The 115,343-nt window shown below is 41.3% G+C and carries 81 protein-coding genes (2 of these 81 running past the window's edge); 52 read left to right on the top strand and 29 right to left on the bottom strand.

Translation table 11 applies throughout. The annotated features are described in order from the left end of the window. Positions 1-1,418, top strand: partial view of a right-handed parallel beta-helix repeat-containing protein gene (locus tag AC59JO_RS08665; protein ID WP_497304728.1) — the 3' portion only. 379 nt of this gene lie to the left of the window's left edge; only the last 1,418 of its 1,797 coding nucleotides appear in the window; its start codon lies off the left edge, out of view; the stop codon is at positions 1,416-1,418. A gap of 34 nt (positions 1,419-1,452) precedes the next feature. On the opposite strand, the gene AC59JO_RS08660 is transcribed toward AC59JO_RS08665, so the two are convergent. Together AC59JO_RS08660 and AC59JO_RS08655 are read right to left on the bottom strand one after the other, a co-directional pair. Further along, complete coding sequence (locus AC59JO_RS08660) at positions 1,453-1,962, bottom strand: methyltransferase domain-containing protein (RefSeq protein ID WP_413667864.1); 510 nt, start codon at positions 1,960-1,962, stop codon at positions 1,453-1,455. Between the two features lie 15 nt (positions 1,963-1,977). Then, positions 1,978-2,373: a hypothetical protein gene (locus tag AC59JO_RS08655; protein ID WP_413667865.1), complete on the bottom strand. Its 396-nt coding sequence runs from the start codon at positions 2,371-2,373 to the stop codon at positions 1,978-1,980. 662 nt (positions 2,374-3,035) lie between these two features. On the opposite strand from AC59JO_RS08655, the gene AC59JO_RS08650 reads away from it, so the two are divergent. The 6 genes from AC59JO_RS08650 to AC59JO_RS08625 all read left to right on the top strand — a co-directional run bounded on the left by AC59JO_RS08650 (position 3,036) and on the right by AC59JO_RS08625 (position 13,003). Next, on the top strand, positions 3,036-3,569 hold the full coding sequence (locus AC59JO_RS08650; RefSeq protein WP_497304725.1) for a sigma-70 family RNA polymerase sigma factor: 534 nt from the start codon (positions 3,036-3,038) through the stop codon (positions 3,567-3,569). A gap of 36 nt (positions 3,570-3,605) precedes the next feature. Beyond that, positions 3,606-4,751 carry a FecR family protein gene (locus AC59JO_RS08645; RefSeq protein ID WP_497304723.1) on the top strand — a complete coding sequence of 382 codons (1,146 nt, stop codon included), beginning with the start codon at positions 3,606-3,608 and terminating at the stop codon, positions 4,749-4,751. Positions 4,752-4,988: 237 nt separating this feature from the next. Then, complete coding sequence (locus AC59JO_RS08640) at positions 4,989-8,477, top strand: TonB-dependent receptor (protein ID WP_497304721.1); 3,489 nt, start codon at positions 4,989-4,991, stop codon at positions 8,475-8,477. 20 nt (positions 8,478-8,497) lie between these two features. Beyond that, on the top strand, positions 8,498-10,474 hold the full coding sequence (locus tag AC59JO_RS08635) for a RagB/SusD family nutrient uptake outer membrane protein (RefSeq protein WP_497304719.1): 1,977 nt from the start codon (positions 8,498-8,500) through the stop codon (positions 10,472-10,474). 39 nt (positions 10,475-10,513) lie between these two features. Beyond that, positions 10,514-11,719 (top strand): DUF5000 domain-containing lipoprotein, encoded by a 1,206-nt coding sequence (locus tag AC59JO_RS08630; protein ID WP_413667870.1) that lies wholly within the window; start codon positions 10,514-10,516, stop codon positions 11,717-11,719. Positions 11,720-11,758: 39 nt separating this feature from the next. After that, entirely contained in the window at positions 11,759-13,003 is a 1,245-nt protein-coding gene (locus AC59JO_RS08625) for a DUF4998 domain-containing protein (protein WP_413667871.1), read from the top strand. Between the two features lie 81 nt (positions 13,004-13,084). Here AC59JO_RS08625 and AC59JO_RS08620 read toward each other — a convergent pair whose 3' ends face one another. After that, a complete protein-coding gene (locus tag AC59JO_RS08620) occupies positions 13,085-14,293 on the bottom strand; it encodes an MFS transporter (RefSeq protein WP_413667872.1) in 1,209 nt (402 codons plus the stop codon). Positions 14,294-14,370: 77 nt separating this feature from the next. Next, entirely contained in the window at positions 14,371-14,646 is a 276-nt protein-coding gene (locus tag AC59JO_RS08615; RefSeq protein WP_413667873.1) for an ArsR/SmtB family transcription factor, read from the bottom strand. 233 nt (positions 14,647-14,879) lie between these two features. Between AC59JO_RS08615 and AC59JO_RS08610 the strand changes: the two genes are divergently transcribed. Continuing rightward, positions 14,880-15,188, top strand: coding sequence for a hypothetical protein (locus AC59JO_RS08610; RefSeq protein ID WP_413667874.1), 309 nt, complete (start codon positions 14,880-14,882; stop codon positions 15,186-15,188). Positions 15,189-15,197: 9 nt separating this feature from the next. Here the strand turns inward: AC59JO_RS08610 and AC59JO_RS08605 are convergent, their stop codons facing one another. After that, positions 15,198-15,671 carry an Lrp/AsnC family transcriptional regulator gene (locus AC59JO_RS08605; RefSeq protein ID WP_090525447.1) on the bottom strand — a complete coding sequence of 158 codons (474 nt, stop codon included), beginning with the start codon at positions 15,669-15,671 and terminating at the stop codon, positions 15,198-15,200. A gap of 148 nt (positions 15,672-15,819) precedes the next feature. On the opposite strand from AC59JO_RS08605, the gene AC59JO_RS08600 reads away from it, so the two are divergent. The 8 genes from AC59JO_RS08600 (at position 15,820) to AC59JO_RS08565 (ending at position 26,509) form a co-directional block, all read left to right on the top strand. Then, positions 15,820-16,815, top strand: coding sequence for an NAD-dependent epimerase/dehydratase family protein (locus AC59JO_RS08600; protein WP_497304715.1), 996 nt, complete (start codon positions 15,820-15,822; stop codon positions 16,813-16,815). An 11-nt stretch (positions 16,816-16,826) separates the two neighbouring features. Beyond that, positions 16,827-17,684, top strand: a complete 858-nt coding sequence (locus tag AC59JO_RS08595) for a sigma-70 family RNA polymerase sigma factor (protein ID WP_413667876.1) — start codon at positions 16,827-16,829, stop codon at positions 17,682-17,684. A 233-nt stretch (positions 17,685-17,917) separates the two neighbouring features. Then, complete coding sequence (locus tag AC59JO_RS08590) at positions 17,918-19,774, top strand: beta-galactosidase (RefSeq protein WP_497304713.1); 1,857 nt, start codon at positions 17,918-17,920, stop codon at positions 19,772-19,774. A gap of 303 nt (positions 19,775-20,077) precedes the next feature. After that, positions 20,078-22,447 carry a response regulator gene (locus AC59JO_RS08585; protein ID WP_497304711.1) on the top strand — a complete coding sequence of 790 codons (2,370 nt, stop codon included), beginning with the start codon at positions 20,078-20,080 and terminating at the stop codon, positions 22,445-22,447. A gap of 242 nt (positions 22,448-22,689) precedes the next feature. Next, complete coding sequence (locus tag AC59JO_RS08580) at positions 22,690-23,295, top strand: RNA polymerase sigma-70 factor (protein ID WP_497304709.1); 606 nt, start codon at positions 22,690-22,692, stop codon at positions 23,293-23,295. A gap of 4 nt (positions 23,296-23,299) precedes the next feature. Continuing rightward, a complete protein-coding gene (locus AC59JO_RS08575; protein ID WP_497304707.1) occupies positions 23,300-24,259 on the top strand; it encodes a FecR family protein in 960 nt (319 codons plus the stop codon). Then, on the top strand, positions 24,259-25,995 hold the full coding sequence (locus AC59JO_RS08570) for a carboxypeptidase-like regulatory domain-containing protein (RefSeq protein ID WP_497304705.1): 1,737 nt from the start codon (positions 24,259-24,261) through the stop codon (positions 25,993-25,995). The genes AC59JO_RS08575 and AC59JO_RS08570 overlap by 1 nt, the downstream gene beginning before the upstream one ends. A 43-nt stretch (positions 25,996-26,038) precedes the next feature. Next, positions 26,039-26,509, top strand: a complete 471-nt coding sequence (locus tag AC59JO_RS08565) for a RidA family protein (RefSeq protein ID WP_413667880.1) — start codon at positions 26,039-26,041, stop codon at positions 26,507-26,509. A gap of 53 nt (positions 26,510-26,562) precedes the next feature. On the opposite strand, the gene AC59JO_RS08560 is transcribed toward AC59JO_RS08565, so the two are convergent. Both AC59JO_RS08560 and AC59JO_RS08555 read right to left on the bottom strand, forming a co-directional pair. After that, entirely contained in the window at positions 26,563-27,015 is a 453-nt protein-coding gene (locus AC59JO_RS08560; protein ID WP_497304702.1) for a c-type cytochrome, read from the bottom strand. A gap of 2 nt (positions 27,016-27,017) precedes the next feature. Continuing rightward, complete coding sequence (locus AC59JO_RS08555) at positions 27,018-28,325, bottom strand: PQQ-dependent sugar dehydrogenase (protein WP_413667882.1); 1,308 nt, start codon at positions 28,323-28,325, stop codon at positions 27,018-27,020. Positions 28,326-28,600: 275 nt separating this feature from the next. Here AC59JO_RS08555 and AC59JO_RS08550 point away from each other — a divergent pair, with 275 nt between their 5' ends. The 6 genes from AC59JO_RS08550 to AC59JO_RS08525 all read left to right on the top strand — a co-directional run bounded on the left by AC59JO_RS08550 (position 28,601) and on the right by AC59JO_RS08525 (position 36,722). Beyond that, positions 28,601-29,392 (top strand): hypothetical protein, encoded by a 792-nt coding sequence (locus AC59JO_RS08550; protein WP_497304700.1) that lies wholly within the window; start codon positions 28,601-28,603, stop codon positions 29,390-29,392. Between the two features lie 193 nt (positions 29,393-29,585). Continuing rightward, positions 29,586-30,599, top strand: a complete 1,014-nt coding sequence (locus AC59JO_RS08545) for a LacI family DNA-binding transcriptional regulator (protein WP_497304698.1) — start codon at positions 29,586-29,588, stop codon at positions 30,597-30,599. A gap of 33 nt (positions 30,600-30,632) precedes the next feature. Next, entirely contained in the window at positions 30,633-31,913 is a 1,281-nt protein-coding gene (locus AC59JO_RS08540) for a serine hydrolase domain-containing protein (protein ID WP_497304696.1), read from the top strand. Positions 31,914-32,230: 317 nt separating this feature from the next. Continuing rightward, complete coding sequence (locus tag AC59JO_RS08535; RefSeq protein ID WP_497304694.1) at positions 32,231-33,625, top strand: hypothetical protein; 1,395 nt, start codon at positions 32,231-32,233, stop codon at positions 33,623-33,625. Next, complete coding sequence (locus AC59JO_RS08530) at positions 33,625-34,836, top strand: chymotrypsin family serine protease (RefSeq protein WP_413667887.1); 1,212 nt, start codon at positions 33,625-33,627, stop codon at positions 34,834-34,836. Before AC59JO_RS08535 ends, AC59JO_RS08530 begins: the two co-directional genes overlap by 1 nt. After that, on the top strand, positions 34,833-36,722 hold the full coding sequence (locus AC59JO_RS08525; RefSeq protein WP_497304692.1) for a hypothetical protein: 1,890 nt from the start codon (positions 34,833-34,835) through the stop codon (positions 36,720-36,722). Before AC59JO_RS08530 ends, AC59JO_RS08525 begins: the two co-directional genes overlap by 4 nt. A 16-nt stretch (positions 36,723-36,738) precedes the next feature. On the opposite strand, the gene AC59JO_RS08520 is transcribed toward AC59JO_RS08525, so the two are convergent. The 4 genes from AC59JO_RS08520 to AC59JO_RS08505 form a co-directional block, all read right to left on the bottom strand. Next, positions 36,739-37,428, bottom strand: coding sequence for an arylesterase (locus AC59JO_RS08520; RefSeq protein WP_497304690.1), 690 nt, complete (start codon positions 37,426-37,428; stop codon positions 36,739-36,741). 20 nt (positions 37,429-37,448) lie between these two features. Further along, positions 37,449-40,007 carry an ABC transporter permease gene (locus AC59JO_RS08515; protein ID WP_497304688.1) on the bottom strand — a complete coding sequence of 853 codons (2,559 nt, stop codon included), beginning with the start codon at positions 40,005-40,007 and terminating at the stop codon, positions 37,449-37,451. Positions 40,008-40,011: 4 nt separating this feature from the next. After that, the gene (locus tag AC59JO_RS08510) at positions 40,012-40,701 is read right to left on the bottom strand and encodes an ABC transporter ATP-binding protein (RefSeq protein ID WP_413667891.1); all 690 of its coding nucleotides are present in this window, start codon (positions 40,699-40,701) and stop codon (positions 40,012-40,014) included. A gap of 143 nt (positions 40,702-40,844) precedes the next feature. Continuing rightward, the gene (locus tag AC59JO_RS08505; RefSeq protein ID WP_497304685.1) at positions 40,845-41,477 is read right to left on the bottom strand and encodes a MarR family winged helix-turn-helix transcriptional regulator; all 633 of its coding nucleotides are present in this window, start codon (positions 41,475-41,477) and stop codon (positions 40,845-40,847) included. A 246-nt stretch (positions 41,478-41,723) separates the two neighbouring features. Here AC59JO_RS08505 and AC59JO_RS08500 point away from each other — a divergent pair, with 246 nt between their 5' ends. The 7 genes from AC59JO_RS08500 to AC59JO_RS08470 all read left to right on the top strand — a co-directional run bounded on the left by AC59JO_RS08500 (position 41,724) and on the right by AC59JO_RS08470 (position 51,777). Beyond that, positions 41,724-43,478, top strand: coding sequence for an ABC transporter ATP-binding protein (locus tag AC59JO_RS08500; RefSeq protein ID WP_497304683.1), 1,755 nt, complete (start codon positions 41,724-41,726; stop codon positions 43,476-43,478). Positions 43,479-43,512: 34 nt separating this feature from the next. Continuing rightward, complete coding sequence (locus AC59JO_RS08495; RefSeq protein ID WP_497304681.1) at positions 43,513-45,273, top strand: ABC transporter ATP-binding protein; 1,761 nt, start codon at positions 43,513-43,515, stop codon at positions 45,271-45,273. Positions 45,274-45,422: 149 nt separating this feature from the next. Continuing rightward, entirely contained in the window at positions 45,423-46,127 is a 705-nt protein-coding gene (locus tag AC59JO_RS08490) for an NUDIX hydrolase (protein WP_413667895.1), read from the top strand. 163 nt (positions 46,128-46,290) lie between these two features. Further along, positions 46,291-49,827, top strand: coding sequence for a PKD domain-containing protein (locus AC59JO_RS08485; protein WP_497304678.1), 3,537 nt, complete (start codon positions 46,291-46,293; stop codon positions 49,825-49,827). 2 nt (positions 49,828-49,829) lie between these two features. Beyond that, entirely contained in the window at positions 49,830-50,846 is a 1,017-nt protein-coding gene (locus AC59JO_RS08480) for a PorP/SprF family type IX secretion system membrane protein (RefSeq protein WP_413667897.1), read from the top strand. A 277-nt stretch (positions 50,847-51,123) separates the two neighbouring features. Beyond that, complete coding sequence (locus tag AC59JO_RS08475; RefSeq protein WP_497304676.1) at positions 51,124-51,525, top strand: hypothetical protein; 402 nt, start codon at positions 51,124-51,126, stop codon at positions 51,523-51,525. 18 nt (positions 51,526-51,543) lie between these two features. Next, a complete protein-coding gene (locus AC59JO_RS08470) occupies positions 51,544-51,777 on the top strand; it encodes a hypothetical protein (protein ID WP_413667899.1) in 234 nt (77 codons plus the stop codon). Positions 51,778-51,836: 59 nt separating this feature from the next. On the opposite strand, the gene AC59JO_RS08465 is transcribed toward AC59JO_RS08470, so the two are convergent. Both AC59JO_RS08465 and AC59JO_RS08460 read right to left on the bottom strand, forming a co-directional pair. Further along, the gene (locus AC59JO_RS08465) at positions 51,837-53,231 is read right to left on the bottom strand and encodes an arginine decarboxylase (protein ID WP_091206294.1); all 1,395 of its coding nucleotides are present in this window, start codon (positions 53,229-53,231) and stop codon (positions 51,837-51,839) included. A 233-nt stretch (positions 53,232-53,464) separates the two neighbouring features. Continuing rightward, positions 53,465-54,445, bottom strand: coding sequence for a GlxA family transcriptional regulator (locus AC59JO_RS08460; RefSeq protein ID WP_413667900.1), 981 nt, complete (start codon positions 54,443-54,445; stop codon positions 53,465-53,467). A gap of 157 nt (positions 54,446-54,602) precedes the next feature. Here AC59JO_RS08460 and AC59JO_RS08455 point away from each other — a divergent pair, with 157 nt between their 5' ends. From AC59JO_RS08455 to AC59JO_RS08445, 3 genes are all read left to right on the top strand, one after another. After that, positions 54,603-55,025 (top strand): DoxX family protein, encoded by a 423-nt coding sequence (locus tag AC59JO_RS08455; protein WP_413667901.1) that lies wholly within the window; start codon positions 54,603-54,605, stop codon positions 55,023-55,025. Positions 55,026-55,087: 62 nt separating this feature from the next. Beyond that, the gene (locus tag AC59JO_RS08450; RefSeq protein WP_497304672.1) at positions 55,088-55,663 is read left to right on the top strand and encodes a dihydrofolate reductase family protein; all 576 of its coding nucleotides are present in this window, start codon (positions 55,088-55,090) and stop codon (positions 55,661-55,663) included. Positions 55,664-55,769: 106 nt separating this feature from the next. After that, complete coding sequence (locus AC59JO_RS08445; protein WP_497304670.1) at positions 55,770-56,093, top strand: hypothetical protein; 324 nt, start codon at positions 55,770-55,772, stop codon at positions 56,091-56,093. Here AC59JO_RS08445 and AC59JO_RS08440 read toward each other — a convergent pair. Further along, positions 56,075-57,349 (bottom strand): hypothetical protein, encoded by a 1,275-nt coding sequence (locus AC59JO_RS08440; RefSeq protein ID WP_497304668.1) that lies wholly within the window; start codon positions 57,347-57,349, stop codon positions 56,075-56,077. The two genes, AC59JO_RS08445 and AC59JO_RS08440, sit on opposite strands and share 19 nt — an antisense overlap. 155 nt (positions 57,350-57,504) lie before the next feature. On the opposite strand from AC59JO_RS08440, the gene AC59JO_RS08435 reads away from it, so the two are divergent. From AC59JO_RS08435 to AC59JO_RS08425, 3 genes are all read left to right on the top strand, one after another. Continuing rightward, complete coding sequence (locus AC59JO_RS08435; protein WP_413667905.1) at positions 57,505-57,876, top strand: DoxX-related protein; 372 nt, start codon at positions 57,505-57,507, stop codon at positions 57,874-57,876. Between the two features lie 67 nt (positions 57,877-57,943). After that, positions 57,944-59,332: a serine hydrolase gene (locus tag AC59JO_RS08430; protein ID WP_497304666.1), complete on the top strand. Its 1,389-nt coding sequence runs from the start codon at positions 57,944-57,946 to the stop codon at positions 59,330-59,332. Positions 59,333-59,748: 416 nt separating this feature from the next. Continuing rightward, positions 59,749-61,485 (top strand): phospho-sugar mutase, encoded by a 1,737-nt coding sequence (locus AC59JO_RS08425; RefSeq protein ID WP_413667907.1) that lies wholly within the window; start codon positions 59,749-59,751, stop codon positions 61,483-61,485. A gap of 79 nt (positions 61,486-61,564) precedes the next feature. Here the strand turns inward: AC59JO_RS08425 and AC59JO_RS08420 are convergent, their stop codons facing one another. Both AC59JO_RS08420 and AC59JO_RS08415 read right to left on the bottom strand, forming a co-directional pair. After that, the gene (locus tag AC59JO_RS08420; RefSeq protein ID WP_413667908.1) at positions 61,565-61,993 is read right to left on the bottom strand and encodes an RNA recognition motif domain-containing protein; all 429 of its coding nucleotides are present in this window, start codon (positions 61,991-61,993) and stop codon (positions 61,565-61,567) included. A gap of 171 nt (positions 61,994-62,164) precedes the next feature. Then, positions 62,165-62,761: a hypothetical protein gene (locus AC59JO_RS08415; protein ID WP_413667909.1), complete on the bottom strand. Its 597-nt coding sequence runs from the start codon at positions 62,759-62,761 to the stop codon at positions 62,165-62,167. Positions 62,762-63,240: 479 nt separating this feature from the next. Between AC59JO_RS08415 and susR the strand changes: the two genes are divergently transcribed. The 5 genes from susR (at position 63,241) to AC59JO_RS08390 (ending at position 76,661) form a co-directional block, all read left to right on the top strand. After that, complete coding sequence (gene susR / locus AC59JO_RS08410) at positions 63,241-64,851, top strand: SusR family glycan utilization regulator (RefSeq protein ID WP_413667910.1); 1,611 nt, start codon at positions 63,241-63,243, stop codon at positions 64,849-64,851. 512 nt (positions 64,852-65,363) lie between these two features. Beyond that, on the top strand, positions 65,364-68,405 hold the full coding sequence (locus AC59JO_RS08405; protein WP_497304662.1) for a SusC/RagA family TonB-linked outer membrane protein: 3,042 nt from the start codon (positions 65,364-65,366) through the stop codon (positions 68,403-68,405). A 10-nt stretch (positions 68,406-68,415) separates the two neighbouring features. Continuing rightward, on the top strand, positions 68,416-69,954 hold the full coding sequence (locus AC59JO_RS08400; protein ID WP_497304660.1) for a RagB/SusD family nutrient uptake outer membrane protein: 1,539 nt from the start codon (positions 68,416-68,418) through the stop codon (positions 69,952-69,954). Positions 69,955-70,024: 70 nt separating this feature from the next. Beyond that, positions 70,025-73,327, top strand: coding sequence for a VCBS repeat-containing protein (locus AC59JO_RS08395; RefSeq protein ID WP_497304658.1), 3,303 nt, complete (start codon positions 70,025-70,027; stop codon positions 73,325-73,327). Next, positions 73,257-76,661 (top strand): FG-GAP repeat domain-containing protein, encoded by a 3,405-nt coding sequence (locus AC59JO_RS08390; protein ID WP_497304656.1) that lies wholly within the window; start codon positions 73,257-73,259, stop codon positions 76,659-76,661. The genes AC59JO_RS08395 and AC59JO_RS08390 overlap by 71 nt, the downstream gene beginning before the upstream one ends. A 7-nt stretch (positions 76,662-76,668) precedes the next feature. Here the strand turns inward: AC59JO_RS08390 and AC59JO_RS08385 are convergent, their stop codons facing one another. Next, complete coding sequence (locus tag AC59JO_RS08385) at positions 76,669-77,601, bottom strand: GyrI-like domain-containing protein (RefSeq protein ID WP_497304654.1); 933 nt, start codon at positions 77,599-77,601, stop codon at positions 76,669-76,671. Between the two features lie 246 nt (positions 77,602-77,847). Here AC59JO_RS08385 and AC59JO_RS08380 point away from each other — a divergent pair, with 246 nt between their 5' ends. Both AC59JO_RS08380 and AC59JO_RS08375 read left to right on the top strand, forming a co-directional pair. Continuing rightward, positions 77,848-79,176 carry a vanadium-dependent haloperoxidase gene (locus AC59JO_RS08380; protein WP_497304652.1) on the top strand — a complete coding sequence of 443 codons (1,329 nt, stop codon included), beginning with the start codon at positions 77,848-77,850 and terminating at the stop codon, positions 79,174-79,176. Positions 79,177-79,207: 31 nt separating this feature from the next. Then, positions 79,208-81,247, top strand: coding sequence for a kojibiose hydrolase (locus tag AC59JO_RS08375; RefSeq protein WP_497304650.1), 2,040 nt, complete (start codon positions 79,208-79,210; stop codon positions 81,245-81,247). A gap of 162 nt (positions 81,248-81,409) precedes the next feature. On the opposite strand, the gene treA is transcribed toward AC59JO_RS08375, so the two are convergent. Beyond that, positions 81,410-83,056, bottom strand: a complete 1,647-nt coding sequence (treA, locus tag AC59JO_RS08370; RefSeq protein ID WP_497305041.1) for an alpha,alpha-trehalase TreA — start codon at positions 83,054-83,056, stop codon at positions 81,410-81,412. Positions 83,057-83,181: 125 nt separating this feature from the next. On the opposite strand from treA, the gene AC59JO_RS08365 reads away from it, so the two are divergent. Together AC59JO_RS08365 and AC59JO_RS08360 are read left to right on the top strand one after the other, a co-directional pair. Then, positions 83,182-84,333 (top strand): beta-1,2-mannosidase, encoded by a 1,152-nt coding sequence (locus tag AC59JO_RS08365; RefSeq protein ID WP_497304648.1) that lies wholly within the window; start codon positions 83,182-83,184, stop codon positions 84,331-84,333. Positions 84,334-84,429: 96 nt separating this feature from the next. Continuing rightward, positions 84,430-84,744 (top strand): hypothetical protein, encoded by a 315-nt coding sequence (locus tag AC59JO_RS08360; protein WP_497304646.1) that lies wholly within the window; start codon positions 84,430-84,432, stop codon positions 84,742-84,744. A 38-nt stretch (positions 84,745-84,782) separates the two neighbouring features. On the opposite strand, the gene AC59JO_RS08355 is transcribed toward AC59JO_RS08360, so the two are convergent. Continuing rightward, positions 84,783-88,172 carry a DEAD/DEAH box helicase gene (locus AC59JO_RS08355; RefSeq protein ID WP_497304644.1) on the bottom strand — a complete coding sequence of 1,130 codons (3,390 nt, stop codon included), beginning with the start codon at positions 88,170-88,172 and terminating at the stop codon, positions 84,783-84,785. 612 nt (positions 88,173-88,784) lie between these two features. Between AC59JO_RS08355 and AC59JO_RS08350 the strand changes: the two genes are divergently transcribed. Together AC59JO_RS08350 and AC59JO_RS08345 are read left to right on the top strand one after the other, a co-directional pair. Beyond that, entirely contained in the window at positions 88,785-91,412 is a 2,628-nt protein-coding gene (locus AC59JO_RS08350) for a bifunctional YncE family protein/alkaline phosphatase family protein (RefSeq protein WP_497304642.1), read from the top strand. 283 nt (positions 91,413-91,695) lie between these two features. Continuing rightward, positions 91,696-92,814, top strand: a complete 1,119-nt coding sequence (locus AC59JO_RS08345) for a deoxyribonuclease II family protein (protein ID WP_497304640.1) — start codon at positions 91,696-91,698, stop codon at positions 92,812-92,814. A 78-nt stretch (positions 92,815-92,892) separates the two neighbouring features. Here AC59JO_RS08345 and AC59JO_RS08340 read toward each other — a convergent pair whose 3' ends face one another. The 6 genes from AC59JO_RS08340 to AC59JO_RS08315 all read right to left on the bottom strand — a co-directional run bounded on the left by AC59JO_RS08340 (position 92,893) and on the right by AC59JO_RS08315 (position 103,187). Beyond that, a complete protein-coding gene (locus AC59JO_RS08340) occupies positions 92,893-93,327 on the bottom strand; it encodes a MarR family winged helix-turn-helix transcriptional regulator (RefSeq protein ID WP_497304638.1) in 435 nt (144 codons plus the stop codon). Positions 93,328-93,355: 28 nt separating this feature from the next. After that, on the bottom strand, positions 93,356-96,625 hold the full coding sequence (locus tag AC59JO_RS08335) for an efflux RND transporter permease subunit (RefSeq protein ID WP_497304636.1): 3,270 nt from the start codon (positions 96,623-96,625) through the stop codon (positions 93,356-93,358). Between the two features lie 2 nt (positions 96,626-96,627). Next, positions 96,628-99,882, bottom strand: coding sequence for an efflux RND transporter permease subunit (locus tag AC59JO_RS08330; RefSeq protein ID WP_497304634.1), 3,255 nt, complete (start codon positions 99,880-99,882; stop codon positions 96,628-96,630). 30 nt (positions 99,883-99,912) lie between these two features. After that, entirely contained in the window at positions 99,913-101,097 is a 1,185-nt protein-coding gene (locus AC59JO_RS08325; RefSeq protein WP_497304632.1) for an efflux RND transporter periplasmic adaptor subunit, read from the bottom strand. A 21-nt stretch (positions 101,098-101,118) separates the two neighbouring features. Then, on the bottom strand, positions 101,119-102,504 hold the full coding sequence (locus tag AC59JO_RS08320) for a TolC family protein (protein ID WP_413667927.1): 1,386 nt from the start codon (positions 102,502-102,504) through the stop codon (positions 101,119-101,121). Between the two features lie 296 nt (positions 102,505-102,800). Then, positions 102,801-103,187 carry a hypothetical protein gene (locus AC59JO_RS08315; RefSeq protein ID WP_413667928.1) on the bottom strand — a complete coding sequence of 129 codons (387 nt, stop codon included), beginning with the start codon at positions 103,185-103,187 and terminating at the stop codon, positions 102,801-102,803. 645 nt (positions 103,188-103,832) lie between these two features. Between AC59JO_RS08315 and AC59JO_RS08310 the strand changes: the two genes are divergently transcribed. Further along, entirely contained in the window at positions 103,833-105,482 is a 1,650-nt protein-coding gene (locus tag AC59JO_RS08310) for an RICIN domain-containing protein (protein WP_497304629.1), read from the top strand. Positions 105,483-105,565: 83 nt separating this feature from the next. Here the strand turns inward: AC59JO_RS08310 and AC59JO_RS08305 are convergent, their stop codons facing one another. From AC59JO_RS08305 to AC59JO_RS08295, 3 genes are read right to left on the bottom strand one after another with little or no spacing between them, the layout of a single operon-like run. Then, positions 105,566-107,719 carry a xanthine dehydrogenase family protein molybdopterin-binding subunit gene (locus AC59JO_RS08305; protein ID WP_413667930.1) on the bottom strand — a complete coding sequence of 718 codons (2,154 nt, stop codon included), beginning with the start codon at positions 107,717-107,719 and terminating at the stop codon, positions 105,566-105,568. A 27-nt stretch (positions 107,720-107,746) separates the two neighbouring features. After that, positions 107,747-108,355 (bottom strand): c-type cytochrome, encoded by a 609-nt coding sequence (locus AC59JO_RS08300; protein ID WP_413667931.1) that lies wholly within the window; start codon positions 108,353-108,355, stop codon positions 107,747-107,749. Further along, positions 108,352-108,822, bottom strand: coding sequence for a (2Fe-2S)-binding protein (locus AC59JO_RS08295; RefSeq protein ID WP_413667932.1), 471 nt, complete (start codon positions 108,820-108,822; stop codon positions 108,352-108,354). The genes AC59JO_RS08300 and AC59JO_RS08295 overlap by 4 nt, the downstream gene beginning before the upstream one ends. A gap of 70 nt (positions 108,823-108,892) precedes the next feature. Here AC59JO_RS08295 and AC59JO_RS08290 point away from each other — a divergent pair, with 70 nt between their 5' ends. The 5 genes from AC59JO_RS08290 to AC59JO_RS08270 all read left to right on the top strand — a co-directional run bounded on the left by AC59JO_RS08290 (position 108,893) and on the right by AC59JO_RS08270 (position 115,001). Then, a complete protein-coding gene (locus tag AC59JO_RS08290) occupies positions 108,893-109,255 on the top strand; it encodes a VIT1/CCC1 transporter family protein (RefSeq protein ID WP_413667933.1) in 363 nt (120 codons plus the stop codon). 217 nt (positions 109,256-109,472) lie between these two features. After that, entirely contained in the window at positions 109,473-110,231 is a 759-nt protein-coding gene (locus AC59JO_RS08285; protein WP_413667934.1) for a hypothetical protein, read from the top strand. A gap of 747 nt (positions 110,232-110,978) precedes the next feature. After that, complete coding sequence (locus AC59JO_RS08280; protein ID WP_413667935.1) at positions 110,979-112,391, top strand: L,D-transpeptidase scaffold domain-containing protein; 1,413 nt, start codon at positions 110,979-110,981, stop codon at positions 112,389-112,391. A 114-nt stretch (positions 112,392-112,505) separates the two neighbouring features. Then, positions 112,506-113,810 carry an NRAMP family divalent metal transporter gene (locus tag AC59JO_RS08275; protein ID WP_497304626.1) on the top strand — a complete coding sequence of 435 codons (1,305 nt, stop codon included), beginning with the start codon at positions 112,506-112,508 and terminating at the stop codon, positions 113,808-113,810. Positions 113,811-113,948: 138 nt separating this feature from the next. Continuing rightward, a complete protein-coding gene (locus tag AC59JO_RS08270) occupies positions 113,949-115,001 on the top strand; it encodes a response regulator (RefSeq protein ID WP_413667937.1) in 1,053 nt (350 codons plus the stop codon). Between the two features lie 62 nt (positions 115,002-115,063). Here the strand turns inward: AC59JO_RS08270 and AC59JO_RS08265 are convergent, their stop codons facing one another. After that, on the bottom strand, positions 115,064-115,343 hold the 3' portion of the coding sequence (locus tag AC59JO_RS08265) for a response regulator transcription factor (RefSeq protein ID WP_497304624.1). The gene runs 95 nt beyond the window's last position; the window shows 280 of its 375 coding nt (coding positions 96-375); the start codon falls outside the window, past its right edge; it ends in the stop codon at positions 115,064-115,066.

The raw sequence follows: 115,343 nt of genomic DNA, 5'->3' as shown, positions 1-115,343 counted from the left end.
TTGATAGCAGCAAATTCGTGGATATTGATGGTGCTGGTGCAACGGTAAACCTTCGCGGAAAAATGATTGAAACGTATATTAATAACAGCCATCATATTAAATTGAACGGTTTGAGTTTTGATTACCACCGACTAACGGTTTCTGAATTTAGCGTGGTAACAACAACGTCAAAATATGCCGATGTTACGGTTAATGCCGAATACAAGTTCGCCATTAACGACAGCACACTAACATGGCTGGGGGAAGGCTGGAGTTACCAGCCCGGATCATATTGGCAGGTGTATGATCACGTCACTAACGAATTATCGAGAATAGATATTCCGCAGGAAGGGCTTCGCTATGAAGCTACAGGAGAGCATAACCTGAGAATATTTTTCAAAAACAATCCGGGCTTTAAAAAAGGCTTAACCTATCAAAATCGTGATGTTACCCGTGATTGCGCCGGTTTTTTCATACAAAAAAGCAGTAATATCAATTTAAACCACATTCGCATTTATTTTATGCACGGCATGGGCGTAGTAAGCCAGTTTAGCAATGACCTGAGTTTTAATCATGTTGTGGTAAAGGCGAAAGATGGTCGTACCTGTGCTGCATGGGCAGACATCCTTCATTTTTCGGGTTGTAGTGGTAAAATTGAAATAGCCAGTTCATACCTGTCCGGGGCAAATGACGACGCAATTAATGTGCATGGCACTTTTCTGAAAATAACAGAAAAGCTTTCGGCAACTCAGTTTAAAGTGAGGTTCATGCATGACCAAACTTACGGATTTGATGCTTTCTCGGTAGATGACAGTATCGGGCTTGTTCATCCGGCGAGTTTGCTTACTTATCAAAATAACAAGGTGTCGAAAGTTGAGAGACTGAATAACAGGGAATTTTTGCTGGATTTTAGCAAACCGATGCCTGATGATATGCAAACAGGAGATGTAGTGGAGAACATCACCGCTACGCCGCAGGTATGGATCCATCACAATACTATTGAAAAGATCCCGACAAGGGGCATCCTGGTTACTACTCCCAGGAAAGTAATAATCGAGAACAATATAATTAACCGAACCCACAACAGCGCAATTATGATCAATGATGATGCATCGAGCTGGTATGAGTCGGGTGCAGTAAAAGATGTTACTATTAAAAACAATACCTTTTATGAATGCGGAGGGCCGGTTATAGCCTTGTCGCCAGAAAATAAGATAAAATCAGCAGCTCCGGTTCATTCCGGGATTAAAGTAATTGATAATAAGATCATATTGAAGGACATCCGGTTTTTTGACGCTTCAAGTACATTCGGAATTAAAGTTACGGGGAATGAGATAACAACACCCCGCAGTATTAAAAATATTGATCAATTGATAAGTTTAAAAGACTGCCAGGATACCAGGGTTTATAACAATCAGCTAATAAAGCAAAAAGAGTAATAGGGCGGTGGATATATGTTAACAGAATGGTAGTTTATTTAAGAGCGAGCGCCGAGTAGATTATTCCTCCAAACCTTGATGGCGCTTGCGCCAATTTAACGGTTTTATAACCTAAGCGGGTAAACTCAATATCTAACTTTTGAAATGATATAGGGTAGGGAACCCATGGATTAGCTTTGGTGGTATCATATTCTACAATTAGAAATTTAGGATTGCTTTTAAACCTCTTCTCCAACTGTTTTATCAAATTTGATTTATCAGCTACAAAATGCAATGAGTTTGCCATAAGCAATCCATTCAGCGAATTTAGGCCAATTGGTTCATTTACAAAATCAACTTTTCTAAAATCTATTTTGACGTTATCGCTAAAAGCAGGAAAATGTTGTTGCGTTTTGTCGATAGCTGTAATATTACTTTCCGGAGGCAGCAGGCTTGCAAGGGCAAACGTAAATGTGCCGTTTCCGCAACCCAGATCTGCCCAGTGTTGCGGGTGTTCATTTGTTATTCCTTTTTCTATCAGCGCTATAGCTTCGGATTGTTGCATGCCTTAAATGAAGCGCTAAAACTCGTCGGCCGTGCTACGGCTATCAATAAATGGCGAACTATAAAAACTTATAATTAAGAGGTCGTAATCAACAAGGAAGGTCCATTCTGAAGTTTGATCCTTTTTGTAAGTGACAACATCTTCGCAACCAAACGAGTAGTTAACGTCAAGCACTATACGGAAGCTTCCCTGACCTTTGTTCGGATCAAATTTGATCCTGTCGAAATTTAAACGGATTACCTCCGGCGAACCTTCCGGCCTGAATTCGCGCTCAAGCGCATGTTTAAGCTCTTCGTAGTTCACCGAAAGAGGCTCAAACATAACATTCATAAACCTTAACAAGCTTGCAGGTTCATTCTTTAGCTCATCAAGCTGCTCTTTGTTAAGTTTAATTTGTAAGCTGTTCATCATCAATACAAATTTAAAAACAAAAGCTGGATTAAATCAAAATTGAGACATTAACCCAGGCAAGCGCATCCGAATAGGGTTAACACTTTTTTAAAGTATTGAATTTGAATTATTTATAATCAGTTTATTGTGTTTTTTAGGGGTTGCACCAAACTGATATTTTTAAGCAATTAGGCATGTCCAAATGTCCGTGCCTGTATTTGCAAAGCATCCGCTGAGAAATCTGGGCTATTTAACTGCCATCGATGTATAAAACAAGTATCATTTGATACTAATAGCTCTCCGACACCTCATCCTTATTTCATTAGTTGTTTTTATAACAAGCTATCGTCACTAAATATTTGAATGGGAAGGCCCTGGGGTATTAACCTTATTTAATTGTTTTAAGTACATTAATTTAAGTACGAAATCGATTGCGTTGAAATAACCTTTTCAAAACTGATGGCTGTCCTCCCTCAGAATTCTCCATCAGTTTTTTAGCTGTAAATACAGCTTCTTGAAAGTGGAAAGGCTCAGAAATGCCCCTGTTTAGAACTCGTAGTTTTAATGACGATGATTTTTTTAATAAATTTTTAATAATTGTTGTTTTGACAATAAAAGTTTTTACATTTAGCTTTCTTTAGATAGCCCAACCTATTTAATTATAAACCAGTTAATACAACTTCATGGAAATTTTGAACGATGCTCATATTATTGAGCAATTAAGATTAGGGAACAAGGAGGCCTTTGAGGCTGTATTTAAAAAATACTACAAGTTGCTTAATGTATCGGCTTTTTACATTTTACAGGACGAAATGGAAGCCGAAGATACTGTTCAGGGTTTTTTTATTGATCTTTGGGAAAGGCAATTATATACCAATATTAATTCGTCACTAAAGGCTTATTTAACTACGGCGATTCGTAACCGTTGCCTGAAAAAAGTTGAAAGCGAATCACGTGCGCAAAAAAAATTAATTGATTATAAATACACACTTACCGAAATAGAGGAGGAAGAAGAGGTTCCATTGCCCGAAATTTATCCGGAAAAAATACTGGCCGATTTATCGATGCAACGGATGCAGGCTTTTACCCTGGTACATTATGAAAATAAAAAATATAAAGATGCTGCCCTTGAAATGGGCATCAGCATAAATTCATTGAAAACTCATTTAAAACTGGCGGTAAAAACTTTAAAAGCAGGGTTGAAAAGTGCTAAATAAGTTCACCCTTTTATCCTTAATGAGGTCTTATATATAATGACATACAATAAAGCGTATTTTCAGGAACTAATAATTGAGCAAATTGCGGGCGCGATAAGTGAAGAAGACAGCCATTTGCTTAACGAAGCCATACAAAATGATCCCAGGGTTAAACAACTGTGGGATGAAATGCAGCAGACATTAACATCAAATAAAGCCCGGTCGTTTTTTAACAATATTGATGAAAATAAGGCATGGGATAAAATTAAGCCCGAAATAAAACCATTAACACCTGTTAGCTCCCATCGGGTGGAGATAATGAAATGGATGTCTGTGGCGGCTTTATTATGCATTGCCTTTACCGCAGGATATTACTGGCGAAAAATGCCCGTTAATGAAGTTGCTGTGGCTTCAAAGAATATCAAAGCACCGGCCATTGAACTACAAATGGCAAATGGGCAACATATCGATCTGTCCGACACCTCAAAAAGGGTAATCAATATACCCTTTGCGCATTTGAAAAAGGGGGCTAACGGGCTAAGTTACCAGGTAGATAATAACAAGAACGAGGAATGGAGCACGCTCGTTATTCCTTCAAAATTAAATTACAAGATTGTACTTTCCGATGGTACACAGGTTTGGTTGAATTCGGTATCAAGCCTGCGTTTTCCGTTTTCATTTTTAGGTAAAACCAGGGAAGTGTACTTAACAGGTGAGGCATTTTTTAAAGTTGCAAAAAATGCTGCTCATCCCTTCATAGTTCATACCGGCCAAACGGATGTTAAAGTTTTAGGTACAAAATTTAACGTAAATACCTACAAGCCAGATGAAACAGTAACATCTTTGGTTGAAGGTTCGGTATCAACAAGCGGTTTGGATAAGCAAAAAATGCTTTTACAGCCAGGCTACCAGGCGGTTTATACTTCGGGAAGCGGTTTTCGGGCCCAACCATTTGATTCTTCTGTCGAGTTGGCCTGGATGAATGATATTTATTATTTCCACAACACTAAACTACATGACATAAGCGATGTGCTACTGCGCTGGTTTGATGTAAAAGTTGTTTTCGATGATCCTGGTACAGCCGACGAAACATTTAGTGGCGCTATTCAAAAAAACAAGCCGGTTGATGTTTTTATTCAAAATATTAAAGCGTCTGCCGGAGTTACGGCTGTTTTAAAGGAAGGGGTTTTACATATCAGGTAACTTATTCTGTCTCGGATTAAATCATAATTCATTTTAGATTTTTTTAATGCTTGATTTCAAGCGTACGGGAATTTATTGGCGTTGACTAATTGAGCTTTTGATTTTTAATGCTTTGATACACTGTCGATTGTAGTCTTTTGGATTTTGTAATAAAAAAAATACATTTTTTTCTGTTCCCGTTCACCCGTTTCGTCAGGATGCGGTCTTATAGAAAACCAAATCATAAACCCAATAAGTATGGATAGAATTTTATTCAACCGGCGGCTTATACTGCCTTTTATTTTTCTTTTATTGGTAACCCGGTACAGTGCGGTACAGGCACAGGCTACGGGGCCAATAACACTTAAAAAGGCCAATATTAGTTTGGCCGAAGTATTTAAATCGATTAAAAAGCAAACAGGCCTAACTGTTTTTTATAGTAACAATCTTTTAAATGACAAGGAACTTGTTACTGTTGATTTTAAAAACGCAGAGCTGAAAGAAGTTTTCAGTGTTCTTTTAAAGGGAAAAAATCTAAACTACGTATTGCGCGACCAGCTCATTGTTATTGAAAAAAGTGAACCAGCGCCTGTTGCCCCTCCATTAAAAAAAGAGCCTTCGGTGCCTCCCGTACCCAAAAAGGTACAAGGCGTTGTTTCGGATGACAAAGGACTTACGCTACCCGGTGTAAGTGTTAAAGTTAAAGGAACTATGAACGGTACACAATCAGATGTAGACGGAAAGTATACCCTTAATCTAAAAGAGGGCGGAAGTACAATTATTGTTTTTTCATTTGTAGGATCAAAATCGCAGGAGTTTGATCTTGCAAACTATACTCCATCAGCGGGCGGCGTTTATAGAATTAATGTGCAAATGGGGGCTGATAAAAATGCACTTGAAGAAGTAGCCGTAGTTGCTTACGGTACGCAAAAAAAAACAAGTCTTGTTAGCTCTATCACTACTGTAAACCCAAAGCAACTAAAAGGGCCGTCAAGTAACCTTACCACCATGCTTGCAGGTGTTGTGCCCGGCATGATCTCCTATCAAAGAAGCGGTGAACCTGGTGCTGATAACGCCCAGTTCTTTATAAGAGGCGTAGGGACTTTCGGTGCAGGTAAGGTTGACCCATTGATATTAATTGATGGTATTGAATCGAGCACCACCGATCTGGCAAGACTTCAGCCGGACGATATATCAGGCTTTTCGGTATTGAAAGATGCTACAGCTTCATCATTGTATGGTGCGAGGGGTGCAAACGGCGTTATATTGGTAACCACTAAACGTGGCGACGTCGGCGCTGTTAAGTTCAATATCCGGGGTGAAAACTCAACCTCATCTAATATTAAAAACATTGATCTGGCTGATAATATTACGTACATGACACTGGCTAATGAAGCTGTGCTTACCCGTAACCCTCTGGGTATTTTGCCTTACTCGCAAAATAAAATAGATCATACAGCCAAAGGTGATGATCCGCTGCTATATCCTAACAATAATTGGATTAAGCAGTTGATCAAAACCAAAACCAATAATCAAAGGTATAACATGAACGCCAGTGGCGGGTCGGAAAAAGCTAAGTACTATCTGGCCATGACCTACAATATCGACAATGGCAACCTGGCCGAGAACAGCCTTAATAATTTCAGCAATAACATTAAGCTGCAATCATACTCTATTTTATCAAATACCACTTTAAACCTTACTAAAACCACTGAGGCCGTAGTAAGCTTAAAGGGGCAGTTTGATAGTTATCACGGGCCCATTAATGGCGGCGGTTACACTTTTTTAAATGCTTTGTGGAGCAACCCGGTAGCATTTCCGGCTATTTATCCTGGTAATTTGTTACCGTACGCAAGTCACCCGCTTTTTGGTAATGCGCTTATACCCGGCGGCGGCCTGTATATGAATCCGTATGCGCAATCTCTATCAGGCTACCAGACTTCAAATACAAGTACATTGACAGCGCAGTTAAACCTAAATCAAAAACTTGATTTTATTACTCAGGGCTTATCAAGCAGGGTAATGGCGTACACAACCCGTTATTCGTACTTCACAGTTTCACGTCAATACAGCCCTTACTACTACCAATCAAATGTAATTAACGGGCAATTTAATGGTTTAACTTTACTTAATAGCGGAGCACAAGGCAGTGTAGGTGCCATACCAACCGAGTATTTAACTTATAGCCCCGGAGGCAGCATTTCCAACTCAACTACATATATTGAGGCGGCAGTAAATTACAACCGCACATTTGGGCAAAAACATGCTGTTAGCGGTCTGTTAATTGGCACCATGCGTAATTATCTTACCGCTAATGCGCCAACGCTCCAACTATCCTTACCGTCACGAAATCAGGGTGTATCGGGCAGGTTTACTTATGGTTATGATAACCGTTATTTGGTTGAGTTTAACTTTGGCTATAATGGTTCCGAACGTTTTGCAAGCAATCACCGTTTCGGCTTTTTCCCTTCTGTAGGTGCCGGTTGGGTTGTATCGAACGAGAAGTTTTTTGAACCATTGCTGTCAACTATCGATAATCTTAAATTCAGGTTTACCTATGGTTTAGTAGGTAATGACCAAATCGGCTCGAGTAATGACCGTTTCTTCTACCTCTCAGATGTTAACTTAAATAACGGCTCGAACGGTCAGTTCGGTACTAACTACACCTACAGCAGGCCGGGTATAGTAACCAACCGTTATGAAAACCAAAACATAACCTGGGAACAATCAAGGCAAACCAATATAGGCATGGATTTAACGGTGGCTAAAAACTTTACTTTAACTGTAGATGCCTATCAGCAAAAACGCGATAATATCCTGATGGTACGCAGCACCATACCTACCTCGATGGGTTTACAGGCCAATATATCATCAAATGCCGGCAAATCATCCAGCAGAGGTATTGATATAGCCATGGATTATAAAAAGAACTTTAGCAATTCATTTTGGGTTCAATCGCGTGGTACGCTTACTTATTCTAAAAGCAAATTGTTAAAAAATGAAGAGCCGGTTTATGGTAATGACCTTAAATACCTTAGCCGGGTTGGCAACTCATTGAGCCAGATCTACGGCCTTCTTGCCGAGCGGTTATTTATCGATGATAAAGATGTTGCCAACTCGCCGGTTCAAAGCTTTGGCGATTATAAAGCGGGCGATATCAAATACCGTGACATGAATGGCGACGGTAAAATATCCAGTTCGGACGTTGTGCCGATCGGGTATCCGATTGTACCCGAAATTATCTACGGATTTGGCTTTTCTTTCGGTTATAAGAATTTCGATATCAGCGCGTTCTTCCAGGGATCTGCACGCTCGTCTTTTATTATAAACTCGGCGGATATTTCCCCTTTTTACCTCGTTAACGGTTTGCAGCCTAACGGCCTTAATACTGGTAACCAAAGCGGGCTTTTAAGCACGATAGCTAACGACCACTGGTCGGAAGATAATCGTAACCCCTATGCCTTTTGGCCGCGGTTAAGTACCAACATACAAGGTAATAACACCCAAACGTCTACATGGTGGCTGCGCAACGGATCATTTGTGCGCCTTAAATCAGCAGAACTTGGGTACAATTTTACCAAGAACCAGCTTAAGTTTATCCATTTGAGCAGTGCCCGTATTTACCTGAACGGCCTCAACCTGCTAACCTTAAGCAGCTTTAAACTTTGGGACCCGGAAATGGGAACATCAGGCCTGGGCTATCCAATTCAAAAAGTATTTAACGTGGGCCTAAGGGTCGAATTTTAAAAGCTTTCAAATCACTTTATATGAAAAGTAATTTTATACAAAAAATTAAGGATTCAGTATTAAGTCACGCACCTAAAGGGTATATCTCTTTTGTGATGCTGGCCTTAATAATGATTGTTCCGATATCATCCTGCAAAAAGTCATTTCTGGATGTTGTTCCTGATAACGTATCAACAATAGCTAATGCTTTTGTTTCAAAAACAGAGGCAGAAAAATACCTGTTTACCTGCTATTCATACCTGCCTACAGAAACCGACCCTACTTATAACGTTGGTTTAACTGCCGGCGACGAAGTTTGGGTAGAAGACCCTGCAAATCACATACGGTCAACAAACGTTTTGCAGTTACCAAGAGGATTTCAAAACTCATCAGATCCTATTGCCAACTACATGAATGGTACCAGGGATGCTGCTGCAAACTATAAGGCTATTCGCGATTGTAATGTTTTTATTGACAATGTAAGTGATCAAACCAAAGTGCGCGACCTTGATATCGACACACGTGAACGTTGGATTGCCGAAGCCCAGTTTTTAAAAGCTTTTTACCATTTCCAGTTGTTCAGAGCTTATGGCCCGATACCTATCATTGATAAAAACCTGGCTATTGATGCGCCTATTGATGAAATTAGGGTAAAGCGCCGTCCGGTTGATGAAGTGGTGAATTATATCGCCGATCTGTATGATAAGGCAGCTGCAAAATTGCCTTTAACAATCCGTAATGAAGGAAGCGAGCTTGGGCGCGTTACCAAAGCGGCAGCTTTGAGTATGAAGGCAAAATTGCTGGTAACAGCAGCAAGCCCGCTGTTCAATGGCAACCCTGATTATAGCTCATTTAAAAATAAAGATGGCGAGCAGCTTTTTAACCCGGCTTTTAGTGTTGAAAAATGGCAGCGAGCTGCAGATGCCTGCAAAACGGCCATAGATTTCTGCGAATCACAAAATATCAGTTTATACACTTTTCCTGCGCCAACAAATCCGCTTAGCGACACTACCATGACGCAGATGAGTATCAGGAACGCAATGAGCGAAAAATGGAATAATGAATTGATATGGGGGCTAACTGCCAATAACAACATTAATTATAATTCATTTTTCCAGTCGATGTGTGCTGGGCAGTATGATTTTAACAATGCTGATGCTGCGAAATCGGCAAACCGCCCGTTGCTTGGCCCTACCATAAAAATGGCCAAAATGTTTTATACAAAAAATGGTGTGCCAATTAACGAAGATAAAACGCTTGATTTTAGCGACATAGCGCAACTAAAGGTTGGTACACATGCAGATCGGTTTAACATCAAGGAGGGCGAAACCACTGCAAGGCTCAATTTTGACAGGGAGCCTCGTTATTATGCCGATCTGGGATTTGACCGCGGTGTTTGGTATATGGCCAACAGCCCAACCAAAACTGATGAGAATACCTGGTGGCTGAAATCGCGCGGTGCCGAAGTAGGCCAGTCTTCGCCAATACCTATTGCCGGTTTTTATATGAAGAAAGCGCTGAACTGGCACTACGAATGGGCAACTGTTACTTACATCAACTATCCATGGCCCGAAATGCGCCTGTCTGATCTGTATTTACTTTATTCAGAAGCGCTGAACGAAGCACAGGGCCCTGTAGCGGATGTGTACACCTATGTTAATCGTATTAGGGCAAGGGCAGGTTTGCCTACCGTTCAACAATCGTGGTCAAATTACAGTATCAATCCAACTAAATATACTACTAAGGATGGTATGCGCTCAATCATTCAGCGCGAACGTAGCCTTGAACTTTGTTTTGAAGGGCACCGTTTCTGGGATTTGCTGCGCTGGAAAACTGCCGGTGTTGAGCTTAACGGAAACGTAACAGGCTGGTCAATTAGTGAAAACTCGCCCGAATTGTATTATCGCGAACGTACCATTTATTCGAGGCATTTCGTGATCCCGCGTGATTATTTATGGCCGATACAGGAAAGCGACCTGCTGGTTAATCAAAACCTGGTGCAAAACCCTAACTGGTAAATGCATAGCAATAATATGTTTAACACAAAAAGCATTAACATGGAAACAAAGAAACTACAAGCTGTTTGGTGCATATTGCTATCGATGATAGCCATAGCAGGATGCAAGCAGGAATCACTTAATAAACCAACTATAACAAATAATAATGGCCCCGGAGTTGTAAGTAATGTACAGGTGCAAAACCTGAATGGCCAGGCCACTTTAACATATTCGCTGCCGAGCGATAATGATCTTTTTTATGTAAAAGCTGTTTACGAAACCTCGCCGGGCAAAACGCGTGAGGTAATAGCCTCACATTATACCAACAATTTAACTGTTGATGGCTTTGGCGATACGTTAGCGCATGTGGTAAAATTATATGCTGTTAACTCCAGCGAAAAGGCTTCGGCACCGGTTTCGGTTACAGTAAACCCTTTAACCCCGCCTTTTTTACTTGCCTTCCGTTCGCTTAAGGTAACACCAACATTCGGCGGTTTTAATGTAACCTGCGATAACGCAGCTAAAGATAACCTTGCTATTGTGCCCATGGTTGATACTGCCAATAACGGCCAATACGTACAACCAAAGGGCATGGATAACATTTACAGTAACAGTGTTTTGATAAAGGCTGCAGTAAGAGGCCAGCCTGCCATTGAGCGCAAGTACGCATTTTTTGTAAGGGACAGGTTTTTAAATAAATCCGATACTTTATTTTTAAAGTTTACACCGTTTTATGAGGAACAGTTTTCGAAAGCAGATTGGTCTGTTTATGCATTGCCTGGCGATGCTACTAACCTGTATTCATATACCGATGTAACCAAGATTTTTGATGGAAACTTTACCGGTGGCTGGCCAAATTGCCTTTTCACAGTTGAAAGTGCTGGTAGCCCGCAAATGGTTACTATTGATCTTGGCAAGCAGCGGGTATTCAGTCGTTTTATATTGAATCCTTTCATCGAGATCGGTAATGTTTATTATGTAAGGGGTAACCTGCGCGACTTTGAAATATGGGGATCAAACGCGCCAAATGTGAATGGCGCCCTTGATGCCTCATGGACAAAACTGATAACCTGTAATGTGGTAAAACCATCTGGCTCACCATCAGGTACGGAAACTGCTGCCGATTATAATTACGCCCATGACGGATGGGGATTTGATTTCCCGGCCGGGCTAAGCGGTTACAGGTACCTTAGGATCAGGAGCCTGCGCAACTGGACAGGATCGTACTTTATGAGTATCAGCGAGTTTACCTTATTTGGAAAGTAGTAAAATGTGCGGAAGCTTTCTTTCAATTTAATTTCAATTATGAAACCATATAAAATCATATCATACTATCTGTTAATGTTAACGGCTTTCATCATGAGCGCCTGTACTAAAATGGATGATTACAAAAAGAAATATGAGCCCAATGGCCCTATTATATACCCCGGTAAACTTGATTCGGTGCAGGTATTTTCGGGCAGGAACCGTGTTTTGTTGACCGGTTTGTTTACATCAGATCCTAAAATTGTAAAATATAAGGTATACTGGAACAGTAAACAGGACTCGATAGTAACCCCTGTAACCCGTACATCCGGGGTTGACACGGCGAAATTGTTTATACCCAATTTACCAGAAGGTGTCATGACCTTTGAAGTTCGCACTTATGATGGCGAAGGACACGTATCTATTCCGGTTACCCTTGCAGGCAATGTTTATGGCAGTTTATATCAGAGCTCGCTGATTAATCGTGGTATTGCCAAAGCCGAACTTCAAACGGATGGCTCGGCCTTAATTAACTGGGCCGATGTAAACGCCGATGACGGATTGCAGTCGATGGAGATCAAATATACAGACGCTTCTAACAAACAGCATGATACGCTCATTGTTTCATTGCCTTCAGGGTTAAGTACATCACTGCCTAAATTTAAAGCAGGTGGTGTTATCAGTTATCGTACCTCATTTAAACCTAATAAGACAGCTATTGACACCTTCTATACAGATTTCCAGGATCACAGTGTTAAGGCCGATGTAACCAGTATTTACCTCTCAAATACGGGGCCTTTTCAGCGAAATACCTATGATGGTCGCTGGGGAACGCTCGCTGCGCCATGGATAACCAATGCTGCTGCCAAAAATAAAGACGGAGGAACAAACGGTGGTTACAGCTCAGACGGAGGAGGAACCATTAACTGGGAAACATGGAACAATACCCCTGTAGTGGATGGTATAGTTTACCAGGCTACATCTTCAGCGCTGCCAGCCGGCAATTATATAGTTTCATTTGATTCTTACTCAGAAGTACAATCAAATTCATCTGTTTATTGCGTAGCTGCGGCAGGAAATGGTATCCCTGTACTTGCAAACCTTTCTACCGCGTTGGGATCTGTAAATATGTATAACGGCGCAAAAGTAGGTACAACCAGTCCAAATTCGAGAGAAGTAAAAACTTTCACGTTCACACTTACTTCACCACAAGTGGTGTCGATAGGATTTTTGGGCAACCTGGTAGGCAATGGCAATCCGGGCAATTACTTTACGGTATTTAATATCAAATTATTTAAAAATTAAGAATGCTAAAAAGAAAGGCCCTGATACTAATCAAGGCCTTTCTTTTTTTATAATACCTTAGTTCGCTATTGAGCTGATCGATCATTCGCAAACTGCCATTTGTACAGCTTCGGGTTCCGGTATTTCTTCAATGTTTTCCGATGCTGCTTTCTTTGAAATACTTGCTTTAATAAAGCTCATACCAAATGCAAGTAAAAGCAACGGTACCGTCATCCAAATTACTTGTTGAATGCCATAATGGGCAATCACAAAGCCACCGAGTAAAGTGCCCAGCGTAATGCCTGCATTAAAAAAGGAGGGAAGCAGGCTGTTTACAAAGTCGAGCGCAGGCTCCTGAATGCCGTGGGTGAGCTGTATGTTGGCAGCCAAAAATCCCCCGGTGTGTATAAATCCCCAAACCGAGAGAATAATGACCATCGGAATAAAATGTCCGCCAAACTGATAAGCTAATATATGGGTTGCAACCAATGAAAGTAAAAACAGGCGTGTGGTAAGTATTACGTTTTTGCTAAGGGCAATACCCATAAACCAGTTGCCAGCAATACCTGTACCACCAAATACCAGCAGCATAATACTGATCTGCGCCCCACTCATGTGCGATACTTTATCAAGATATTCGGCAAGATATCCGTAGGTGGCAAACATACCCGCCAGTATAATGGTTGAAGCCAGTAATTTAACCCATAAATGTACATTTCGCAGTAATTTTACCTGGCTTTTAGGGCTTGCCAATTCTTCATTAACAGGCATTGACGGTGAGAAAAGCGCCAATGCACCAAAAGCCAGTAAGTTTACAATAGCTGATACAACAAAGGAAGCCCTCCAACTAAAAAGATCGGCCATGTAAGTGGTTAAAGGTACGCCAAGCACTGTTGCTACACTTAACCCCGCCATAACTATAGAAATGGCTTTAGGGGCATCTTTAGGCCCCGCCTGTTTGGCAGCGGCAGTCATAGATACAGCCCAGAATACCGGGTGTAAAAATGCCGGTAATATGCGGGCTATCATCAACACTGTAAAGTTTGGCGCAACTGCCGATAATAAATTAGAAATAACAAATATTCCCAATACCAGGCACATTACAAATTTGCGGTTGAGGCGGGCGGTGAGCATATTAGTAAACGGCCCGGCAAGCGCCACTGTTAATGCAAAGGCGCTAAGCAACCATCCTGCTGTATCAATTGAAATATGAAACTCTTTTACAAGGTCGGGGAGGATGCCTATAACCCCAAACTCGGTAGTGATTATACCGAATGCGCCCAGCGCCATAATGTAGATTGATTTATTCATAAGTAGATGTATTTAAATATTTAAATGTTTCGATGTTTTATGTCCTGAAAATTAAATTTTATCGATAAAAACTAATTTTAACCTTTTAAATCGTTCAACGAAGCAATGTACTCGTCAAGTACTTCCTGATTTAGTACGTATTTGAGGTTCCGGCCTTCCTTTTGCGGTAATAACAAATCGGCATCAACCAATTGTTTAAGGTGATGTGAAACGGAAGGCTGGGTAAGGTCAAGAAGATCGTTCACCTCGGCGCAATACAAACAATCCTTCCTCTTTTTAAACTGTTGTAAAATAGCTATCCGGTTTGTGTCACTCAGCGCCCTGGATATTTTTTCTATTTTTTTATTGTCCATTATCTTTTGCTTCAGATGATATTTAATCAACGTTGGTAACGCAAAGGTAGAATAATATTAATACATAGAAATGTTTCTATGTATTTAAAACACTGTAATGACAATATTAAAGGCAGGTACAGTTGCTAATTGAACGGGAAGATCTGGCAGAGCTTAAAATTTGTCACAAATGCCCCTGTTGCTTGGCGCGTTTGCCTGTTTAATGCAGGCGGTATTTAATGTAGCTTCATGATATGAAAGTAGTAAGAGTACAATATACCACACGCCCCGGGTTTGTGGCAACCAATCAACGCAACATAGCTGCCATTGTTGAAGAGTTGAAAACCTTAAATCATCCCGGCATAAAGTACACCGCGTGGCTATTGCCCGACGGTAAAACATTTATGCATTTCGATCAGTTGGAAAATGAGGAAGCTCACCTGGTGCTACAGGGATTGGCTTCCTTTCATAAATTCGCCACCGAACTTGAAGCCAGCGATTTAGAGGTTGAACCTAAGCTTGAACTGCTTGAGCTGGTTGCCTCAACAGAATCTTATTTTTGACGATTTGAACTACTGCTTCCCGATAGGTAATGCCGTTTCGGTTTTTGCAGCTTTCATTACCAGTTTGGTTTCTACCTTACCAATAGCGACGACCGCGAAAAGTCGGTTCATCAAAAAGTCATAGTATTCTTTGCGGTCTTTTACAGTCACCTTAAGGATAAAGTCAAAATCGCCTGTAAGGTGATAGCATTCTAAAACCTCAGGTAGTTTAATGATTTCGCTTTCAAAGTGGCTTAAGCTGTGCTGGCTATGGTCTTTTAGTTGCACGTGTGTAAAAGTCATGAAATCAAGCTCCAGCTTTTCATGATCAAGCACCGCAACGTATTTTTTAATATAACCGCGTTCCTGCAACGAGCGGATGCGGTTATTGATAGGCGTAGTGGTTTTGTTGAGCTTAAGGCCTATTTCCTGGCCGGTAAGGCGGGCATTTTCCTGCAAAAGCTGAAGTATGCGGATATCAGTTTCGTCGAGTTGGTTGAGCATAGGAGTTATAAAAACTAAAATGGAAGCTTTAAATATTTGTCAAAAGTTTTACAAACTGTTTTTTAATGTAAAAATAGTTTGCAAAACCAAATTTTAAGTACTCTATGGATTATGAGTTTGTGAATATACAATTTTACATCATAATACTATGGAATATCAAAAAAAACAACTATCAGCTGTAATCCTCGTTACCGGCGCCTGCGGGCAGATTGGTACGGAGCTCGTTGCCACTTTAAGAAAGGTTTACGGCCGGAAACAAGTAATTGCTACCGATTTGCATGATGCCACAGCAATATCTGATCAGCAGCGGCCGTATCATCAGTTAAATGTATTGGATAAAGATGACCTCGAAAGCCTGGTTGTTACTTATGGCGTAACTCAAATTTATCATTTGGCGGCTACTTTATCTGCCAAAGGAGAGGAAGCCCCGCTTAAGGCATGGCACCTGAATATGCAAAGCCTGCTTAATATATTGGAGGTAGCTAAAGATCATAAATTAGATAAAGTATTTTGGCCAAGCAGCATTGCTGTATTTGGCCCGTCAACAGCCCGTAAAATAAGTCCGCAGGATGCTTTGCTTGATCCTCAAACAGTTTACGGTATCAGTAAAGAAGCTGGCGAGCAGTGGTGTGCTTATTACAGGGAGCACTACGGATTGGACGTGCGCAGTCTGCGCTATCCAGGGTTAATCAGCTATAGCGCTCCGGCTGGTGGCGGCACTACGGATTATGCTGTGGCCATATTTCACGAAGCTTTACAAAACGGATCTTACGAATGCTATCTGAACCCGGATACTGCATTGCCTATGATGTATATGGATGATGCGGTAAGGGCTACACTCGAGCTGATGAATGCACCCAAGGAAGCCCTCAAAGAGCGCGGCGCTTACAATATAGGTGCATTAAGTTTTACTCCTGCCGAACTTGCAATAGCGTTGAAAAAGCATATCCCCGACTTTACTATCAGCTATAATGCAGATAAGCGCCAGTCCATCGCAAATTCATGGCCGGCCGGCGTTGATGACACTATGGCAAGGCATGATTGGAACTGGCAGCCAGAATACGATTTGGCAGCAATGACTAAAGACATGTTTGATCACCTGGAGCCGGTTTATAAAAACAGCAATGCAGCAACTATGAGTTAAACGAAGGCCTAATGAGAGACCTGAATATTACCCAATCTATCACCGCTCGTGACGCTGCCTCGCTCGAGAAATATTTTAGCGACATTGCCCGTGAGCCAACTATTAATGCGGAGGAGGAAGTTCTGCTGGCTGGGAAGATCCGCCAGGGAGACCTGTCGGCTTTGCATAAGCTGGTAAAGGCCAATCTGCGTTTCGTAGTTTCAGTGGCGAAGAAATATCAACATCAGGGTATGCCCATGGGCGATTTGATAAGCGAAGGTAATTTAGGTTTACTCGAAGCCGCGAAGCGCTTTGATGAAACCCGCGGTTTCAAGTTTATATCGTATGCCGTTTGGTGGATCAGGCAGCGTATTATGGAAGCGCTCCTTGACAAAACGCGGATGATCCGCCTGCCTGCTAACCAGGTGGATATGATAGTACATGTTAACAGGGCGACAGGCGTTTTGGAGCAGCAGCTCGAAAGGCTGCCTGTTCAGGATGAGATAGCTGCATTTCTGGAAACTGCTGAATGGAAAGTAAAGGAGGCTTTGCATGTAGCGCCTTTTACACATTCGTATGATAAGGCCGATACAACGGCCGATGATGGATATGGCCTGCTTGATCGTTTACAGATTGACGAACCCGGAGCCGAAGGTGTTTTAGAAGCATCTCAAATCAAACAACAACTTGATGATTTGCTCAGCAAGCTAAATAGTAACGAACGGTCTGTTATATTTTATCATTATGGGCTGGATGGCTATGGTGAACTTTCGGCGCCCGAAATAGGCAGCCGACTTGGGGTTAGCGCAGAAAGGGTGAGGCAGCTAAGGAACCGCGCCATCACCAAGCTTCAGGAAAACGCCCGGTTCCAAAAGTTTGAAATTCATTAGTATCAAGAACTTTATCATTGCTTTCTTGTTGGCTAAGTTCATCTATTCAATTGGGATTCAAATCCTGGAGTAACGATATTCGATATACCTTTTTTGTTTGGCAAACGTTTGCGTTAAATTAAGATTGCAGGAAATTAGGCATTCCTATTTAAGCTTTATAATTTAGGGGCTCGTAAACATAGCGGTCAGTATACTTATACATGATCTATCATGAGTCAACTCTACAAATGCAAATGAAAAAAGCACTTCTCTCTTTATTATTGTTAATCCTCATTACTTCACAGGCCTTTAGCCAGGCAAAACACACTTTTAAAATTGCCGATGGCAATTTTATTTACGATGGAAAACCAATCCAGATCCACAGTGGCGAAATGCATTTTGCCAGGATCCCAAAGGCTTACTGGAAACAACGCCTGCAGATGCTTCGCGCAATGGGCATGAATGCCGTTGCAACCTATGTTTTCTGGAACCATCATGAGGTTAGTCCGGGCGTTTGGGATTTCAAAACTGATAACCGCGATATCCGTGAGTTTATAAAAACTGCACAGCAGGAAGGTTTGATGGTGATATTAAGACCGGGCCCGTATGCTTGTGCCGAATGGGAATTTGGGGGCTATCCGTGGTGGCTTCAAAATGATAAGCAACTGGTGATCCGCAGCAAAAATGATCGCTTTCTGGATTCATGCAAAACTTATATTAACCAATTGATGGGGCAGGTTAAAGACTTGCAAATAACTCACGGAGGGCCGATAATCATGGTTCAGGCGGAAAATGAATTTGGATCGTACGTAGCACAGCGCAAGGACGTGCCGCTTGCCGATCATAAAATCTATAGCGCGGCTATAAAGGATTTATTGCTAAAAGCAGGCGTTGATGTGCCTCTGTTTACTTCAGACGGCGACTGGCTGTTTCAGGGCGGCGTAATTCAAGGCGCATTGCCAACGGCTAACGGAGAAGGGGACACCAAAAACCTGAAGAAGCTTATTAATCAATATAACGATGGAAAAGGCCCATACATGGTGGCCGAATATTATCCAGGCTGGCTTGACCACTGGGGTGAGAGATTTGAGAAAGTGTCAGAGACCTCGGTAATTAAAGATCTGGAGAAATATCTAAAAGATACCGTATCATTTAATGTCTACATGGCGCATGGCGGTACCAATTTTGGTTTTACCAGTGGTGCCAATTATGATAAAGAGCATCAGATTCAACCGGATATTACCAGCTATGATTATGATGCGCCAATAAGTGAAGCCGGATGGGTAACACCTAAATTTACGGCTATCCGTAACCTGATGAAGAAATATGCAGCTTATTCAATTCCGGAAGTACCTGCACAAATTCCGGTGATTCAGATTCCTGCTATTAAACTTACTAAAACAGCCGATCTGCTGGAATTTGCAAAAAATCAGCAAGCCGTAGAAAGCGATACTCCGCAAACATTTGAAACACTTAACCAGGGGCATGGTTATGTATTATACAGCCGCAAGTTTACGCAACCTATTAATGGTACTTTAAGCCTGGAAGGGTTAAGAGATTATGCAACGATTTATATAAACGGTGAAAGAGTTGGCGAGCTTAACAGGCAAGGCAATAAATTTACATGCCCTATAAATATCCCGTTTAATGCTCGTTTGGATATATTGGTTGAAAATCTTGGCCGCATCAATTACGGTGGCGAAATCATTCACAATCTTAAAGGTATCATCAGCCCGGTAAAAATCGACGATCATGAAATTACCGGTAACTGGCAAATGTATAAGCTCCCGATGGATAAAGTTCCGGCATTTATGGCGGGGACAACCAACACAGCCGGCAGCCCGACACTTTACCAGGGAACATTTGACCTCAACAAACTGGGTGATACCTTCCTGGATATGAAAAACTGGGGTAAGGGTATCGTATTTGTAAACGGGATTAACATTGGCCGCTACTGGAAGATTGGTCCGCAACAAACACTATATGTGCCGGGCTGCTGGCTTAAAAAAGGAGCAAACAGCATTGTTGTACTTGATCAGTTAAATGATACTAAACAGACAGAAATTAGCAGTGTACTAGTGCCAGTATTAGATGGCCCTGTAACCAAATAATATTTATTTAATTAACGCAATCAAAGGCAGCAGGAAAATCATTCTGCTGCTTTTTTGTTATTGCTAATCAATAAGATTTGGGTTTTAACATTAACTATTACTACTTAAATTTGCTCGCAATTTTAACCTATTGTTTATATCAATCGATAAGCAATAATAATAGTTCAAAATATTCGTATGGGTTGTTATATTCACACTTTATTATGAAAATCCCTAAACCGATTATGGAAATTAACCGTATTCCTAATCCAAAACGAAACAAATTTATAGGCTTTTGATTTTCATAATAAAAGCCGTAAATCAATGAGGATCAGCAAAGTTCTACATATTGCGTTTGTTTTATTGATCGGAACCGCTGCAAGGGTATCTGCACAAACTAATTATGTAGCTGCGGTTCACGGTGTATTGGATCTGCGCAGCAAACCTATCAACGATAAAATTGAGCTTACCGGGAATTGGTTGTTTTACTGGAACCAATTGCTAAAGCCCGGCGATACAGATGTTATTAAAGACAGGCTGCTGGTTGAGTTTCCTTTTAAATGGAACGGATATACCTGGAGAGGGAAAAAATTAACGGCATTTGGTTACGGAACTTACAGACTTAAAGTTTTGTTACCTCAAAAGCACGTAGCATTAAAGTTGGCGATGCCCGATGTCTATAGTGCTTACCGGCTTTATATTAACAGCAAATTAGCGTCGTCAAACGGAAGGGTAACCACTTCTGCAAAGGGTTTTGAAGCACATTGGGAGTATCATGCTGTCGACTTGCCTAACAGTGATACCATTAATATCACATTACAAATTTCCAATTTTATACATAGCAAAGGTGGTATCAGTAAACCAATATTCATAGGACCGGCAGATAGAATTGACCTTGCCCGGCACAGGGCAGAAGGTATTGACCTGATGCTTACAGGCTGTTTAATGATGGGAGGGTTATTTTTCCTTGGCTTGTATTTGTTGGGCAGCCGCGATAAAGCTATTTTACTTTTTGCTTTGTTTTCTATAGTTTATAGTTACCGGATCATTGGTACCGATAACTATGTGTTGCATACTTTATTGCCTGATATTAATTGGTACATTACAGCGAGGTTGGAGTATACGAGCTTGTTTTTAGGGATAGGTTTGTTTGGTTTCTACACTTTGTACTTATATCCTGCAGATGTAAACAGCCGGATAGTGAATGTCATTAATGGCATTAGCTTTTCGTTTGCAGTAATGACATTATTTAGTCCTGCTGTAATTTTCACCCAGTTGGTAAATCCCTTTTTGGTGGTGATGCTTTTTTGCCTCGTTTATATTCCTTATGTATACTCAAAAGCATGGCGCAATAACCGGCCGGGGTCTGTTTATGCTTTGATGAGCGCATTTGCTTTAATGTCGGTATTTGGGATATCGCTTTTTCACTACTGGGCGTTAATACCTCCCTTGCAGCTGGTAAGTTTTTTAGGTTATATCGCATTTTTCTTTTTACAGTCGCTTGTTCTGGCGCACAGGGTATCATTTGTGTTAAAAAAGGCTAAAGCTGAGGCCGAACAGGGTTTAAAGGTTAAAAGTGAATTTTTAAGCACGATGAGCCACGAGATCCGGACACCGTTAAATTCGGTAATAGGTATGAGCCATCTGCTGCTGAGGAACGAGCCACGTAAAGATCAGATCGAACATCTCGATGTCATGCTCTTTTCGGCTAATAATCTGTTGGCGATAGTGAACGACGTCCTTGATTACAACAAGATCGAAGCAGGCAAAATTACCTTTGAACACATAGAGATGGATCTGGCTGCAATTGCCCGCAATGTGGTAGGCGGCTTACAAACGGCTGCTCATGATAAGGGGATTACACTGAGGCTTGATTTTGATAAGAAATTGCAGCATAAACTACTTGGCGATCCCACCCGGTTATCGCAGGTAATTAGCAATCTTGTTCATAATGCTATCAAATTTACCCCGAGCGGCGAGGTTGTATTGGGGATGGAAGTGAAAGAACAAACTGACACTGCCGCCACATTAATGTTATTTGTTAAAGATACAGGTATCGGCATCCCCCGCGGTAAACAGAAATTAATATTTGAACGCTTTACCCAGGCCGATTCATCTATATCACGAAGTTTTGGAGGCACAGGTTTAGGTCTTGCTATCAGCAAAAAAATATTGGAACTACAGGATTCGGCTTTACAATTGATTAGTGAGGAAGGAGTGGGCTCGATATTTTACTTTATTCAAACCTTTGAGAAAGCAAGTAGTATATCGGGGGCGGTTGACGTTAACGTTAAACCAGATGCGGCGGATAAGCTTCTCGACGGGATCTCTATTTTACTGGTTGATGATAACCCAATGAACGTGCTGGTTGCGCAAACTTACTTAAAACGCTGGGGCGCCGCTACAGATGTAGCAACCAACGGCCAGGAAGCACTTGACAAGCTGGATACTTCAAAACATCGCCTTGTGTTAATGGATTTACAAATGCCTGTTATGGATGGGTATGAATCCACAAAAAAAATGAGATTGAACGGGGTAAATATTCCCATTATTGCGCTTACAGCCAATCTTCCTAAAGACGTTGAAGACGAGGCTTATAATACAGGTTTTGACGATATTGTGATGAAACCCTTTTTACCTGACGAACTGCATAGCAAGGTGCTCCATTATGTTTTTAAGCAGGAGCATGCCTGAAAATCTTTCCTTAAGTATTCTATTTATTCAGATTTGAATAAAAATTTCATTTGCTCATAGGGGTAAAATAGTCCTGGAGTGTTTCATGGGAAATTTTACTTAAATGAACACATTAGCTTCCTTATTACTTCTTATTACTTTTATTTCCTCTCCGGGTAATCACCGGGCCAGGCGGATAATTGAGGAAAATAAATGGATACACATCCTTACTACCATTAATTACTGCATTGAGATTTAATTGAATGTTAACCCAAACCGATTATATTTTGGATTTAAATAGCGAACAACTGATTCCGCTGCTGCTTTCGGGTGATGAAGCAACCTTTGAAAAGGTTTATAAGCACTTCATCAGGCCGCTGCATGTGTATGCAATCTCCATTTTACGGGATGAGGATACCGCGAAAGGCATGGTACAAAACGTCTTCATGCGACTGTGGGAACGTAAAGATCGGCTGAACTTTTCCGGCTCAATAAAGGCCTACCTGTATGGGGCTGTTTATAACGAATGCCTTAATAACCTCAGGCATCAGAAAGTGAAAATTAATCACCAGCAACATGTTGCATATATGACGAAGGATAAAGTGGACGAAGGCAGAGGTATGGAGCTGCTCGACCTCAAAGAAAAATTACAACAGGCTCTCAACGATTTGCCCGAAAAATGCCGTACGGTGTTTCAGTTAAGCAGGTTTGAGGATTTAAAATACCAGGAAATCGCAGATGAATTGGGTATTTCCATAAAAACAGTAGAAAACCAGATGGGCAAAGCCCTGAAAACGTTAAGGCTCAAGTTAGTTGATTACGTGCCACTATTCATTTGGTTTATTAGCAGGGCTTTTAATATTATTTAAGATGATGGACGAATTATTAACCAAATACATGCTAAATGAAACCACGCCGGTTGAGAATGAAACCATCAACCGCTGGCTTAGCGATAATGACAATAACCGAAAGTATTTTGATCATTTTAAATTGATCTGGGATACCAGCCGCGAACTTAAGATAGAAAGCAAACTTGATCCCGATGCCTCATGGGCCGAGTTTAAGCAGTTGGCTCAAAACAGGAGTGAGGTATCAACCAAAGTAAGGCCTTTAAACACTGCAAACCGCTGGCTTAAAATTGCTGCCATATGGCTGGTGATTTTAGGAAGTGCAGGAATATTATATGCAGTGCTTAAACCCGGTAAGCCAAATATGCTTACGCTGCAAAGCGGCAACATTGTACGCAAGATTACTTTGGCCGATGGCTCGTTGATCACCATGAATAAAAATTCGGTTTTGAATTATCCCGACAAGTTTACCGGCGATACCCGTGAGATTTCATTAAAAGGAGAAGCTTTTTTTGATGTGGCCCATGATAAATCAAAACCATTTATGATCCACGTAAATGATGTGGTTGTAAAGGTGGTTGGCACCTCCTTCAACATTAAAACTACCGGCGCCAACACCGAGGTCATTGTTGAAACCGGCATAGTGCAGGTAATTCAGCAGGAGATTGTAGTGAAGCTAAAACCGAAGGAGAGAGCATCGGTACAGGGAGGTAAAATGCAAAAAGGCAGCAGCCAGGACGAGTTGTATAATTATTACCGTACCCAAAAGTTTGTGGCCAATAAAACGCCGCTATGGCGCCTGGTTGACGTGCTCAATGAAGCCTATCATGCAAATATTGTGATAGATAACAAAAAGCTGGCAAACAGGACTATAACAACCACATTTAAAGCAGATTCATTGGACAATATCCTGAAAACAATTGCAGATACATTTGGCGATGTTAAGGTGATCAGGAAACCACATCTCATCATAATCAAAAACTGATGGAAAAGAAACTAAACATACTATTTTATATAATGCTGGTGTTGGCGGGTTGCCTGCTCATTACCAATGCACTTGCACAAGATAACCTAAACCGGACTGTAACGCTCAATGTTAAACAAAAAAAGATAGCCGAGATTCTTAATATCATCGGCGAAAAGGGAAAGTTTTATTTTTCATACAGTAATGATGTTATTAAAACCGATAGTGTGGTGAGCATGGTAACATCGGGTCAAACTATCAAAAATCTGCTCGATGAGCTGTTTCACGGTAAGGTTGATTATAAAGAATCGCCGGGGTATATTATACTCCGGCCTACACCGTACAGGCTAAGCCTTGTGCCTGATACCATAACCGGTCCGGGTAATGTTTATTACATAAGCGGTTATGTGTACGATGATATAACCGGCAAAAAGCTTTATAATGCGAGCGTGTACGAAAGAAATTCCCTCGAATCGACGCTTACCGATCAGAATGGGCATTTTCAGCTTAAAATAAAGGCCAATGGTATGATTACGCTTAATGTAAGCAAGGAGCTTTATCGTGATACAAGCATCAATCTTTTAAGCAACGTAAACGTATCCATAAAACCGCGCGAGTATTATTATAGCGCAGATGCTGCCAATTCAAAATCAGACAGGAGCTGGCTGGGCAGAATGTTCCTTTCATCAGGCCAAAAAATACAGAACCTTAACCTGGGCGGGTATCTTTCAACAGTGCCGGTACAGGCTTCGCTTGTGCCAAGTTTGGGGAGCCACGGTATCATGAGCGGGCAAATAGTCAACAACTTTTCGTTCAATCTTTTAGGGGGATATAACGGAGGTGTTAACGGCGTTGAGCTTGGCGGGCTGTTTAATATTAACAAGCAGGATGTTAAATATGTCCAGGCTGCGGGGCTCTTCAATGTTGTGGGGGGTAACAGCAAAGGGGTTCAACTGGCCGCTGTAAGTAATAATGATCAAAAAAGTATGACGGGACTTCAGGCCGGAGGTATCTATAATATGGTAAAAGATAGTGTTAAGGGTGTGCAGCTTGCCGGAATCTTTAATCATGTAAATGGCAATACCAGGGGTTTTCAGGCAGCGGGCATTTATAATTATACCAGGAAAAACAGTAAAGGCTTCAGCATTGCCGGGATAGCCAACGTTACAGGCAATGAAGCAAGAGGGATGCAGGTAGCCGGAATTTTCAATAAGGCCAGGGTTATAAAAGGATCATCATTTGCATTAGTAAACATCGCGGATACACTTGATGGTTATGGTATCGGTTTACTGAATATTTCACGAAATGGTTATGCTAAAATTGAGGTGTACAGCAACGAGATCACCACAACAAATATTGCTTTCAAATCGGGCAATGCCAAACTGTATTCTATCGTTTCCGGAGGCGTTAATTTTACCGATAAGCATACATTTTACAGCGCAGGCTGGGGCTTAGGGCATGACTTTATTTTTAACAATAGCTTATTCTTATCTGCAGAAGGCTCAACTCATTTGTTGTTTGCAAAAGGATGGAAAAATCAAAATCAGATAAACCGGGTAAGCGCTTTATTGAACTTCAAAGCCGGTTCAAAAGTTAGCTTTTTTGCAGGCCCATCCTTTAACGTTTACACCAATTATGGCGATCATCCCGGCGATAGCGACATTCAGCAGATCATCAAAAATAAACCAGGTTTGATAGATTGGGGCAACCGTACAAAGGGCTGGATTGGCTGGTCGGCGGGTATAACCATATTGTAAGTTTGCAGCAGGATGCTCAACTTTGTGCGATAAAAATTACCTTATGAAAAAACTCCTGTATCTCATTTTGTTCAGCGCTTCGTCGGCATGTTTTGCCCAGAAAGCAAATAAAGACGTAACTTTTTTAAATCCAGCTACAGTAGGCAAACCGTTTGGCTACTCCCATGCTGTAATTGTTGACTTGGGTAAAAACAACATGGTGATCATGTCGGGCCAGGTTGGTTTGGATAAAGATGGCAAACTTGCCGGGAATGGTGATCTGACAAGCCAAACCGAACAGATCTTTACAAATATCAAAAATATAATTGAAGCTGCCGGCGGTACCATGAATGACCTGGTTGAGCTGAACTATTATTTGATAGATGCTTCCCAGGTTCAGCTGGTTCGCGGTATCAGGGATAAGTTTGTGAACACTAAACAACCACCGGCAAGCACATTGGTACAGGTTAGTAAGCTTTTTAGAGATGATATTTTAATTGAGATAAAAGCTACGGCGATTATCAAAAAGAAGTGAGGCTAATGATGAAAGACTTACGAAGTTTTAAAAACTTCGTAAGTCTGGTTCTGCTATTTTTTATTGGTGGCCCTTGTGGCTTTTACTTGTGCCATAGTAATGGCGCTGGCTTTATTTCCAAAGCTGTTGCGTACAAAGGTCAGTACGTCAGCAATTTCCTGATCTTTCATAAAATCATGCGCAGCCATGGTGTTTGAGTAGGTTTCGCCATTTATTTCTACATCTTCATCAAAACCATTGAGCACTATTTTGATAAGCTTGCTTTTATCGCCCAAAACATAAGTGGTTTTAACTAATGGCGGGTTCATATGCGGTACGCCCAAACCATCTGCCTGGTGGCAGGTCACACAATATTGAGTAAAAAGTGCCTGACCTCTTTTTATGGATGCTTTTAAGCCTGTAGCAGGTTTCCTGCCTGCCGGCTTTTTATGTTTTGTTTGTGCCTGTAAGGCAGCGCCTGTAAATAAGGTTATGAATAATAGCAGAAGGGCTTTCTTAAAGTCCATTGTTATTTTTTATAAGTGATTTTGTAAATGTTTCCAGCCACATCATCGGTAACATAAAGCGAACCATCCGGGCCTTGCGCTAAACCACATGGGCGGTGGGCCGCTGCACCTGAAGCTGTATTAGCAGCAGACCCTGAAAAGCCATCAGCAAAAACTTCCCACTGGCCATCAGGTTTGCCATCTTTAAACGGCTGAAATACTACAAAATAGCCAGCCTGGGGTTCGGGTGCACGGTTCCATGAGCCGTGGAAGGCAATGAACGCACCATTTTTATATTTTGCCGGAAATTGGTCGCCGGTGTAAAATATCAGGCCATTAGGAGCAAGGTGACCTGGATAAGCAGCAACCGGATCAATGGCATCTTTTCCTCCTTCTATTTTGCCATCGCCACCATATTCAGGCATCAGCATTTTTTTATGTTGCTCCTGATCATAATACATATAAGGCCAGCCGGCATTATCACCTTTTTTTAGGGCATACATACACTCTGCCGGTAATATGGCCGATTGTTTAGCGGTAAAATATTGAGGGTAAAATTCATACAGTTGGTCGCGGCCATGCTGCATTACAAAAAGCTGGTTGTTTTGCTGGTTCCAGGTAATGCCTACAACATTACGCAGGCCGGTGGCATAACGCACGCCATCGCCATAGTGCTGGTTCAGCTTATCAGCCTTAAACTGCCATATACCACCTGCCGAATCCAGGATAGGGCAACCTTTTTGACCTGGCGAGCCTTTTTTACGGTCTTCAACCTGGCAGGCGTTTGAGTAAGCACCGATATTAACGTAAAGGTTGCCATCATTATCAAGCGTTATAGCTTTAGCTTCATGCTCATGGCGACTGATAAGTCCTGTAACAATTTTTTCAGGCTTATCAGGATTGATCACTTCACTTTTATCGTTCAGCTTATAGCGAAAAACTTCTTCATCTGACGAAGCATACAGGTATCCGTTTTTGATGGACATACCTGTACCGCTGTAGGCGCCAAAGCTGTTTTTAACGGAAGCTTTACCTCCATCTTCATGCAGCATTAAAATACCCTTATTGTTTTTAACGTTGGTAAGCTTTACATAAATATCGCCTTGCGGGGTGATAGCAATATGGCGGGCACCACCAAGTTTTTCGGCAATAATACTGGCGCTGAAGCCTGCGGGTGTTTTAAGTCCGGCGTTTTCTGTTGTCGAAGCAGGAGCAGAGGTGCTATCGGCGGTTTTCTTTGAATCATTGTTGCTTTTGCAGGCTGTAAAAAACATAAAGCCTCCTATAGCAACCATCGGCAGTATGGAATGTAATAATTTGCGGTTTTTCATGGTAATTGATTAAAGGTTATCAAATTAAGTAAATATACCTATAATCCTAAAATCTGTTTTGTAGTATTCAAGTGACACTTTCATTTTTATTACAACATCCAGGCTAATAAAATTTGGTTACAATAGATTGCTGTAGTTTTTTTTCGGAATAAAGTTTGGTTAAAGCAACTATGAATAAAAGATTGTACTAATTAACTAATGTTTTAACATATAAAGCAATAGCCGGTTAAACCATTGCTGATAGATATCGTCCTAACTATATAAAATTTACAATTATGAAGAAGTTAGTCATATTATCAGCAATAGCAGCCGGAAGCTTATTTATCAGCAAAGCCAACGCTCAGGTATCTATACAATTTGGTATTAATATCCCTGCTCATCGCGTTTATGTACCGGCCCCTCCGCCACCTGTGGTTCAAGAAGAGCCTGTTTACGATGACAACGTAAATGTTAGCGACGACGATGATTATTACTATTTACCGGAAGTTGAAGCTTACTACAATGTAGGCGCAGGATGCTATTATTACAATGACGGTAGCCGTTGGGTAAGCTGTGCTTACCTGCCTGGTGCTTACCGGGATTACAACTGGCGTACAGCTGTACGTTATGAAGTGAGGGCTCCGCGTCCGTTTATGCACCATGATTTTTACAGGCAAAGATGGGGTGGTTATATGGGCGACCGTGGTAATTGGGGCCATCGTTTTGACAGAAGGCCTGCAGATGGCTATACTTATCGCCAGGGCTGGGGTGGCGACCGTGGAAGCTGGGGCAGAAGACCCAATCCATATGATAACCGCGGCAACTGGGATAATGGTAGAGATAATCGTGGCTGGGGTAATGGTCGTGGTAACTGGGGTAATGGAAATGGAAACAGCAACCACGATAACCATGGTGGCTGGGGCAACGGCCAGCAACAAAGTAACGGTAACCACGATAACCATGGCGATCACGACAACCGCGGCAATTGGGGCGGCCGACCATCAAACGATGGCGGACATGACAAGGGAAACGGCGGTGAACGTTTTACCCAAAACAGAGACTTCGGCAGAGGCATGCGCAGATTTTAATATTCTAACTCCCTATATATTAACTGAAAGGGTCGCCTGTTACGGGCGGCCTTTTTTGTTTTGTATGCTATTGTCCTTTTTGGAATTATTGCATGGCAGTTAATTAATAAGCAAAATAAACCATTTATTATCTACTAAACCTGTTTAGCATTACCATTTATATTATATATTTGGTTTTAAATACTAAATATCCTTGAAGAAGAAATTATCTATAGTTGACATTGCCAATAGTCTGAATATATCTAAAACTACTGTGTCTTTTATCCTTAACGGGCGGGCGCAAGAAAAACGAATCAGCGATGAACTGGTAAAACGCGTATTACAATATGTAAAAGAGGTAGGCTACAAACCAAACTCTTTGGCCAAAAGCTTGCGGACCGGTAAATCAAATATCATAGGTTTATTGGTGCAGGATATCTCAAACCACTTTTTTGCAACCATAGCCCGCCGTATTGAGGATTTAGCCTATCAAAGCGGTTACAAGATCATTTACAGTAGCACAGATAATGATACGCAGAAAACCCGGGAACTGATAGCCATGTTTCGCGACAGGCATGTTGATGGTTATATTATCACCCCTCCGGATAACATTGAAGAGGATATCAGCGATTTAATCAAAGATGGCTTTCCTGTTGTGCTTTTTGACCGTTACCTGCCTAAAGTGGCAACTGATTATGTGGTGGTTGACAACCTGTTCAGTACTTTTAACGCTACACAGTACCTCATTGATAAAGGACATAAAAACATCGCCTTTATAACTTACAGCTCTATCCAAACCCAAATGATAGAAAGGCTGGAAGGCTATGAAAAAGCGATGCACCAAAGTAAATTGAAACCTAATATAACCGAAGTTGATTTTCACACCACCGATCAGGCCCTCCTTAAACTAATGAGGGATTTTCTTGAAAACAATAAGGATGTCGACGCTATCCTGTTTGCCAATAATCATTTGGGGAAATGCGGGCTAAAAGCTCTCCGAAAGGCAGGCAAAAAGGTACCCGGAGATATTGCACTGATAGCTTTCGATGATTATGAACTTTTTGAATTGTATACTCCAGCTGTTACCGCCATTGCCCAACCTATTGATGAAATAGCCGATAATGTGATCAAACTGCTGATGGAAAGACTTAACAACACAACTCCTGAAGAAAAAAATCAACATATAACACTGGCTACAGAGTTAATTATCAGGGATTCATCAAACTAAAATAGCTATTTTGCATCACCAATAAACCGCGTGATGAAAAGATGTTTTATTTTTTTGCTACTGTCGGCATTTGCCGTTAATGTATTTGCACAAGGTACCATTTTAAAAACTGCCGACCCGGTATCGGCAAAGTTTTCGCCCGAAAGGCTAAAACGAATAGATGCAATGATTGAGCAGAATATCGACTCGGGATATGTGAAGGGCGCAGTTGGGTTTATAGCCCGCGATGGCAAAATTGTTTATGATAAATCATTTGGCCTGGCAGATGAAGAGCAGAAGCGTTTGATGAGCAACGATGCTATTTTTCGTATTGCTTCGCAAACTAAAGCCATTACCAGTGTGGCAGTGATGATGCTTTTTGAAGAAGGTAAGTTTTTACTTGACGATCCAATCTCCAAATATCTGCCCACATTCGCGCACCCTAAAGTGGTGGATCAGTTTAATGAAAAGGATTCAACGTTCACCACTGTACCTGCAAAACGGGAAATTACTATTCGTGATCTGCTAACCCACACCTCGGGCATTGAATATGCGCAGATCGGTTCGCCCAAAATGAAGGCTATTTATGCTAAGGCAGGGATTCCGGCAGGGTTTGTAGCCGATAAGATACTACTGGCTGATGCTATAAACAAACTTGGCAAACTCCCCTTGCTGCACCAACCTGGCGAACGTTGGACTTACGGAATGAATATCGATGTGTTGGGCTACCTTGTAGAAAAAGTATCCGGCAAAAGTCTTGACCAATTTTTTAAAGAACGGATTTTTACACCGCTGGGCATGAATGATACTTATTTTTACATCCCTGCCGTAAAGCAAAATCGTTTGGTTACAGCCTATACATTTGACCAAAGTGGCCATATCACCAATTGGAGCAAATCTACATTTCCTTCGTTTGATGTGAATTATCCGAAGACTGCCGGTACATACTATGCCGGTGGCGCAGGACTAAGCTCAACTATAAAAGATTATGCCACCTTTTTACAAATGATGCTTAACGGCGGTGTTTATAACGGGCAACGTTTACTGGCTCGTCATACTGTCAACATGATGACCACCAATCAAATTGGCGATCTGTATATTAATGCCGATAAAGATAAATTTGGTTTGGGCTTTGGCCTAACCACGCAAAACAGTTCGGCCAAACTGGGTATTAGCGAGGGTTCCTTTGCCTGGGGCGGTTTTTATGGAACGTTATATTGGGTTGATCCTAAAGAGCATCTTGTTTGCCTGTTGTTTGTACAAAACTGGCCCTTTCCTCATAACCAGATCCAGGATAAATTCAGAGCCATGGTGTACCAGGCCCTGAACGATTAACCCAATACTTCTATAAAAAATCTCAATTCCTGTTAACGTTTCAATAAAATATTATTCGTTATATGGCTGTGGTAACAATAATACAATAGTATACTTTATTGATATATAGGAAATTAATTTCCTTGCAGTTTATTTTTACGTAAAAATACGTGAACACGTTACGTCAAAACTGCAATGAAGTGCAGTGAAAATACTGATGTTTTTTTTATAAAAGAATGCTGTATTATAAGTAATTTCATGATATATTATTTGAGTAATAATCGGTTATCTGTTGTATCTGAACCTATTTTTCAAAAAAATATTTAAGCCTTATCGTTATGTTCAATAGCATAGTATTAGATGTTTTCATCGGATTAATCTTTGTTTATCTTTTGTATAGCTTGCTGGCAACCATTTTACAGGAAATTGTAGCCCGTTGGTTTAATCTCAGAAGCAGGATGTTGCAAATGGCTATCAGGAGAATGCTGGAGGATGATAATAAATATTCGCAATTGTCCTTAATTAATGCAGTTATAGAAATATATTATGGAATAGTACGTTTTTTTTATCCGCATTATAAATCAAAAAGCTATCTCACCAAAGCCTTTTTTAATTATCCAACAATTAAATACCTCGCGCAAAGCAGTTGGCAAAGTAAACCGGCCTATCTGGGTCCGTCAAATTTTTCACAAACATTGATTTACATGCTTCGTGGAGATAATTATGACGGAACGAGCCCGCAAATGAGCTTGATACAGAAATCACTATTTGTTCAAAAAAATATTTTGATAGGCGCTAATACAGCACAAATCGACTCTGAAACACTTGCATTTCTTCAAAAACTCTTCTACGATTCGACTAATGATATCGATAAATTTAAGTCGCTGCTTGAAAAATGGTTTAATGATACAATGGATCGTACTTCCGGCTGGTACAAAAAGCAAACGCGGGTGTTGTTATTTTTAATCGGCTTTATTATGGCTTATAACTTTAATATTGATACAATAGCCATTTACAAGCTTTTAGCTAAAGATAAAACAGCAAGGCAAAACCTGGTAACCCTTGCCGTAAACAACAGGGATAAATACGAAACATTGGTAAAACAGGTTGATGAGAAAGCAAATAAAGACAGTTTAACTGCAGATACCAGCAAAAAAGGTGCGAAAATAATCAGGCATTATATTATAGTTAGTGATTCCGACCTTGTTAAAGCAAGGAAGGCTGTTGATGAAGATATAAGCCAGGCGAACATGATTGCTGCAATTGGAAGACCTGATGAAGATAGCTGTAAAATTTGCGATACCTTGAAGCTAAGACTTGGTAAGATAAAAAACTTACATGATACAAGCAGCCTGAAGTTGCGAAAAGGTTTTGCAACTTCAAATAATAAAAAACCATCCAAAAATGACACCCTTAAGTTAAAAAAGGCGCTTGATTCAATAAAACGGGTTGCCCATAGCGATAGCCTTAAAATCAAACAAAAAATAGATTATTACAACAAAACCTTTACCTGTGCAGGCAATCCTTATCAAAATCCGCAAAATAAGTTTTGGGGGTGGTTAATAACAGCTTTGGCCCTGTCGCTTGGCTCAACATTTTGGTTTGATTTGTTAAACAGGTTTATTCAGTTACGTGGTACAGGGCCAAAGCCACAATCCGACGCAAGTAATAGTACACCAGATCCTTCAGCCGGGGGAGGTCCCGGGCAATCACCAACTAACAGAGTAGGGTAATGAAGCTAACGGTAAGCAAATATTTAAACGCGAGGATAGATAAGCCATCAACCTTTTCTGACTGTATTTTATACCGCGCTCCGGGTTTTGTAATAGATATTGATGATGTTGTTACGGGCACTGAAATTGAAGGAAATGGCGTATGGGTTCATAGTAAAGATGATGGCTACTTTTATTGGAGTGGAGGCTTTGCCGAAAATGATTTTGTGTTTCCCGGAAAGGAGTTTCCCGATTTTAATGATGAAGACAAAATAATCCTTTTAAAATCGGCAAAGAAATATTACTCGACATTATTAAAGGCAAAAGTTACCGGTTTTAAGGGAATAGGAGTAGGCAATAAAAATAATGATCAAACAGCCGGCCTGGCTTTGCTTGTATTTGTAGATGCTAAAGTAGGCGTTGATCAGTTGGATTTTGTTGTGCCGGGCAACCTGGTGTTTAAAGGCATTGCCATGCCTGTTGATGTTATAGCCGTAGGCAACCCTGCAACCGCGGCCCGAATTGAATATAAAAATAATGAAAACTTACGGCTGGATAACGGGAGTAAATTGGGAATGGGAGGGAGTATTTCATACATGGACGATAATGACAATGTGAATGAATACGGATCGCGGACGATAATCGTGATCAATGATCAAAACAAAAAAAACTATCTGATGAGTTGTTTTCATGTATTGCTGCCTGCATTGGTAAAATCGGGCGATGCCATATATTACAATGCTAACGATATAAGATGCCAGGTGCCTTCAAGCAAATTGCAAGCCCGCAATAGTTTCGATGTATTAACTGTTTTTGAAGGATATTACGACGGCGGATATGATTATGCTGTTGCCGAAATAGCTAATATCGGCGGTTGTGTGAATGGTGTTGATCAGGCTAGGTTTGCAGATTATTACAAGATCGATGAAATTGACAGCTTACTAAATAAGCCTGTAAAAATTTACGGTGCTACATCCTATATCCAAAGCGCTACTGTAAATAATCCAAATTGTGATGTTGAGCTTGATTGCAGAGGTATCAGGCGCGAATATGTCGGGCTTATTTCAACCGACAAAGTAACAACTGGTGGCGATTCGGGAGGACCCGTTACTGACAATGCCGGTAAGTTGATAGGTTATGTTGTGGGCGCAACTAACGATAATCAATTTACCTATATTTTACCTGTATACAATTTATTTTCTAACCGCGGATATTCACTATTTAAGTCATGAAAAAACTTTTTACTATTTTATTATTAACAATAACCTTTAATTGCGCTTCTGCGCAATCGAAACCCGATATTGTGTTCAAGTACACAGATTTAAAAGGTACTAAACAAATTATTCTTGATACAAGTAACGTAAAATATTTGATGCGTATAAGTGGCATACCAAATGATAGCGTCGATGCACTTGTGGCCAATTCAACGTTTGAACAGACAAACGGTCCCGTACAGCAATTGGGTGATTATCTGAAAGGCCTATGGGGGCAAAAATATGCAGATAGCATAAAATCAATTAAATCCACATCGAATTTAAATCTCAACCTTGATAGTAAAGTAAATAAAGGAAACCTGACGACAGGAAAAAAAATAACTTTGGTATTCGGGACAGGAAAAAAACCAGCTGATAACTTGGCTCATATTGAATTTTCCAGGGGAGTAGCTGGCAGTAAAGCAACAACTGATACAGGTAAAGTCAAAGCAGAATCAGATAGGAGCAAGGTGTTGGCCGCATTATTACCACTTGATACCGCTTTCATCGGCCCGGCATTTAAATTTATTGACAGAGAAATGTTTGACGGATTAGCCACGTTTGGTTATTCATCTCTAGTGCGCTGCATGAGTGATCAGGATGATAAACGGCTTCCCGGCGAATATATATGGCTGTATGATATGCAGCGCGGTGATTATTATACCTTGAAAAAAATAATTAAAAAATCAACTGATACTTGTAAAATAAACGGTCTTAATTGCGATGGTAAATACGTGGAATATTACAAATGGGTAAAATCAATGTTTTATAGCCCGCCGGTAGGGGCGCAGTTTAAGGTTGAACTCATGAATTATACCAGTAATGATGCGCTTAGCCTGACTCTTGCATACAAGGATAATTTTTTGGAGGATGAAGGCAAATTTTCGACAATGCTTAACAGTGCTGCCAATTTTAAAAAAGATACCTCAAAAGCTGACACTGCAAAAAAAAATGATTCGAAAGTAAACAGTTCAGGCGACGATAAATTGGCGTCGACAACTGCGGTTAATTTAATTGATTGCAAGAACGATTTGTACTACTACACCAAAAACTTTTATTTCAACTCCGCAACCATCGAAAAACACGCACGTAATATCCAGGCTATAAATAAACACATTCATGAGCGCTTCGGGATGTCGATGGCCGAAGTTATCAAGCTCTATAAAAGCGATAAAGATGATAAGTTAACGCTGCTTGTTAAATATATTGAACTGTTGTACAACAAGGTTTATAGCTACAAAACCACATCATTTTTGGCCGAAAAACTTAAAAATCATGATTATCTGACCATGACTTTGAAAGACGCTCAGGGTAATGTGAAAAAAACAGAGGAGATCAGGTTAAGCGGCGGGTTTAAGATTGATTTTAGTTCGGGCGTACTTATCACCGGCCTTAAAAATCAAACATTCGCTTTTATGGATACCACTGTGAAATATCGCCGTAGCACCGACACAACAACATCACTGAAAACACTAAAAGATACAACCGGCCGTATCGCTATCAGACAAAATAATAGTAAGCAAAAAATTGGGTTCGGAGTTCTTATGCACGCATACCCGAGAATAAGCAGCAATTACAATATTGCAGTCACAACAGGCTTATCGGTAAACACGGAAACAGAGCTAAATGTATTGTTAGGTGGCAGTGTATTGCTGGGTTCAACCCGTCGCCTGGTACTTTCAGGTGGTGTGATCTGGGGTAAAACGGATCGCCTGAACAGTACGGTTAAATTAGGGCTTAACCGGTCTGATCCTAACAATATATATTCAGCCCCTAAGTTTTATACCGATAGCACAGTTCCGGTAATTTCGGATTGGGATCACAGCTGGTTCTTTGGTATCACTTACAACTTTACTGCAAGGTAGCTGGCGTTTAGAACTTTTAATTTTTTAATTCATCTTTTAAAACCGCCCAAACATTATTAGCTACAATTTTGGCACCCTGGTCAGTAGGGTGGATGCCATCGCTTTGATTAAGCGATGGCATGCCACCAACGCCCTGCAACAGAAAGGGCACCAGCGCCATATTGTTCTTTTTAGCCAGGTCGGGGAACACGGTTTCAAATTTACCGGTATAATCCGCCCCCATGTTGGGTGGCACCTGCATGCCTAACAAAACAAGTTTAGCATCGGGGTATTTAGCTTTCACTTTATCTACTATGGATTGCAGGTTCTTTGCAGTTTCATTCACAGGGATGCCACGAAGTCCGTCGTTGGCGCCGAGTTCGAGTACAAATACATCTATCTTTTGCTTTAACAGCCAGTTAATGCGCCCGTTACCGCCTGCGGTAGTTTCGCCGCTCAAGCCTGCATTAATTACTTTGTAAGGCAGTTTCAGTGAATCAACCATGTGGCTGATCACTCCTGGAAAGGCATCTGCCGGGTCATCGAGCCCATACCCGGCAGTTAGGCTATCGCCAAAAAATAAAACTATTTTCTTTGATGCCGAGTCGGTTTTTGCCACTTCGGTAGTAGCCTGGGCCTGGTCATTATTTGGTGATTTAGCGCTGTTGCCGCAGCCCACCATTGTAAGGGCACCAAGCATGATACCGCTTAAAGTAACTTTGTTCATATAAAATAAATACAATGCGTTTATGCGTTTGTTCTTAAAATCTCCAGCGGAGGCTTGTTTAGCACTCCACGGCTGTTCAATAAACCGATCACAACGGTTAGCAAGCTGACTGTCAAAAATAATACAAGAGCAGGTAAAACATTAATGCTGTATGGTATTTCGAAACTATATTTTGCAAGGAAATAAGTGCCCGCAAAGGCAATCAGGATGCCGGTTAATGCCGACAAGCTACCTAAAAACCAATATTCCAGCGCCGTTATGGTGAATATCTGCTTACGACTTGCCCCAAGGGTACGCAATAACACGCTTTCCTGGATTCGCTGGTATTTGCTGATGCGCACGGATGCAATGAGTACTACAATACCTGTAATGATGCTGAATGCACTCATAAAACGGATGACATAGCTGATTTTACTCAGTAGCTCATCAACAACACTTAAAATCAAACCCAGATCGATTATAGAAACATTAGGATAGGCCTTCACTACAACCTGCTGAAAAGCTGCCGATACTTTGTTTGAAGGCACGTGCGTCATCAATACATGAAATTGTGGCGCCTCCTCAAGTACTCCCTTAGGGAAAACAACCTGGAAATTGGTTTGCACCTTACCCCAGTTAACTTTGCGGATGCTGGCCACATAGGCAGGCATCTGCACGCCCTGTACATTAAATACTATTTTGTCACCAATTTTAAGGTTGCCTCGTTTGGATAGGTTTTCTTCAACAGATACCGGGATTTCCTTTGAAGGATCGGCCTGGCCAATCCATTTGCCATCCAGCAATTTTTCTGACGAGGTTAACGAATCCCTGAACGTTACCCTGTACTCCCAGGCAAATACGCCATGCTGTATTTTAATAGTAGTGTCTTTTGTAAGATCAGCAGCTGTTTTACCGTTGATCTGTTCAATGCGCATAGTAACGATAGGTACCTGTTGTAATACAGGAAGTCCTTGCTGTTTGGTTAATTGAACAACCCCTTTTTCCTGGCTGCTCTGGATATCAAACAGAATCATGTTTGATTGATTGCCGCTGGTTGAAAGATTAACCTGCTGCACCAATAATGTTTGTACAAAATACAGTGTACAAATAAACATGGTGCTTAAGCCGATTGATACGATAAGGATAATAGTTTGATTATTTGGACGATACAAATTTGCAAATCCCTGTCTCCATAAGTAGCTCCATGAGCCTTTTACTATTGCTTTTGTGATGCGCATTAACAGCCATGCTGTTGCAGTGAGGATCATGAAGGCAATCAGGATTCCTAACGTAAACAGTATACTACCCACCACGCTGTCCAACTGCAAATAAGTAAAAGCTATTACAAATAGCAGTATCAGCAAATACACGAGCCAACGTAAAGGATCACGCCTGTTACCACTTTCATCAAACGAAATACGGAGCGTATTAAGCGGTGAGATATTGCGAACGGAGATTAAAGGCAGCAGCGCAAATAGAATAGAGATAATCACGCCCAGCAAAATGCCCTGGCCAATAGCCATCCATGATATTTGCACCGAAATAGTAAAGGGCAAAAAGTCTCTAAATACAAGGGGTAATAAATGTTGAACAGCCGTACCTAATATGGCCCCGGTAACAGAACCGATAATGCCTATACCCACAATTTGTATCAGGTAGATCAGAAATGCCTCGGATGATTTAACACCCAGGCAACGCATAATGGCTATGGATGCAATTTTTTCTTTTACATAAATATGGATAGCACTGGCTACCCCAACGCAGCCCAATAGCAAGGCAACAAAACCCACCAGTGATAAAAAGCGGCTCAGATCACCAAAGGCGCGCCCTGTATTATCTTTTTTTGTTTCGATGGTTTCAAAGCGCATCCCTGCCTTGTCAAGCATTGGGTCAAGCTTTTTGCCGAGTTTATCTACATTAACCGATGAATTAAACTTATAATAAAAGCTATAATTAACCCGGCTGCCTATTCTAACAAGCCCTGTTTGCTCCAGGTATTGCATTGGGATGTAAACTACCGGGGCAATACCAGCCATTACGCCGCTTTGTCCGGGTGCCTTATTTAGAATGCCGGTTATCTGAAAATTAAGGTTACCTACCTTTACGGAATCGCCCACTTTGGCATCGAACTGCAGCATCAGGGTTTTATCAACCAGCGCCATTCTACCTCTTTTAAAGGTAAGCCCGGCAGCTTCGGGGGTAGTTTCTAATGCGCCATAGTAGGGAAATCCTCCCTGTAATGCTCTGATCTGCACCAGTCGTGTACCTTTGGTACGCGGAAAATAAAGCATAGATGCAAAGCTTCGTTCCTGCGAGCGTTGATCGCCCAGTGAATCGAGCAGGTGCTTTAATTTATCGTCGGCCGGTTTATTGCCGGAAATGGCTAAGTCGGCGCCAATGAGGGTAGCCGCCTGATCGTTCACATCATTTTGTACGTTGTATTTGAATGAATAAATAGCCACCAGTGCAGCAATTCCAAATACGATGGCCGATATAAAAAGGAACAGTCTTGACCTGTTCCGTCTGCTGTCGCGCCAGGCCATGCGGAACAGCCAGGGGATATTTATTTTTCTTTTGAAAGAAATAGCGGTATTATCCATTAGCTTATGCGTTAATGGTTTTTTCGTCGGCAATAAGCTTACCTCCCTTGATCCTGATAATACGCTGGGTTTTAGCTGCCAGTTCAAGATCATGCGTTACCACTACAAGGGTAGTACCCGCTTCCTTATTAAGGTCGAAGATGAGTTTGATCACCTTATCGCTGGTTTCGGCATCGAGGTTCCCCGTAGGCTCATCGGCAAAAAGGATTCGGGGGGCGTTTGAAAAAGCACGCGCCAATGATACACGTTGCTGTTCGCCTCCCGAAAGTTGGAGTGGATAGTGATGACCACGTTCTGACAGGCCCACTTTATCCAAAAGATCCAAAGCCCTCGCCCGGATGTTTTTTTCGCCCCTGAGCTCAAGTGGCACCATCACATTTTCGAGTGCTGTGAGCGTAGGTAATAGCTGGAAATTCTGGAATATGAAACCTACGTGCTGATTGCGCACCTGTGCACGCTGATCTTCGGTAAGTTTATTGAGGGTGATGCCGTTGAGCTCAACAGTACCCGAAGTTGAGCGGTCAAGCCCGGCGCAAAGGCCAAGCAGGGTAGTTTTTCCGCTGCCCGATGGCCCTACTATAGCATTGGTTGAACCTATTGCCACCGAAAAATTTATTTGATCGAGTACAGTAAGCGTGCGACCGGCACTTTGGTATGTTTTACTCAGATCGGAGATATTGAGGATATTGCCCACAGATGTTTTTTATGGTATAGATACAAAAAAGCCGGGGTTGTTACCAGACCCAGCTATTGAATGTTCAAGTATTATGCCATCTTTACTTTTAGCTGACATTGAGTTTAAAGCTGGCTAAAAGGCAATATCATTTAGTTTGAAAGTTAAATTTTATCAGCCATTACCTGTTCATACATCTGGTTAAAAGGTTTGTTTTTTAATTCGATTGCGATGGAGGAGTTTCGCTGTTCGCAATACCTGAGCATTTCATAGCAATCGGTTAAGATCTCATCGTCAATACCTTTAAAGGTCATTTCAACCACTTTACCTGAGATTTTATAGTATTCGTCCAGTGCAGCAAGCCCGTTATGGTTTACTTTGATGAGCTTAGCCCGTTTGTCATCGGGCGAGGTCCGTTCATCTATTTTCTCTTCCCGGATGAGCCGGTTGATGACCTCCATACCGGTAGTTGTTTCGGCAAACATATAATTGATGAGGTCGCTTTTTCGAACTTCGCCAAGGTGCAGTAAGCCGTTTAGGTAATAAAAGCTTTCGGCAGGGGGGATGCCGATATAATTTACTGCCGACCGGAAATAAAGCGAATAGGCACTCAATATTCGGCCGAGGGTTTTAAGCAAGTAAGCGCCATTCATAATGCGCTCACCTTTTTTACCAGGTTGCTTAGGTTTTGGACGTTGCTTTTGCAAATAATATCTGCAAAATGCTTCAACAGTTGGTTGTTCACTTACTTCCTCAAAAGCTGTCCATTCCTCAACTAATTGTACTACTGGCTTCATTTTGTTCCGGTTTGGCTGTAAAAATATAAAATTACTACTAAAATGTTTTAATTATTCCTGATTTGAAATATATTTGTCAAACTATATCGAAATAGAAATATATCTAAAATAAAAACAGCTTGCCGTTTCGTTCTGATTTATTTCGATAATTTTAGATGAAATAAAAATGTTTTCCGTGCTCAATCGTCAAACACAATAAAGACTCGATTGAGATCCACAAAAAAAGAATTATAAATCAAAGATCATATGCAACCTGATCCTTCAAAAAAAACAAACAGTAAGCCACCCGGCGTATTTAGCCTATTGAAACCATATAAAGGCCTTGTCGCGCTGTTACTGCTATTTGCTTTAATGGGAAATGCCATGAACCTTTGGTTGCCAAAGATTATAGCCAATGGTATTGATGCCTACTCCAATCATCATTTTGTGCTAAACGAGGTAATGGCTAACTTCCTGACTGCTACATTGGTGGTGTTTTTTTTCGCTGGTTTACAGGCAATAGTTCAAATTTTTGCGTCCGAAAAAGTAGCGCGCGATCTGCGCCAGCAACTGGCTAATAAGATATCCCGCCAAACCCATGCTTTTATCGAGCAGGCAAATCCATCAAAACTATTAACCAATCTGACTTCAGATATCGATTCAATTAAGTTGTTTGTATCGCAGGCCCTGGTTTCTATCGTATCATCATTGTTTATCATTATTGGGTGCAGTGTTATGCTGCTAACCATTAACTGGAAACTTGCATTGGTGGTGATTACCATTATCCCTATTATAGGTGGTACATTCTTTTATGTATTAAAAAACGTACGGGCCCTGTTTATGAAAAGCCGCGGGGTTATCGATATGCTTAATAAGGTTATTAATGAAAGCATACTTGGCGCGGCGCTTATCAGGGTGATCAATTCACAGCAGTTGGAATATAATAAATTTCTGGCTGCCAATACCGAAGCGAGGGACTATGGCTTGAGGATCCTTGGTTTTTTTGCCGGACTAATTCCCATTGTAACGTTTACGGCTAATATGGCGGCATTTACCATTTTGGTAATGGGTGGACACTTCGTAATCAGCGGTAGTATGAGCCTGGGTAGTTTCGCGGCCTTTAACAGTTACCTGTCGTTACTGATATTCCCGATATTTATTTTGGGTTTTATGAGTAACCTGATTGCTCAGGCTACGGCTTCGTTTACAAGGATCAGCCTGGTTTTGAACGCACCTGATGTTTCCGACGGCGGCCCGCTGAAAGATATCCTGCGAGGTGATGTTGAACTCCGCAATGTAACAGTAACCTACGGGCAAAAATCGGCATTGAAAAACATCTCCTTTAAGGTTAAAGCAGGTTCAAAAATAGCTATTATCGGGCCTACATCTGCCGGTAAAACGCAGTTGTTGTACCTGCTTACAGGTTTGATCAATGCTACTGAAGGTGAAGTGCTGTTTGATGGGAAAGCACTTGCCGAATATGATAGCGAAACCTTTCACAGGCAGGTTGGCTTTGTTTTTCAGGACAGTATCATCTTTAACATGAGCATCCGTGAAAATATCGCATTTAGTGATACCGTTACGGATGAATCGCTTAAAAAAGCAATTGAAACTGCCGAGCTAAGTGTGTTTATAGATAATTTGCCCGATAAGCTGAGCACCATTGTTTCTGAGCGGGGATCAAGCCTTTCGGGTGGGCAAAAGCAGCGTATTATGCTGGCCAGGGCGCTTGCAGTTAATCCAAAAGTATTGCTTCTTGATGATTTTACTGCAAGGGTTGATAATAACACAGAAAGGAAGATCCTTGCTAATATCCAAAAAAATTACCCCGGGTTAACGCTGATCTCGGTAACCCAGAAAATTGCATCTGTTGAACACTATGACCAGATTATATTATTGATGCAGGGCGAAATAGTAGCCAGCGGCGTACATGATGAGCTGATGAAAACCAGCCCGGATTATGTACAGATCTTTAATTCACAGCAAAGCACCAGTAACTACGAACAGAGTGTTAACCACTAAACATTGAGTTCGCAAGTAAAAAATATTCACTACAATGAACTACGATTTAAACTATTTAAGTAAAAATCAGCCAAAGACGTCAACGCTGTCCGGGTTGAAAAAGCTGCTTCAGCTTATTGCCCATGAAAAGCGTACGCTCATCATTGCTTTTTTTGCCATTCTTGTTAACTCAACCCTCAACCTGCTCGGGCCACTTATTATTGGTCGTACCATTGATAAATACGTGCAGCACAAGGATTTTAACGGGGTTTTACATAACGCGGCAATTTTGTTTTGCATGTACCTGGTAGCGCTATTTACCAGCTATAAGCAAACCACGCTAATGGGCGGGGTAGGGCAAAGGATGTTGTTTACCTTGCGCAACTCCATTTTTAATAAACTGCAACAATTACCGGTAGCTTTCTTTAATCAAAACAAGGCCGGCGACCTGATATCAAGGGTAAATAACGATACCGATAAGCTTAACCAGTTTTTCTCCCAATCGCTGATGCAGTTTATAGGCAATATTTCTATCATGATTGGTGCCGGGATCTTTTTGCTGGCAATCAATATCGAGCTGGGTGCAGCTGCTTTATGCCCTGCATTGGTTATTCTTTTTTTAACGTTGGTATTATCGCCATGGATAAAAAGAAAGAATGCCGCCAACCTAAAAAGTACAGGGGCACTAAGCGGAGAAATCCAGGAAAGCATCAATAACTTTAAGGTGATCATTGCCTTTAACCGCCGCGATTATTTCAGGAAACGCTTTGATATAGCCAATAATGAAAACTATAAAACGGCTGTAGGATCGGGCATGGCCAATAACGTGTTTGTACCGGTTTATGGTTTATTTGCGAGCATGGCGCAGCTTACCGTGCTGTGTTTTGGTATTTACCTGATCAGTAAAGGCCTGTTTTCTGTTGGTTTGCTGGTGAGTTATTTATCGTATGCTACAAACTTTTATAACCCCTTAAGGCAGCTGGCTGCTTTGTGGACAAACTTTCAGCTGGCAATGGCGGGTTGGGACAGGATCTCTCAAATTCTATCCCTTGAAACTGATTTGCCGATAATTCAGGCAGATATTGATGAGCCGAAAGCTGCTTTGCTGGAATTCAGGCATGTGCATTTTAGCTATGACGAAAGCAGGGAGATCCTCCATAATATCTGCTTTAAATTGGAACGCGGCAAAACCTATGCTTTGGTTGGCCCAACAGGCGGCGGTAAAACAACAACAGCTTCATTAATAGCTCGTTTATATGATCCAACTAAAGGTTTGGTATTACTTGGAGGAAAAGATATCCGCAGTTTTACAGCAGAGGAACGCAGCCAGAAGATTGGGTTTATTTTGCAGGAGCCATTTCTGTTTACCGGCACTGTAAGGAATAACATTTTGTACGGTAATGAGCTTTTTAAAGATCATACCAACGAAGAAATGGAACAGGTGATCAGGGATGCTAACCTGGGCAGCCTGCTGGCAATTTTTGAAGAGGGCCTGGATACCAAAGTTTTATCGGGCGGAGATAGTATCAGTTTAGGGCAGAAACAGCTTATAGCTTTTATGAGGGCCGTTTTGCGTAACCCCGAAATTTTGATATTGGATGAAGCTACCGCCAATATTGATACCATTACCGAAAAACTGTTGAGTGATATTTTGGATAACCTGCCAAAAACTACCACAAGGGTAATCATAGCACACCGTTTGAATACGATTGAGAATGCCGACGAAATATTTTTTGTAAACTCGGGCGAGGTGATCAGGGCGGGATCATTTGACGATGCTATGGATCTGTTGTTGCAGGGTAAAAGAGTGAGCTGATTTATCAGAAACTTATCCTGTTTTCATTTTGGCGCGGTAAATCATTTTAATTTAGATCAATAAATTGTTATTGTATAAAATAGTTGTCCGATTAACAATAAATAATTGCTAAATTATTTTTACCATTGCATATAAACTTAACCTAAGTTATGCATAAGTACAGCGGCGAAACGCGCATTTTAGTTGCAACAGATTGTATCATATTCGGATTTGACGGAGCAAACATCAAGTTATTGCTTGTTCAGCGTGGCCTTGAGCCCGAAAAACATAAATGGAGCCTGATAGGTGGTTTCATAAAACCGACCGAGTCGCCCGAGGATGCTGCAAACCGTGTACTTGAGTTGCGTACCGGGCTAAAAAATGTATACATGGAGCAATTCCAGGTATTTGGCAAGCCCGAACGCGACCCGGTAGAAAGAACGCTTTCGGTTGCTTATTTTGCGCTTATTGATATCCATAAATATGAGGAACAGTTAAGTGAAGAGTATCACCCCGAATGGTTCCTTCTTAACGAAATGCCCGACCTGATATTTGACCATAACGAAATGGTGCGGCTTGCCAAAAGACAATTGCGTTACAAAGCTGCGCTTCACCCTATATTATTCCAGCTATTGCCCGAAAAGTTTACCATCCCGCAATTGCAGGCCCTTTATGAAGGCGTTTATCAAACTAAGTTTGATGACAGGAATTTCAGTCGCAAACTACTTTCGACGGGGCTGCTTGTGAAGCTTCCTGAAAAAGATAAGCTTTCATCAAAAAAGGGGGCATTTTACTACAAGCTTGACCAATCGCATTACGAAGAAAATTTTGAAAAGTTCCTGAATTTGGTACCTAATCCGGATAAGTTTTTTTAACTATCAGTTCAGACTGAAAGAACGGCAGGGTTCAGTCCAATAAAATTGCTAAGCAATTAAACAGCGTGGTTAATTTTACATAATTATCCTGTTGTGGCAATAAAGGTTTTTGTACATTTAAAGGGCAGTTTAATACTGCAAAACCAAATCCAACTGTACACCTTTGAGCAATATAATTTTTTTGCGGTCATTAAGCCTCGCGTTTATTTTCATATGTTTTGCTATTTGTACTCACGCACAAGGTTCATCAAACCAGGGCACGGAGTTTTATACCGCATATATTGACCACGTTGATGGTGCTGCCGGTAACTCCGACGCATTGGGCAGGGGCAGCCAGATGGAACTTTATATAACTGCAGATGTAAACACAACTGTAAAGATTGAAGTTGCAGATGGCAGCTTTTCAAACTCCTACCAGGTTAAGGCCAATGATATATTAACTGTCGATATTCCTCCGGGGGCCTTTATTGGTACCCAAGGACAGTTTTTAAAGGGCATTCATATTACTTCGCCTAAGCCTATCGCTGTTTACGCACATATCTTTGCGCAGAATGTATCCGGTGCAACACTCCTGCTACCGGTAAATACTTTAGGTAAAGACTATCTTTCTATTAATTATAAACAAATATCAAACTCAAACAATGGTACAAAAACTACAGAGGGGGTCCCTTCGTATTCAACTTTTGCAGTAATAGCAACTGAAGATAATACCGCCGTTGAAATAACACCTTCGCAGCCATTGCTAAACGGTATTCCCGCAAACCAGCCCTTTACCATAAATTTAAAAAAAGGCGAGGTATACCAGGGCTTATCTGCCATGGATTTAACCGGTACCCGCATCCGTTCAATTGTTAGTGCTACCGGTGCCTGCAAAAAAATAGCTGTTTTTTCGGGCAGTTCAAAAATAAGTATCGGGTGCCAGGGTGATAAGGGATCATCAGACAACCTTTTTCAGCAGGTGTATCCTTTAGCCGTTTGGGGTAAAAATTATATAACCGCCCCTTTAAAGACACGCAATTATGATATTTTAAGAATAGTACTTAGCTCGCCGGATACAAAGGTAACAGTAAATGGAGCAGCACCCCAGGGTGGGTTAATTAATGGCCTTTATTATGAATTTACTTCAACCACAACCAATGTTATCGCTGCCGATAAACCAATTCAGGTAGTGCAATACGCGGTGACCCAGGGCGAGGGCTTAAATTGCCAGTTCATTAATGGAGATATTGGTGATCCTGAAATGATATATTTAACGCCGATTGAGCAAACACTTGATCATGTTACATTAAATTCAACCCATAATTACCTGATACAAAATAACTTTATTAATGTTATTATAAAAACAGCTGCCGTACCTACCTTTTCGCTTGACGGGCAACCTTATACCCAGTTTTCACAAGTGCCTAACAGCGTTTATTCATACGCACAAATTAGCGTTAACGCCGGCGTACATAATATCAAAGCGTCTGATGGATTTAATGCCATAGCATATGGGTTTGGCCGAACAGAATCATATGGCTATGCTGCAGGTACCAACCTTAAAAACCTGAATGAGTTTATTGTATTACGAAATCCAACAGATAACTCAACACAGGCCAATGGCTGTGCCGAGATACGTTATAAGTTACAGCTTACACTGCCATTTCAAACAAACAAAATTACATGGGATTTTAAAAACGGAACCCAGCCCGTTACTATGAATAACCCAATACCAACCGGTTCAACAGTAAAAGACTCAAAAGTGCTTTACACTTATGAGTATCCTGCAGACGAAGTGTACCCCGATGGAGACTACAGCGTAGTAGCCACTGTATTTAACCCAATTGCCGACGAATGTGGATCAAACGAAGATATTGAGTTTGATTTCAATATTTCGGTGCCGCCGGTTGTAAAGTTTGGTTTTGCAAATACCTGTTTCGGCGATAATGTTCAATTTACAGACCAGTCAACATCAGGTACCCGGCAAATAAAAACATGGCACTGGGACTTTGGAGATGGTACAACCGATGTTGTACAAAACCCCGTACACAAATACACCCAGCCCGGCGATTACATGGTTACATTGTTTGTGACCAATGAAAATGGCTGCGGCGAAACATCAGATCCGATAAAAGTACCCATATCAAAGCCTCCAGTTGCATTGTTTAGTTATTCAGCGCCTGGCTGTGTTGGTCAGGATATTACATTTACTGATAACTCCACATCTGCAGAATGGGATATCACCAGCTGGCAATGGGACTTCGGAGATGGCACACCTGTTGAAACCTTAACGAGCAAAAATCCGTTTAACCATAAGTATAATATACCGGGAGATTATTTGGTTAGGCTAACTGTAACAAATAGTAATGGTTGCATAAGTAATATAGCTCCGCAGGTTGTTAACATTTATCCTGTGCCAGTAGTTGATTTTTTATTACCCGATGCCTGTGAAGATGACTTTGCTCAATTTACTGATCAAAGTACTATTGCCGATGCAACAGAAGCCGGTTTTACTTACGAGTGGAATTTCGGCGATGCAAATGCAACTGCAGGTAATCCCGATACTTCCCATGATAAAAATCCGAAGCACAAGTTTTTAGCCGGTAATTACCAGGTTACACTTAAAGTTACGTCTAAATACGGATGTTCTGTTACCTCAAGTTCAAAATCATTAACAATTAACGGGAGTAAGCCAAAGGCAAGAATAACTGTTCTGAATCCGGCGGACTTATGCAGTGCGCAGGAAGTTTTTTTTGAAAACCAGTCGTCGGTTAATTTCGGTGAGATCACCCGGCTTGAGGTTACATATGACGACGGCGATCCTGCAACCACTGTGGTTTACGATCACCCGGCATTAGGGCTAAAGCTAAGGCACAAATATCCTTTGTTTACCGCGGGAACGCGCACCGTTACCTTACGGGCGGTAGCGTATTCAGGCACTTCGTGCTCTGATGTTAAAGCAATTCCTTTCACGTTAAAAGCATCCCCCATAATAACCTTTGATCCGGCACCGGTTTTTTGCATCGAATCGCAACCATACAAACTGATACCTAAGCTTAATGGCCCCACAGGTTCCGGAGTGTTTTCAGGAACCGGGGTTAGTGCCGACGGCGTGTTTAACCCTGCCGTTTCCAATGCCGGTACATTTGACATCAGGTACATTTATACAACTGCCAATGCCTGTGCGGATACCGTTGTACAGCAGGTAAAGGTGGATGCATCGCCGCTTGTTTCGTTAGGGCAGGATTTTACCATGCTCGAAGGCACTAAACATACCTTTAAACCGATAGTTAACGACGATAATTTATCTTATAAATGGACGCCCGCAACAGGACTGGATCATGATGATGTAGCCAACCCGGCGGCGAGTCCAACCCAGGATATTACCTATCAACTGGTAGTTACATCTGCACACGGGTGTCAGGCCATGACCAGCGTATCAGTAAAGGTTTTAAAGTTTTTAGTTATTCCTAATGTGTTTACTCCTAATGGAGATGGCGTAAATGACATTTGGAATGTTAAATATTTAGAAAGTTATCCAAATAATAAGGTTGAGGTATACAACAGATACGGAGAAAGGGTATATTCGTCAATTGGTTATAGTGTACCGTGGGACGGTAAATACAACGGTTCATATTTGCCTCCCGGAACTTATTATTATATTATTGACCCCAAAAATGGCCGAGAGGTTATTTCAGGTAATGTGACCATTATCAGATAAAAATGAAGCGAATCTTATATACTCTAATTGTTATTGCTGCAACAACTCAATTGGCAAAAGCTCAGCAACGACCGCAGTACACGCAATACGTATTTAATAACTATCTCTTAAACCCAGCATTAAGCGGTATTGAAAACTATACCGATGTAAAATTAGGGTACCGCAGCCAGTGGACAGGCCTTGATGGCGCGCCGGTAACATCTTATTTTTCGGTAAACGCACCTATAGGTAACCGATTTTTACAGGGTGACGCTACAGCATTTCCTGCCGGAGGGGGCTTAAACCCATCAAGCAGGTCATATACACAAAATTACATGGCTGCCGAACCGCATCATGGTGTGGGTTTAATGGTAGTATCTGATAAAACAGGGCCAATAACTCAAACCAATATTGATGCTACTTATGCTTATCACCTTGGGCTTACCGAAACATTGAATTTAGCGGTAGGGGTATCGGCAGGAGTAAGTCATAATGTTATCGATGTGAGCAAACTTACTTATGTAGATCAAAATGACCCAACCATCAATAACATTACCGGCTCGCAGTGGAAACCTGATTTGGGTATAGGTGTATGGGCTTATTCGTCTAATTATTTCTTTGGTGCGTCGGTACAGCAAATCCTGCCACAAAATTTATATGTAACTACATCAACAACGGCTGTCCAAAACAAAACGGTGCCGCATTATTTTGTAACCGGTGGCGTTAAGCTCTTTGTATCTGATGATATTACGCTTATGCCTTCGGCCTTGTTGAAATTTATAGCGCCGGTTCCGGTAACTTTTGATGTAAATATGAAGATGTCGTTCAAAGACAAGTTCTGGATAGGCGGTTCATACCGTCGTAATGACTCATATGCAGCTTTAGTAGGTTTTAACCTGAACTCACTCATCAATGTTGGTTATTCTTATGACTTTACAACATCTGCTTTAAACACCGTAAGCCATGGTTCGCATGAAATTGTATTAGGTATCCTGCTTAATAACCGTTATAAAGTAACGTGCCCTCAACATACTTTTTAATTCTTAAAAACGTTAATTATCTGTAACTGAGTTGCTACATCTTTGTGAGAAAATCACTGTGAGCAGCCGATGGAACCAGTTGTCAGTAAAAGTGCAATCAATTAGTTCTATCTAAAAGATTTTATAAACCATTTCGTATTACTTCCTAATTAATCAGGGGACTTCCTAAGTATTGAAGTCGAATTTGTTTTTTTGTTGTATTTTCTTAAAAAGATAAAAAATAAAACAATACGACTGTAGTGTGGGTTTAATTTAATAACAACTAAAATTAAAACCTATGAATACTAATAATAAAACCTGGGAAAACCGGGATAATGAACGTGATGGCTATGAAAATAGCACCAATTCATTTTCTATAAATAATGGTGAAGCCAATGCAAACCGTGACCTTGAAAGTGATGACGATGATTTGGATGAGATTGACGATATAGCTGACAATGATGACAGGCCCGAAGTAGAAAAGACCAAAAAAGAACGGGTGGGCACTCATAGTCAATCGGAGGTGAATCAGCCTGACAGAAGTGCCGACACTTCGTTTAGCGAGCAAACAGATGTGACGCCGCCGAATAAGAAAGAATTTCCTTCACAAGGCCCGGCTAAAACCGACTTTGAGAGCCGACCACAAGGACGTACTACCGGCAGGATGGTTGGTCATGAGCCCGGCACCGAAGGAATTTAATAAAAGGAGGGTATAATCATGAGTGATTATAAAGACGACTATCCTGCTTCCCGGCGGGATAATATTAAAGAGGTAAGGGAAAGTAATACAACAGACAGCGATAACTACGCTAATCGAACAAATCCCTGCCTTGAAACAAAAGGTCCTCATAAAAAACACTTTAGAGTTTTACATGAGGATGGTAGCCTGGCCGATCTTCCCGATCCAAACGTTGAAGGTGCCGGTGTGGGAGATGGCACAATAGGCCGTTAATAAAAAGAAAAGGTGACCAATTTTTAGCCACCTTTTCTTTTATACTGATATTATAAGAATTAAGTCGTATAGCCCAGGATCTTTAATACTTGTTTACTGTTTTGCTCTTCGCCAAATACTTCAAAGTTGAAAGTCTCATCTCTGTTACGGCGAATAATTACATGCTTTGGTGACGGCAGCAGACAGTGGTGAATTCCCCCGTAGCCGCTTAACACTTCCTGGTAAGCACCAGTATTAAAGAAGCCTAAATATTGCACTTTACGGGTTTTAGGCATAAATACGCTGTTCATATGAGCTTCCTGGTTGTAATAGTCCTGACCATCGCAGGTGATACCGCCAAGGTTTACACGCTCATATTCCGAATCCCAGTTATTTACAGGTAATAGAATATACTTTTGGTTCAGGGCCCAAACATCAGGCAGGTTCGTAATAAATGAACCGTCAAGCATTAACCAGCGTTCGCGGTCGTTTTGCTGTTTGCGGCCTAATACTTTATACAGTATCCCTGAAGCCTCGGCTACAGTATATTTACCAAACTCGGTAATGATATCCGGTTCCATGGTATCGTGTTCGGCACAAATCTCTTTAATGCGGCTCACAATTTCATTGATCATATATTCATAATCAAAATCAAAAACCAGGGAATCTTTAAATGGCATACCACCGCCAATGTCAAGCGTATCCAGATGCGGGTTTACTTTTTTGAATTTGCAGTAAAGCGTTACATATTTCTCCAGCTCATTCCAATAGTATGGCGTATCAGAGATACCTGAGTTGATAAAGAAATGCAATAACTTAACCTGGAAATTAGGATTGTCCTCAATTTTATTGTGGTAAAAATCGATAACATCCTCCATCCGTACACCTAAACGTGAAGTGTAAAACTGAGAATCAGGCTGTTCTTCGGCCGCTATACGGATACCCAGGTTACAAGGAGTATCCATTTCAATTTCATCATCGTAAAGGTTAAATTCCTCTTTATTATCCAATACCGGGATGATGTTTTTAAAGCCATCATGCAGCATATCAATAATATAAGTTTTGTATTGGAAAGTTTTAAAACCATTACATATTACGGTAATGTCCTTTGTTACAGTACCTTTCTTCTCGAGGGCATCAATCATTGGCATATCAAATGCTGATGATGTTTCCAGGTGGATCTCGTTTTTCAGCGCTTCTTCAACAATATGCCTGAAATGCGAGCTTTTAGTACAATAGCAGTATTTATAACTGCCGCGATAGTTGTTTTTGATGATAGCCTGTTGAAACAACAGTTTAGCCTGCTGGATCTTTTTAGATATCAAAGGCAGATAAGTAAAGCGTAGGGGGGTACCATACGTTTCAATCATCTCCATCAAATTTAGGTCCTGAAAGTATAGCTCATCGTCGATGATCTCAAAACCATCCTGTGGAAAGCCTACACTTAAGTCAAGAAATTCCTGGTAACTCTGCATCCTTAAAAATTTTGGGGCAAAAATGTAATTTTTAAACGGAATATTTGGCTATTTGTTAGGATTAATTTTATCGACAAAATGTAATGTTTTTACAGTAAAAAGATATTGGGTTATTACCTGCTGTAATACAGTGTGTTATGGTTGATTGCCGATAGGTATTTTCGATAATAATGAAGCGGTAATATTGAGGCATCCAAAGCACTAACAGATACTCGAAATTTGGTCGGGTTTAGCTATGCCACTGCTGCCTGTTTATTGTATTTGTTACGATAATCAATTGGCGAAAGCCCGGTTATTTTTTTGAAAACTGTGCGGAATGCTTTGGCATCTGTATACCCAACATCATACATTACTTCGTTTACGTTTTTGGGGGTACTTTCCAGTTGTTTTTTTGCTGCTTCGATTTTTACACGTTGAATATATTCAACAGGTGTATTGTTGGTGGCTTTTTTAAACCGGCGCTCAAAATGTCTTCTGCCAATGGCATACATTGATGAAAGGTCTTCAACCGAAATCTTTTCGGTAACATTATTTTCTATGTATTCCTGTGCCTGCTTTATAGGATCGTCTTCATGCTTCTTTTGACCGGTGAACATCGCAAAAGGCGATTGACTTTTCCGGTCTATCTCCAAAGCATAGATCTTGGCGGCCATGATTGCAATATCCCGCCCGGCGTACTTTTCAATCAACAACAATAACAGGCTCCAATAAGAGGTGGCTCCGCCGCTTGAATACAAGCCCTGCTGTTCGGTAACTATGCGACCATCAACCAGTGTTACTTCGGGAAACATGTTCCTGAATTTATCGGCAGTGATCCAATGACTGGAACATTCCTTCCCGTTTAATAACCCGGTAGATGCCAGTATGAACGAACCGATACATAAGCTGGCAATTTCAGCACCGTTGCTGTATTGGTTTATGATCCAGGGTACAAAATCCTGATTTATTTTAACAGCATTCTCCAGGTCGCCGCTTATGGCGGGGATAACCACGATATCGCTTTTTTGTAATTCGTTCAATAAAATATCCGGATGAACCGAGAATATGCCTCCGTGTACTTTAACCTCTTTGGCAAGCCCAACCATATGAACGTCAAAAACGGGCTGCCGGCCCATGGATTGTAGAAAGTCATTAGCGCCGGTAAAAATAGTCCGTGCATCAACAATACTGGCTAAAACCGCTTCATTGGGTATCAGGATAGCAACGTGTTTCATTTGATAGTTCGTAAATTGATTATGCTGGATAAAGATAGTGAACGCAAATGTCGCAATCAACCCCTTAACAAGTCCTTTTTACGCGCTACACATCCTTGTCTCTGCAGATAACTTTGTATCGTTAACTAATCAATAATCACAAAAAAAACATATCATCATGAAACCAAAAACAATTAAAACTCTGTACTGGATCTTCACTGTTCTTTTTTTATTAGCAATGCTTGGTGATGCCTACGGGGGGATTACCATGCAACAGGCAGGCAAAGATTCATTAGCGAGGCTTGGCTATCCAATGTACCTGCTGGTAATCATGGGGGCGGCAAAAATTGCAGGTGTACTGGCCATCGCGCAAACAAAATATCACACTATTAAAGAATGGGCATATTCAGGCTTCACCATCAGCTTTATCGGGGCATTTTTATCATGGCTTGCAATTGGCGCCGGCGCTGCTATGCTCATTCCACCAACGGTGATGTTGATCGTTATGTTTTTTACCTACTATTTATGGAAAAAGTATGAACAGGTAAAAGACCTCGGTTTAACCAACACCAAACTTGCCGGTAATGCCGGCGTAGCCTAAATAACACGAATTTATATTCAATACCCGGGCTTATCATTAAGCCCGGTTTGCTTGTAATTATTATGCGCAAACTAATAGTATCCCTGAATATTACACTGGATGGTTTTATTGCGGCAGAGGATGAAGGTCTTGACTGGCATTACAAATATTGGACTGATGAGATTGCCGAGACAACAACAGAACTGCTGAGCCATGCAGATACTATTTTATTGGGCAAAAATACTTATCAGGCTATGGCGGCGTATTGGCCTTTTCAAGCTAAATGCATGAATTTTCCCCGTACGGATATAGCCTATGCAGATATGATGAACAGTTATCAGAAGGTGGTTCTGTCTTCAACAATGACTGCTGTTTGGTGGAACAATTCATTGCTACTTAATGGTAATCTGAAACGGGCTGTAGAAAATTTGAAAAATCAGCACGGTCGGGATATCCTCACTTACGGAAGTATCAGCGTGGTTGATAAACTGGCGACTGTAAATTTGGTTGATGAGTATCAATTTTGGGTACATCCGGTAATTTTGGGTAATGGCAGGCCTCTTTTTATCCGAAAAAAAAATTCTATTTTATTAAAGCTGGTATCACAGAAAGTTTTTTCATCCGGAGTAATGCTGATGATTTATCGGGCTCAGCATTAATTTTCAGGCTAATACAGGGTATGATTGTACCTTGTGCCGCATTTTCGCTGCTGACACACTGTTGTCAATAACCTATTACATTTTTGTATAAAAAATGTGATCAACTATGAACAGGGCCGACAGGTTGCTCAGGGTATTGGTATTGCTGCAAACCAGGGATGTAGTTTCTATTGAACTGCTGACCACTCAATTCCGGATCAGCAACCGCACAGCATTCCAGGACCTTGAGGCCTTAAGACAATTAAAAATAACGGTAACCTTTGAAGCTGAAAAGGGCTGTTTTATTTTAATAGCAAGCTGCCCCTCGCCGGGGAATAGTGATGTAATCGTTTCTCAACCGATGATGGTTATTCCCCCGGCCATAAAAAATGAGTTGTTATCGGTTATCCCTCGCGAGGCAAATAATGATCATCAAAACTCGTCGTCATAATTTATTTTTCCATTCGTTAACCGCACGTAATCCACCGATCCTGTGCCCTGAAAACGAAAGACAATTCCTATTATTTTGGCCCGGCCAATGCCTTTATCTACATTATAAACCAATTTGTTATCAATAAATATTTGTGCTTTGCCGTGGTGAGATTCAATTTTAAGCGGCACATATTTTTCAAAATCAACGCCAAAAGCAGAAAGATCATGTTTTTTACCCGATGCCTCATAACCTGCAAAATACATATCCAGATCGGATACGCAGCCTTTCGAGCTTAATGGGATCCAGATGGCTGTACCTTTACATAAGATATAAACAGTACTTAGCCGGCAAGCAGCGGCACCCTCACTATAATTGTTTTTTATCGAGGTTTCAAAAGTAAAATCATTGCTGTAAATCTCTCCAAAATCGGTTACGTTGGTATAAACCACATAGGGCGGCGTAGGCTGCATGGCTATATTGCGTTCCTTGATCTTTTCGGGTGACAGCGAGAGCTTGCCATCAACCATAGCATCCTTTTTTTCATAATAAACCGGCACAGGCTGCTTTTCAACTATTGGCAGCCATCCGTTCGACTCAACAAACAGTTCATGCTGTTTCACAATTTTGCCGCCCACAATGAGCTTAGCGTAATAAAAATCAGGAAAATAGTAAATAGAGGTATGCTGACGATCGTTTTTTGAAACATTGACACGTAAATGCCTGTCCCATGATTGTTGGATGGCTACCGAGTCATAAGGCGATTTGGTGGCATCAAAATCAAACACAACAGAATTGGGTAATCCCGAAGTGATCACCTTTTTACTGCTGAATTTATAATCTTTTGCTACTATAGGTGGCCTGGAATGCTCAGTACGTGAAGCCATGATCACAATCAGTAATATACCTACCAGCGTTAAAACACCTAATGCGTAAGGCATCGACCTGAAATGCTTTCTTAAGGGTTGCGGCTTAACTTGAGCATGTTCGACCGGTTTACCTACAGGAACAAATTGCATGCTAAACACCCTGAAGTTTTCATAACCCAAAAACTGCACCAGGGTATCCATGGTATAGGTATTGGGCAGGCTGTCATATTTAACCTTGCCCCAAATGCGCTTCAACGTAACATGGCTTACAGAAGCCCCCGTTTTCTCCCTGATCTTTTCGCTCAGATTTATAAAATCCTGGTTTTTCCAGTTCGCGCTGTCGCCCCAGCCGGTATAGGTTTCGTATTGTTTTATCAGTTCGGTAATAAGCAACTCTTGTGCGGGCATATTCATTGGGTCAAAAATAGCCGGTAAATCAGTTCAAATATTATTTGTACAGGCTTGTACCAACTTGTACAGGCTGTGAATTGCTATAGCGTGGCGTGCAAACTAACTTTATCAGCATTAAAATTAAACCTAAATATACCATAACCTAACCAACAATGAAACAAATAATAAGCAGGATTAGCACCTATATTTATGCTACGGTAATGTTCGTATTTGGTATACAACATTTTATGTATGCCGATTTTGTAGCTACGCTGGTTCCCGGCTGGATTCCATTCCACCTGTTCTGGGTATATCTAACGGCGGTTGCGCTGATGGCTGCCGCTATAAGCATCTACGTTAATTTATATGCTCAATGGGGATGTTTTTTATTAGGATGTATGATATGGGTATTCATTTTAACTATACATATTCCCTTATTGATCAACAGCCATTTTGATGCGGGCAAAATAACCAACGCCCTTAAAGATACCGGGCTTGCGTCATGTGCCTTTATACTGGCTTCTGTTTACGACCGGGAAGGATAAACTAATATTGTATTACCTGTAACATAACTGCGTTTGCTGTTGTCTCTTTACCATCAATCCGCAACTTATGAAATTGAGTTTAAAATACATGTTTCTGCTTGCCATGTTTGCTTTGTGCACACAAAGAACCATAGCGCAGCAAACCAAGGCTGCTCATATTGACACCCTGATTCAAAGAGCAAACAGATTAGGTTTATTTAATGGTAATGTATTAGTTGCCGATCATGGGAATGTTATTTATAAAGCCGCGATAGGCTATGCCGATGCACGTAAAACTATAAGGCTTACCGATCAGTACCGCTTTCATATAGGGTCAATAGCTAAAGAATTTAATGCCGTTGGTATCATGATGCTTGAGGAACAAGGTAAACTGAGCCTGGACGACAAAGTGTCTAAGTACCTGCCTCAACTGCCTGCCTGGGCAAATAAGATCAGCATCATTAACCTGTTGCAATACACAAGCGGTTTGCCCGATGTAAAATGGAAGACAGTTAAAGATGACGCCGGTAATATGGCCGATTTGATGAAAATTGACTCGCTTGATTTTGAGCCGGGTAAAAAATATGCGTACAATAACAATAATGTTTTTTTGCAGCGCCGCATTATCGAAAAGATAACAGGACAGAGCTTTAAACAATTTGTTGAAGATCATGAATTGAAGCCGGCCGTCATGAATACTGCTATCGCTGACCCCGATGAAAATGATAAGCTTGTTGCCCAGTCATATAATAATGATGGCAAGCCAGACGGCCTGGTATACCCCATATCTGGCTGGACAGCTGTAACGCTGGATGACTTTTATGCCTGGGCCAATGCCATTTCTAAGTTTAAACTGATAAGTCCCGTTGCTACCCGTGAGATTATTAATGGCGTTACTCCGGGAAGACAATCTGGCCTTGGCGGCGGTGGCATGGAAGGTGATAAGATGCTCAGCCATGTTCATGATGGCACTTCATTTAATTACCAGGCGTTACTGGTAAACAAGGTGCCGGAAGGCGTTACTATTATATTGATGACCAATAATAAACAGGGAAACCTGTATTCAATTGAAAAATCTATTGAAGCCATTTTAGATGGTAAACCTTACGCGCAGGTTAAGAAGTCCTTTCTTGATGCGTTTAGCGCAAAGCTTGACTTAATGAGCGGTGAGCAAATTATCAGCTTTTATAATGAGCTTAAAAGTAAACACGGCGATGAATACAGTTTTGATGACGAAAATACATTGAACGAAACGGGGTATTATTTAATGAGTAAAAAGAGACTGGCAGATGCTGTTGCTGTTTTTGAATATAATACCAAACTATTTCCAAAATCGGGCAATGTGTTTGACAGCCTTGGTGAGGCATATTACAATCAGGGCAATAAACCATTGGCCCTGTTGAATTATAAAAAGTCGTTACAACTTGATCCTGCAAATGACAATGCCAAAAAAATCATAACCGAATTGGATAAATAGGGGAGCCTGCAATAAAAATGATAAGGGGTTTATTGACGGGCTAAATTTTGCAACCACTTACCAACTCCTATATATCCGTCTGTTAACGCCGGTTTGCTTAGGCAAGCCGGCTAACAGATTTTATCGGTTCAATAAGATCATTTCAAAATTACCGCAGATCTGCTCAATGAAAGCTGTTATAAAGGCAAGGTTAGGCAATCAACACAGCTGTTTTAAAAATGTAATAAACTTTATCCTCATAATGTTGTTTTGTTCACTGATCGGTAACATCGCTTTATATGCCCCCAAAAACTTATTCAATTTTGGGCTGGCATATTTAAAAAGATGATTTAACTTTAAGGCGTTCCGTTTTGGCTATTTATTGCCATATTTACGTCAAAACCGAACCAGATAAATAGAAAAACATACAATCACTTATGCAGGAATTAGACCCCACCATTCTTCAAAAAGCAAATTCATGGCTTCAAGGAAATTATGACGCTGATGTTAAGCAGGAAATTCAAAAGTTAATTGACGATAAGGCTTATACCGAACTGACAGATTCATTTTACCGCGATCTGGAATTTGGTACAGGAGGCCTTCGCGGTACTATGGGGCCAGGTTCAAACCGTATCAATAAATATACAATAGGTGCGGCCACACAAGGTTTAGCTAATTACCTGAAAAAAACATACCCGGGCGAAAAGATCAAAGTTGCCATTGCTCACGACAGCCGCAATAATGCCGATTTCTTTTCGACTATTACAGCCGAGGTTTTTTCGGCAAATGATATTTACGTTTACTTTTTTAAAGCGCTACGCCCAACGCCCGAACTTTCGTTTGCAGTGCGTCAGTTAGGTTGCAAAAGCGGCGTAATGCTTACAGCATCACACAACCCTAAAGAGTATAACGGTTATAAAGCCTATGGTGCCGATGGCGGACAATTTGTTGCACCACATGACAAGGCAGTGATGGACGAGGTTGCCGCTATCAGCAGTATCGATGAGATAAAATTTAATCGTGTTGATGCTAATATCGAAGAAATAGGAGAGGATATTGATGAGCTTTACCTGAGCAAAATCACCGAGCTTTCTGTTTCGCCGGATGCAATTGCGCGTCAAAAAGATCTAAAAATAGTTTATTCGCCTATTCATGGCACGGGCATTACGTTGGTTCCTCAAGCCTTAAAAAGGTTTGGTTTTGAGAATGTGATCCTGGTTGATGAGCAAATTACACCTGATGGTAACTTCCCTACGGTAGTTTATCCTAACCCGGAAGAAAAAGAAGCATTAACACTTGCGCTTAAAAAAGCCCAGGATACTGATGCTGACCTGGTGTTAGCTACCGACCCTGATGCCGATCGTGTAGGTATTGCTGTAAAGAATACCGATGGCGAATTTGTGCTCCTTAATGGTAACCAAACCGGCGCCATGCTCATTAATTATTTATTAACTGCATGGGAAGAAAAAGGTAAGCTTACAGGTAAAGAGTACATTGTTAAAACCATTGTTACCACCAACCTTATCGAGCGTATTGCCGAAGCTAAAAATGTTACTTACTATAACACATTAACCGGCTTTAAATACATCGGTGAGCTGATGACCCATTTTGAAGGTAAGCAAACTTTTATTGGTGGCGGTGAAGAAAGCTATGGTTATTTGATAGGCGAACTGGTAAGGGATAAAGATGCCGTTATTTCAAGTACGTTCATTGCCGAAATGACTGCTTATTATAAGGATAAAGGCAGCAGCTTGTTCGAAGCGCTGATTGATACTTATGTACAATATGGCTTTTACAAAGAAAAATTGATCTCTTTAACCAAAAAAGGTAAAACCGGTGCCGAAGAGATTAAGGAGATGATGGAGAAATTCCGTACAAATCCGCCGGCTACTTTAGGTGGTTCAAAAGTAATTACGCTTAAAGACTACGAAAAACGCGTGGAAACTGATTTAGTAAGCAATACTTCTAAACCAATTGAATTGCCAACATCTGATGTTTTGCAGTTTATCACTGAAGATGGAAGCATTATTTCGGCACGCCCTTCTGGTACCGAGCCTAAAATTAAGTTTTATTGCAGCGTGAACGGCAAACTTGCCAGTAAAGAAGCTTACAACGGAACAGATAAACAGCTCGACGCTAAAATTGCCTCAATTATGCAGGATCTTGGTGTTTGATACTAAATCAAGCTACATAAAAAATCCCGGCCGATTAATAATTGGCCGGGATTTTTTTATGTGATTTAACGCAGTTTTATTACATCGTTTTTCTCGGTCGCCTTGGCCTGTCACCTGAAGGCGATTGCTCATTATTACTCCTGTAGCCGCCCTGACTATTATTGTTATTGTAGCTTCGGGTATTGTTAGGCCTGCTGTTATTATTGTTGCGGTTATTGTTGTTGCCGTATCCAAATGACTTGCGGGGTGGCGGGGTTTTCTTAACAAAATCGTCGTTTATTTTTACGCTTAAAATACGGTCTGCAATTGGGGTGCCATCTAAAGCAATCACGGCATTCTCGGCCCCTGTACGATCTTTCATTTCCAGAAATGCGTATCCCTTGCATATTCTTGTTTTTTTGTCACGTACAATTTTAATCGTTTCCACATCGCCATGCGGACCTATCATTTTAACAAGTTCCAGTTCTGTCATTTCCAGAGGAAAGCCGCCTACAAATAATTTGACCATTTATAAATTGAGATTAAAGATGATAGATAACCACCGTATACAAATTTCGTTTGATTTTTTTTAAATAAAGGATGTTTTTGTGTTAAAACCAAAGTTTATTTAATAAATCGGTTATTAAAAGTCATAAAAAGTATAAAAGGGGCATTCCATGCCTTTTCAAAAATAAGTTTATCAATACAAAGCGGAGAATGACTGATATGCATTTTTAAATATTATGGCTGGCCTGTTTGCTGCTATTTCGTTTTCGAGATGCTTGCTGGTAAATATTGCTACTCCCATTTCAGTTTTTACCTGGTATCGTAATGATAAATTCAACATACTTGTATCCCAGTTATAAATATCTGCATAATTGTTTGGACGCCCGGTAAAAGGGCCATATGCTTTTAAAAAATCACTGAGCACTTTGTAAGCATCACTCATTCTGAAAAAAAGATAAATGCTTACTATCTTATTTTTATAGGCACGGAAACCTATTGCATTCAATAACAAGCTATCTCCTAATACTAACAGACTACTGTCTTTATATTGATAACGTACGCAACTATCAGCATCTGGTTGGGCATCGTTATCTAAATAGGAAAGTTTATACGAAGGGATTTGAGCAATATCTTCACCAAGTGTCAATCCGTTAATCCCGTTGCAAAATTTTAAATACTCAACAGATCCTGGTGTTTTAGACTGAGAGAAAACCAACACCGGTAAAAGACAGGCTACTACAATCAAAAGCTTTTTAATTGCTGTTTTTGGTACTTCATTAGATGTTTTCATAATGTGTCAGGGTTTTACAGTAGCCAAACAACCCCGATGCCATGTCAGTATTAATATAAGTTTATATTAATTTTTATTTAATTTTTAAAATATTGAGTTTATATAATTTAATTTATTGCAATTATATAAATTGATTGTTGATATAGTGTATAGAAAATGAAGCGTTTATCTGTATCAGTGTCTTGTTTTGTTAACTATAAATTAAATTTAATGCCCAAAGCTAATTTGACGGAAATTTTTTAAGAGGCATTGACAGTACAATTGTTCTCAATTAAAAACAAACTAAAACGCATTAGCAATGCTTCAAATCCATATCTTTGAGAAGATAAACCAGGGACAATTGTACCATTGTTCTTAAAATGAAAGCCTGTTAGTTGCCGTTTTAATTAAGTTATTGAGTATTTAATCTGCTGAAATTAATGTGTTTGATTAAATGCCATGTAGCATGCTGTGTATTATTAAAAAACTTTATAACAAAAATGAAATACATCTTCTGCCTGTTTTTTTTATTAATTAGTCTTTCGGCAAATGCGTTAACTGACACAAACACTTTACTCGAAGAACTAAAAAATGAAATAGCAAAGAAAAATGTATACGACGGTGCTAAAGAGGTAAGGATTCAGAAATTAAAAGTATATCAGTCAAAACTTTCGCAAACAGATTATGATGCCCGGTTTGACACCTGGGATAAGCTTTATACCGAATATAAATCATATCAATTTGATTCGGCCTATGTTTATGTGGATAAAATGATATCGCTGAGCAAGGTAACCGGGAATAAAAAACGGGAATATTATAGCTATGTTAAGATGGCTTTTATTCTCCTTTCGTCAGGTATGTTTAACGAAACCTTTGATTATTTACATAAAGTGGATGTACACGCTTTGAGCGATGTAGATAAAGTAGACTATTATTTTCTTTTAGGCCGATGTAATTACGACCTGGCAAAGTATAGTAATGATAAGTATTTCACCCCAGATTATATCTCTGCGGGTAACAAATACATTGATTCTGCAGTTTCATTTTGTGGTAACGACCATATCATGCATACTTACCTGCTTGCTTTGCAGGATTACCAAAAAAGAGATTATAAAGAGGGGCGTATCAGGTTCAGGAAACTACTTGAACGGGACATGCCGATATCTATGCACCTCCGAGCCATGGTTTCCTGCTCGTTGGGAGCAATATGTTTAGAGGATAATGAGCCTGAGGAAGGATTGAACCTCATGATCCGCTCGGCTATAGCCGATATAAAATCATCTACCCGCGAAACTGTTGCTTTATTCACACTTGCCGAACTGCTGTACAAACAGGATAATATTAAAGATGCTTATAGTTTTATTCAATTGGCGAAATCTGACGCTGATTTTTACGGTGCCCGCCAGCGCAAGATTCAAATCGGTGCAATTTTACCGTTAATAGCCGCCGCCGAGCTTAATAATACTGAGCATCAAAAAAACCGCTTCCTGATGTTTTTGTTAATTATTACTGCGCTCGCTGTACTGATTGTTTTTTTCCTGGTGATGATAGTCAAACAATTAAAAAAACTCAAGATTAAAGAAGCTATAATTGAGGGAAAAAACGTTCAGTTGAACCATATCAACGGCAAGTTGATTGAAGATGCAAAAATCAAGGAAGAATACATTGGTCAGTTTTTTAAAGCCATCTCGGGATATATAGTTAAGCTCGAAAATTTAAAGATTTCCATCGACGCCAAGCTTTCCATGAAAAAGTATGATGCCATACATACATTTGTAGATAGCATAGATATTAAAAAGGAAAGGGAAAACCTATACTATAGCTTTGACCATATCTTTTTAAAGATCTTCCCTAACTTTATTACCGTATTTAACAGCCTTTTTGCCGAAAAAGATCAAATCTGGCCCGATGAAGATGAAGTATTAAATACCGATCTCCGCATATTTGCGCTTATCAGAATGGGTATTGCCGATAACGAAACAATTGCCAAAATACTGGAGTATTCTGTTAATACAATTTACGTTTATAAAATGAGGATCAAAGCAAAATCATTGCACCCAGATCAGTTTGAACAACGTATTATGGATATCAAAGCTTTTGATTATAATTGACTTTTTAAGAGAAATTATGAGTTGAAACCCTGTAGGATTACCAAATCTTACGGGGTTTTTAGTATAAAAAGTATTATAAATGATTAAAAAATCATTATATTTTTTTTGCGTTCTAATTATATAACTATTTGGTTTTTAATATTTTAAATAAAAAAAACATCGAAAAAGTTTATAAAAATCATTAAAATAAGCCATTTTTTCCTTGCTAACCGTTGGTGAACGTTTTTCTGAATTTATTTATAATTAAATTGCATTAGATTTTAATCTGTAATAATTGTAAACCATTACATTTTTAAACGACCAGTTATTGTTAATCTTATCCTGTTGCCTACCCATTAGTTGGTGAGGGGAAATGTTTTTGATAGCATTTGTGTGTATGCTTTGAGGATATTATTTTTATAATAACCGCAAACCATATCTGCATAATTTTCGTATACTGATGTAGGGTCTCTTTGTTGCAGTTTAAAAACTAAACCCAAACAACAACCAATTTCAACTAAATCTCAAGTTTTATGCAAATTAAACATTTACTCAACGTATGTTTCTTTGCCGTTTTTATCTTTTTATTGGAGCCCGCCATGGCCCAGAACAAGGTGATAACCGGTAAGGTGACTGACAAAAAGGATGGTTCCTCGTTAATTGGTGTATCGGTAGTTACTGCTGTAGGAGCTTCCGGCGGAACTATTACCAATGTAGACGGTGGGTACAGGATCTCAGTACCCCAAAACACAGCGAGCTTAACATTCACTTATGTGGGTTATTTAAATGTTACTGTGCCAATTAACGGTCGAACTTCAATCGACGTGCAAATGGAGTCGGCCAGTAAGGCATTAAATGAAGTTGTAGTAATAGGTTACGGTACTCAGCGTGTTCGTGACGCAACGGGTTCAGTGGCTTCATTAAGTACTAAGGACTTCAACAAAGGTGTTATTTCAACGCCGGATCAATTACTTCAGGGCCGCATATCCGGCGTACAAGTTACGCCATCAAGTGGTGAACCTGGTGCCGGAGCTACCATAGCTATACGTGGTGCGGGTTCTATCCGTTCAGGAGATGGCCCACTTTATGTAGTTGACGGCGTTCCATTAGACAATGGCGGAGGTACCAGTGGTGGGTATGGCGTCGGTGCTGGTAGTTCATCTGCCCGTAACCCTTTAGCTTTTTTAAACCCTGCCGACATTGAAAATATATCTGTATTAAAGGATGCATCTTCGGCAGCTATTTACGGTTCACGAGGTGCAAACGGCGTTATTTTGATAACAACCCGTAAAGGACGCAAAGGCCAGGGAATTCAGTTCTCGTCAAACACAAGTGTATCAAGTACTGCCAAACGTTACGATGTTCTTGGCAGGGATGCATTTTTGAAAGCAGTAGCAGCAGTTGGTGCTAACGCGGGCCCGGTAGCTGATGGAGGTATTGATTATGGCGCCAATACCGACTGGCAAAAGCAGATCTTTCGCAGTCCTATATCGCAGAATTATAACCTGAGCCTGGGTGGAGCAAGTAAAGATAACACAAGCAACTATCGCGCTTCCTTTGGTTATGATGATCAGCAAGGTATTGTAAAAAAATCAGGATTGAAACGTCTTAATGCGCGTATCAATGCTTCGAAATCATTTCTAAATGACAGAGTTAAGTTGGATCTGCAGTCAACCTATTCAAACGTTAAAAATCAATATGCTCCAATTACAAATAACGCTGGTTTTAACGGAAGTTTGGTGGGTGCAGCTATACAGCTAAACCCAACTGCCCCGGTATTTGACTCACAAGGAAGGTATTTTAATCTTAACGGTTATAATGATGCTGGTTACCCTAACGGTAACAGCTTCAGAAACCCGGTATCGTTATTAAACCAGATAGATGACAGGGATAATATCAACAGGTTTTTAAATAACCTCACACTTACCCTGAAATTATTTGAAGGCCTGTCATATAAGGGCAACTTTGGTGCCGACATATCGAGAGGATTGAGAAAAACATTTTATGATCCTAAAATCGTTGGCTACACTGATGCTATCGGCATCAGGCAGATAAATTTCCCGTCACCAACAGGTAATGGTACCGCTATCCTTACCCATAATGAGTTGACAAATTATACTACTGAGCATACATTGAATTACGATAAGAAGTGGAAGGACGGAAGTTCGCTTACAGCGTTGGCGGGCTATTCATACCAAACTTTCAAAAATTTTAACCGTAATGAGTTTGGCTTCGGTACCTCAACCCCTGGTGTGTTGGTTAAAAATTATAATGATTTTAAAACACACCTCCCTTACCCGGTTGGTGACAGCTCGAGTTACAAGTTGCAATCATACTTTGCCCGTGTAAATTACTCTTATAAAGACCGCTACATTATTACCGGTACAATCAGGAGAGACGGTTCATCTCGTTTTGGGGCTAACCATAAATATGGTAACTTCCCTGCGTTGGCTGTAAAATGGCGTATAACCAATGAAAGCTTTATGTCGAAAGATGGTTTCTTTGACGATTTGAGCCTTCGGTTAAACTACGGTAAAACCGGTAACCAGGAAATCCCTGCTTATGCATCATTACCGGTTCAGCAGTTACAGAATTTTCCGGGAAATTCTGTTGCTCCGCTATACCAGGCAAACCCTGACCTAAAATGGCAAACCAATACCACTTATGGTGCAGGACTTGATTTCTCGATCATAAAAGGAAGGTTAACAGGTTCGGTTGACTACTTCAATAAATCTATTAAAGACCTGCTTTTCTTTCAGGATATTGCCCAGCCAACATTCTCTTCAAGAATCTATAAAAACCTTGATGGTGACGTGATAAACAAGGGTGTGGAAGTAGGATTAAACCTTGCTGCAATACAGGGTAAAGATTTCAACTGGGATGTTGCTTATAATATGACATTCATCAGTAATACACTTAAAAACTTCAAAAACTATATTGTTACCGGTAATATCGATGGGCAAGGCCTTTCCGGTGCTTATTCGCAATTGATTACCAATGGTGTGCCGTTGTATACATTCAACGTTCCAAATTATAAAGGACTTGATGCAAACGGCTTCAGTATTTATCCTCAGGGCGTGGACGTTTCTTCATTGCAGGGGAGCCCTAACCCTAAATTCACCGCCAGTTTAACCAATAACTTTAATTATAAAAACTGGAGTTTGAGCTTCTTCCTTAATGCAGCTACAGGTTTTTACATTTACAACAACACCGCCAATGCTTTCTTTTATAAAGGCAACCTTGTTAGCGGCCGTAACGTTACAAAAGAAGTAGCAGCAACCAATGAAAACCCGCTTAACTCAGGTGAGGTATCAACCCGTTTTCTTGAAAAAGGCGATTTCTTAAGATTAAGTAACGCCACATTAGGGTATACATTTCCACTGAAATCAAAGGCGATAAAAACTTTAAGAGTGTCATTTACAGGGCAAAATTTATTCCTGATTACCGGCTATTCTGGCTTGGATCCGGAAATTAATACAGATAAACAACGTAATGATGTGGCTTCAAAGGGTATTGATTATACCTCGTATCCTAAGGCCCGTATATTCACTTTAGGTTTAAACGCAGGCTTTTAATAACATGAAAATGAAAAATATAACATCACGAGCAGCTCTTTGTAGCTTAGTTCTGATAACCGCAGCCGGTTGTGCAAAACTGGATGAAAAACTTTACGGATCGAAATCATTATACGGCAATAATGCCGGATCAGCTGAACTTAATGGCGTTTACACGCAATTATACGGACAAACTGATCAGGCGAATACATATGCCCTTCAGGAACACCCAACGGATGAAATGATGGGCCCAACCCGCGGTACCGACTGGGGTGATTTTGGCACATGGCGTAAATTACATACGCATACCTGGACGCCAACGCACAACCAGGTAAATGATACCTGGGATCAGTTAAATATCGGAGTATTTCGTGCAACACAGGTAATTTCAAAGGCTACTGATAATAACATCAAAGCCCAGGCCAGCTTTTTGCGGGCGTACTTTATGTTCCAGGTGGTTGATTTGTATGGTCAGCAGCCAATGCGTGACCCCGATGCGCCAACCTCATCCATTCCTACAGTTATGAAACGTGGAGAGGCCACTGATTTCATCATCAAAGATTTGGAATTTGCTGAAGCCAACCTCGCTGCTACTACTGCTAATATCGGTATTGCTAACAAGGCGGCAGCCCAGGCATTATTGGCAAAAGTCTATTTGAACAGGGCCGTTTACACTGCTACAACCGTTGGCGGTCCGTTTACCTTTGCAAAGGCTGATATGGATAAAGTTATAGAATATGCCAACAAAGTTACCGCAGCCGGGTATACTTTAGAACCTGCCGGGAAGTATTTCCAGGATTTCGCATGGGATAACTCAGAAGAGTCGCATGGAAATATATTTGGCTTCTATAATACAGCTACTTCGTCTCCGGCTCCGGCGAAAAACCGCTGGAGGATGGGATTGCATTATAACCAAACTCCTGATGGATGGAATGGCTTTACAACCCTGGCTGATTTTTATAACTCATTTGAGGCTACCGACGAGCGTCGTGGTGTGGATTATCCCGGATTGACTGACAAAGTTGGTTTAAGAGCCGGCTTTGCAGTTGGACAGCAATATGGGCCCGGTCACAAAGCTTTAACACAGCGGAGTGGTAAGCCACTGATTTTTACTCCAGATGTTAACCTCAACTTTTCGACCGAAGCACAGGGTATCAGGGTATTTAAGTATTTCCCTCAGCCTAAAGCTGACAACACAGTTAATGACGATAATACATCGAATGACTATGTAATCTTACGCTACGCTGACGTTCTCCTTGAAAAGGCAGAAGCTATTCTACGCGGCGGAACAGATCCAAGCGGCCAAACCGCGTTGCAAATCGTCAACATGATACGCATACCAAGGGGGGCTTCAGCTTTGACGACTGTTGATTTAAATGTTATGCTTGCCGAAAGAGGACGTGAACTTTATTGGGAAGGCTGGAGAAGGAATGACCTGATTCGCTTTGAGAAATTTAATGATCCGGTTGATCAACGACCAGCTAAAACGGATAAAAGCAAAACTATTTATCCAATTCCACAGCGCGCGGTTGATACCAATCCTAACCTTAAACAAAACCCAGGTTATTAATATTTGAGATTTATTTGATTGAAAGGAACGTAGCGGAAAACTCTGCTACGTTTGTTTTATCCCCGATTATATGCGTTTAAAAACACCCCTGTTTCTATTTGTTTTAACTCTTACTATCCTTTGCGCCTGTAATGGCGGTAACAAACAAACCCTGTTTACGCTGCAAAATAATGAGGACATGGGCGTTAACTTTGCTAACCAGCTTAATGATCAGGATCGTACAAATGTTTTTACTTTTCGTAATTATTATAACGGGGGCGGGGTAGCTATCGGTGATGTTAATAATGACGGTTTAAACGACATTTACTTAACCTCAAACATGGGTGGTAACCAGTTATATATCAATAAAGGTAACTGGAAATTTGAAAATGTAACTGATAAGGCAGGGGTTAAAGGTACCAAGTACTGGAGCACCGGAGCTACTATGGTTGATATCAATGGCGACGGATGGCTTGATATTTATGTTTGTCATAGCGGTAATGCCCGCGGCAATGAAAAAGGAAATGAACTGTTTATCAACCAGCATGATGGAACGTTTAAAGAAGAAGCCCAAAAGTATGGCCTGGTAGATAATGGATTATCAACCCAGGCCATATTTTTCGACTATGATAATGACGGCGATCTGGATTGCTTTGTATTAAACAACTCTTTCAGGCCGATAGAATCCTTCGATTTCACTAAAAACCTTCGGGCGGTTGTTGATGAGCTGGGGGGGGCACGACTGTACCGTAACGATGACGGACACTTCACCAACGTAACTAAAGAAGCCGGCATCTATTCGAGTGACATTGGATTTGGATTAGGCGTTTCTGTTGCAGATATAAACCAGGATGGATATCCGGATATTTACGTATCCAACGATTTTTTTGAGCGCGATTATCTCTACATCAACCAAAAAAACGGGACTTTTAAAGAGGACATCCAAAATGAAACCGGTCACCTGAGTCTTGCTTCAATGGGTTCGGATATCGCAGATATCAATAACGATGGGCAATATGATATTTTCACCACCGAAATGTTGCCCGAGGGTGATCAGCGTTTAAAAAAAATGACCTCGTTTGAATCATATGATGTGATCAAGGCCAAACAACGCGATGGTTATTATAACCAGTATATGCAAAATTGTCTGCAGGTACGTAATGGCGACGGTACATTCTCCGAAACTGCGTTTTATTCGGGCGTGGCCGCGACAGACTGGAGCTGGGGCGCGCTGATGTTTGATATGGATAATGACGGCTGGAAAGATATCTTCGTATCAAACGGAATTTATAAAGATCTTACTGATCAGGATTATATCGAGTTTTTGGGGAACAGAGACAACATGGCCAAGATAGCCGAAGGCAGAAAGAAGTTTGATTACAAGGATTTTACCGATAAAATGGGATCTTCGCCGATCTCAAATTATGCCTATCTCAACAATCACAATTTAACATTTACCAATAAATCGGCCGATTTTGGTTTGGATAAGCCAGGATTTAGTAACGGATCATCTTACGCTGATCTCGATAACGACGGAGATAACGATCTCATTGTAAATAACGAAAATGCTCCGGTATCGATCTTTAAAAACAATGCTGAAAAGAACGGGAACCATCACGTTCAATTAAAATTAAAAGGAGAGGGCCTAAATACTTTTGGGATAGGGACCACTGTGAAAGTGTTTATGAAAGGCAGTTCACTTATTTATTATAATCAGCCAACCCGGGGCTTTCAAAGCTGCACATCACCTAATTTACTCACCATTGGTACCGGTAAATACAAATCTCTTGATTCGGTACAGGTGATATGGCCGGGAAATAATTACCAGTTGCTAAAAAACTTAAGCACAGATAAAGTTTATTCAGTTAAACAAACCGACGCCAAGCTGAAATACAATTGGACAAACTTTCCTGTTAAAACAATGTTTGCTGATGTTACCAAATCAATATTTGATAGTATTCCAAGACATACAGAGGACGATTTTATTGATTTTGATAATGAGCGGCTAATGCTGCAAATGCTGTCGAAAGAAAATCCGTATATAGCTACAGGCGACGTTAATGGCGACGGGCTTACAGATTTTTACTTCGGCAGTTCGAAAAACAGTTTTGCAGCTATCTATATCCAACAAAAAGATGGTCGGTTTAAACAAACCATTCCCGAAGATTTCAAGAAGCAGGAATACCTTGAAAATGCCGGTGCTGTTTTTAGTGATTTTGATGGCGATGGAGACCAGGATTTAATAATTGGAGTTGGGGGCAACGCAGATGAAGCCGAAACTCCAATTTACAATCCTCGTTTTTTTGTAAATGACGGAAAGGGCAATTTTCACCGCGATCCTGAAAGAACATTGCATGCTGCCGTTAATACCTCGATAATTGTTTCCGCGGATTATGACGGTGACGGTAAGCCCGATCTTTTTATTGGGGGTAGAAGTGTACCAGGACTTTACGGCTGTTCACCACAATCCTTTGTTTTTCATAATGATGGTAACGGGCATTTTACTGATGTTTCAAAATCTGTATTGGGAAGCGATACAAAACTGGGTATGGTAACGGCCGCTAAATGGGCCGATATAGACAACAATGGTTCGCCCGATTTAATAGTGGCCGGTAACTGGATGGGGATAAGGGTCTTTAAAAACAACAAAGGAAAGTTTACCGAAGATAAGCAACTGGCTAATTACAAAGGCTGGTGGAGCAGTTTGGAGGTTGCCGATATAGACGGTGATGGGACCCTTGATATTATTGGCGGTAACATTGGCCTCAACTCAAAATTCAGGGCGTCATTTGACCAACCAATGGAAATTCATATAAAGGATTTTGATAACAACGGTACCAAAGAATGTGTGACTTCTATGTACAAAAGTGATGGCATAAATTATGTTTTTCATATGAAACCAGATTTGGTTGGCCAGATGCCAATCCTTAAAAAACGTTTCTTAAAATACATAGACTACGCCGGCAAACCTTTTACAGAAGTGTTTACACCGGAAATGCTTGACGGTGCAGAAGTGCACCAAATGAATTTTCTTGCTTCTGCGGTGTTCTTAAATAAAGGCGGAAAGTTCGTTTGCAAGCCTTTACCTGCCGATGCCCAACTTTCTATGGTAAATACAATTTTGTGTGCCGATTTGGATAATTCTGGTAGTAAGAAGATTATATTAGGTGGTAATTTTTATGGCTTTAAACCTGAAGTGGGCCGATTGGACGCTAACCGTGGATTGATTTATCAATACACAAAAAATGGGTTTACTTATTTTTCGTCTGCAAAAACCGGTCTGAATTTAAACGGGCAGGTGCGCTCATCAGCAGCTATTAAAAATGCTGCCGGGAAAAACTATTACCTGTTTGGCATTAATGATGAACCGCTTAAAGCTTATGAACTTCGCTAACACCAATTTAATGCTGTTTACCAAATATACTTTTAGATATTTCTCTATTCTGTTATGCATTGGTATAGTGGGCTTGTTTTCGTGTAAACCTAAAAGAGACGGAGAGCATGTATTTAAACTGCTTCCGGCTAATGAAACAGGGGTAACCTTCGTAAACAAAAACGTAGTGTCGGATTCGGTTAATATTTTAGATTACCTGTATTTCTACAACGGTGCAGGCTTAGCCACCGCCGATTTTAATAATGACGGCCTGCCCGATTTGTATTTTGTATCAAACCAGGGGCCTAATAAGCTTTACCTGAACAAAGGAGGGATGAAGTTTGAGGATATTACAGACAAGGCCGGTGTTGCTGGCACGGGTAACTGGAAAACCGGTGTAACTGTAGTTGATATCAATGGCGATGGGCTTAAGGATATATACGTAAGCGTAGTATCTGGGTATAAGACTTTTAAAGGGAAAAATCAACTTTATATTAACAATGGAGATTTAACCTTTACCGAAAGTGCAGCTAAATATGGGCTCGATTTTGCCGGCCTCTCAACCCAGGTATCATTTTTTGATTACGATAAAGATGGCGACCTGGATATGTTCCTGCTTACCTCATCAGTGCACAGCAATGATACTTATGGCGATTCTACCCAGCGGTTCAAATACAGTCATGATGCAGGCGATCACATTTTCAGAAATGATAATGGGCATTTTACAGATGTAACCACTGGTTCCGGTATTTATTCGGCCCCGATAGGTTACGGATTAGGCGTAAGTGTCGGCGATTTAAATAACGATAGCTGGGACGATATTTATGTAAGTAACGACTTTTTTGAGCAGGATTATTACTACGTTAACCAGCATAACGGCACTTTTAAGGAGGAATTAAAAAGTGCATTCGGCCATACAAGCCTGTTTTCGATGGGGAATACCATCAGCGATATCAATAAGGACGGGCACCTGGATGTGCTTAGCACCGATATGCTTCCGGAAGAAATGAAGGTACTCCGCTCAACTATAAATGACGAGCCGCTGGATATTTACAACCAGGAGGTAAATGCTGGGTACTACTATCAATATTCAAAAAATTGCCTGCAGCTAAACGTAGGTAATGGTAATAAGTTTGTTGATTTGAGTTTATATAGCGGTGTTTCGGCCACAGACTGGACCTGGTCGCCGCTGGTTCAGGACTTTGATATGGATGGCGCTAAGGACATGTTCTTTTCTAACGGTATCAAACGCCGCCTCAATGATATGGATTACCTAAAGTACCTTGGTGATCCTACAGTTATGCAGGCCTACAAGGAAAACCGCGTGTTTGACAAGGAAAAGATCAATAAAATGCCTGAAGGTGGGGCGCACAATTACTTTTACCGCGGCGGGGATAAGCTGAAGTTTACCGATGAATCATCGGCTAATGACATGCAACAGGCATCTATATCGGCAGGCGCAGTTGCCGTTGATTTGGACAATGACGGCGACCTTGATATGGTAACCAATAATATGGATGAGCCGGCGTACATCTATAAAAACACAACAATTGAAAGTAATAAAGAACACAAGCCCTCTTTCCTGAAATATGCTGTAAAGTATAATCTTTTGAACCGTGATGGTATCGGTACCAAATTTTTCCTGAAATCAAAGAAACACATCGATCACCAGGAAATACAAACCAGTAATGCCTACGAAAGTAATTTGAATAATGAGCTGCTTTTCACTTTTTCGCCTGGCGATAAACCGGAGTCGTTATTAGTAGTATGGCCTGATAATAGTTACGAGGTGATCAATGATTTCAAACCAGGGCAAAAAACTATTTTGACTTATAATCCTCAGATGGTTGATAACCGTAAGCCTGCAGCGGAAGTTATAGCTGCTTTCATCAGCGGCAAAAAACAGTTTAACTACGAACCCATACAATCAAAACTTTTGGCCACGGTTAAAACCTTTGATACGCCGGATTTTAATTATTACTCCCTTTTACCGCATACTTATTTGCAGCATACCCCAGCGGTTGCCGTTGCAGATGTTAATGGCGACGGCATTGATGACATTTATGTAGGGGGTGTTGCCGATGAGGAGAAGTATATACTTGCAGGTGATAAATCAGGCGGATTTACCAAAATAAAAATGCCGGTATTGGATCAGTATAAAAATACTGCCGATGAACAGGCCACATGGGGAGATGTAAATAACGATGGCAAGCCCGATCTGATCGTGATCAGCGCAAACCATCCTTTCCTGGAAACTGAAAAATTAGTTCAACCACGGTTATATCTCAACAAAGGCAATTTTCGGTTTAAATATCAGTCATTGCCAAAACTCAATTACCAGGCATCAAAAATTACCTTATTTGATTTTAATGGTGATGGGTTAAACGATATTTTGTTTACAAGCGCTGTTTCCTTTAAAGACTATACAGCTGTTGTTCCTGCTGCAATTTTAATTAATAAAGGCAATGAAACATTTGAAATAAGCCATGATAAAGCATTTGATGAGATTACTAACCTGCAATACGTTACCAGTATAACAACAACCGACATTGACCACAACGGCAAACCCGATTTACTGATCGCTGCCGAATGGCAGCCAGTTTATATTTTCCTGAATGATGGAAAAAAATTGGAGCGCTTTTCATCGCCGGCTTTAGATAAGGAAAAAGGCTGGTGGCAGTCGGCAATGATAACTGATGTTGATGGCGATGGCAAAGCCGATCTCATTGCCGGCAACTGGGGGTTGAACAATAAATATAACGTAACAGCAGATCAACCTTTATTTGCCTATAATAATGATCTGGATAAAGATGGTAAAAACGACCTGATCCTGTCATATTTTTATAAAGACTTATACTACCCGTTTCGCCCCAAAAATGATTTGGAGCAGGAACTTCCGTACCTAAAAAAGGAATGGCTCAGCTATCAAAAGATGGCCGATAAAACCACTTCGGAGATATTTAAAGATAAGCTGGACGATAGCAACCGCTTAAGTGTAAGTCAGTTCAATAGTATTTTTGTGAGTGATATATTGCATGCAGCTTCGGTTAAGTCATTACCTTACCTATATCAGCAAGCCCCGCTTAAATCAATGTTAAAGGCTGATAACGGTGATGTATTACTAAACGGGAACTTTTGGGGGGTGGTACCTTATGAAGGTAAATATGATGCCCTGGGATTGGTAAACCTTCACTATAATAAACATGGTAAGCAATTTGATGCGCCAACTTACTTTGTAAATGGTGCTATCAATTCACAGGAAATTACTTACCTGACGCCTGTTAAAACAAAATCAAATACAGGTAGCTATCTCGCAGTTACCTATGATGGCCGGTTGATGTTATTAAGCAAGTAATACCGGGTTACAGTATCGGATAATATATTTTGGTGATCCATTTTGATGTATCCTTTTGCGCCAGCCTATCCGTAATAAGTGATTGAAAAGGCATAGCCGGCGATACCAGTCTGTGATCTTTCATGTATATTTTAATTCGTGCAAGAGCATCGCTAACCGTGTTTTGCCCGCCGCGCACATCGGCCACCAGCAAATTACCTCCCTTGGGTATATTATTTATGCTCGTTTTTTGAAGAGGGTTGATCTTTTTGTTGATTGGCAGGGCAACGTTTACCTGGTATTCGTGATCATCGGTTTGAGTAACGTTAAGCATGGGGAAGTTTGTTTGCTTAGCACCCTGGCTTGTGGCCTGCTGTTGCAATGTATTTACAGTATTGTAAATAGCCTGCAAAGAAGGATAAGCAGGGTATGTATCAGCCGAAACAAGCAAAACTGTGTCTTTAGCGTGGTTCAGGTATATTTTATAACCATAAGTATTCCTTTCATCTTCAAGGAAATGTTTAAGGCTTAATAAAATTTCGGTAATTTGGTTTTCTGCATTCCTGGTCTTGAAATAATTAGTTAGCCGCGATAAAAATCCGGCATTATTCTCATCAATCGCATTCCATTTAAATTTGATAGAACCTTCGGCATCGGCAAAATAACTTATTTCACCGTTAAAGGTTAGGTTATCTTTTTGCAATTTAAGATAGGTGCTGCCGTTGGTCATTTTATCAATACTAATCCTGGAATCCTGAAATCTATATTGCTTGTCGTTAATCTTAATGCCAGGCCACCATTTATCCCATCCGCTTTTGGTGGTCAGGAATTTTGCAGCAATAATATCAGAAGTATCGATAGATAGGTCCTGTGCTATAGCAGGTCTTTGAGGAAGTAAAATATAAGTTGCCGCAATGATAATTGCGATAGCAGTAAGTATAATAAAAAAGCTCTTCTTCATTCAGTTTATAAAAACACGGATAACCGGGGGTGATAAATTTAATAATATCAGGTGGATTATCGGTGCGTATTGTTACAAAATAAATTGCTTTTTATTTAAATGAAAAAAGTGCTATTCCAGCTTAAAAAACTAACCAAAACATGCAGCAGCATGCTAAAAAAAGCCTATATTGGCTGTTGATCAATTAAAAAATCCGGCAGGTTTTTCCCTATAGATCTGCCCGGGTTTCAACCTATTTTATAACTTATGAGATCCTTTTTATTTTGCTTTACCGGAGTATTGTTTTTATTCGCATCCTGTAAAAAGCCCGACTATGAAAAAGTAATTCACGACCCTGAACTTTACCGCCAAACTGTTAAAAAGCTCAATGATATTGTGCTGGAAAATAACTTTCCGCCGGTAACTGCTTCCCGTAATTATGTATATGCTAACATAGCCGCCTATGAAGTCATTGCCTCCGGCGATCCTGAACATTTTAAATCATTAGCCGGGCAAATTAAACACTTGCCTGCCGTACCAAAGGCATCAAAAGACACAGCTGTTGATTATCAGTTTGCTTCGCTGCTTGCCTTTTGCACCGTTGGTAACGCGGTAACATTTCCCGAAGGTAGTATGGATCAATATGTTGACGAACTTAAAAAGAAAGCCAAAGATGCCGGTATGCCGTCGCCACTGTTTGAGGGCTCTGTAAATTATGCCGGTAAAGTTGCCAAATTTATATTGAAATGGAGCAAAGGCGATCATTATGCCCAAACGCGTTCGGCAAGTAAATATACTGTGAAACAGCAGGATGGCCGCTGGATCCCAACGCCGCCCATGTATGCTCAGGCCTTGGAAGCGCATTGGGGCGAGATCAGGCCGATGGTGCTGGATTCGACAGCTCAATTTATCCCACCTGATCCGCCGGCTTTTAACGTTAAAGATCATAAAAGCCCTTTTTATAAACAGGCACTCGAGGTGAAACAAATAGTTGACAGTTTAACCAAAGAAGAAAAACACCAGGCTGATTTTTGGGATGATAATGCTTTTAAGCTCAATGTAGTAGGCCATGCATCGTTTGCAACCAAGAAGTTTTCGCCAGGAGGGCACTGGATGAATATAACAGCTATAGGCACACGCAGTAAAAAGTTTGATTTTGCTACTACGGTTAGCGTTTATACCGAAACCTCAATTGCCCTGTTCGACGGTTTTATCAATTGCTGGTATCTTAAATATCGCTCAAACTACGTACGGCCAGAAACTATAATTACAAAATATATAGATGCCGATTGGCGCCCGTACATTCAAACGCCTCCATTTCCGGAATACAGCAGTGGTCACGCTGTGATTTCATCGGCTGCTGCCGAGGTACTTACCAATAGAATTGGTGATGATTTTGCCTATACAGATTCATCAGAAATGGAGTTTGGGATCGATCCTTTATCTTTTAAGTCATTCCGGGAGGCGGCAAAATCTGCAGCTATGTCGAGGGTAATGGGAGGGATCCACTTCAAAAATGCCTGTGTTGTAGGTAACAAACAAGGAGCCGAAATAGGCCAGCTGGTAGTTAAAAAGCTTCAGTTGAAGATTAAGTAGTATTTTAGTTATTGATTTTAAGTCATTGATTTTGAATAAGGTATTTAAGTTTGGTTTGTTTTTTGCTTTACTGATGCCCGTGGTATCTCAAGCACAAAATATTGACCCGTGGAAAATTAAAGCAGATAAAATTGATCCATCTAACTACTACGGAATTACGGTAGCCAATGGGATGATCGGGATAGTATCTGCCCCCGAACCATTCAAGGTTAAAAATGTAGTGCTGGCTGGTGCTTATGACCTGTATGGCCGGGGCCGGGTAAGCAATTTTCTGAACAGTTTTAACCTGCTTAACATGTACCTCGAGATTGATGGTAAACGCATCGATGCCAAAAACATCAGTAATTTTAAGCAAGAGTTGGATATGCAGCATGCTGCATTCACCACCACTTTTGATTATGCCGATAAAGCGACCATAAAATACACCTATTACTCATTTAGGCAATTGCCTTTTACTGTTTTGATGGATGTTTCGGTGACGGCAAAGCAAGCTATCAGCATCACATCCGCAAGTGTAATGGAAGCGCCCGACGCGCTTAAAGAGGTTCAGAATTACTATAATGAAATTGACAGGCCGCATGTAACCATAAGCTTACTTACTTCAACAGCAAAAAGCCCCACTGGTAAAATGCAGCTATGTGCGTCTACGTCCTTTTTATTTAGCGAGCCGCATGGCCAGGAGCCCCGCATCATTCATGAAATGTGGGATAATAACATGCACCTCATGAAATTTAGCAAAGCTATAGCTGCCGGCCAAACTTACAATTATGCTGTTACTGGTTCGTCCATAACTTCAGCACATCATGCCGACCCACTGAATGAAGCCGAGCGCCTTACTATTTTTGCTAAACTGGAAGGCCGCGACAGGCTCATCAAATTTCATAATAAGGCATGGGATGAGCTGTGGACAAGCGATATCCAGATAGCGGGCGATGACCAGTCGCAGCAGGATATACATAGCATGCTGTACCATTTGTACTCGTTTTCAAGAGCTGGAACGGCTTATTCGCCCTCACCAATGGGGCTTTCGGGTTTAGGTTATAACGGTCACGTTTTTTGGGATTGCGATGTTTGGATGTATCCCGCAATGCTGGTTTTACATCCCGAAATTGCAAAATCGATGGTCGAGTACCGGTTTGAGCGCCTGGATGCCGCGCGTAAAAATGCGTTTTCGCATGGTTATAAAGGGGCAATGTTTCCCTGGGAAAGCGCCGACAGCGGGGTAGAGGAGACACCTGTTTGGGCATTGAGCGGCCCTTTTGAACATCATATTACGGCTTGTGTGGCACTTGCGGCATGGAATTATTATTGTGTTACCCAGGATAAACAATGGCTGAAAGAAAAAGGCTGGCCTATACTTTCGGCCACTGCCGATTTCTGGGCAAGCCGGGTTGAACGCAACGGAGCCGGTCATTACGATATTAAAAACGTAGTTGCGGCCGACGAATGGGCCGAAAATATTGATAACAACGCATTCACCAATGCCGCTGCAAAAGCAAACCTTTTAAATGCCACCACTGCTGCTAAAATTTTAGGAGAAAAAGCCGACGCCGATTGGGTGAATGTTGCTCAAAATATCCCAATTCTGAAGTTGGATAATGGGGTTACCCGCGAACACGCATCCTACAATGGCGAGGGGATTAAACAGGCTGATGTTAACCTGTTGGCCTATCCGCTTAAAACAATAACCGATCCGGCTCAGATAAAAAAAGATCTCGAATACTACGAAACCCGTGTACCCAACGAAGGCACCCCGGCCATGACCCAGGCCGTTTTTGCGCTGTTATATTCACGCTTGGGCAATGGAGAAAAGGCCCTGCATTTTTTTAAAGACGCGTACGAGCCCAATCTTAATCCGCCGTTCCGTGTAATTGCCGAAACCAAAGGCGGAACCAACCCGTACTTCGCTACCGGGGCAGGAGGAATTATTCAAAGCCTGTTGATGGGTTTTGGCGGTTTGGATATTACGCCAACCGGCATTGTGCAGGTTAAAAGTAAATTACCTGCGAATTGGAAATCATTGAAAATTACTGGTGTTGGGATGAATAAGGCTACCTATATGATAAAGTAAACATCATCAATAAACACGGTCATTGCGAGCGCAGCGTGGCAATCGCACGGAAGCAGATCTGTATTGTATAGATGCTTCATAGTTCCTCCGCACGATAGTTAAGACTTACGAAGTTTTCGAAACTTCGTAAGTCTGGATTCTACAACATGCTTTACAGTTTAATCAATTCTGAACTTCAGCCGGTGTTTTTTCCAGTTGTTCTGTATCAATGTGATATCTGTTAACCAAATGCAATAAAACCCCATTAGTCCAGCCGAAGCCATCCTGCAGGGGGTACTCCCCGCCGCCGGCAGTTAATTGTGTATCAACCACATTATACTTTTCCAATAATTTTCCGGTTTGTTTAAACACCCTGATATTAAGTTTAAGCCAACGAGTAGCAATTTCTTTTGCCAGTGTATTGTAATTGTATTTTTCAAGGCCATCTACAGCCATATATTGCAATGGTGCCCAGCCATTTGGTGCATCCCATTGTTGGCCCGAAAAGTTTGGCGTGGTAACCAGGCCACCAGGTTTCAGGAAGTTGCTTTTGAGCCCATCGGCCACTAAACGGGCCTGCTCATCGCTGGCAATTTTAAATTCAAGCGGGAATTCGCCGGCAAGCGTTTCAATAGCTGATTGTTGCTTCAATTTCCAGTTATAATCATCAAACCAGCCTGTTTTTTGGTTCCAGCAATATTTTAGGATTGCATTTTTCCGGCTGTTTGCTCTATACCTATACATTTTAGCCAGTTTGGCATTTGGGAGTTGGTTTAAGCTGCGGGCGATGGTCATTTCCAAATTATATAATAAACAATTCAGATCAACAGGTATGATATCACTGGTTTGTATAGTTGGCAATTTGCCCGATGCATCAAACCATCGCGTGCTGAAATCCCAGCCTGAAGCCGCAGCTGCACGGATGTTTCTATAAAATTGGGCCGACGGTTGTTTGCTTTCTTTAGCTGCATCAACATCTTTTATGTATGACTCCTCGCGCGGTTCATCGCTTTCGTCCCAATACCTGTTCAAAACAACGCCATCTGGCATACGTACAACCCTGTGTGCCGCTTCATTGGCCTTTATTGTTTCCCAGCCATGCATCCAGTATTCATATTCTTTGATCAACTGTGGCCTGAAATGTACCAGCACTTTCTCGCCCTCCAATTTTGCCAGGAGGTTAACCATCATAGCAAAAAATGGCGGCTGCGAACGGGTGAGGTAATAGCTGCGATTGCCGTTGGGGATAAAGCCATATTTATCAATCAGGTAAGCAAAGTTTTCGACCATATTGTGGATCACCTTCACCTGGTGGCTTTCCTGCAGGCCGAGCATTGTAAAATACGAGTCCCAGTAATAAATTTCCCTGAACCTGCCGCCAGGCACAATGTATGGATTAGGCAAGGCAAGTGCCGATGAAAAAGGCTTGGCTTCGTCAGGGCGGCGCTGTAATACCTGCCATAAAGTATCAATGTGCTTGCGAATCCCCGCGGATATATCGGTTTGAAAGTTGTTGTGCGATACAGGGACACTGAAATTAGCTAAAACAAATGCCTGCAGGCTAAAGCCGGGCTTATCTTTCTGCTCATTATAAGCTTTCACGATCAGTGCAGGATCCTGCTTGGGCACGGCATCAACAAAGGTCTTGTTATCCGGAAAAATGGTTGAGGTTTGAACCGCCTCAAACAGTCCCGGAAACTGTTGCCGTGGTGTGGCGGTTTGAGCATTTGCCTGTAATACAAAGAATAAAAATGCGAGTAAAAGAAGTTTTCTCATCAGCTTAAAATTACACCTTTTTGCAGGATAGGTATTTGGTTTATAACAGGAGATAAATTTACTATTTTTGAAGCGATTATAATTGATATCTGCTTTGTTTTCAGCCATTATTGTGCAGGATATAAAAGATATCATCCGTATGCCCCCATACTATAAATCATAACCATAAATCATTTACCATGATAAGTTTTTTACGAAGAGGGTACATTATATTTTCTTTTTTGTTTGCCCATGTTTGCTATGGCCAGTCAACTGTTAACAAGTTACCTTCGTGGGCATTTGGCGGGTTTGTACGGCCGGCAGCTGTCAATCCCATTATCTCGCCCGATACAACTTCGCGTTTCCCCGATCCAATGAGCAATAAGCAGGTTCAATGGGAGGCCAATGATACTTTTAATCCTGCAGCGACTATAAAAAACAATAAGATAGTAGTACTGTACCGGGCCGAGGATCTGTACGGTATAGGCATTGGCTTCCGCACCTCACGTGTTGGCTATGCTGAAAGTGACGATGGGATTCATTTTAACCGAAGAAAAACACCTGTACTTTATCCGGATAACGACATCGCCAAAAAATACGAATGGCCTGGCGGTTGTGAAGACCCGCGTGTAGCAGTTACGCCCGATGGTACCTATGTTATTTTTTACACCGAATGGAACCGGGATTTACCAAGATTAGGCATAGCGACGTCAAAAGACCTGATCCACTGGAAAAAGCACGGTCCAATATTTGAGACCGCCTACCATGGTAAGTTTTTTAATATTGCCAGTAAATCAGCCTCCATATTAACCCGGGTGGTTAACGGTAAACAGGTAATTATTAAAACACATGGAAAATACTGGTTGTATTGGGGCGAACACCATGTATACGCCGCAACATCGACAAACTTAGTAGACTGGGTGCCGGTAGTTGACCAAAAGGGGGAGCTGAAAGAGCTTATGTCGCCTCGCGATGGTTATTTTGATAGCGATTTAACCGAATGCGGCCCGCCAGCATTGATGACTAAAAATGGCGTGATCCTGTTTTATAACGGCAAAAACAAACCAGCGGAAGGTAGGGATAAGCGGTTCAATGCCAATTCGTATTGTGCTGGGCAGGCCTTATTTGATGCAAAAGATCCGTCTAAATTTAAAACGCGACTTGATATTCCTTTCCTTAGGCCGGTGGAAGCTTTTGAAAAAAGCGGACAATATATAAATGGCACCGTTTTTATTGAGGGGATGGTTTACTTTAAAAAAAAATGGTTCATGTACTACGGCTGTGCCGATTCGCGGGTGGCCGTAGCTGTATATGACCCATCCAAACCCGCACTGCCCGATCCAATTGAATAACGATTGGGCCTGGTATGCTATTAAATTGAAAAATTATAGCTTAAAACTTTGGGTTGTATTAGTCTAAGTATTATCTTCAAAAATTAAATATTTAATATGCATTATATCCTTATTTCAATTGCCGTTATCCTGTTTATTGCTCACGTAGTTTTGTTATTTACTTCGTTTTCAAATGCAAGTTTGATCTCGCCTCGATATTTTTATTCGCACTTAACTTTATGGCTTACGGGATTATCTGTTTTTGCATTGGCTGCGTTATATAGTGGTACCAACCAATCGGGCTTTCTTGATTATTTTAATACATGGATGAAGAGATCATATATCCTGGTATTTACTTTTGGTCTGTCGTTGGTTGCTCATTGTCTTGTGACTTTTTTAGTGCTGCCTTTATTACGAAAATCAAGAGCTTAACAGCAATTTATTGTAGATAGATTGTTGCTGCAGTGAGGCTAATTCAATAAATCAAGCAGATCATCTTTTGAAAGCGAACTTGTGATAGTGCTGTCTGGCTTGATGAGGGTGTTGGCTATATCCTTTTTTGATTGCTGCATTACCATGATCTTTTCTTCAATAGTACCGGGGCAAATGAGCCTTACTGCTACAATCTTTTTATCCTGGCCTATACGGTGACAACGGTCTATTGCCTGGTTTTCGACTGCTGGGTTCCACCATGGGTCAACGAGGTACACGTAGTCGGCTTCTGTAAGGTTTAGCCCGGTACCGCCGGCCTTAAGACTAATAAGAAACACTCTGATGCCGGGATCATTTTGAAACTCATTAACTGCCTGTTCCCGTTTGCGTGTTTGGCCGGTGAGGTACGAGAAACGAATATCACGGGAGCTTAATTCCTTGCGGATCAAATCAAGCATAGATACAAATTGCGAAAAGATGAGGATCTTATGCTGATGTTTTTTACTCTCAATTTCTTCCATCAGCATATCCAGCTTGGCCGATGCATCGCCCGGCATTTTTTCGCCTTTTATCAGCATCGGGGAATCACAGATCTGCCTGAGCTTATTAAGCCCTTTTAATACATTCATAGAGCTCTTTTTCAACTCTTCGTTTGTTGTGGCCGAAATGTATTCCCTGAATTCCTTTTCGTAGGAGTCGTAAATATGGCGCTGTTCCTGCTTCATTTCGCAATACAAAACCATTTCGGTTTTTTCGGGCAGTTCCGCAGCAACCTGTTGTTTGGTACGCCTCAATATAAAGGGCTTCACCTTTTCCTGCAATTCGGCGGCACGTTTACTTCCCTTAAATTTATCGATAGGAACTGCATAAATGTCCTTAAAGTATTGTTTGCTTCCCAGCAGGCCCGGGCATGCAAATGAAAGCTGGCCATACAAATCGAACGTGTTGTTTTCGACAGGGGTACCTGTTATGGTAATTTTATTGCGCGATTTCAGGAGCCTGACGGCCTTGTAACGTTGCGATTCGGGATTTTTTATATGCTGTGATTCATCCAGAAACACATAATTGAAATTAAAATCTTTTAAGAAATTAATATCTGACAATAGTGTACCGTAGGAAGTAAGCACAATTTCATGCTGACGCAGATGTTTGGTATGTTTAAGCCGCTCCGCACCATAAATAGTATGAACTTTGATAGACGGTGCAAATTTTTGAACCTCCTGCTGCCAGTTAAACAGGAGCGAAGTAGGTACCACAATGAGGTTGGTATTGTCGTCGGTTTTACTCCGCTGCAAAAGGATAAAAGCAATAACCTGGATGCTTTTACCCAGGCCCATATCATCGGCGAGGCAGCCGCCGAAATTAAGATTATCCAAAAAGTTGAGCCAGTTCAATCCCTGGCGTTGATAGGCACGGAGTGTTCCATTTAGTCCGGCAGGTACAGGTACTTCATCAATAACTGCAGTACTGGTTAGCTTTTTATTGTATATGGCAAGCTCATTTCGTACATCCTCGTCAAGCATTTCTTCATCATAATATTGCTGTATGGCAGTATAGTTACTTTTTGAAGTGTGCAACGTATCATCATCTGAGATTTCGCCCGAATTAAAATAGTGTGTGAATTTCTCTATCCATTCGGCGGGTAAAATTCCCTGCGTACCATCATCAAGCCGTATGTATTTACTTTTGTTTTTTACAGCCTGGTGCACCTGTTTTAATGAAGCCCTTTTTTTGCCGAATTTTAAATCGATTACTGTGTTGAACCAATTAATGCCGCTCACTACGTTGATGGTGATCTTTACTTTATGCGGGTTTAGCTTATTGCCCTCCAGTTCGTTAAAGCCAAGTATTTCAATATTGCTATTAAGCCACTCGTCAAATACGTTTAAAAACCACTCTTCATCCAAAAAGTGCCTTTTATGCAGGTAAAAGTAATCGAGGTCGTTATCCAGTTGTTCGTTAAAATAGGGGTGTTGTTTTACAAGTAGGGCTGTAAAGGCTATTTCCTCGTCATCTCGGCGTTTGACTAAAAACTGGTTGCCTTTTTCGTCGGTACCATAAATTTGTTTTTGTGTGCGGATGGGGATCTCGGCCTCTCCATAACGTATCACCGGGATAATCATCACATGAGCACCAAAATCTGACAAGTAAATGATCTTTTCGGCAGGCTGATCAAATCCCTCTTTCTTTATTTGCTCCTGTGTGGCTGGTTTAATGTAAGTATAATCAATGTGAAGCTTGTTTTCCAGCTTGTTAAGAAGGTGCGATTTTAACTCGCCGAATTTGCTTTTATGCACCTGCAGGCTGCCTTGCTTCTTTTTCAGCAGTTCAATAACATTCAATACCTGCAAGCTTTCAACCAGGTAAAGTACATTGCCGGTGCTGATAAAGTAGGTGTATTTGATATCAAGATCTTTTATATCATACAACAACCCATCTATATTAAAAATGCCGCTTATCTCATAAAACTCATCCCATGTATTTACCTTAAGCTCCAGGTTGCTTTTTAAACTTTTAACCAAAACCTGGTTTATCGAACCGCTGCTAACCTTTTCAGAAACATTGTTGTCATGAGCGTAAAAACTATATGCTAAAGGGTTTTTAACGATGGCTTTCAGCGCTGCGATATCTGCAACTGTTTTCTCTTTGCTAATATGGTTTTGAAACTTATGTACCCCGGTAAAAAACTTGAGCTGTTGTGCGTCATTGGTTTCCCAGATGAGGTCTAAAGGAGCTATTGGCAGCAAAGGATTCTTAATCTTTCCGTCTTTAGTGCTTTGTGCAAGGTACAGCTCAATAAATAAATACTTATAATATTTGTGTTGTTTTAGTACAATACAGGTTGTTTTATCCGCCACATCGCCGGGTTGTTCAATTGGTTCGGCTTTATCATTTACGATGATACTTTGCAAACTGGCAAGGCTCTCTTTGGTAACGGCGGTTAATGCTACAGAGCGCGGGATTATTTCAAAGCTTTTAGATGATGATCTCAGCTCGAAAAACTTATCGAGATCTGGCTCTTCTTCCAATCCGTAATCGGCCGCTGTCTTTTTTAATTTTTTATGCCTTAGTTCGGCATCAAAAAACACCCTAAACTCATCTCGTTGTGTTATGGCCGATAATACCTGTGCCTGGTGTTCGCACAGTTTATTACCTGTGGCATGGCATCCGCATGAAAGCGCCATCTGCCCGTCGTGGCCGGTAACAATTACCTCAGGGAAAGCTACGGTACCCGATTGATTGGTAAATACGCCCTGGTTAATTTCAAGGTGCTTGGCCAGTATTTGCCGGTAGCTATGCGAATCAAAATAAATACTTACAGCAGCATGAGCGGCAATAATACTTTCGCTAAGGTCGGCAATGGTTGCGCCTTTGATGATGATATTATGATTGCTTTCGCCTTCCTGGTAGCTGATTATCCTGATCACTCTTGCTTTGATGGTTCCCGGTAAATATCATAACAATTATGGTAATGACGATAACCGAGGGTGTTTTTTCGCTAAAAGATTATTTAATTTCTGTTTAAGAAGTTGTTATGAGGCTGTATCAAAAAATGATCAGCTTCATTTTTTGATACAGATAACTTAAGCGATATATAGTTTCGATTGAATTAACTTTTCTAACAAAAAGGGGGTTAACAGGGTTAACACAATTTTGTGCTGATTTTTAATTATATAGTTAATAATCAATTAGTTGATCGTTTTTTATGCCAAAAAAATGTTAACCCCCTTTTGTATAAATATTATCGGATAAGTTAAATTGGTTTCTAAAAACGCCAAGTAATGTCAATATTAATTATGGGTTCAACCTTGTTCTTTGAAAATGTTAACGTAAACAGCCTCTAACTATGTAACAATTATATTCTTCATCAATTATTTACCTTTAATAAATCTATCTGTCATAATTTAGCCGTTTAGCTTAGTACTATGAAATATCCAAAAGTCTTATTGCATCTATTCATCTTAGTGTTCTCTTTTTGTTTTTATGCTTGTCATACTGTTTCAGGAAATAAACAGACTTCCGATAATGAACAGGTCAATATGCATAGTGCCTATGACGACAGTACACTTAACCGCCATATCCTGCCGGTTTTAATGCCTTATAACCGCATTATTGATCCGGCCGGTACGGTAATTTCATTTGGCGATGCTGCTGATGAAAACCACAGCATGGATGTAAGGCTAATCCCGGGTACCAGGTTTATCGCTGTTGAAGACAGGTACGGTATGACCATAATTGATACTGCTGCAAAAAAAGTTGCCACGCGGTGGACCTACAAGCAAGACACACGCTATCGCGGGCTTACAAGTACATACTCTGGTCTTAAAGTGGTTAATATCGGTCATCAAACTCAAATCTACTGGAGTGCTGCTGCGGGCAAGGGCAAAGATTCCAAATCATACGTTTTTCAGGCAGTATGGAAAGACGGTAATATCAGCATCCAAAACACATTTAGCTTTAAAGCTGAAGGCGAATCGCCGCTGGCATTACCCAACGATCTGGTCATCAATAATGAAAATGGCATCAATTACCTGTACGTAGTTTTAAACGGAAATAACCAGTTGGTTAAGATTAATTTAGCGGATAATAAAACCGTTTGGACAAAATCAACCGGTGTTGCTCCATATGGAATTACCATCGCGAAAAACAAAATATTTTTAACCAATTGGGCAGGACCGCAAGCCATTGATACATTGAAGCGTGAAACAGCCGGCGTTCCATATGGTAAGGCATATATCGACCCCAAAACCGGGGCAACGGTACAGGGTACCGTAATGGTTATGGATTTAGCTAAAGGCGATGTGATTAAAGAAATTACAGTTGGCCTGCATCCGAATGCTATCGTTAACAGCGCGGATGAAGCTTTTGTTTATTTAGCAAATGGCAACAGCGATATGGTATCGGTAATTTCAACCAATTCGCTGCAAAATGTAGCTGCGATTGATGTTAAGTTAAATCCTGGCAAAAAAAGTTATATAGGCGATTCGCCAAACGCTTTGACTGTTAATGCCGATGGTACCACATTGTATGTTGCTAACGGACTGGATAACGCGGTAGCCGTAGTAAAGTTAGGCAACAAAACATCGCTCAAAGGCACCGGCAATGATGAAGTGAGAGGCTTTATCCCAACAGAAGCATACCCCGGCGGATTGGCTGTTGATGGCAATAATTTATTTGTGAGCAACCTGGAAGGAGAGGGCTCAAGGATAGGTACAGATGAAATAGGTAAGGATAATTTAAAAGGCGATTTGCCATCCGGCGCTGACGTTACTGCTTATAACTCGCACCATTTAAAGGCAACTGTATCAATGATTAGTATCCCCGATGATAATTTATTGAAGCAGTACACCCAAAAAGTTCAGGACCTGAACCTCAGCTTCCGTCAGCAGATAGCGCAGTTACTGCCCCGTAAAAATATCGCGCCTAAACCAATGCCAGAGCGTATCGGTGAGCCATCGGTTTTTAACCATGTGCTGTATATCATCAAAGAGAACCGTACGTACGACCAGGTTTTAGGCGATATGCCTGAAGGCAATGGCAATAAATCGCTTTGTATTTATGGCGATAGTGTTACGCCAAATCAACATAATATAGCGCGCAACTTTTTGTTGCTTGATAATTATTATGCCTCCGGCAAGTGTTCGGCAGAAGGTCACCAGTGGACCGATGCTGCCATGGTTACAGATTATGTTGAAAAAAGCGTACGCTCCTGGTTTAGGAGTTATCCGCATGTGCAGGAAGATGCACTTGTTTACGATGGTAACGGTTTTATCTGGAATAACGCTGCCGATCATGGTAAAACAGTAAGGATTTATGGTGAAGCTTGTGCCGTGCATTTTGATGATAAGCTAAGCTGGAGCGATATTTATAACAACTACACAGCAGGTAAGCCTTTTGTATTTAAGAATACCAGTACCATTTCGCGGGTGAGACCAATGCTGTCGCAGAATTTTCCGGGCTCCGATGAACATAAGATCAACGAGCAATTAAGAGCAACAGCTTTTATTAAAGAGCTACATGAATATGAGCAAAAACCGGGGGACCAGTTGCCTCAACTGATGATCATGGCGCTATCTGCGGATCATACAGTAGGCACCCGGCCTGGTTTTCCAACACCCGATGCCATGGTGGCCGATAACGACCTGGCGCTTGGCCGTATTGTAGAAGCAATTTCAAAAAGCCGTTTCTGGAAAAATACGGTAATATTTGTTACTGAAGATGACTCGCAGGCGGGATGGGATCACGTGTCTGCATATCGTACTACAGGCTTTGTGATTAGTCCTTATAGCAGGCTACAGCATAAAGTAAGCAAAAATTATAACCAGACCTGTATCGTACGTTCCATTGAACAAATATTGGGTTTACCACCAATGAACATCATTGACGCAACCGCAATGCCCATGTTTGATTGCTTTACCGGTAAGCCATCTCCTTATACTTATACCAGTTTGAAAAATATGGTGCCGCTTAATAAAATCAGCGCGCCTTTTTCTTCACTCAAAGGATCTGCATTACATTTTGCGAAATTATCATCAAGGCCCGAATACGATCATATTGATGGTGGAAATGATGACGTGATGAACAGGATACTGTGGTTTGCTGCTAAAGGGAAAAAAGCCTATCCCGCTAAGCTGGCAGGGAAAGATGAAGATGAAGATGATGATTAAAAAATAAGTAAACATCGTCATTAATTCTAAGATCAACTATAATATCAAAACAATTGTATGTTTTAAAATCGCTGTCTTAACAGGGCAGCGATTTTTTTGTGCCGTCAATCAGTTTAACCTCTAATAACTGATTGTTTTATACGTAAAAATACGGTAAAAACACCTCAAAATACCGTGAAAATACGGGGGCACCTGTTCGCAATATAGCCTTATCTTTATTGTAAACCTCATCAACGCCTGCAAGCGATTAATCAATCAATTTCACAACCTAACCAAAAAAATTATGAAAATTTCAGCGCTTGATGAAAGTGGCGAACCAGTTGACTGGTGGTTTATTTACAAAGTTCCGCAGCTTGACGGAGGGGTGGGCAACGACAAAGCTACAGGGTATGAGTATGTTTATTACGATTCCAAAATCGATGCAAATTCTGATGCCCGGCAAAGAGTAATTGAAAAATCTCCTAATGTACTGAACAGCGACAAGGGGGCGCTCAACCTCACAATGGAATCGGTGTTCAAGAATTTCAACACGCCGGCTCCAACCACTGGTTGGATCCTTTACAATGATGAGATGCCCGAAAGCTTTAGCGTTAATAAACATGACGATGGTACCAGGGGGCATACCAAGGGAATATTAGCATTTGATACCGAATCTGAAACAGCTTTCTGGTTGCTTCACTCGTGGCCCAAATTTATGGAGCCGGGTTCAGAGAAAGACCCAACTCCCAAATATGGGCAAACATACTTATGTATTTCATTAGATTTAAAAACTGCGAATGCTATTGCCAAGCAAATGCTGACCCACCAGGAGCCGCAGATATACCATTTTAGAACTGCCAATTTGCCTCCGACGGCTGATCTCTTTACGCTAACACAGCCATTGAAAAACCATCCCGTTGCCCTGGGGGATTCGATTGATTTAACCTCGATTGGTGGTATGCCTTTCAAAGTTATAGCTAAGAACAGGGAATGGAATAAAGATTTTTGGAATGATTTGGTAGGTGACGTTTTAAAAGATGACCTGGACGTTGAAACCTGGATCCGCGGCCCCATTCCACCGATAGCTGATAGTGACGGTATTCATAAAACCTTTGATATTAAGTATATCAACTTAGGCTTCATGGGGGCACATTGGGCCTGGCCCGAAACAAATGACCACGCCAAATGGGGAGTTACCTTACATGACCCATGGATTTGTGTAGGTGATATTAACCGCATGATCTCGCAGCGAAAACGCGGAGGGGGGACTATCGCGTTTAAGAATCAAACCTTGTGGTCGGGCTTGTCCAAAACAAGTTTGCTTTTGGCCCCTCCGGGACATAACAGAACTGAAGCTCATGTGCTGATTCAAAAAACGCACCATCTTCATGCAGAGGCCCCTCCAAGAACACCGCCTGCATAAACATATAAACTATTTCTTATCGATACAGGTATTATTAGTTGTATATGACCTGTATCGAAAGGAATTAAAATAAGGTCGTTAATATGACAGCTTATTCACCAAATTATGCTGGATCATTTCTGATACCTCGAAAAAGGTCATCAGTTTCTGCTGTTCTATACCCGCCCCGGCAAGCTCGTTTATTTTTTCAACGCTTAGTTCGATATGTGGTATATAGCTTTTGGCTAAAGGAGAAAGTGATATATAGTGACGACGCCTGTCTTCAGGATTGATATTTATTGATACCAATCCACGTTTTTCCAAATCAAAAACAATTACCGCGGTGCGCGATTTGTCAATCTGAAGAAGTTCCGAAAGCCTGTTTTGTGTAATCTGCTTTTCTTCAACAGCAAGAGTTAATAAAGCTTCAAAGTGATGATCGAGCTCAAAAGGAGACAGCTCATTCAAGATCATTTTTGTGTATAGGTAGTTGATCTTTTTCAATCGTTTTGATATCAATTGTACATTTTTCATATGCTTTTATGATAATTTCCTTCTATTATTAATTCGTTTCGCGTGATGATTCGTGTTCGGCACGTGCTTCCGCGATATCATACTCCAGTTCCGGATCGATATTCTGTGCCTCAATTTTCTTTGCTTTTTCCATCAGTTCTTCATGATGGGCCTGCAAATAAGCCAGTTGTTTTTTTCCGTAGGAGAACCGGGTAAGCAGCACAAAGAGCACAGGCACAACAAAAATGGATATGGTTGATGATGCTATCATACCCCCCAGCACTGTAACTCCAATGGTATTCCTGGATTCGGCACCTGCACCTGTAGCCAATACCAGTGGTAATACCCCTAAAATAAATGCTAAAGATGTCATGATGATAGGCCGCAAACGCAGGCGTACGGCTTCCAGTGTTGATTTGATCAGCTCTTCGCCGCGGTCAACCCTCAGTTTGGCAAACTCTACAATAAGAATGGCATTTTTAGCAGATAAACCAATAAGTGTTATTAAGCCGATTTGTGCGTACACATTGTTGGTTATGGTCGGCGTAACGGATAAAGCAACTATTGCCCCAAATGCACTGACAGGAACTGCAAGCATTACCGAAAAAGGCACAGACCAGCTTTCATACAAAGCTGCAAGAAACAGGAATACAAAAATGATAGAGAACAGGAAGATATATACTGTGATGGAGCCCGCTTTTATCTCCTCATAGCTTAAACCCGAAAACTCATAGGAGTAACCCCGCGGAAGTGTTTTTGCAGCCAGTTGCTTTAATGCTTCAATGGTTTGGCCGCTGCTATATCCCGGCGGAATAGCGCCATCAACCTCTGCGGAACGGAAAATGTTAAAGTGGGTGATGAGCGGAGCGGCTACAATTGGCTTGTAACTGATCACTGTACTCAGCGGCAGCATTTGACCCGCCGAATTGTGTACATAATATTTATTGATATCAGACACAAGCGCCCGGTAGGAGGTATCTGCCTGAACCACCACGTGATACGTACGATTATACAGCGTAAAATTATTTACAAACAAGCTGCCCATATAAGCCTGCATAGTTGAAAATACGTCTGAGATATTGATACCCAGTTTTTCGCATTTCTCCCTGTCTACATTTAATTCGTAGCTTGGTGTATGTGCCGAAAAATAACTATATGCTCCCGCTGTTGCAGGTACTTTTTTTGCTGCTGCGACAAATTTTTTGACAGTCTTCTCAAATGCATAAATATCGTCGGTAGAATTTCCCTGTTCTATTTGCATACTAAAGCCCGCTGCCTGGCCTATGCCGCGGATTGGTGGAGGTTGAGCAACAACCACGTTGGCATTTTTGATACCGGCCTTCGCAATACGCTTTTTAATTACGTTAATTAAACCTTGTATCCGGGTATCAGGAGTGGTGCGGTCATCCCAGGGAGTGAGCATACAAAACATGGAGCCATTGTTTGAGTTGGCCCCGCCGTTAAGAATATTGAACCCGGAAATGGCAGTATAATGCAGTATTCCCGGAGTTGATGCCACAATTTTCATCAGTCTGGTCATCACATTAACCGATTGAATTGTTGATGATGCTTCCGGCAGTTGGTAAGTTATGTATAACCTGCCGCCATCTTCAGAAGGTACAAAACCAGAAGGCTTTAGCTTAAACAAAATATAAGTGCCGGCACAAATACATACCAAAACAATGATAACATAGCGAGCCCCCTGTATACATTTTTTTACGCTGTTAGCGTAGCTGAAGGACATTTTTTCAAACATCCGGTTGAAGGCAATAAAAAAACGATCGAGCCAGTTTAGTTTGGCACCGGCTGCCTTGGCTGGGCGCAACAATAGCGTACATAATGCCGGGGTTAATGAAAGCGCAACAAAGGCCGACAGCATAACCGATATAGCGATGGTAATAGCAAATTGCTGATACAAACGCCCAACAATTCCCGGAATAAAGCCAACCGGCACAAACACTGATGCAAGGATAAGCGCAATGGCTATTACCGGTGCCGAGATCTCCTTCATGGCATGATAAGTAGCCTCTTTGGGGGACATACCTTTTTCATCTATATAATGTTGTACAGCTTCAACCACTATAATGGCATCATCAACCACTATACCTATAGCCAGCACAAAGCCAAACATGGTTAGCGTGTTTATGGTAAATCCAAGCGGTATAAAAAAGCAAAAGGTGGCTAATATAGATACCGGGATAGCCATAATAGGAATGAGTGTTGATCGCCAGTTTTGCAGGAACAGCAACACAACTATAGCCACCAGCCCCAGTGCCTTAAGCAATGTGCCCACTACTTCCTGCATCGAAACTTTAATGATGGTTATGGATTCAAATGGCACTACATAATCCACATCGCTTGGAAAGGATTTTTTGAGTTTGGCTAAAGCAGCATACACATTTTCGGCTGTTTGCAGCGCGTTGCTCCCGGGCGATTGGTATACCTGGATGGTTGAGGCCCGGTTACCGTCAATAAAGGCATTGCTTGAGAAGGTAAACTTACCCAGTTCAACCCTGGCAACATCTTTCAACCGCACAAGCTGACCCGTACCGGGGATGGTTTTGATAATGATATTTTCGTACTCCGTAGCTTTGTTAAGCATGCCATTAACCAAAATCCCGGTTTCATAAACCTGCGATGACGGTTGAGGAGGCGCACCTACAGCACCCGCTGCTACATACATGTTTTGTGAAGACAGAGAACTGGTAACTTCGGCCGGAGTAAGGTTATACGATGCCATTTTATTGGGATTAAGCCATATGCGCATACTGAAGTTATCGGTACGTGCAGTCACATCACCAACACCAGGCACGCGTAATATGGCATCCTGAATGAATGTATTGGTATAGTTGTCTAAAAAGGTGATGTTATGGGTATGCTTTGGCGAGTAAATGCCTATCATCATTAACTGATCGGGATTACTGGCGCGTACAGTTAAGCCTAACTTACTCACAACCGATGGCAATAACGGCGAAGCAATCCCCACGCGGTTTTGGACATTAAGTGCTGCTATGTGCACGTTAGTGCCAATTTTAAAAGTAACCCTGATACCCATGCCGCCGCTGTTGGTGCTGGTACTGGTCATGTATTCCATACCCGGCGTACCGTTTACCTGTTCCTCAATAGGAGTGGCAACTGTTTGTTCAACAGTTTGCGCATCAGCACCGGTGTAAGATCCGTTGACGGAAACGCTCGGTGGTGAAATGTTCGGGTATTGGTCAACCGCCAGGTTAAACAGGCATATTAAGCCCGAAATCATCAATACTACGGATATAACGATTGCGGTGACCGGTCTTTTTATAAATGTGTTTGCGATCATCGTTATTCAGTTTTATGTAATTCGCGGGATTTCGCAATCTCGTATTCCAATTCAGGGTCGATGTTTTGAGCTTCGACCTTTTTAGCCTTTTCTCTAAGGTTTTCGCGGTGCGCCTGCAGGTATTCCAGCTTTTCTTTGCCATATGAAACACGGGTTATCACTACAAACAGCACAGGTACAATAAATATGGCTATTGTTGATGCAGCAAGCATGCCGCCAAGTACGGTATAACCAATGGTTTGCCTGGCTACAGCTCCTGCGCCCGTAGCTAATACCAATGGCAATACGCCTAAAATAAATGCCAGCGATGTCATGACAATAGGCCTTAAACGGAGGCTTACGGCTTCAAGGGTAGATTTGATGAGCTCTTCTCCCTGGTCAACCCGTACTTTTGCAAACTCCACAATAAGGATGGCATTTTTTGCTGCAAGGCCAATCAACGTTATCAAACCTATCTGGGCATAAACGTTATTGGTTAAACCCGGAACCATTACCAAAGCAAGGATAGCTCCTAAAGCTCCTACAGGTACAGCCAGCAATACGGAAAAGGGAACAGACCAACTTTCATACAGCGCGGCCAAAAAGAGAAACACGAACGTAAGAGAAAATATAAAGATGTAAATAGTGGTTGAACCTGCTTTTACTTCTTCGTAACTCAAACCGGACAACTCAAACTCGTACCCTTCGGGTAAAACCCGTTTGGCCAGTTTCTGCATTTCGGTTATAGCTGCGCCGCTGCTGTAACCTTCGTTGGTTGAGCCATCAATTTCGGCCGAACGGAAAATATTAAAATGTGAGATCAGCGGCGGGGCATCTACCGGCTTGTAGCTAATAACCGTTCCAAGTGGCACCATGCCACCGGCCTGGTTACGCACATAATATTTATCCATGTTGGATACCAGCTTGCGATAAGCTGTATCGGCCTGTACTACTACGTGAAAAGTGCGGTTATAGGTGGTGAAATCATTGATATACAAGCTTCCCATATACGCCTGTATAGTGGTAAAAACATCTGCTACATTTACCCCGAGTTTTTCGCACTTCTCCCTGTCAACCGTTAAGCTGTAATTGGGTGTATGCGAAGTATAAAAAGTGAAAGCCTTTTTAATAACCGGATTTTTATTGGCTTCGGTTACAAAGTTGTTCACCACTTTTTCAAATGCCTGCAAATTATCAGTTGTGCTTCGCTGCTCTATCTGTATACTAAAACCAACTGTTGTACCAATGCCGGGCAGGGGCGAAGGCTGGATCACTTCCACATTGGCATCATTTATACCGGCGTCGGCAATGCGCTTTTGCAGTACGCCTATAATTCCGGGCACCTGTTCGCTTGATTTACTCCTGTCATCCCAGGGGGCAAGCTGGCAATAAATGGTGCCGTTGTTTGAGTTACTGGCATTGGTGACAACGTTAAGGCCCGACAATGCGGCGTAATGCGCAACGCCGGGAGTGGAGCCGATCACCTTCATTAATTTCGACATCACTTCAACCGACCGGGCGGTTGATGACGCCGGAGGCAACTGAAAAGTGACGTACAGATTTCCATCATCTTCTGACGGTATAAACCCTGATGGTTTGCCCTGGAAAAGGAAGTACGATCCCGCACAAATACATATTAATATGATGATCACCGGGCGTGAAGCCTTAATGCTTTTTTGCACGCCAAGGGTATATCGGTTGGTTATTCGTTCAAATGCATTGTTAAACACAAAAAACCACTTATTGATACCCTTAGCCTCCTTATTAATTGGCGAGGGTTTAAGCAACAACGTACAAAGCGCCGGTGTTAACGACAAGGCTATAAAAGCCGATATGATAACAGATATGGCTATGGTGATAGCGAATTGCTGATAAAGACTGCCCACAATACCGGGTATAAAGCCTACCGGCACAAATACGGCAGCCAATATAAGCGCAATGGCAATAACCGGGGCCGAAATATCCTTCATGGCCGTATACGTAGCTTCTTTAGCCGACATGTGGTCATGATCGATATAATGCTGCACGGCCTCAACCACAATAATGGCGTCATCAACCACAATACCAATGGCTAATACAAAACCGAACATGGTTAAAGTATTGATAGTGAAGCCAAGCGGGATAAAAAAGCAAAATGTACCGAAAATAGATACTGGTATAGCCAATACCGGAATGAGCGTTGAACGCCAGTTTTGTAAAAACACAAATACAACCACGGCAACCAGCGCTAATGTTTTTAAGAGTGTGCCTATTACATCGCTCATGGATACCTTTACCACCGTAACGGATTCAAAAGGTACCTGGTACTGTACATCGGCCGGGAAGTTCTGTTTCAGCTTGGCGAGGGCGGCGTATACGCCATTCGCAGTTTCAAGGGCATTGCTACCGGGTGCCTGGTATATTTGCAGGTAAGATGCTTTATGGCCATCAACAAAAGAATTACTCGAGAAGGTGAATTTACCCAGTTCAACCCGGGCCACATCCTTAAGATAAACCATTTGTCCGGTTGCCGGGATGGTTTTAACAATGATCTTTTCAAATTCAGATACTTTGCTTAACCTGCCGTTTACCAGGATACCCAGTTCGTAGGTTTGGGTTGAGGCTTGCGGAGGCACACCCGCTGTTCCGGCGGCTACCTGTACGTTTTGTGCATTAAGGGCAGCAATTACATCAGAAGGGGTTAAGCTGTATGAAGCCATTTTTTCCGGGTTCATCCAGATCCTCATGCTAAAATCGTCGGTAAAGCGGTTGATGCTTCCAACACCCGGCACACGCAGCAAGGCATCCTGTATAAAAATGTTGGTGTAATTATCTAAAAAAGTGATGTTATGCGTGCCTTTGGGAGCATATATGGCTACCATCATCAACATACTTGGGTTAACTGCACGTACAGTGAGCCCAAGCCTGCTTACCACGGCAGGCAACAGCGGCGTAGCTATGCTAACCCGGTTCTGAACATCAAGGGCAGCAACGTCAATATCGGTTCCGGGCTTAAACGTTACATTCAAAGTCATCTGCCCGTTATTGGTACTGTTACTTTGCATATACTCCATTCCCGGAGTACCGTTTACCTGTTCCTCAATAGGGGTAGCAACAGTTTGTTCAACGGTTTGAGCGTCGGCCCCCGTAAATTGGCCGTTAACCTGTACAATGGGTGGCGTAATATCGGGGTATTGATCTATAGGTAACAGCAATATGGATACCGTACCCGTAATAACCAATACAATAGATATCACGATTGCCGTTACAGGTCTTTTTATAAAGGTATTAGCTATCATAAATTTTTTCCTGAATAAATTAAGCGTGTTTTATCGGCCTCCTTTACCACCTACAGAGGGAGCAGCCTTGTTGGCCGTTGTTATCGGCACGCCATTGCGCAGCAGTTGCACTCCATCAACAACAATGCGGTCGCCGGCTGCAATACCACTTTTGATGATCATGCCGGCTCCAATGGTTTGCCCCGGCTGTACCTTTTTTTGCACGGCAAAAAGCCTGGATATTTTATTTTTAGCAGAATCGGCCCCGGCTTTTGGGTTGTTAACCAAACTATCCTTGGCGGTAAATACAAAGTATTCGCCCATTTGCTCAACTACAGCTTTGCCCGGCACCACCAGCTGAGGGCCTGCTTCCTGGTTATGTACCCGTACAACACAGCTCATACCAACCCTTAACATGCGCTTTGGGTTAGCAAATACAAGCCTGATAGTAACCGACCCGGTTTGCGGGTTAACTGCACGGTCGATAACCGAAATTTTACCGTTTACAGGATATAGTGAATTATCAGACAATAAGAGCGTAAAAAGCGAATCTACAGCCTGAGTTTTACTTTGTTGCAGGCGCTCAAATTGGGGCAGTTGCTTTTCATTTATTACAAAATCAACCGCCATTGGGTCATCGGTTGATATAGTGTTTAATACGGTTGAGCCAACGTTTACTACATCACCCAGTTTAACCTGGCTAAAACCTATGGTGCCGCTAAATGGTGCATAAACCGTAGCATAGTTTAGGTTGGTTTTTGCAGTTTTTACGGCCTGCCCTGATGCGCTTAACTGATTCTGTGCATTTTGCAGCGCAATAACTGCATGGTCATAAAGCTGTTTGGCAACTGCGTTGTATTTGTTGAGATACTCGTACCGGTCGGCATCTTGTTGCGCCTGGGTAAGACTGCCTTCGGCGACCTTGCGATTGGCTACCGCCGCATCATAATTATCCTGGTATATACGCCTGTCTATTTCAAAAAGCTTTTGTCCTTTTTCCACATGCCTCCCCTCGGTAAAAAATATACCGGTTATAGCTCCCTGCACCTGTGGAAGCAGGTTAACCTGGCTTAAAGCAGCAGTAGTAGAAGGATATTGATCATAGTAAAGCACATTTTTGGCTTTGATCTTTAACAAATTAACCGGTATTTCCGGGTCGACAGGTGGCTGTTTTTGTTTGCATGCACCCAGGATAAGTACGGTTATGAAGCTGATTATTAATGATAATTTATTCATGGAGGTTTATTTTCTTTTGCATTAATAAGTAATGTCACCCATTGCCTTTTGCAGGTCTATCTTGCTTGACAGCAGCTGGAACAACGAGTTTGTATAGTTTATTTCTGCGGTAATGAGATTTGATTCGGCTGTTATTACATTGAGGTAGGCTACAACGCCTTGCTTATATTGCAGGTTTACAACAAAGTACACCCGCTTTGCCATGCCTACATTTTTTTGCTGCTCCTGGAAACTGTACAGGTTGCTTTTATAGTTGGCCATACTGGTGGCATATTCTTTATAAATCCCAAGTTTTAAGTTCGTCTCGTCCCAGTTGATGAGCTGTTCCTGCAGGTGCGACTTGTGTATATTATGCATACGGGCAAATCCGGTGAAAATGGGAATGCTGAGAGACAAGCCGACTGAAGAGCTTGGGTATGAGCCCGACAGCAGATCTGAGAAGCGGTTATTCGCAAACTGAAGCCCATAATTAAAAAAACCGGACACCGTAGGCAAAAAGGCGTATTTATAATAGTTGGTGAGTTGCGCCTGTAAATCTTTACGTGTTTGAATCTGCTTATATTCTATCCTGTTTTCATATTGAAGTCTCTTGCCGGTATCAATGCGGATATCGTTCATCATCTGCACGGTATCTATACTCACGTTAAACTGTTTTTCGGGTTCGTATCCCATCAATTGCTTCAAAGCGGCGTACTGCGGGGCAAGGTTTTCCTTAGCTTGTTTTAATTGCGTTTTTGAGTTACTAAGGGTTATGGTTGCCTGCAGATAATCTGTTTCATCTGCAATACCACCTTTATATTGATGATAGGCATCGCGCAAACTTTTACCGAGCCTTGTAGTATCTTCTTTTAGTACATTGATTTGCTGCAGGGTGAGCAATACATTATAAAAAGCTTTACTGACCGAGCTTACGAGATAAATTTTAGTACTGTCTGTAACTTGCTTTGCCTGCTTAACGAGTAAAGGTGCGCTCTTAGCAGCGTATAACAATCCCGGGCTTACGATAGATTGTGTTACGGACAGTTCGGGGATGAATGTATTGGCATAGTTGCTGCGTACGCCCGTAATGCTACCGGCTCCTGTTGTTGCGCCGCTGCCGGCATTGGTTGAAATGTTATTGTTAGTTTGCTGTATGTAATGGACAAGGTTACCACTTGCATTGACCTGTGGCAGCCACGCCGCCAAATTAACAGCGTTTGAGGTGCGCGCTATATCTGCATTAATAAACGATTGGTTTAATGCAGGTTGATGAATTAAGGCATAATCGATACACTGCCTTAACGTAAGATACTCGCCGGAGCCCTGTATAACGGGCATCACAGGAAAACCTGCCTTCCCGGTATCCGGAACCTGATCAGGTGCAGGGAACTGCGTTTTATTATTTTGCGCGGATGCGCTTAACGACATAAGGCATAAGATAGCAGCAACCAAAAAACAGGGTCGTGCTAAGTTTATGCTGAAAAACATGATTTTCATTATTAACCGATAATTATTAAAAATTGACTTTAAATCAGGCGGGTACATGTATTAAGCGTAAGCTATTGAAACAGAAGCGCAGCTATTTGTAGCACCTCATTTACAAGCTTTGCTTATATGCATTACACTGATTAAAATGTTGTTGACACGCGAGGAAAATCGCGTAATAAGATCATGACCAAACTTATTTCAGTTAAAAAAATCAGCGGCCACGGGGAGGGTAGCAATCAGATCCTTAACCGGCGAAGTTGAAGATAAGTACCGGAATAGGAGATATTCCCTGGAGATGAATAGATGTAGTGTTTTTTCTTTAATAAGAATAAAGCGAAGGCACTGAATATAAATGCCAGCAGGGGAGTAAAGGCTGTTAATTTGGGGACAATGACTTTGCGTTTACTTTCAACAACCGAACGAATGCCATGGTGTGCCGACGAAGTGCCGTTACTTTGACTCCTGTTTTTATGAATAAATTCGCTATTGGCTAAGGCTTTGAGTTTTAAAGCCTCCTTATTAAGGTTAGGTAAAAAAAAGATATGCGTTAATGTAATAAATAAATATGCCGCTATAGCAAGCACATTTATAAACTGATCAACGATACTTTTAAACCGGTTCACCTGATTGAATTTTAACGCGATTATACTACAATACAGTAGCTATTAATGTTTTGTAACTATTTGAGTACAAATACCGGAGCTACCATTCTCCATGCAAAAGAAATACTTCTATATACCTTTCTAACACATGCAAATAAACGTTCTTAACGTGGTAAATGCATTTTAAAGGCTATAAAACGGCCGTTTTTAAGCGGCTGCGGCCGTTAGCTTTCCTTTACCCCCGCAATAATAGTAAGATTTATTACTTGCTGTTGTAAAAATTGCTTTACCAATTGAGTATCTCCCCGAAATACTATTGTCTCTATATATGATAATACCCTGTTTGTCAGTAGTATTATTTTTTTGTTCTCGCAGATTAATTACCATTTATAAATCTAACCTCGCTGGTTATCAAATATTGTTTGGCCAACATTGAAGTTGTCTGTCTTCATAAAACAGGCAGGGGAAAGTTGCACCCCTGAAAATGCACTATCATCAAATATGTTTTATTTATCTGTTCTGTAAAAAATAAGTTTGGGGCGATTAAATATTTTATCCCAAACATTTGATTTTTTAGGATTAACAGGAGTGTTTTTAACCAATAGCAAACCCTTCTGATAAATAGCGTGGAGGCTAACAGCCTGCCATTACATAACAATTTTAACTATGAGAAAGAACTTATTGATACTAATCACCTGCTGTATCATTGCAGCAACTGGTTGTAAAAAAACAATTTCGCCCGAAAGTATCGCCAGTGAAGCCAATCACTCTGGGGGCAGTAAACTTAAAACAAATGCTACGTTCAGTTTCATCCATCCGGGTATGCTGCATACTTCTGCCGATCTGATCCGGATGCAAACACAGGTAAATGCCAATGCCTCGCCATGGGTTGACAGTTACAACATCCTCACTGCCAATTCTTATGCGCAACTTAGTTATACTATGGCCGGCCCGAATGATACACTCACGCGAACGAGTACCGGAGGCAACTATGTACACATTATGCGCGATGCCGCCGCTGCCTATCAGGATGCCTTGCGGTGGTACATTTCGGGCAATAATGCCTATGCCGATAAAGCTGTGAGCATTCTTAATGCCTGGGCAACAACCTGTAAGGCCATAGGCGGAGATTCCAACTATGCATTAGCTTCCGGTTTGTATGGATACCAGCTTGCAAATGCCGCCGAAATCCTTCGATCGTACAGTGGCTGGTCGGCTACCGACTTCAGCAATTTCAAAACATTTATGTTAAATGTTTTTTATCCGGCAGCCAATGGTTTCCTGACTAATCATAACGGTACCTGCGATACGCATTATTGGGCAAACTGGGACCTTTGCAACATGGCTACTATTTTATCTATCGGCATTTTATGCGACGATCAGGCTAAATTTAACCAGGCTATAACTTATTTTAAGAGCGGCATCGGTAATGGCAACATCGACAGAGCTGTATTCTATGTTCACCCCGGAAACCTTGGGCAAAATCAGGAAGCTGGTCGCGACCAGGGGCACGCAACACTGGATATATCACTGGTAGGCGCATTTTGCCAGATGGCTTTTAACCAGGGGCAGGATTTATTTGCCTACGAAAGCAATAAGGTATTGGCATTAGCCGAATACACCGCCAAGTATAACCTGAATATGACGGTGCCTTATAACACCTACAACAATTGCGACAACGTGAACCAAACCGTTATTTCAGATGCTTCGCGCGGTACAGTCCGCCCATGCTGGGAATTGATCTATAATCACTACCAAAACGTGATGGGCATTACAGCAACTTATAGCAGCCAGTTTGCTACCCAGGTGAGACCTGAAGGCGGCGGCGGAAACTATGGTTCAAGCAGTGGCGGCTTTGATCAGCTGGGGTTTGGTACGCTTACCTGTACCGTTGGTACGCAGCCGATTGCTAATGGTACTTACCATTTGGTTAACCGGGCTACGGGCAAATACCTCGATAATATAAGTGCAACCACAGATGGCGCTAACGTTGGACAATGGAGCTCGAGCACAAGCAATAATCAAAAATGGACATTAACCTATACCGGAGGTTATTATAAGCTGATTTGTGTATCAAGTGGAAAGGCGTTGGATAGTGATAACCATACGGACGATGCTTCAACAGTTGTACAGTGGACAAGCGGTGGCAGCACCAATCAGCAATGGACAATTGTGCCAATTGGTTCGTACTATAAAATTGTGAACAGAACTAACGGCAAATGCCTGGATACCGGCGGCGGAACAACCAACGGCAGCCCTATGGAATTTTATGGTAACAATAGCAGTTTAAACCAGCAATGGAGTATTGTGCCTTGATACTCATAGCTTGATATAGTAAAAAGGCGGCTATCTGTACTTATCGGATAGCCGCCTTTTTAAAACGGTTTGCTCTGAGTCGATTAAACCTCGCTCAATTTAAATGGCAGTTTCCTGATCCTTTTACCTGTTAAATCAAATATGGCATCAGTGAGTGCAGGGGCAAAAGGCGGTAAGCCGGGTTCGCCCACACCTCCGGCATCTGCGGTATTTTCCATAATGTGTACTTCAACAGGAGGGACGTCACTCATTCGAGGCATCAGGTAATCGTAAAAATTATGCTGCTCCACCAGTCCATCTTTGAATGTAATTTCATGGATAGTAGCTGCGCCCAATGCCATAACAACAGATCCCTCAACCTGAGCTTTAATAATATCCGGATTCACGTACCAGCCGCAATCCATAACTGCCCATACTTTGTCAATCTTCACTTTTCCATCTGTGTGCCTGGAAACTTTTACAATTTGGCCTACGGTAGTTTCAAAACATTCGGTTATTGCCACGCCAAAGCCTTCATTCTTTTTCCTCGATTTCCAGCCCGAAACTTCTTCCATTCTGTCAATCAGGCGCTGACAACGTTCATCTTTTAAATATTTCCTTCTAAAGTCAAGCTGATCTTGTCCTGCCAAAGCAGCCATTTCATTGATAAAACTCTCATATCCGAAACCGTTTGTAGAGGCATAAACCGAACGCCACCACATATTAGGCAAAGGCATTTCATAGGGAACATCGGCGAAGCTGATATTCTTAATACTGTCAAAGTAAGGTTTCAAAAAACCTTCTGTTGTACTATTATTGGCTTTTCCTCTCTTATCAGTATTCCAGTGATCGATGTTCTGACCGGCCATTTTGAATTTCAATGCACTGATTTCACCATTTTCAATGGCACCCTGGCCTCTGTAGGAAATTCCGGCACGATATGGACCTTGCTTTACATCATCCTCTCTTGACCAAATAACCTGAACCGGTCCGCCTATTTCTTTCGAAATGGCTACGGCCTCATGAGTATAATCCAAAAAAGCCTTTCGACCGAAGCCTCCGCCTAAAAAAGTCATATTAACGATCACTTTTTCTTTAGGCATCTTAAATTTATTGCTGATATCACCCTGCACCCAATCCGGAGCCTGTATAGGGCCCCAAATTTCTATCTTGTCATTTTGGTAATATGCCACGCAGTTTAACGGCTCCATTGCTGCATGCGCCTGGTAAGGTGTTTGATAGATCACGTCAATTTTATTGGCCGATTTGGCCAAAATATCATCCGGATCACCTTGTTTTTTGAATGAAAGGCCTTCTTCTTTTTGAAGTAGTTCCTCGTGCTGTTTGTATATATCGGCGGTGTTTACATGCTCAAAGCCGCTTTCATCCCAGTCAACCTTTAGCGCTTTCCTACCTTGCATAGCCGCCCAGGTTGAATTGGCAATAACTACCACGCCATCACGGGTAGTATTAAAAACCATCATTTGTATCTTAAATACATTTTTCACCCCCGGAACTTTCAAAGCCGCGGAGGCATCAAAACTTTTAAGCTTACCGCGCAGCCTAGGATTGCGCTCTACAGATGCATAAAGCATTCCCGGCAGCTTCTTATCCAGCCCGAAGATGGCCTCACCATTGGTTTTCATTGGCGTATCCAGCCTTTGAAGAGGCTTACGAATCAGTTTATATTGAGATGTTTCCTTCAACTTAACATCTGCAGGAGGCGTGAGTTTAGATGCATCAACAACCAGTTCTCCGTAATTTAATTTTTTTCCGGACGGCCTATGGATAACGTGGCCAGATTCTGCGTAGCACTCGCCAGCAGGGACATTCCATTTGTTCGCCGCCGCGGTGATCAGCATCTCACGCGCTGTTGCACTTAATTTGAGTAGTTTTTTGTAAGATCCCCTAATGGTTGAGCTGCCCCCTGTAATCTGGCTGCCAAATTTATCAGGATTACCTTGCGCAAAAACTACACTGATATCCTTCAGGTCAACTTCCAGCTCCTCTGCAATAATTTGCGGTACGGACTGAAAAGATCCCTGGCCCATTTCTGCGCGATGATCTGTGAGCGTTACCTTGCCATTAGTATCGATATGCATCCAGGCATTAAAATCAAAGCCATGCTCAGCGCCGTTTGCCGATATTAGCTGCTCTTTTTTTGCATTGGCGGGGAAATAAAAGCCTAAACAAAGTGCGGTGCTGGCAAGACCAGACACGCGGAGAAAATTTCTTCTTGATATCGCATTAGTTTCCATAATGGTTGCTCTTATCGTTTAAATCATTCATTTTGCCTTTGCCGAAGGTGCATACGCTCCTTTAGCTATCCACAAACGTACCTGTGCAACAAAGGCTGTCCGACTCATAGGAGGTAACGTTCTTCCATCGCCCGGATGCCATGCCCAGCCTACAAGGTCATCTTTGGCCATATGATCAATCAGTTGTTGTTTGGTGCGGCCACCGTTTTGTTTAGGATCAAGGAGCTGCAAAGCCAGCTGGCGTGGGGTGCGTCCTTGAAAAACCATTCGCATATTAGCAGGAGGCAAACCCCATTTTGGATTTCCGGGTGGCATATGTAAACCAGCCGTGTTCTCCGCCTGATGACAGTTACTGCAGCGAACAGCATAAATGCCGTGCCCGTCGGCACCCCGCTTAACATTCATCGTATGTAAATGGCTATCATCGCCCTGTAAAGGCACATCGCCAGAGGGATGACAATTCATACACCTTGCACTCATCAATACTTTATATACCGACATAAATGCTTTGGTTGAGCCAACGCTGTCTTTTGCTAAGAGGGGGGAATTATTAACTTTTACAGGTTCCGTTCTGAACGATAGCAGTAGTGCCCCTCCAACGATAAGTATGGTGCTTATGATCAGCAGCTTCTTCATAATTTGGCTCCTTCCGTTTGCATGGCTGCAACTTTGTGAATGGCAGCCCGGATGCGCTGATATGTACCACAGCGACAGATGTTACCCGACATAGCATCATCAATATCCTGATCGGTTGGGTTGGGATTTTCGCGTAACAATACGGCTGCAGACATCAGTTGTCCCGACTGGCAATAGCCACACTGCGGGACATTCATTTCGTTCCAGGCCAATTGTAGCGGATGATTATTATGGAGAGAAAGCCCTTCGATTGTTACTATTTTTTGCCCGGCGGCACGGCTTAGCTTCGTAACGCATGATCGTACTGCTTCGCCATTCAAATGTACTGTACATGCCCCACATTGTGCTGCGCCGCAGCCAAATTTAGTACCTGTTAGGCCCAGGATGTCCCGAATAACCCAAAGTAAAGGCATGTTAGGGTCAGCATCGACATCGTGACGTTGCCCGTTTACCGTAATGTTGATCATAAACCAGTGATTAGTTAAATAAAATTAGGAAAAAATCAGAAATCAAAACAATAGTATTGTACTTTTCCGGGTGAGGAGGAACTTATTGTTTGGGGCAGCCATTTCGACGATTGTTGTTGAATTTATGATGCGTTATGAACTGGGCCTGGAAGAACCTGATGCAAACCGCGCTACCCAAAGCGCCATCACCATAGGCATTTCCTATATCGTAGGTGGCATCATCCCGCTTTCACCCTATTTTATTATTCATGAGGCACAAGAGGCACTTTATTACTCATGTGGGGTAACGATAATTTGCTTGTTTATTTTTGGCTATTTTAAAAGTAAAATGACCGGCCAGCATGCGTTAAGCGGGGCATTAAAAGTAGTAATTATTGGGGCTCTTGCCGCAGGGGCCGCATTCATTATGGCAAAGCTGATCACCGGAAAATAATGTTTATTTACCGTTACCGCCGTTTATCATGTCTGAAACTATGCCTCTGTCATCTCTTCTTTCGGCAAAAATACGGCAGGCTTAATTTGTCGTTGCTTTTTAAACCTGTCGCCGTTTGTCACATTTTTTATACAAAGGGTCAACTACAGTTTTGCTTCAGATTACCGTAATAGCTTGGCACGAATACTATTTGTATCCGTTTTAAAGCTTTATATCGATGAAATACGTTTACTTACTGATCCTTACATTTTGCGCCCTCAACCTAAAAGCACAGGATAATTATGAAATTCAGGTTTATGGTTCAGAGACCGTTGAAAAAAGCAAAACCATGGTTGAGCTTCACAGTAATTATACGATAAGCGGCAGTACAACAGTAAGTAACGGCGAGCTTCCCACAAATCATGTTGAACATGAAACCATTGAGATTACTCATGGCTGGACAACATGGTTTGAAACCGGGTTCTACATTTTTAATTCAGTAGGTGATGGCGGCCGCACCGCTTATGTAGGCTCTCATATAAGACCCAGGGTTGCTGCACCGGAAAGCTGGAATTGGCCGGTAGGGGTAAGCATTTCAACCGAGTTCGGTTTTCAAAAAGCTGCATTTTCTGCCAATACATCCACATTGGAGATCAGGCCGATCATTGATAAAAAATGGAATAAACTTTATATATCCGTTAACCCAACGCTCGAAAAAAGCTTTAAAGGCCCCGATCAGAATAGGGGTTTTACGTTTTCACCTAACGTTAAAGGGAGTTATGATGTAACAAAAGTTGTTGCACTTGGCCTGGAATATTATGGCAGTACAGGCCCATTTTTTCATTATGACCCAATTAAGCTGCAAGACCATCAATTGTTTGTTGCAACCGACTTGAACGTTGATCCTAAATGGGAGTTTAATGGCGGTGTAGGGTACGGTTTTACGTCAAATTCAGACAGGGCTATTTTGAAGATCATTGTAGGTCGCCGGTTTTAGGTCACGCATAATTAATCCGGAGGTTTGCGCCTGGATTTACTACAATGGCCGGAGGGGGATTTGATTTAGGGAAGCAGCAAATCATGGCTTTAAAGACGTTTGCGTAAATCGATGGTTGTAATATCCAGTTACCTGTAGAGCAGAAATCCAATCCCTGCTGTGGGTTAAAAACAAAAAACGCCGTAAATAATTTTACAGCGCTTTTTGATCCTAATTGATATCTGGCGGAGAGTTAGGGTTCAGTAAGCAGTTTAATGTCCGCTATAAATCAATGCTTTGTGCTTTTATTCAGTTAGGGGTCACCTGATAGATCACCCTTAAATAATCAAATCGCTTGTGCTTATTTAACAAAGATATAACTATTTTAAATGTAAATATTCACAACTTCAAGATGAAGGAATTGACAGACGCACTAGTCTAAAAGATCTGTCGGAAACCGTACCGGTTCGATTCCGGTTTGGAAAGATTTGATACTCCAAAAAAAGCTATTTCTAAGAGCTGATTACCAATAGGACAAACTTTGCTTATCCGCGCTTTGAAAAGTGTCAGAAATGACTATCATTTCTGACTTTCAACTGCTGATATCTTCCACATAGTTTCAATAACCGAGTTTTCCGGGTGACCGATATCATTAAGTTATTTGACGGAGGTCATTCTTTTTGGTAAATGTTATTCAAAACTTTACTTAAAAAATTGATGATCATTTGTCTCTTCGAAAATGGCACCGGTATCATAAAATGATTAAAAATGAAAAAGTTGATTTTGGTGATGTTTATAGTCGAATTATTCTTTTCGATAGATGGATTTGCCCAGGACAATAATCCGGCGCTAGTCAGTGCCGTCCGTCATCAACTGAATTCACCAGCTTTACTGCAGGTATTACATTACCCGCAAACCGCAACCCGTTTTTACAGGCAAAATAACTATCGCGCGGTATGGATAAACCCCGAATCTCATTCAAATACCGGAAATGCTATGTTGCTTATAGATTGTGTAATGCAGTACGGATTATCGCATAACGATTTTCATCCCAAGGACCTTCAATTCGACGTACTTCGTGATATTTTAGATAATCCCAATACAGTGGGTGACTCGTTGAAGGCAAAATTTGATGTTTTGCTCACGGATGCGATAATCACCATGATGAATCATTTGCATTACGGAAAACTAAATCCAGATTACGGATCTGCACGTATCGATTATGGGATGGACATTCCGTTTGCAGCGGAAACCAAGCTAAAAAACGTTATAGATTCGCCCGATTTCAAAGATGCGATTCTTAGTGTTCAGCCACGTGCTAAAATCTACGTTGTTTTGCGGGAAATGCTGTATGTAATCAGGGGGCAGGCGCCTGACGATTGTTACGGAGAACCTGGCAGCGATGTTATGAAAATAGCCGCCAATATGGAACGGATCAGATGGGCGGAGATTGATGACAAGCAAGAGTTTATCCAGATCAATGTGCCAACTTATACGTTAAAATTGCATTTGCCGGATACTACAATGCTCTTTAAAGTAATTGTAGGAGCACCGGAAACACCAAGCCCGACGTTGCAAAGTCAGGTGACTTATTTGACTACATATCCGAATTGGCTTATCCCTAACCAGATATTTACCCATCATATATTACAAAATGCCCTTGCAGATAGCCTGTTTCTTGTGCGCAACCAAATAAGCATCTACAATATGGACGGGGAACTAACAGATATCACAAATGCCCAATTGAAACTGATATTAAAATCACCTGGCGGATATTATGCCAAACAAGCGCCGGGGTGCGATAAAACGCTTGGGGCGATGGTGTTTCATTTTCAAAATAGCTACAATATTTATTTAAATCAAACGGATGATCCAAAACTGTTTATATTGGATAAGCGCGATGTAAGTAATGGTTGCATTTGGATAGATAAGGCGGCTGAACTTGGTGCGTTGCTGCTTAAATATGACGGTTTGGGACAAGCTGCTCAAATGTACAGGAGTTTGAAAAAAGCAAAGACTCAAAATTTTATTCTTAATAAGTCGGTTCCTTTAAAAATTACTTATTTAACGTGTGAAGTGAGAAACGGCGAGTTGATACGGTTTGAAGATATCTATAATTTGGATGAAAGCCTTGAAATGGCCATCTATGGTAAAAATACACATAACATAAGTGTGAAATAAACATCGGTTTGCTAACCTTAACATTTAACCATTTGGTATTTTAAAGTTCCGGGTTTCATTTTCCCCTGAAGAGGTTGCTTAACATAGATCAAATTATTCTGACATTTTGCGATAATGAAAAGTAACCAGCAGCTAATTAAAAATCGAAAAAATGGGGTGGTGAAGTTTTTTTCAGTATTGGGTCCGGGCCTTACAACCGGCGCTGCTGATGACGATCCCTCTGGTATAGCCACTTATTCGCAAACCGGTGCACAGTTTGGTTATAATCAATTGTGGACAGCTCTTTATATGTTGCCTTTTATGATCGCCGTGCAAGAAGCTTGCGCAAGCATCGGGATGGTTACCGGTAAGGGTATATCGGCTGTAATAAAGGAACATTATAGCAAAGGTGTTTTGTACACGGTTGCAGGGCTGGTATTAATAGCAAATACCATTAATATCGGCGCCGACATAGGAGCCATGGCCGCTGCCGCGCAATTATTGGTTCCAACATCTTTTGTTACCTTGACGTTGTTTTTTACGCTATTAATCCTTATTCTTGAAGTTTTTACTTCTTATCGGTCATATGCCAGGATTTTAAAATGGCTGGCGATAACCTTGCTTGCATATCCCATAACTTTATTTATTGTGCGGCAACCCTGGCTCACTATACTGAAAGCATCAGTATTACCTCATTTTGAAATAAATTTTAGCTTCCTGTTTATTATTACAGGGGTGTTGGGAACTACTATTTCTCCATATATGTTTTTTTGGGAGGCATCACAGGAAGTAGAGGAACAAAAGGAATGGGAACGGCTTTCACATCATAAACCAAAAGTAAGCCGGGGGCAAATTAAGCGGATGCATATCGACAATACTTTCGGAATGTTGTTTTCAGAATTTACCACCTGGAGTATTATTGTAGTTTCTGCTACGGTTTTACACAACAGCGGTGTAACAGACATCAGGAGCGCTTCCGATGCCGCAAAAGCGATCGAACCATTGGTACATACCTTTCCGAACGCCGGTTTTTTAGCAAAATTAATTTTTTCAATTGGTATCATTGGCCTCGGCTTGCTGGCGGTTCCCGTGCTTTCTGGTTCAGTAGGATATGCTACTTGTGAAGCGTTCAATTGGAAATCGGGACTTAATTTGAAGTTAAAAAGGGCCCCGGCATTTTATGCTGTTATTTGTATCTCCACTTTAATTGGATTACTTATCAATTATAGCGGGGTAGATCCTGTTAAAGCACTTGTTTATGCTGCAGTGTTAAACGGAATTGCTGCGGTGCCTTTACTTTTTTTAATAATCCGGATCACTTCTAACAGAAATATCATGGGGGAATTCAAAAGTAAACTATTTTCTAAAATACTGCTTTGGTTCACTTTCGTCACTATGGGGGCGTCTGCGATAGCGTTATTTTATACAGTTTACGTATAAACCAGATCCTTTCGCAACAGCTATAATCATTGACTTCCTTTTTTATATTAAATAAACACGCTTTTATTGCTGATAAGCCAAATGATTTTGACACCTCAATTAAATGATTTAAATTAGGCTATGTCCAGTACCTGATTTATGAGTATTCCAATCTTAATAATAGAAGATACCGCCGACATTCGGGAGGGTGTAGTTGAAATACTCGAACTGGCCGGTTATACCGTTTATGCTGCAGAGAACGGAAAGGTAGGCGTTGAACTTGCTAAAACCCATTTGCCGCATATAATTCTTTGTGACATTATGATGCCGGAGCTCGACGGGTATGGTGTGCTGTATATGCTCAATAAATTGCCGGAAACGGCTAACATACCATTCATTTTTCTTACAGCCAAGGCGGATCGGGTTGATTTACGCAAGGCGATGGAAATGGGAGCTGATGACTATCTCACCAAGCCTTTTGATGATGTGGAACTGTTTGCAGCCATTGAGAGCAGATTGAAAAAGCAGGAACAGCAAAAGAAATTTTATAGCGGGAGCCTTGATCAGCTAAGCTGTGTTGTTTCCCGGAATGAAGGTTTAGCCGAACTGCAAAAGATCATTAAAGAACGCAAGGTTCGTTCATTCAAAAAAAATCAGGTTATATATTATGAAGGAGATAAAGGGAACGGCTTGTATGTTGTATTGAATGGGAAAATTAAAACCAGCAAGCTTTCTTCAGACGGGCGGGAATTGATAACAGATTTGCATACGGCAGGCCAATATCTGGGTGTCAGGGCTCTCCTGGCCGATGATGTATATTCGGAAACTGCCAGCGCGGTTGAAGATAGTCAGTTATGCCTCATTCCCAAGGAGCGGTTGGATGAAATGCTTAATTTATATCCCGATATAACAAGTGAGTTTATTAAACTGATGGCGGGCCAAATACGGGAGAATGAAGATCGTTTGCTGCAATTGGCTTATGATTCTGTTAGAAAGAAAATGGCAGATGCCATTTTAAGGCTTTACAAGCAAACCAACGCTGGAGACGGAAGTATTCGTATTTCCAGAGAGGATTTGGCCGCATTTGCAGGTATGGCTACAGAAACCGTTAGCCGCACATTGTCAGATTTCCGCAGCGAAGGATTGATCGAAAAAAATGGCAGTATAATCAGAGTGATTGATTTGCAGCGGTTAAGTAAAATGAAGAATTAATCCTTTTTGAAAAACCGACAAATATGTTAAAATTATGACGGAGGAAGTTTAGCGTGTGTTTTTTATTCCCCAGCCGATCGCAGGCATTGCTCAAGCGTTTGCAGTAATTCTTCCGGGCTAAAAGGCTTGCAAACGTACCCTTTTGCTCCTAAATGCATCCCCGATTCCATTTCTTTTTTCTCGGCATTTGCCGTAAGAAAAATAAAAGGAATCGTTGCTGTAACAGGGAGCGATTTTAGTGAACTAAACACTTCATAGCCATTGGCCACGGGCATCATGATATCACAGAGGATAACATCCGGCAACCAGTCTCTCGCTAACTGCAAACCAGTTTTTCCATCC

It is taken from the genome of Mucilaginibacter sp. A5337 (assembly GCF_059690695.1).
The sequence above is the reverse complement of the archived record's forward strand: the minus strand, read 5'-3'. Positions and strand labels throughout refer to the sequence as shown.

Bases quoted from the DNA above. Each gene is read 5' to 3' on its own strand.
- AC59JO_RS08660 (WP_413667864.1), bottom strand. From the start codon at position 1,962: ATGCAACAATCCGAAGCTATAGCGCTGATAGAAAAAGGAATAACAAAT.
- AC59JO_RS08655 (WP_413667865.1), bottom strand. From the start codon at position 2,373: ATGATGAACAGCTTACAAATTAAACTTAACAAAGAGCAGCTTGATGAG.
- AC59JO_RS08650 (WP_497304725.1), top strand. From the start codon at position 3,036: ATGGAAATTTTGAACGATGCTCATATTATTGAGCAATTAAGATTAGGG.
- AC59JO_RS08645 (WP_497304723.1), top strand. From the start codon at position 3,606: ATGACATACAATAAAGCGTATTTTCAGGAACTAATAATTGAGCAAATT.
- AC59JO_RS08640 (WP_497304721.1), top strand. From the start codon at position 4,989: ATGGATAGAATTTTATTCAACCGGCGGCTTATACTGCCTTTTATTTTT.
- AC59JO_RS08635 (WP_497304719.1), top strand. From the start codon at position 8,498: ATGAAAAGTAATTTTATACAAAAAATTAAGGATTCAGTATTAAGTCAC.
- AC59JO_RS08630 (WP_413667870.1), top strand. From the start codon at position 10,514: ATGGAAACAAAGAAACTACAAGCTGTTTGGTGCATATTGCTATCGATG.
- AC59JO_RS08625 (WP_413667871.1), top strand. From the start codon at position 11,759: ATGAAACCATATAAAATCATATCATACTATCTGTTAATGTTAACGGCT.
- AC59JO_RS08620 (WP_413667872.1), bottom strand. From the start codon at position 14,293: ATGAATAAATCAATCTACATTATGGCGCTGGGCGCATTCGGTATAATC.
- AC59JO_RS08615 (WP_413667873.1), bottom strand. From the start codon at position 14,646: ATGGACAATAAAAAAATAGAAAAAATATCCAGGGCGCTGAGTGACACA.
- AC59JO_RS08610 (WP_413667874.1), top strand. From the start codon at position 14,880: ATGAAAGTAGTAAGAGTACAATATACCACACGCCCCGGGTTTGTGGCA.
- AC59JO_RS08605 (WP_090525447.1), bottom strand. From the start codon at position 15,671: ATGCTCAACCAACTCGACGAAACTGATATCCGCATACTTCAGCTTTTG.
- AC59JO_RS08600 (WP_497304715.1), top strand. From the start codon at position 15,820: ATGGAATATCAAAAAAAACAACTATCAGCTGTAATCCTCGTTACCGGC.
- AC59JO_RS08595 (WP_413667876.1), top strand. From the start codon at position 16,827: ATGAGAGACCTGAATATTACCCAATCTATCACCGCTCGTGACGCTGCC.
- AC59JO_RS08590 (WP_497304713.1), top strand. From the start codon at position 17,918: ATGAAAAAAGCACTTCTCTCTTTATTATTGTTAATCCTCATTACTTCA.
- AC59JO_RS08585 (WP_497304711.1), top strand. From the start codon at position 20,078: ATGAGGATCAGCAAAGTTCTACATATTGCGTTTGTTTTATTGATCGGA.
- AC59JO_RS08580 (WP_497304709.1), top strand. From the start codon at position 22,690: ATGTTAACCCAAACCGATTATATTTTGGATTTAAATAGCGAACAACTG.
- AC59JO_RS08575 (WP_497304707.1), top strand. From the start codon at position 23,300: ATGGACGAATTATTAACCAAATACATGCTAAATGAAACCACGCCGGTT.
- AC59JO_RS08570 (WP_497304705.1), top strand. From the start codon at position 24,259: ATGGAAAAGAAACTAAACATACTATTTTATATAATGCTGGTGTTGGCG.
- AC59JO_RS08565 (WP_413667880.1), top strand. From the start codon at position 26,039: ATGAAAAAACTCCTGTATCTCATTTTGTTCAGCGCTTCGTCGGCATGT.
- AC59JO_RS08560 (WP_497304702.1), bottom strand. From the start codon at position 27,015: ATGGACTTTAAGAAAGCCCTTCTGCTATTATTCATAACCTTATTTACA.
- AC59JO_RS08555 (WP_413667882.1), bottom strand. From the start codon at position 28,325: ATGAAAAACCGCAAATTATTACATTCCATACTGCCGATGGTTGCTATA.
- AC59JO_RS08550 (WP_497304700.1), top strand. From the start codon at position 28,601: ATGAAGAAGTTAGTCATATTATCAGCAATAGCAGCCGGAAGCTTATTT.
- AC59JO_RS08540 (WP_497304696.1), top strand. From the start codon at position 30,633: ATGAAAAGATGTTTTATTTTTTTGCTACTGTCGGCATTTGCCGTTAAT.
- AC59JO_RS08535 (WP_497304694.1), top strand. From the start codon at position 32,231: ATGTTCAATAGCATAGTATTAGATGTTTTCATCGGATTAATCTTTGTT.
- AC59JO_RS08530 (WP_413667887.1), top strand. From the start codon at position 33,625: ATGAAGCTAACGGTAAGCAAATATTTAAACGCGAGGATAGATAAGCCA.
- AC59JO_RS08525 (WP_497304692.1), top strand. From the start codon at position 34,833: ATGAAAAAACTTTTTACTATTTTATTATTAACAATAACCTTTAATTGC.
- AC59JO_RS08520 (WP_497304690.1), bottom strand. From the start codon at position 37,428: ATGAACAAAGTTACTTTAAGCGGTATCATGCTTGGTGCCCTTACAATG.
- AC59JO_RS08515 (WP_497304688.1), bottom strand. From the start codon at position 40,007: ATGGATAATACCGCTATTTCTTTCAAAAGAAAAATAAATATCCCCTGG.
- AC59JO_RS08505 (WP_497304685.1), bottom strand. From the start codon at position 41,477: ATGAAGCCAGTAGTACAATTAGTTGAGGAATGGACAGCTTTTGAGGAA.
- AC59JO_RS08500 (WP_497304683.1), top strand. From the start codon at position 41,724: ATGCAACCTGATCCTTCAAAAAAAACAAACAGTAAGCCACCCGGCGTA.
- AC59JO_RS08495 (WP_497304681.1), top strand. From the start codon at position 43,513: ATGAACTACGATTTAAACTATTTAAGTAAAAATCAGCCAAAGACGTCA.
- AC59JO_RS08490 (WP_413667895.1), top strand. From the start codon at position 45,423: ATGCATAAGTACAGCGGCGAAACGCGCATTTTAGTTGCAACAGATTGT.
- AC59JO_RS08480 (WP_413667897.1), top strand. From the start codon at position 49,830: ATGAAGCGAATCTTATATACTCTAATTGTTATTGCTGCAACAACTCAA.
- AC59JO_RS08475 (WP_497304676.1), top strand. From the start codon at position 51,124: ATGAATACTAATAATAAAACCTGGGAAAACCGGGATAATGAACGTGAT.
- AC59JO_RS08470 (WP_413667899.1), top strand. From the start codon at position 51,544: ATGAGTGATTATAAAGACGACTATCCTGCTTCCCGGCGGGATAATATT.
- AC59JO_RS08465 (WP_091206294.1), bottom strand. From the start codon at position 53,231: ATGCAGAGTTACCAGGAATTTCTTGACTTAAGTGTAGGCTTTCCACAG.
- AC59JO_RS08460 (WP_413667900.1), bottom strand. From the start codon at position 54,445: ATGAAACACGTTGCTATCCTGATACCCAATGAAGCGGTTTTAGCCAGT.
- AC59JO_RS08455 (WP_413667901.1), top strand. From the start codon at position 54,603: ATGAAACCAAAAACAATTAAAACTCTGTACTGGATCTTCACTGTTCTT.
- AC59JO_RS08450 (WP_497304672.1), top strand. From the start codon at position 55,088: ATGCGCAAACTAATAGTATCCCTGAATATTACACTGGATGGTTTTATT.
- AC59JO_RS08445 (WP_497304670.1), top strand. From the start codon at position 55,770: ATGAACAGGGCCGACAGGTTGCTCAGGGTATTGGTATTGCTGCAAACC.
- AC59JO_RS08440 (WP_497304668.1), bottom strand. From the start codon at position 57,349: ATGCCCGCACAAGAGTTGCTTATTACCGAACTGATAAAACAATACGAA.
- AC59JO_RS08435 (WP_413667905.1), top strand. From the start codon at position 57,505: ATGAAACAAATAATAAGCAGGATTAGCACCTATATTTATGCTACGGTA.
- AC59JO_RS08430 (WP_497304666.1), top strand. From the start codon at position 57,944: ATGAAATTGAGTTTAAAATACATGTTTCTGCTTGCCATGTTTGCTTTG.
- AC59JO_RS08425 (WP_413667907.1), top strand. From the start codon at position 59,749: ATGCAGGAATTAGACCCCACCATTCTTCAAAAAGCAAATTCATGGCTT.
- AC59JO_RS08420 (WP_413667908.1), bottom strand. From the start codon at position 61,993: ATGGTCAAATTATTTGTAGGCGGCTTTCCTCTGGAAATGACAGAACTG.
- AC59JO_RS08415 (WP_413667909.1), bottom strand. From the start codon at position 62,761: ATGAAAACATCTAATGAAGTACCAAAAACAGCAATTAAAAAGCTTTTG.
- susR (WP_413667910.1), top strand. From the start codon at position 63,241: ATGAAATACATCTTCTGCCTGTTTTTTTTATTAATTAGTCTTTCGGCA.
- AC59JO_RS08405 (WP_497304662.1), top strand. From the start codon at position 65,364: ATGCAAATTAAACATTTACTCAACGTATGTTTCTTTGCCGTTTTTATC.
- AC59JO_RS08400 (WP_497304660.1), top strand. From the start codon at position 68,416: ATGAAAAATATAACATCACGAGCAGCTCTTTGTAGCTTAGTTCTGATA.
- AC59JO_RS08395 (WP_497304658.1), top strand. From the start codon at position 70,025: ATGCGTTTAAAAACACCCCTGTTTCTATTTGTTTTAACTCTTACTATC.
- AC59JO_RS08390 (WP_497304656.1), top strand. From the start codon at position 73,257: ATGCTGCCGGGAAAAACTATTACCTGTTTGGCATTAATGATGAACCGC.
- AC59JO_RS08385 (WP_497304654.1), bottom strand. From the start codon at position 77,601: ATGAAGAAGAGCTTTTTTATTATACTTACTGCTATCGCAATTATCATT.
- AC59JO_RS08380 (WP_497304652.1), top strand. From the start codon at position 77,848: ATGAGATCCTTTTTATTTTGCTTTACCGGAGTATTGTTTTTATTCGCA.
- AC59JO_RS08365 (WP_497304648.1), top strand. From the start codon at position 83,182: ATGATAAGTTTTTTACGAAGAGGGTACATTATATTTTCTTTTTTGTTT.
- AC59JO_RS08360 (WP_497304646.1), top strand. From the start codon at position 84,430: ATGCATTATATCCTTATTTCAATTGCCGTTATCCTGTTTATTGCTCAC.
- AC59JO_RS08350 (WP_497304642.1), top strand. From the start codon at position 88,785: ATGCATAGTGCCTATGACGACAGTACACTTAACCGCCATATCCTGCCG.
- AC59JO_RS08345 (WP_497304640.1), top strand. From the start codon at position 91,696: ATGAAAATTTCAGCGCTTGATGAAAGTGGCGAACCAGTTGACTGGTGG.
- AC59JO_RS08340 (WP_497304638.1), bottom strand. From the start codon at position 93,327: ATGAAAAATGTACAATTGATATCAAAACGATTGAAAAAGATCAACTAC.
- AC59JO_RS08335 (WP_497304636.1), bottom strand. From the start codon at position 96,625: ATGATCGCAAACACATTTATAAAAAGACCGGTCACCGCAATCGTTATA.
- AC59JO_RS08330 (WP_497304634.1), bottom strand. From the start codon at position 99,882: ATGATAGCTAATACCTTTATAAAAAGACCTGTAACGGCAATCGTGATA.
- AC59JO_RS08325 (WP_497304632.1), bottom strand. From the start codon at position 101,097: ATGAATAAATTATCATTAATAATCAGCTTCATAACCGTACTTATCCTG.
- AC59JO_RS08320 (WP_413667927.1), bottom strand. From the start codon at position 102,504: ATGTCGTTAAGCGCATCCGCGCAAAATAATAAAACGCAGTTCCCTGCA.
- AC59JO_RS08310 (WP_497304629.1), top strand. From the start codon at position 103,833: ATGAGAAAGAACTTATTGATACTAATCACCTGCTGTATCATTGCAGCA.
- AC59JO_RS08305 (WP_413667930.1), bottom strand. From the start codon at position 107,719: ATGGAAACTAATGCGATATCAAGAAGAAATTTTCTCCGCGTGTCTGGT.
- AC59JO_RS08300 (WP_413667931.1), bottom strand. From the start codon at position 108,355: ATGAAGAAGCTGCTGATCATAAGCACCATACTTATCGTTGGAGGGGCA.
- AC59JO_RS08295 (WP_413667932.1), bottom strand. From the start codon at position 108,822: ATGATCAACATTACGGTAAACGGGCAACGTCACGATGTCGATGCTGAC.
- AC59JO_RS08285 (WP_413667934.1), top strand. From the start codon at position 109,473: ATGAAATACGTTTACTTACTGATCCTTACATTTTGCGCCCTCAACCTA.
- AC59JO_RS08280 (WP_413667935.1), top strand. From the start codon at position 110,979: ATGAAAAAGTTGATTTTGGTGATGTTTATAGTCGAATTATTCTTTTCG.
- AC59JO_RS08275 (WP_497304626.1), top strand. From the start codon at position 112,506: ATGAAAAGTAACCAGCAGCTAATTAAAAATCGAAAAAATGGGGTGGTG.
- AC59JO_RS08270 (WP_413667937.1), top strand. From the start codon at position 113,949: ATGAGTATTCCAATCTTAATAATAGAAGATACCGCCGACATTCGGGAG.